At 56.7% G+C, this 115343-nt stretch carries 107 protein-coding genes, 5 tRNA genes and 1 pseudogene (2 of these 113 running past the window's edge); 51 read left to right on the top strand and 62 right to left on the bottom strand.

What is annotated here, in order from left to right:
• The 4 genes from tamB to QIT27_RS07050 form a co-directional block, all read right to left on the bottom strand.
• Positions 1–2418, bottom strand: the 5' portion of a protein-coding gene (tamB, locus tag QIT27_RS07065) for an autotransporter assembly complex protein TamB (protein ID WP_285263313.1). It extends 1695 nt beyond the left edge of the window; the window shows 2418 of its 4113 coding nt (coding positions 1–2418); it begins with the start codon at positions 2416–2418; the stop codon falls past the left edge of the window.
• A 9-nt stretch (positions 2419–2427) separates the two neighbouring features.
• Positions 2428–4281, bottom strand: a complete 1854-nt coding sequence (gene tamA / locus QIT27_RS07060) for an autotransporter assembly complex protein TamA (protein ID WP_285263312.1) — start codon at positions 4279–4281, stop codon at positions 2428–2430.
• Positions 4282–4346: 65 nt separating this feature from the next.
• Positions 4347–5180, bottom strand: coding sequence for a coiled-coil domain-containing protein (locus tag QIT27_RS07055; protein WP_285263311.1), 834 nt, complete (start codon positions 5178–5180; stop codon positions 4347–4349).
• Positions 5181–5189: 9 nt separating this feature from the next.
• Positions 5190–6482: a nucleotide sugar dehydrogenase gene (locus QIT27_RS07050; RefSeq protein ID WP_285263310.1), complete on the bottom strand. Its 1293-nt coding sequence runs from the start codon at positions 6480–6482 to the stop codon at positions 5190–5192.
• Between the two features lie 196 nt (positions 6483–6678).
• Between QIT27_RS07050 and ubiG the strand changes: the two genes are divergently transcribed.
• Together ubiG and QIT27_RS07040 are read left to right on the top strand one after the other, a co-directional pair.
• On the top strand, positions 6679–7422 hold the full coding sequence (ubiG, locus tag QIT27_RS07045) for a bifunctional 2-polyprenyl-6-hydroxyphenol methylase/3-demethylubiquinol 3-O-methyltransferase UbiG (RefSeq protein WP_285263309.1): 744 nt from the start codon (positions 6679–6681) through the stop codon (positions 7420–7422).
• Positions 7422–8093, top strand: coding sequence for an HAD-IA family hydrolase (locus tag QIT27_RS07040; RefSeq protein ID WP_159342208.1), 672 nt, complete (start codon positions 7422–7424; stop codon positions 8091–8093). The genes ubiG and QIT27_RS07040 overlap by 1 nt, the downstream gene beginning before the upstream one ends.
• A gap of 22 nt (positions 8094–8115) precedes the next feature.
• Here the strand turns inward: QIT27_RS07040 and QIT27_RS07035 are convergent, their stop codons facing one another.
• The 13 genes from QIT27_RS07035 to QIT27_RS06975 all read right to left on the bottom strand — a co-directional run bounded on the left by QIT27_RS07035 (position 8116) and on the right by QIT27_RS06975 (position 18902).
• Positions 8116–8877 (bottom strand): YciK family oxidoreductase, encoded by a 762-nt coding sequence (locus tag QIT27_RS07035; RefSeq protein WP_285263308.1) that lies wholly within the window; start codon positions 8875–8877, stop codon positions 8116–8118.
• 33 nt (positions 8878–8910) lie between these two features.
• The gene (gene ybgF, locus QIT27_RS07030) at positions 8911–9720 is read right to left on the bottom strand and encodes a tol-pal system protein YbgF (RefSeq protein ID WP_285263307.1); all 810 of its coding nucleotides are present in this window, start codon (positions 9718–9720) and stop codon (positions 8911–8913) included.
• A 47-nt stretch (positions 9721–9767) separates the two neighbouring features.
• Complete coding sequence (gene pal, locus QIT27_RS07025) at positions 9768–10307, bottom strand: peptidoglycan-associated lipoprotein Pal (protein ID WP_159342211.1); 540 nt, start codon at positions 10305–10307, stop codon at positions 9768–9770.
• A gap of 45 nt (positions 10308–10352) precedes the next feature.
• On the bottom strand, positions 10353–11639 hold the full coding sequence (gene tolB / locus QIT27_RS07020; protein WP_285263306.1) for a Tol-Pal system beta propeller repeat protein TolB: 1287 nt from the start codon (positions 11637–11639) through the stop codon (positions 10353–10355).
• Positions 11639–12799 carry a cell envelope integrity protein TolA gene (gene tolA, locus QIT27_RS07015; protein WP_285263305.1) on the bottom strand — a complete coding sequence of 387 codons (1161 nt, stop codon included), beginning with the start codon at positions 12797–12799 and terminating at the stop codon, positions 11639–11641. The genes tolB and tolA overlap by 1 nt, the downstream gene beginning before the upstream one ends.
• A gap of 13 nt (positions 12800–12812) precedes the next feature.
• Positions 12813–13250 (bottom strand): protein TolR, encoded by a 438-nt coding sequence (tolR, locus tag QIT27_RS07010; RefSeq protein ID WP_159342213.1) that lies wholly within the window; start codon positions 13248–13250, stop codon positions 12813–12815.
• A gap of 11 nt (positions 13251–13261) precedes the next feature.
• Positions 13262–13957: a protein TolQ gene (gene tolQ, locus QIT27_RS07005; RefSeq protein WP_159342214.1), complete on the bottom strand. Its 696-nt coding sequence runs from the start codon at positions 13955–13957 to the stop codon at positions 13262–13264.
• An 11-nt stretch (positions 13958–13968) separates the two neighbouring features.
• Complete coding sequence (ybgC, locus tag QIT27_RS07000; RefSeq protein ID WP_159342215.1) at positions 13969–14385, bottom strand: tol-pal system-associated acyl-CoA thioesterase; 417 nt, start codon at positions 14383–14385, stop codon at positions 13969–13971.
• Entirely contained in the window at positions 14382–15419 is a 1038-nt protein-coding gene (ruvB, locus tag QIT27_RS06995) for a Holliday junction branch migration DNA helicase RuvB (protein WP_159342216.1), read from the bottom strand. The genes ybgC and ruvB overlap by 4 nt, the downstream gene beginning before the upstream one ends.
• 51 nt (positions 15420–15470) lie before the next feature.
• The gene (ruvA, locus tag QIT27_RS06990; RefSeq protein ID WP_159342217.1) at positions 15471–16079 is read right to left on the bottom strand and encodes a Holliday junction branch migration protein RuvA; all 609 of its coding nucleotides are present in this window, start codon (positions 16077–16079) and stop codon (positions 15471–15473) included.
• A gap of 68 nt (positions 16080–16147) precedes the next feature.
• Positions 16148–16699, bottom strand: coding sequence for a crossover junction endodeoxyribonuclease RuvC (gene ruvC / locus QIT27_RS06985; RefSeq protein WP_285263304.1), 552 nt, complete (start codon positions 16697–16699; stop codon positions 16148–16150).
• Between the two features lie 82 nt (positions 16700–16781).
• The gene (gene aspS, locus QIT27_RS06980; RefSeq protein ID WP_285263303.1) at positions 16782–18563 is read right to left on the bottom strand and encodes an aspartate--tRNA ligase; all 1782 of its coding nucleotides are present in this window, start codon (positions 18561–18563) and stop codon (positions 16782–16784) included.
• A gap of 63 nt (positions 18564–18626) precedes the next feature.
• A complete protein-coding gene (locus QIT27_RS06975) occupies positions 18627–18902 on the bottom strand; it encodes an FmdB family zinc ribbon protein (RefSeq protein ID WP_159342220.1) in 276 nt (91 codons plus the stop codon).
• 200 nt (positions 18903–19102) lie between these two features.
• On the opposite strand from QIT27_RS06975, the gene QIT27_RS06970 reads away from it, so the two are divergent.
• Positions 19103–20053: a D-2-hydroxyacid dehydrogenase gene (locus QIT27_RS06970; RefSeq protein ID WP_285263302.1), complete on the top strand. Its 951-nt coding sequence runs from the start codon at positions 19103–19105 to the stop codon at positions 20051–20053.
• Positions 20054–20082: 29 nt separating this feature from the next.
• On the opposite strand, the gene QIT27_RS06965 is transcribed toward QIT27_RS06970, so the two are convergent.
• Together QIT27_RS06965 and QIT27_RS06960 are read right to left on the bottom strand one after the other, a co-directional pair.
• On the bottom strand, positions 20083–20358 hold the full coding sequence (locus QIT27_RS06965; RefSeq protein ID WP_159342221.1) for an acylphosphatase: 276 nt from the start codon (positions 20356–20358) through the stop codon (positions 20083–20085).
• Between the two features lie 17 nt (positions 20359–20375).
• Positions 20376–21275 carry a YihY/virulence factor BrkB family protein gene (locus QIT27_RS06960; RefSeq protein ID WP_159342222.1) on the bottom strand — a complete coding sequence of 300 codons (900 nt, stop codon included), beginning with the start codon at positions 21273–21275 and terminating at the stop codon, positions 20376–20378.
• 175 nt (positions 21276–21450) lie between these two features.
• On the opposite strand from QIT27_RS06960, the gene QIT27_RS06955 reads away from it, so the two are divergent.
• Positions 21451–22545 (top strand): bifunctional nicotinamide-nucleotide adenylyltransferase/Nudix hydroxylase, encoded by a 1095-nt coding sequence (locus tag QIT27_RS06955; protein WP_159342223.1) that lies wholly within the window; start codon positions 21451–21453, stop codon positions 22543–22545.
• An 8-nt stretch (positions 22546–22553) separates the two neighbouring features.
• On the opposite strand, the gene QIT27_RS06950 is transcribed toward QIT27_RS06955, so the two are convergent.
• From QIT27_RS06950 to QIT27_RS06920, 7 genes are all read right to left on the bottom strand, one after another.
• Complete coding sequence (locus tag QIT27_RS06950) at positions 22554–23471, bottom strand: LysR substrate-binding domain-containing protein (RefSeq protein ID WP_159342224.1); 918 nt, start codon at positions 23469–23471, stop codon at positions 22554–22556.
• Between the two features lie 56 nt (positions 23472–23527).
• On the bottom strand, positions 23528–24946 hold the full coding sequence (cls, locus tag QIT27_RS06945) for a cardiolipin synthase (RefSeq protein WP_253016344.1): 1419 nt from the start codon (positions 24944–24946) through the stop codon (positions 23528–23530).
• Between the two features lie 106 nt (positions 24947–25052).
• Positions 25053–26558 carry a fumarate hydratase gene (locus QIT27_RS06940; protein ID WP_285263301.1) on the bottom strand — a complete coding sequence of 502 codons (1506 nt, stop codon included), beginning with the start codon at positions 26556–26558 and terminating at the stop codon, positions 25053–25055.
• 176 nt (positions 26559–26734) lie between these two features.
• Positions 26735–27565: an endonuclease VIII gene (gene nei, locus QIT27_RS06935; protein ID WP_285263300.1), complete on the bottom strand. Its 831-nt coding sequence runs from the start codon at positions 27563–27565 to the stop codon at positions 26735–26737.
• Between the two features lie 3 nt (positions 27566–27568).
• Complete coding sequence (gene uvrB / locus QIT27_RS06930) at positions 27569–29593, bottom strand: excinuclease ABC subunit UvrB (RefSeq protein ID WP_159342228.1); 2025 nt, start codon at positions 29591–29593, stop codon at positions 27569–27571.
• A 24-nt stretch (positions 29594–29617) separates the two neighbouring features.
• Positions 29618–30025 carry an OsmC family protein gene (locus QIT27_RS06925; RefSeq protein WP_285263299.1) on the bottom strand — a complete coding sequence of 136 codons (408 nt, stop codon included), beginning with the start codon at positions 30023–30025 and terminating at the stop codon, positions 29618–29620.
• Positions 30026–30223: a hypothetical protein gene (locus QIT27_RS06920; RefSeq protein WP_159342230.1), complete on the bottom strand. Its 198-nt coding sequence runs from the start codon at positions 30221–30223 to the stop codon at positions 30026–30028.
• Between the two features lie 230 nt (positions 30224–30453).
• Here QIT27_RS06920 and ygfZ point away from each other — a divergent pair, with 230 nt between their 5' ends.
• Entirely contained in the window at positions 30454–31410 is a 957-nt protein-coding gene (gene ygfZ / locus QIT27_RS06915) for a CAF17-like 4Fe-4S cluster assembly/insertion protein YgfZ (RefSeq protein ID WP_285263298.1), read from the top strand.
• Here ygfZ and QIT27_RS06910 read toward each other — a convergent pair.
• From QIT27_RS06910 to QIT27_RS06895, 4 genes are all read right to left on the bottom strand, one after another.
• A complete protein-coding gene (locus tag QIT27_RS06910) occupies positions 31401–32189 on the bottom strand; it encodes a TatD family hydrolase (protein WP_285263297.1) in 789 nt (262 codons plus the stop codon). The two genes, ygfZ and QIT27_RS06910, sit on opposite strands and share 10 nt — an antisense overlap.
• Positions 32190–32208: 19 nt before the next feature.
• Positions 32209–33798: a peptide chain release factor 3 gene (locus QIT27_RS06905; protein WP_159342233.1), complete on the bottom strand. Its 1590-nt coding sequence runs from the start codon at positions 33796–33798 to the stop codon at positions 32209–32211.
• Positions 33799–34024: 226 nt separating this feature from the next.
• Positions 34025–34234, bottom strand: coding sequence for a putative motility protein (locus tag QIT27_RS06900; protein ID WP_159342234.1), 210 nt, complete (start codon positions 34232–34234; stop codon positions 34025–34027).
• Positions 34235–34336: 102 nt separating this feature from the next.
• On the bottom strand, positions 34337–35578 hold the full coding sequence (locus QIT27_RS06895) for an NAD(P)/FAD-dependent oxidoreductase (protein ID WP_285263296.1): 1242 nt from the start codon (positions 35576–35578) through the stop codon (positions 34337–34339).
• A gap of 335 nt (positions 35579–35913) precedes the next feature.
• On the opposite strand from QIT27_RS06895, the gene amt reads away from it, so the two are divergent.
• Positions 35914–39291, top strand: a complete 3378-nt coding sequence (gene amt / locus QIT27_RS06890) for an ammonium transporter (protein WP_285263295.1) — start codon at positions 35914–35916, stop codon at positions 39289–39291.
• A gap of 84 nt (positions 39292–39375) precedes the next feature.
• Here amt and QIT27_RS06885 read toward each other — a convergent pair.
• The 4 genes from QIT27_RS06885 to QIT27_RS06870 all read right to left on the bottom strand — a co-directional run bounded on the left by QIT27_RS06885 (position 39376) and on the right by QIT27_RS06870 (position 39856).
• Positions 39376–39450 (bottom strand) — tRNA-His (locus QIT27_RS06885).
• Positions 39451–39481: 31 nt separating this feature from the next.
• Positions 39482–39556, bottom strand: a tRNA-His gene (locus tag QIT27_RS06880).
• Between the two features lie 60 nt (positions 39557–39616).
• Positions 39617–39693: transfer RNA gene (locus QIT27_RS06875), tRNA-Arg, on the bottom strand.
• A gap of 86 nt (positions 39694–39779) precedes the next feature.
• Positions 39780–39856: transfer RNA gene (locus QIT27_RS06870), tRNA-Pro, on the bottom strand.
• A 209-nt stretch (positions 39857–40065) separates the two neighbouring features.
• On the opposite strand from QIT27_RS06870, the gene folD reads away from it, so the two are divergent.
• Both folD and mtnN read left to right on the top strand, forming a co-directional pair.
• A complete protein-coding gene (gene folD / locus QIT27_RS06865) occupies positions 40066–40926 on the top strand; it encodes a bifunctional methylenetetrahydrofolate dehydrogenase/methenyltetrahydrofolate cyclohydrolase FolD (protein WP_253016328.1) in 861 nt (286 codons plus the stop codon).
• A 47-nt stretch (positions 40927–40973) separates the two neighbouring features.
• Positions 40974–41681 carry a 5'-methylthioadenosine/S-adenosylhomocysteine nucleosidase gene (gene mtnN, locus QIT27_RS06860; protein WP_285263294.1) on the top strand — a complete coding sequence of 236 codons (708 nt, stop codon included), beginning with the start codon at positions 40974–40976 and terminating at the stop codon, positions 41679–41681.
• Positions 41682–41769: 88 nt separating this feature from the next.
• Here mtnN and pyrC read toward each other — a convergent pair whose 3' ends face one another.
• Positions 41770–42807, bottom strand: coding sequence for a dihydroorotase (gene pyrC / locus QIT27_RS06855; RefSeq protein ID WP_159342239.1), 1038 nt, complete (start codon positions 42805–42807; stop codon positions 41770–41772).
• A 150-nt stretch (positions 42808–42957) separates the two neighbouring features.
• Between pyrC and QIT27_RS06850 the strand changes: the two genes are divergently transcribed.
• Genes QIT27_RS06850 through QIT27_RS06840 form a run of 3 tightly spaced genes read left to right on the top strand, consistent with a single transcriptional unit; the run spans position 42958 to position 45230 of the window.
• Positions 42958–43374 carry a hypothetical protein gene (locus QIT27_RS06850; RefSeq protein ID WP_159342240.1) on the top strand — a complete coding sequence of 139 codons (417 nt, stop codon included), beginning with the start codon at positions 42958–42960 and terminating at the stop codon, positions 43372–43374.
• Positions 43375–43382: 8 nt separating this feature from the next.
• Positions 43383–44654 (top strand): ATP-binding protein, encoded by a 1272-nt coding sequence (locus tag QIT27_RS06845; protein ID WP_159342241.1) that lies wholly within the window; start codon positions 43383–43385, stop codon positions 44652–44654.
• Between the two features lie 36 nt (positions 44655–44690).
• Positions 44691–45230 carry a response regulator transcription factor gene (locus QIT27_RS06840; RefSeq protein ID WP_159342242.1) on the top strand — a complete coding sequence of 180 codons (540 nt, stop codon included), beginning with the start codon at positions 44691–44693 and terminating at the stop codon, positions 45228–45230.
• A 43-nt stretch (positions 45231–45273) separates the two neighbouring features.
• Here QIT27_RS06840 and QIT27_RS06835 read toward each other — a convergent pair whose 3' ends face one another.
• A complete protein-coding gene (locus QIT27_RS06835; protein ID WP_253016322.1) occupies positions 45274–46047 on the bottom strand; it encodes a 3-hydroxybutyrate dehydrogenase in 774 nt (257 codons plus the stop codon).
• Positions 46048–46124: 77 nt separating this feature from the next.
• Positions 46125–46571, bottom strand: a complete 447-nt coding sequence (gene hybE, locus QIT27_RS06830; RefSeq protein WP_285263293.1) for a [NiFe]-hydrogenase assembly chaperone HybE — start codon at positions 46569–46571, stop codon at positions 46125–46127.
• A 145-nt stretch (positions 46572–46716) separates the two neighbouring features.
• Here hybE and QIT27_RS06825 point away from each other — a divergent pair, with 145 nt between their 5' ends.
• Positions 46717–46980 (top strand): GrxA family glutaredoxin, encoded by a 264-nt coding sequence (locus tag QIT27_RS06825; protein ID WP_159342245.1) that lies wholly within the window; start codon positions 46717–46719, stop codon positions 46978–46980.
• Positions 46981–47094: 114 nt separating this feature from the next.
• The gene (locus QIT27_RS06820) at positions 47095–47862 is read left to right on the top strand and encodes a VOC family protein (protein WP_159342246.1); all 768 of its coding nucleotides are present in this window, start codon (positions 47095–47097) and stop codon (positions 47860–47862) included.
• Between the two features lie 35 nt (positions 47863–47897).
• On the opposite strand, the gene QIT27_RS06815 is transcribed toward QIT27_RS06820, so the two are convergent.
• Positions 47898–48560 carry a CoA transferase subunit B gene (locus QIT27_RS06815; RefSeq protein WP_285263292.1) on the bottom strand — a complete coding sequence of 221 codons (663 nt, stop codon included), beginning with the start codon at positions 48558–48560 and terminating at the stop codon, positions 47898–47900.
• 49 nt (positions 48561–48609) lie between these two features.
• Positions 48610–49308 (bottom strand): CoA transferase subunit A, encoded by a 699-nt coding sequence (locus tag QIT27_RS06810; protein ID WP_285263291.1) that lies wholly within the window; start codon positions 49306–49308, stop codon positions 48610–48612.
• Positions 49309–49477: 169 nt separating this feature from the next.
• Between QIT27_RS06810 and QIT27_RS06805 the strand changes: the two genes are divergently transcribed.
• Positions 49478–50377 carry a LysR family transcriptional regulator gene (locus tag QIT27_RS06805; RefSeq protein ID WP_285263290.1) on the top strand — a complete coding sequence of 300 codons (900 nt, stop codon included), beginning with the start codon at positions 49478–49480 and terminating at the stop codon, positions 50375–50377.
• A gap of 111 nt (positions 50378–50488) precedes the next feature.
• Complete coding sequence (yihG, locus tag QIT27_RS06800; RefSeq protein ID WP_285263289.1) at positions 50489–51370, top strand: 1-acylglycerol-3-phosphate O-acyltransferase, YihG family; 882 nt, start codon at positions 50489–50491, stop codon at positions 51368–51370.
• Here the strand turns inward: yihG and QIT27_RS06795 are convergent.
• Positions 51354–51485 carry a hypothetical protein gene (locus QIT27_RS06795; RefSeq protein WP_285263369.1) on the bottom strand — a complete coding sequence of 44 codons (132 nt, stop codon included), beginning with the start codon at positions 51483–51485 and terminating at the stop codon, positions 51354–51356. The genes yihG and QIT27_RS06795 overlap by 17 nt on opposite strands.
• A 55-nt stretch (positions 51486–51540) precedes the next feature.
• Between QIT27_RS06795 and QIT27_RS06790 the strand changes: the two genes are divergently transcribed.
• A complete protein-coding gene (locus QIT27_RS06790; RefSeq protein WP_254436362.1) occupies positions 51541–52284 on the top strand; it encodes a peptidoglycan DD-metalloendopeptidase family protein in 744 nt (247 codons plus the stop codon).
• Positions 52285–52372: 88 nt separating this feature from the next.
• Here QIT27_RS06790 and QIT27_RS06785 read toward each other — a convergent pair whose 3' ends face one another.
• A complete protein-coding gene (locus QIT27_RS06785) occupies positions 52373–52942 on the bottom strand; it encodes a POTRA domain-containing protein (RefSeq protein ID WP_285263288.1) in 570 nt (189 codons plus the stop codon).
• A 252-nt stretch (positions 52943–53194) separates the two neighbouring features.
• Here QIT27_RS06785 and QIT27_RS06780 point away from each other — a divergent pair, with 252 nt between their 5' ends.
• Positions 53195–54217 (top strand): helix-turn-helix domain-containing protein, encoded by a 1023-nt coding sequence (locus QIT27_RS06780; RefSeq protein WP_285263287.1) that lies wholly within the window; start codon positions 53195–53197, stop codon positions 54215–54217.
• Positions 54218–54280: 63 nt separating this feature from the next.
• Here the strand turns inward: QIT27_RS06780 and gcvT are convergent, their stop codons facing one another.
• Positions 54281–55393 (bottom strand): glycine cleavage system aminomethyltransferase GcvT, encoded by a 1113-nt coding sequence (gene gcvT / locus QIT27_RS06775; RefSeq protein WP_285263286.1) that lies wholly within the window; start codon positions 55391–55393, stop codon positions 54281–54283.
• Between the two features lie 90 nt (positions 55394–55483).
• The gene (locus QIT27_RS06770) at positions 55484–56887 is read right to left on the bottom strand and encodes an alanine/glycine:cation symporter family protein (protein ID WP_285263285.1); all 1404 of its coding nucleotides are present in this window, start codon (positions 56885–56887) and stop codon (positions 55484–55486) included.
• Positions 56888–57291: 404 nt separating this feature from the next.
• On the opposite strand from QIT27_RS06770, the gene gcvH reads away from it, so the two are divergent.
• Together gcvH and gcvP are read left to right on the top strand one after the other, a co-directional pair.
• A complete protein-coding gene (gene gcvH / locus QIT27_RS06765; RefSeq protein WP_159342256.1) occupies positions 57292–57681 on the top strand; it encodes a glycine cleavage system protein GcvH in 390 nt (129 codons plus the stop codon).
• Positions 57682–57766: 85 nt separating this feature from the next.
• The gene (gene gcvP, locus QIT27_RS06760) at positions 57767–60661 is read left to right on the top strand and encodes an aminomethyl-transferring glycine dehydrogenase (protein WP_285263284.1); all 2895 of its coding nucleotides are present in this window, start codon (positions 57767–57769) and stop codon (positions 60659–60661) included.
• 40 nt (positions 60662–60701) lie between these two features.
• On the opposite strand, the gene QIT27_RS06755 is transcribed toward gcvP, so the two are convergent.
• Positions 60702–61604, bottom strand: coding sequence for a LysR family transcriptional regulator (locus tag QIT27_RS06755; RefSeq protein ID WP_285263283.1), 903 nt, complete (start codon positions 61602–61604; stop codon positions 60702–60704).
• A 213-nt stretch (positions 61605–61817) separates the two neighbouring features.
• On the opposite strand from QIT27_RS06755, the gene ppnN reads away from it, so the two are divergent.
• From ppnN to QIT27_RS06740, 3 genes are all read left to right on the top strand, one after another.
• Positions 61818–63200, top strand: a complete 1383-nt coding sequence (gene ppnN / locus QIT27_RS06750) for a nucleotide 5'-monophosphate nucleosidase PpnN (RefSeq protein ID WP_159342259.1) — start codon at positions 61818–61820, stop codon at positions 63198–63200.
• A 48-nt stretch (positions 63201–63248) separates the two neighbouring features.
• Positions 63249–63977 (top strand): sulfite exporter TauE/SafE family protein, encoded by a 729-nt coding sequence (locus QIT27_RS06745; protein ID WP_285263282.1) that lies wholly within the window; start codon positions 63249–63251, stop codon positions 63975–63977.
• Positions 63978–64096: 119 nt separating this feature from the next.
• The gene (locus QIT27_RS06740; RefSeq protein WP_159342261.1) at positions 64097–64297 is read left to right on the top strand and encodes a hypothetical protein; all 201 of its coding nucleotides are present in this window, start codon (positions 64097–64099) and stop codon (positions 64295–64297) included.
• Between the two features lie 368 nt (positions 64298–64665).
• Here the strand turns inward: QIT27_RS06740 and QIT27_RS06735 are convergent.
• The 5 genes from QIT27_RS06735 to QIT27_RS06715 all read right to left on the bottom strand — a co-directional run bounded on the left by QIT27_RS06735 (position 64666) and on the right by QIT27_RS06715 (position 67221).
• Positions 64666–64742, bottom strand: a tRNA-Pro gene (locus tag QIT27_RS06735).
• Between the two features lie 114 nt (positions 64743–64856).
• Positions 64857–65669, bottom strand: coding sequence for an inositol monophosphatase family protein (locus QIT27_RS06730; protein WP_285263281.1), 813 nt, complete (start codon positions 65667–65669; stop codon positions 64857–64859).
• Between the two features lie 65 nt (positions 65670–65734).
• A complete protein-coding gene (locus tag QIT27_RS06725; RefSeq protein ID WP_285263280.1) occupies positions 65735–66187 on the bottom strand; it encodes an anti-virulence regulator CigR family protein in 453 nt (150 codons plus the stop codon).
• 128 nt (positions 66188–66315) lie between these two features.
• On the bottom strand, positions 66316–66705 hold the full coding sequence (locus QIT27_RS06720) for a pilin (RefSeq protein ID WP_285263279.1): 390 nt from the start codon (positions 66703–66705) through the stop codon (positions 66316–66318).
• A 78-nt stretch (positions 66706–66783) separates the two neighbouring features.
• Positions 66784–67221, bottom strand: coding sequence for a pilin (locus QIT27_RS06715; protein ID WP_285263278.1), 438 nt, complete (start codon positions 67219–67221; stop codon positions 66784–66786).
• A gap of 232 nt (positions 67222–67453) precedes the next feature.
• Between QIT27_RS06715 and pilB the strand changes: the two genes are divergently transcribed.
• The 6 genes from pilB to QIT27_RS06685 are packed head-to-tail and all read left to right on the top strand — an operon-like array spanning position 67454 to position 73087.
• A complete protein-coding gene (gene pilB / locus QIT27_RS06710; RefSeq protein WP_285263277.1) occupies positions 67454–69211 on the top strand; it encodes a type IV-A pilus assembly ATPase PilB in 1758 nt (585 codons plus the stop codon).
• Positions 69212–69219: 8 nt separating this feature from the next.
• Positions 69220–70449: a type II secretion system F family protein gene (locus QIT27_RS06705; protein ID WP_253016309.1), complete on the top strand. Its 1230-nt coding sequence runs from the start codon at positions 69220–69222 to the stop codon at positions 70447–70449.
• A 29-nt stretch (positions 70450–70478) separates the two neighbouring features.
• A complete protein-coding gene (locus tag QIT27_RS06700) occupies positions 70479–71324 on the top strand; it encodes a prepilin peptidase (protein WP_285263276.1) in 846 nt (281 codons plus the stop codon).
• A 33-nt stretch (positions 71325–71357) separates the two neighbouring features.
• Entirely contained in the window at positions 71358–71954 is a 597-nt protein-coding gene (coaE, locus tag QIT27_RS06695; protein ID WP_285263275.1) for a dephospho-CoA kinase, read from the top strand.
• A 14-nt stretch (positions 71955–71968) separates the two neighbouring features.
• A complete protein-coding gene (gene yacG / locus QIT27_RS06690) occupies positions 71969–72202 on the top strand; it encodes a DNA gyrase inhibitor YacG (RefSeq protein ID WP_159342269.1) in 234 nt (77 codons plus the stop codon).
• A gap of 15 nt (positions 72203–72217) precedes the next feature.
• Entirely contained in the window at positions 72218–73087 is an 870-nt protein-coding gene (locus QIT27_RS06685) for a DNA replication terminus site-binding protein (protein WP_285263274.1), read from the top strand.
• Here the strand turns inward: QIT27_RS06685 and QIT27_RS06680 are convergent.
• Positions 73064–73426 (bottom strand): hypothetical protein, encoded by a 363-nt coding sequence (locus tag QIT27_RS06680; RefSeq protein ID WP_159342271.1) that lies wholly within the window; start codon positions 73424–73426, stop codon positions 73064–73066. The two genes, QIT27_RS06685 and QIT27_RS06680, sit on opposite strands and share 24 nt — an antisense overlap.
• A gap of 357 nt (positions 73427–73783) precedes the next feature.
• Between QIT27_RS06680 and QIT27_RS06675 the strand changes: the two are divergent.
• Positions 73784–74080: pseudogene (locus QIT27_RS06675) on the top strand (helix-turn-helix transcriptional regulator); the annotation flags it as partial.
• Positions 74081–74104: 24 nt separating this feature from the next.
• Positions 74105–74617, top strand: a complete 513-nt coding sequence (locus QIT27_RS06670; protein WP_285263368.1) for a hypothetical protein — start codon at positions 74105–74107, stop codon at positions 74615–74617.
• An 82-nt stretch (positions 74618–74699) separates the two neighbouring features.
• Here QIT27_RS06670 and QIT27_RS06665 read toward each other — a convergent pair whose 3' ends face one another.
• The 8 genes from QIT27_RS06665 to QIT27_RS06630 all read right to left on the bottom strand — a co-directional run bounded on the left by QIT27_RS06665 (position 74700) and on the right by QIT27_RS06630 (position 85698).
• Positions 74700–75074, bottom strand: coding sequence for a histone-like nucleoid-structuring protein, MvaT/MvaU family (locus QIT27_RS06665; protein ID WP_253016301.1), 375 nt, complete (start codon positions 75072–75074; stop codon positions 74700–74702).
• Positions 75075–75386: 312 nt separating this feature from the next.
• Positions 75387–77066 carry a 30S ribosomal protein S1 gene (rpsA, locus tag QIT27_RS06660; RefSeq protein WP_285263273.1) on the bottom strand — a complete coding sequence of 560 codons (1680 nt, stop codon included), beginning with the start codon at positions 77064–77066 and terminating at the stop codon, positions 75387–75389.
• A gap of 184 nt (positions 77067–77250) precedes the next feature.
• Complete coding sequence (gene cmk, locus QIT27_RS06655) at positions 77251–77940, bottom strand: (d)CMP kinase (RefSeq protein WP_285263272.1); 690 nt, start codon at positions 77938–77940, stop codon at positions 77251–77253.
• A complete protein-coding gene (locus tag QIT27_RS06650; protein ID WP_285263271.1) occupies positions 77930–80164 on the bottom strand; it encodes a bifunctional prephenate dehydrogenase/3-phosphoshikimate 1-carboxyvinyltransferase in 2235 nt (744 codons plus the stop codon). Before QIT27_RS06650 ends, cmk begins: the two co-directional genes overlap by 11 nt.
• Before the next feature lie 50 nt (positions 80165–80214).
• Positions 80215–81306, bottom strand: a complete 1092-nt coding sequence (gene pheA, locus QIT27_RS06645; protein ID WP_159342276.1) for a prephenate dehydratase — start codon at positions 81304–81306, stop codon at positions 80215–80217.
• Positions 81307–81311: 5 nt separating this feature from the next.
• Positions 81312–82415 carry a 3-phosphoserine/phosphohydroxythreonine transaminase gene (serC, locus tag QIT27_RS06640; protein ID WP_285263270.1) on the bottom strand — a complete coding sequence of 368 codons (1104 nt, stop codon included), beginning with the start codon at positions 82413–82415 and terminating at the stop codon, positions 81312–81314.
• Positions 82399–85098, bottom strand: coding sequence for a DNA gyrase subunit A (gene gyrA / locus QIT27_RS06635; protein ID WP_285263269.1), 2700 nt, complete (start codon positions 85096–85098; stop codon positions 82399–82401). The genes serC and gyrA overlap by 17 nt, the downstream gene beginning before the upstream one ends.
• Positions 85099–85263: 165 nt before the next feature.
• Entirely contained in the window at positions 85264–85698 is a 435-nt protein-coding gene (locus QIT27_RS06630) for an acyl-CoA thioesterase (RefSeq protein ID WP_159342279.1), read from the bottom strand.
• A gap of 166 nt (positions 85699–85864) precedes the next feature.
• Between QIT27_RS06630 and QIT27_RS06625 the strand changes: the two genes are divergently transcribed.
• From QIT27_RS06625 to QIT27_RS06565, 13 genes are all read left to right on the top strand, one after another.
• Positions 85865–86803 carry a recombination-associated protein RdgC gene (locus tag QIT27_RS06625; protein ID WP_285263268.1) on the top strand — a complete coding sequence of 313 codons (939 nt, stop codon included), beginning with the start codon at positions 85865–85867 and terminating at the stop codon, positions 86801–86803.
• 57 nt (positions 86804–86860) lie between these two features.
• Positions 86861–88042, top strand: a complete 1182-nt coding sequence (locus tag QIT27_RS06620; protein ID WP_159342281.1) for a 1-acyl-sn-glycerol-3-phosphate acyltransferase — start codon at positions 86861–86863, stop codon at positions 88040–88042.
• 103 nt (positions 88043–88145) lie between these two features.
• On the top strand, positions 88146–88427 hold the full coding sequence (locus tag QIT27_RS06615) for a hypothetical protein (RefSeq protein ID WP_159342282.1): 282 nt from the start codon (positions 88146–88148) through the stop codon (positions 88425–88427).
• 110 nt (positions 88428–88537) lie between these two features.
• Entirely contained in the window at positions 88538–90574 is a 2037-nt protein-coding gene (metG, locus tag QIT27_RS06610; protein ID WP_285263267.1) for a methionine--tRNA ligase, read from the top strand.
• Between the two features lie 113 nt (positions 90575–90687).
• The gene (locus QIT27_RS06605; protein WP_285263266.1) at positions 90688–92277 is read left to right on the top strand and encodes a sensor domain-containing diguanylate cyclase; all 1590 of its coding nucleotides are present in this window, start codon (positions 90688–90690) and stop codon (positions 92275–92277) included.
• Positions 92274–92855, top strand: coding sequence for an electron transport complex subunit RsxA (gene rsxA / locus QIT27_RS06600; RefSeq protein ID WP_159342285.1), 582 nt, complete (start codon positions 92274–92276; stop codon positions 92853–92855). The genes QIT27_RS06605 and rsxA overlap by 4 nt, the downstream gene beginning before the upstream one ends.
• Before the next feature lie 5 nt (positions 92856–92860).
• A complete protein-coding gene (gene rsxB / locus QIT27_RS06595; RefSeq protein ID WP_285263265.1) occupies positions 92861–93442 on the top strand; it encodes an electron transport complex subunit RsxB in 582 nt (193 codons plus the stop codon).
• Complete coding sequence (rsxC, locus tag QIT27_RS06590; protein ID WP_285263264.1) at positions 93429–95099, top strand: electron transport complex subunit RsxC; 1671 nt, start codon at positions 93429–93431, stop codon at positions 95097–95099. The genes rsxB and rsxC overlap by 14 nt, the downstream gene beginning before the upstream one ends.
• Entirely contained in the window at positions 95096–96127 is a 1032-nt protein-coding gene (locus tag QIT27_RS06585) for an RnfABCDGE type electron transport complex subunit D (protein ID WP_285263263.1), read from the top strand. The genes rsxC and QIT27_RS06585 overlap by 4 nt, the downstream gene beginning before the upstream one ends.
• Positions 96124–96750 carry an electron transport complex subunit RsxG gene (gene rsxG / locus QIT27_RS06580; protein ID WP_285263262.1) on the top strand — a complete coding sequence of 209 codons (627 nt, stop codon included), beginning with the start codon at positions 96124–96126 and terminating at the stop codon, positions 96748–96750. The genes QIT27_RS06585 and rsxG overlap by 4 nt, the downstream gene beginning before the upstream one ends.
• Complete coding sequence (locus QIT27_RS06575) at positions 96747–97448, top strand: electron transport complex subunit E (RefSeq protein ID WP_285263261.1); 702 nt, start codon at positions 96747–96749, stop codon at positions 97446–97448. The genes rsxG and QIT27_RS06575 overlap by 4 nt, the downstream gene beginning before the upstream one ends.
• Positions 97449–97477: 29 nt before the next feature.
• Entirely contained in the window at positions 97478–98116 is a 639-nt protein-coding gene (nth, locus tag QIT27_RS06570) for an endonuclease III (RefSeq protein WP_285263260.1), read from the top strand.
• Positions 98117–98142: 26 nt separating this feature from the next.
• Positions 98143–99231, top strand: coding sequence for a carboxysome shell carbonic anhydrase (locus QIT27_RS06565; protein WP_285263259.1), 1089 nt, complete (start codon positions 98143–98145; stop codon positions 99229–99231).
• Here the strand turns inward: QIT27_RS06565 and QIT27_RS06560 are convergent.
• Positions 99177–100268 (bottom strand): tRNA-queuosine alpha-mannosyltransferase domain-containing protein, encoded by a 1092-nt coding sequence (locus QIT27_RS06560; RefSeq protein ID WP_285263258.1) that lies wholly within the window; start codon positions 100266–100268, stop codon positions 99177–99179. The genes QIT27_RS06565 and QIT27_RS06560 overlap by 55 nt on opposite strands.
• Positions 100269–100406: 138 nt before the next feature.
• On the opposite strand from QIT27_RS06560, the gene QIT27_RS06555 reads away from it, so the two are divergent.
• From QIT27_RS06555 to QIT27_RS06535, 4 genes are all read left to right on the top strand, one after another.
• Positions 100407–100781 carry a response regulator transcription factor gene (locus QIT27_RS06555; protein ID WP_285263257.1) on the top strand — a complete coding sequence of 125 codons (375 nt, stop codon included), beginning with the start codon at positions 100407–100409 and terminating at the stop codon, positions 100779–100781.
• Complete coding sequence (locus QIT27_RS06550; protein WP_285263256.1) at positions 100778–102835, top strand: 3'-5' exonuclease; 2058 nt, start codon at positions 100778–100780, stop codon at positions 102833–102835. The genes QIT27_RS06555 and QIT27_RS06550 overlap by 4 nt, the downstream gene beginning before the upstream one ends.
• 206 nt (positions 102836–103041) lie before the next feature.
• Positions 103042–105771, top strand: coding sequence for an ATP-binding protein (locus tag QIT27_RS06540; RefSeq protein WP_285263255.1), 2730 nt, complete (start codon positions 103042–103044; stop codon positions 105769–105771).
• A 118-nt stretch (positions 105772–105889) separates the two neighbouring features.
• Positions 105890–107098 (top strand): EAL and HDOD domain-containing protein, encoded by a 1209-nt coding sequence (locus QIT27_RS06535; protein WP_253016263.1) that lies wholly within the window; start codon positions 105890–105892, stop codon positions 107096–107098.
• On the opposite strand, the gene QIT27_RS06530 is transcribed toward QIT27_RS06535, so the two are convergent.
• Together QIT27_RS06530 and QIT27_RS06525 are read right to left on the bottom strand one after the other, a co-directional pair.
• Positions 107091–107423 (bottom strand): HlyU family transcriptional regulator, encoded by a 333-nt coding sequence (locus tag QIT27_RS06530; RefSeq protein WP_159342298.1) that lies wholly within the window; start codon positions 107421–107423, stop codon positions 107091–107093. The two genes, QIT27_RS06535 and QIT27_RS06530, sit on opposite strands and share 8 nt — an antisense overlap.
• A 54-nt stretch (positions 107424–107477) precedes the next feature.
• Entirely contained in the window at positions 107478–108698 is a 1221-nt protein-coding gene (locus QIT27_RS06525; protein WP_159342299.1) for an argininosuccinate synthase, read from the bottom strand.
• 207 nt (positions 108699–108905) lie between these two features.
• Here QIT27_RS06525 and rnt point away from each other — a divergent pair, with 207 nt between their 5' ends.
• Entirely contained in the window at positions 108906–109577 is a 672-nt protein-coding gene (gene rnt / locus QIT27_RS06520; protein WP_159342300.1) for a ribonuclease T, read from the top strand.
• A 193-nt stretch (positions 109578–109770) separates the two neighbouring features.
• A complete protein-coding gene (locus QIT27_RS06515) occupies positions 109771–111030 on the top strand; it encodes a 6-phosphofructokinase (RefSeq protein ID WP_285263254.1) in 1260 nt (419 codons plus the stop codon).
• Between the two features lie 98 nt (positions 111031–111128).
• On the opposite strand, the gene QIT27_RS06510 is transcribed toward QIT27_RS06515, so the two are convergent.
• Positions 111129–112844 carry a bifunctional protein-serine/threonine kinase/phosphatase gene (locus QIT27_RS06510; RefSeq protein ID WP_159342302.1) on the bottom strand — a complete coding sequence of 572 codons (1716 nt, stop codon included), beginning with the start codon at positions 112842–112844 and terminating at the stop codon, positions 111129–111131.
• A 373-nt stretch (positions 112845–113217) separates the two neighbouring features.
• Here QIT27_RS06510 and ppa point away from each other — a divergent pair, with 373 nt between their 5' ends.
• Entirely contained in the window at positions 113218–113748 is a 531-nt protein-coding gene (ppa, locus tag QIT27_RS06505) for an inorganic diphosphatase (protein ID WP_044627994.1), read from the top strand.
• A 179-nt stretch (positions 113749–113927) separates the two neighbouring features.
• Positions 113928–115343, top strand: the 5' portion of a protein-coding gene (gene dsbD / locus QIT27_RS06500) for a protein-disulfide reductase DsbD (protein ID WP_285263253.1). The gene runs 453 nt beyond the window's last position; only the first 1416 of its 1869 coding nucleotides appear in the window; the start codon lies at positions 113928–113930; its stop codon lies beyond the right edge, outside the window.

Below are 115343 nucleotides of genomic sequence, written 5' to 3'. Positions count from 1 at the left end.
GCGACCTTGATCGGCCGAGGCCGTTATAGACTCTTCCGAGCAGACCAGTCCGCCTTGCAGGCGGCGTAGACAGAACGGGGTCAGATTCGCCTGTCCGTTGGCAAGGTTGTAGGTAATATCCAGTGGCTCTTCTAAACGAATATCTCCCGCCTCGGAGTCGACTTCCAGCGGCGTCAATCGGGCCTGATACCGCTGAGCCTGCTGATTCAAGCGTCCGCTGAGGGCTAAGTTCGCACGGCTGAGCACATTGCCGGCGTCGCCAGTGACGCTGAGCTGCAAGGCATGGTCGGAAAGCCGTCCGGTCAGATCCAACGCCACCGAGGCCAGCGACTGCCCTCCCGCGTTCACTCCCTCGGCATCCAGATCGATGCGAAGGTCAGGATCCTCCAGGCCTTCCACGCTGCCCGATAGCGAAAGCGATGCCAGCCGATTCTCGGCAAAACGCAAGCTGCGCCCATTGAGATTCGTCACGATCTCAGGTTGCGAGAAGCTGCCTTGGGCCTCAAGGGTACCGGTCAGCTCTCCGGCTAGATCAGGATGGAGGCTTTGCAGTTGGGTGAGAGCGATATTGGCGTTCAACGACATCGCTTCTTGGCTCACCTGGCCTGCTGCGGTCAAGCGGTTGTTGCCTTGCGTAAAGAGCAGCTCTTGAATATCGATTTCTAGATCGCTGTTCGCATCGATCGCGGCTTGAAGCGTTAATGGATACTCCTGCAGCTGGCCCTGGATATCGAGTTCCGGCAAACGAATGTCCCACCGTTCGCCTCGCTGGCGCACGCTCGCGACGATATCTCCGCTGAGGTTGCCCTCCAGTTGAGGTACAAATAGGGACGGGTCCAGCGCATCTAAGCGCACTTGTGCGTCAACGGCGATGGCCTCAGACCAGTTCACTTCTCCTTCGCTGCTCACAACGCTCTCGTCGATAGTGAGTGAAAGAGGGGACCAGCGGAAAGAAGACAAATCACCGTCGCCCTCTAACCGAATGGCGGTTGCTGGCACCTGCGGGCCTTGGGCACGAGTGGCCAAGGTGACCTGATACGCCTCCAAACTGCCGTTAATGGTCAGCGCGAGATCGTCGAGCACGTAGGGCGCCGTGGACGTTTCTTCGGCTTCATTAACGTCTTGTACCTGGGGCTCGACGGCTGAAGGGTCTGAGGCATCGCTCTCAGCGGCAGTCGTGGTGCCGTTGGAGGCCGTTGGGCGCTCAGAGCCGTCACGCTGCTCCAACGGCCACTGCAGACGCTCGCTCTCAAGCCGAGCCTCGAATGGCAAGGTGGGCGCGAGCACATCGGCCTGGGCGGTGAGTGAAACCTCCACCGGCCCTGACGTGTTCAGGCTCGCCGTCAAATCCGCCAGACTGCCTGAGAGATCCAAAGCGATCCGTTCTCCACTCAGGGCAGGCAGTATCTCAGGCAGCCATAGCTCTGCGCGAAGCGCCGCGTTGAGGGGATAGTCGCCGTTTAGGCTGACGTTGGCGGTTAAACTGGCGTCTGCGTCTGGGGTGTCAAGCTCCAACGTGCTGAGCGTGACGTCGCTGCCCGATGCCGTCGCTTCCAGCAGCAGCCGTTCCACGCTGTACTCAAAGGCACCGCTCACGTTTACGTCCGTCACCAGTAATGATTCCAGGGCAACGTCGATGGGCATCTCGATCTCGGGTAGCGACAGTCGCTCCCGTTCGCTCAGTGCAAGCGTGGACGCTTCATCGTCCGGCTCGACGGGTTGAGTGGTCTGGATAGCAGCGTCAATGGCAGTAGCGCTCAACGGCGTACTCGTCTCTTGCGTCAGCCGTACGCCTGGGGATGGTGGCAAGTAGATCGACGGTGATTCGAGCGTCGTGGGCGCAATGGTGACTTGCTGCTGTTCAGCGGCTATCGAGGTGGCAAATGCGGCCCATTCAATACGAGTACCGTCACCCAGGGTGAGCCGCACGTCATTCAGTGCGATGTCGCGCAGTTCAATGGGAAACGGCAGTGTGAGGCTAAAAGGGCCCTGCTCTTCTTGAGGCGGTTCTTCTGTTTTCGACCCGCTGGAGAGACGAATGTCGGCCTCCTCTATGCGCAGCTCGGCCAGACAAAGCTTACCGGAGAGCACGCAATCGTCTGACCACGCAAGCGCTACATCATCAATATTGACGCGCGTGCCCGCGATGGCCATTTGAAACCCTTGAAGGCGAAAGCGGTCCAGCAGCGCGCCCTCCTGGTGCTCATAGGTAAAAAAACCGCGCTGCTCACCCTGAGAAAATAGCTGTTCCGTTCCCCATGGCGACAAGGCCACGCCTAATACGACAGCCACCACGCCGAACAGCCAGAGCGGCAACACGACGACGAGTCGTAGCAGACTCCATAGCGCTAACCAGAGACGGCGTTTGGCGGAGAGCTGCTGACGATGTTTGGATGCTTTTTTATCAACCTGAGCCAAAGCGCTCTCCTAGAATTCCGGACCGATAGAGAAGTGCACGCGGAAAGCGTCGTCAATATCGAAGGGATGGGCAATATCGAAACGAATGGGGCCCACCGGGGATATCCAACGCACCCCCACGCCGGCACCGGTTTTTAGCCCATTGGGGCCCCAGTTATCGAAGGCATCACCGGTATCGATGAACGTCGCTCCCCACCAATCGCCGGTTACGCGGCGTTGATACTCCAGCGTGGATGTCAGCATTTGCTGGCCGCCACGTAAAAGGCCTTCTTGATTGCGGGGGGACAAGCTTTCGTAGGAGTAGCCTCGCACGCTGCGATCGCCCCCCGCAAAAAAACGTAGCGAAGGTGGTAATTGATCGAAGTCATCGGTTTCGATCGCGCCAATGCTCAGTCGCGCTGAGAAGCGATTATCGTTACCAACCGTACGAATCCACTCGGTGTCTCCCGTGAGTCGCGTAAACCGAGCATCGGATCCCCACGCCCGGTCGGAGTACTCGATCGAGAGCTGCTGCCGATCTCCCCATAAAGGGAAGCGCTGAGGTCGCGTGCGGGTTCTCGACCACTGAATACCGGGGTAGAACAACCACACTTCGTCAGACTGCCCACCCTGGGTAAAGTCTTCGTAAGTCGTTCTGAAATAGAGTGTTTGCACCCAGCGATTGTCGAATTCCCAGCGCCGCGCGATTTCCACCGTGCCCTCTAGCGACTGTGTGTCACTATCGTCGATGTTGCGGACACCGTATTGCAGACGGTAGTTGTCCCGAAGCGGATCTTCGAGCGGAATGTTATATACGCCGGTAAAGCGCTGCTCGGGGGCCGAGAGATAAAGGTCATGATCTAGACTGTGACCAAAGCGATTAATCCACGGCTGCTGCCACCCAAAGCGAAGGCGCGGGCCGACATCGGTGGCAAAACCTACGCCCACTTCAAACTGGTGCCGATCGGCGGGCTCAACGTTGATATCGATGGGAAGCCGAGTGTCGTCTCGGCTATGAATGCTGAGCGCACTGGCCAACGCCGCACTGCTCAACCGCGGACGCTCCGGCTGTGAGGCCGTCGCTTCATTCCACCAAGGATCGCCACTACGGGGAGGCGCAATGGTCAGCTCTTGCGCCGTCTCCAAGCGTGGCCGCACCGAGACAGAACTGAACCAGCCGGTTTCTGCCAGCCGCTGGTTATAGCGAGCCAGCGACTCGGCTAGATAGGGGTCACCCGCTTCGAAGGTTTGCATTTCGCGCAGCCGCTCGGGTTCGATATGACTGCCGGTGATGAGGGTGTCACCGAATCGATAGCGCGGTCCGCTATCGAAGGTCATGTACAGGCGGGCGCTTTCAAGATACGGGCGCACTTCCATCCGGCGGTCGGAAAACCCCCAGTCAAAATAGCCGCGTTCAATAGCAAGACCGGCAAATTGCGAGTGCAGGCTGTCCCAAGGAGCGTGACGTAAAGGGTCGCCCTCTTTTAGCGGAAAGTCGTCTAACGCGTCTTGAAACGGGGGATCGTTACTGGCATCTCCATTGAGAGCGATGTCGAGGACTTCGATTGTCACTTGAGGGCCCGGCTCAATCTGCACGTTGATCGGCGATGTGTTCAACTCCACCGTCACATCAGGCTCATAGTAGCCATACACACGCATGGCTTCTTGAGTGCGCTGACGAATTTCGCCCTCTAAACGCGACTCGGTATATTGATCCGCGTCGATGTTTTCCAAGTACGCATCGATATTCGCTGCAACTTGCTCGCTGACGCCGCTAATGGCCGCTTCGAGCGCCCAGGCGGAGGTACTGGCTGCTGATACAAGTGGTAATGCCAATACACAGGCCACTTGTTTGGCCATCGGCCATCGCCGTTGTCTTCCCATACCGTGATATCCCTAACCCCATGACCGGCTTAGTGGCTACGACACTTGACCGCATAAATGGATGCTTAATTTCTCAGCATCTCCATCTGCGCGCTAAAGGCAAGCTGCGCTTGACGAACCTGTCTGATGTCGCTTTCCAGTGTGCTCAAACGTTGAGACCACTGCGTTTCCAGTGCAGAAAGTTCCGCCTGAGTGGCGGGCTCCTCGGCGGTCGCAACGGCCGACACGTCGGCAGATAGCTGTGTGAGCTGTTGCTCGACCTCTGCCTGCCAATTTTGAAACTGTGCTTCCAGCGATTCTCGGTCACTGGATACTTGGCGCTCCATGGTGGAAAGACGCTGCCCCAAAACGTTCTCCAGGTGCGTGACCTCTTCGACCAGATTTTGCCGCCCTGACGTACCTGCCTGCTCCAACGCATCCAAGGATGTGCGGATCGACGCTAGCTGGCGGTCGCGCAGCTCGGCTTGCTCTTGCACTTGCGCCAACTGTTGAGCGAGTGGCTCCAGCGCTTCATCGGAGATGAGCTCCTCCTTGTCGGTCAACAGCCCATAGAGCTCTTCACGGGTATTGGTGAGTGCAACGGAGAGCTGTTCCTGCTCTTGAAACAGCGTTGTCATCTGAGCTTGTACAAAGGTTATCGCATCCTGCGTGTCAGTGTCACCCGAGTCCAGCCTGGCATGTAGGTTGGAGACTTCGCCGCTGACACGATGCACTTCGCCAAGCAAACGCTCTCTTTCATACCATAAGCCAGCCGTCGCAGCCCCCAGGAGAAGGAGGATCAACACTAAAACGAACCAAATGGGCCAAAGCGTTGGACCACGGCGATGGCGTAGATGATGCGCCGTTAGGCTCTGATCCACGTCGGGAACGATGCGCTGGGATGAAGTCGCGTCAGACATGATGTTTCCTTAAAGCGTCGTTGGATCGGCGCGTCGCCCAATCCCTCGGTAATGCAAGCCACAGCTCGCCACGAAAGCAGGGTCGTAAATGTTTCGGCCATCCAAGACCAGTCGTGCGTTGATCAGGGAAGCCAGACGGTGCCAGTCGGGGTTCCAGTAGGCTTTCCATTCGGTTACCAACATCAACGCATCCGCATCTTGGCATGCCAAGTAAGGGTCTTCTTCGAAGGTCAGCAGGTCCTTTCGCTGCCCAACCGCCGCATGCAGCGCCGGAATGGCAGCAGGATCGTGGAGCTTGACCATCACGCCCTGGGCCCATAACGCTTCAAGCAGCGTCAAGACTGGCGCATGATCGATACGAGCAGTCCCCGGCTTGAACGCAGCCCCCCATACCGCCACGGTTTTACCGGCTAAATCGCCCTCGAAAAATGCCCAGAGTTTCCTGAATAGCGTCTCTTTTTTCTGCTCATTGATGTCCATGACTTGCTCGAGCAGCGCAGAGTAGCGCCCGCTAGCCGACTGCACGTCGGCTAACCGCATTAGATCCCTTGAAAAATTGGGACCGCCAAAACCACAGCCGGGATAGAGATATTCAAAACCGATTCGCGTATCGGCCCCCATTCCTTGGCGGACATGCTCGACATCCACGCCGAGCGTATCGGCCAACCCGGCAATCTCGTTCATGTAACTAATGCGAGTCGCCAACATACCATTGATCGCCAGCTTGGTCAGTTCGGCCGCTCGGCTAGGCATGCATTGAAATACTTCGCTTCGCCGATTGAAGGCGCGGAGCAGCTCTCGGGCCATCTGTTCGCCTTTGGCATCGTCGCAGCCCAACAACCAGCGGACAGGCCGTGTAAACGATAGCCACGCCCGCCCCTCTTCCAATGTGTCTGGCAGCGCCACGCGGCTGTGCTGATGCCCCATGAGAGAGTGCAAACGCTCCGTCTCTCCGACTGGGAATGTCGAGTTATTGACCAATACCGCACCACTGTAAGCATCGAACATAGGGTGCTGTAGCAGGGAACTGGCCGCTTGCCGCTGGCTTGGGGAGAGCCCTAGCCACACGATATCGGGTGTTTCGCACGCCTCGGGGCTATCGATCACCCGTAAGTTGCCAGTGGCCATGGCCTGCTCTATGTGCGCCATGAGTGAGGGTTCGCGTCGCAGCCAGTCCGCATTGGCCAGCGTGGGCCATGGAACGCTATCGTGGAGCAGCCAGTCCACTCGATGCCCCACCCATGCCAACGCCGCCGCTGCCGTCGCGGCGCTAAGTTCACTTCCATGCAGCAGCACACGCATCAGTGGCTCTCCCTATCCGATAAGCGCCGATAAAATAAAGTGTTAGGCGTCATGAAGCGTTCCTTTCCATGCGTTTGGCGTCAGGAGTGGTTAGAATAACCATAATACTCAACGTTAGAGTGGATGCCACCTTGCCACGCACACTGCTGTCGGGCGCACGGACCACTCATCACCCACTGCTAATGGGGGCTACACCATGCCAGAGACACTTCAGGATAGCACTTCTGAGCGCTACCAAGACAACGTCGATGCGGCAGAAGTTGCGAAATTTGAAGCACTTGCCAGCCGCTGGTGGGATCCGAACAGTGAGTTCAAGCCGCTGCACGACATCAACCCGCTGCGCCTTGACTTCATCGACGCACGTGCGGGGCTGGCCGGGAAAAAGGTCCTGGACGTTGGCTGCGGTGGCGGCATTCTGAGTGAATCGATGGCCCATCGCGGCGCCCATGTAACAGGCATCGACCTGGGGGAAGCACCGCTTGGGGTTGCTCGCTTGCACGCCGACGAGAGCGGTGTCGAGATCGATTACCGCCATATCAGCGTCGAAGGCTTAGCAGCCGAGCAGCCGGGCCATTACGATGTGGTGACCTGCATGGAGATGCTGGAACACGTACCCGACCCTGCCTCGGTTATTCGTGCCTGCAGCGCCTTGGTGCGCCCTGGCGGCTATGTGTTCTTTTCTACGCTGAACCGTACGCCGAAATCCTATGCATTTGCCATATTGGGCGCAGAGTACGTGCTCAAGCTTCTTCCTCGCGGCACCCACGACTACGCAAAATTCATTCGCCCTTCAGAAATGGCTCACTGGGCGCGCTCATCGGCGCTTGAGGTACGTGAGCAGACCGGCTTAACGTACAACCCCGTGACACGCCATTATCGTCTGGTGGCTCATGATGTATCCGTCAATTACATGATGTACTGCCGTAGAGAGAGCGAGTGATGCGGATGCCCTCTCCCCAAGCGATTCTATTTGATCTAGATGGCACGCTGGTCGACACCGCACCTGACTTGGCGGCAGCCACGAACGCGCTACGAGCGCACCACGGGTTGGCCCCGCTGCCCTTTCAAAAGATACGCGGGCAAGTCTCGAATGGCGGCAGCGCCCTCGTTACACTGGCATTAGGGTTGGAATCGGGTAGCGACGCGCACGATAAAGCCCGGCAGTTTTTGCTGGATGCTTATGAGCAGGCCGTGGCCGTCCATAGCCAACTGTTCGCACCGCTGGATGAGTGGCTGCTCGCATGGCAGGGGGAAGCGCGATTGTGGGGCATCGTCACCAATAAACCACGGCGCTATACGGAACCGCTGATCGAAGCGTTGGCGCTGACCCCGGGCGCCCTACTGTGTGCTGACGATTTGAGTGTCAAGAAGCCAGCCCCTGAACCGCTTTGGGAAGCGGCAAAACGCCTCGGCGTTTCGCCCGAAGCGTGTTGGTACATCGGCGATCATGTAAGAGACATGGAGGCAGCCAAAGCCGCAGGAATGACGGCCGTGGCGGTGGGCTATGGCTATATCAGCGAAGAAGACGACTATCAGCAGTGGCCAGCCGACCTATGGTTTGCGACCTGCGCTGAGCTGGTGGCCGCTTTGCACGACCACCGAACGGCTTAAAAGAGATAAAAGAGAGAAACGATCAAGCGCGAGGCGGCTGGGCATCAAACTTCTGGCCGCTGACGCCTTTGCTATCGGGCCCCATGAGCCATAGGTATGTCGGCATGATCTCTTCGGGTGTTCGCAGCGTGAAGGGGTCTTCCCCAGGGTAAGCGGTACGGCGCATTTGTGTCCGCGTTGCCCCTGGGTTCAGCGTATTGACCCGCACGTTGGGCTGATTGTCCAATTCGTCGGCCAGCACTTCCACAAAGCCTTCCGTTGCAAACTTCGACACCGAATAGGCTCCCCAGTAAGCGCGCCCTTTACGCCCTACGCTGGATGACGTGAACACCACCGAAGCATCGTCGGAGGCTTGCAGGAGCGGCAGCAGTGCCTGGGTCATCCAGATGGGGCCATTGATATTGACCTGCATCACCTGCTCCCACAGCTCCGGATTGTACTGATCGAAAGGCGTGATTCGGCCTAGTAATCCTGCGTTATGCAACAAGCCGTCCAAACGACCGAACTCTTTGTCCAGCTTTTCTGCCATGTCGTGAAAATCTTTGAGCGTCGCCCCTTCGAAATTGAGCGGAAAAATGGCGGGCTGTGGGCCGCCCGCTGCCTCAATCTCATCGTAAACGCGTTCAAGCTTGGCAATCGTGCGCCCTAATAGCACTACGGTAGCCCCATGGCGGGCATAGGTTAATGCCGCCGCGCGACCAATCCCATCTCCCGCACCGGTTACCAACACGACGCGGTTTTCCAACAGATTGGGCGTTGGTTGATAGTCGATTTTACAGCTCATGAGGTTTCCTTGAGGCGTTTCTAGTCAATCTATTTAACCTGCCGACTGGCGCAAAAAGTCATTCGCCAACCCTGCGGCACTGCTCTGCGGATAGTCGTCGCGTACCTGCTCTAGAAGCTCACGGCTGCGCTCCGCTTCTCCTTTGCGCGCTTTCACCAAGCCCAGCTTGTAGAGCGCATCGGGAACTTTCGAACTACCGCTGTACTCTTCGATGACGCGAGTAAAGGCTTGATCTGCGGCGTCCAGCTCACCTTCGGCGGCGTAAAGTTCGCCTAGCCAGTAGTGGCCGTTTGCCGTCAGGCTGCTATCAGGATGGTCGGCCACGAAAGCTTCGAACGCGGCAATCGCATCACCAAATTGCCGGGCCTGCACATGGGCAAAGGCCGCTTGGTAATCTGCCTGGGCATCCTCACTAACGTTACGCGTGGAGGGGGCTTTAACGACCTGCTCTGCCGCTTCAGGCTCTACCTCCGGAGTTGCCTGCTCGATTTGGCTAGGCGCGCTGCTCATCAAGCGATCTTCGATGTCTAGATACTGCTGCTGTGTTTGGTTGCGCAGCTGCTCCAACTGATGACGCAGCTCTTCGATTTGACCACGCAACTGCTGGATTTCCTGCTGATGCTCTTGCACTTGGTTGAACAGCACCAAGTTGCCACCTGACGACTCTTGCCGCTGAGTCTGCTGGTAAAAGCCGCTGGATGAACTGGAAGAGAGATCTTGTACCAGGGGTTGCTGCGCCAAGACGGCACTGGACAAAAGTGATAAGGGCAATACGGACAGCGGGAGCACTAAGGCTCCCGCACCGCACAGCCTCTCAAAATAGCATTTGAGACTGTGATTCATGATAGCTCCGAATGATGCGAATGGCGTGCTTTCGCACGCCAATGCTATCAGTAGTTAAAGACGACGCGACGGTTTTGCGAGTAGGCATTTTCGTTTTGGCCACTCGCTGCCGGACGCTCTTCACCGTAGCTAACCACGCTCATTTGTGACGGAGAAACGCCCTGAATGTTCAGAAAACGCTGTACGGCTCCGGCACGACGCTCACCCAGCGCCATGTTGTATTCGCGTGTGCCGCGCTCATCGGTATGGCCGTGCAGAACCACACGGGCATTCGGGTTGGCACGCAGGTAGCGCGCATGAGCCATGACGACCGACTCATAGTCGCTCTTGATGGTGTCACGATCATAATCGAAGTAGATCGTACGCACTTCGGGAATACGTGAGTCAGCCTGCTGGCCAGCGCCCGAACCGGACGTTGAACCATACTGGCCACTAGTGCCCACACCCGACGTGTTAGCACCCATACTGCTGCCATCCTGGCTTCCGTACGAGTCACCGTCTTGGGTTCCGCCGGTGCTGGAACAGCCAGCGATAACTACGATAGATAACGCGACTGCCAATGAGCGAGCCAACGGCTTAAGTTGCATAATCAGACTCCTTGCCTGAAAACAGAAATTAGTGCTGTTCATCTATTAATTTAAGAAAGGTGACCACGCGGGGTCACGTACATCACCTTGTGCTGCGGGCAACCTAAATGACGAGCGGCCATCGGCTGAAACGGCACTTAGTACTCCGCTATTACCCTGTTGGGTAGCGAAGATTACCATGGTCCCGTTCGGTGCAACACTAGGAGATTCATCTCTGGTGGATTCGCTCAACACGACTAAGCGTCCGCCATCAAGATTCTGCTTCGCCACTTGGAAACCGCGGCTCGAACGGTGAATCAAAAAGATCTCTTCACCGTCTGGCGAGAAACGTGCACGGGCGTTGTAGTTGCCTGTAAAGGTCAGTCGGTTGGCCTCTCCACCGCCTAACGAAGTTTGATAAATCTGCGGGCCGCCGCTGCGATCCGACGTAAAAATCAAGCTGCGACCATCCGGAGACCACGCGGGTTCGGTATCGATACTGTTGCTGTTAGTAATACGGTCCAGCGAACGGTTGGCTACGTCCAGCACGTAAATTTCCGGCTGACCGTCCTTGGAGAGTGACATGGCGATGCGGCGGCCATCGGGTGACCACGTCGGGGCACCATTGATGCCATCGAACGACGTAGCTTGAACGCGCTGTCCCGTATTGACGTCTTGGATGTAAATGGACGCTTTGCCCGTCTCGAAAGAGACGTAGGCCAATTTACGACCATCCGGCGACCAGGCGGGCGACATGATCGGCTGATCGGACGTCAGCACCTGCTGGCTGCGACGTCCATCGGCATCGGCTACGTACAGGCCAAACTGCATGTTGTCACCCAACCCCTGTGCCGTTACGTACGCGATGCGCGTCGAGAAGGCACCGCGAATATCGGTGATGGCTTCGAAGATTTGATCACTGATGTAGTGTGCCGCACCTCGCAGATCGTTGCTGCTGGCCGTTACCGTTTCACTGATCATGGGACGCTGACCGCTGATGTCGACCAAATCGAACTGCAGCTCATATCCGCTGCCCGTCTGCTGGGCACGCCCTACCACTAGATAGCGCACATCCAACGAACGCCAGGTGCCGAACTCGACATCCGCCGCTTGGCTTGGACGGTCGAACATGGCGCTGCGCTCTAACGGCGCGAAAAATCCGCTGCGTTCGAGGTCATCCTGCACGATTTGCGCAACGTCCTCAGGCAGGCCCTCGTTACCTGCGAACGGAACGACACCGATGGGCAGCGCCTGATCGCTGCCACGGGTAATTTCAATGGTTAGATTAGCGCTTGCTACGCTGCTGATCAGTAGCAGTACGCAAAAAAGCCACACTTTGCTTAACGTTTGCATCAGCGAACATCCCCCGGGGTAAATCGCAGATTAAATTGACGTAAAGTACGCTGCTGTTCCGCTGGCAAGTCGCGTAACTCGCTGAACGGAGCCGCATGTTCAACCGCTTGCATGGCTGAACGATCAAAAGCACTGTCGCCGCTTGAAGAGGCCACGGACGTCGCTAATAGCTCACCCGATGGACCAAGCCGTACCTGTATCGTAGCACTCATCGAGTCACTCGCTGCTGGCGGGATCAGCCAGGCCTGCTCAACGGCACGGCGCACGATATTGATGAAGCTATTGGCTGCTTGCTGTGCCTGTTGAGCATTGGCGGCCGCTTCTGCTTCTCCCGCGAGCTGGCGTTGCATGGCGGCTTCCGCCGCTTCTGCTGCGCGACGCTCTTCCGCTTCACGAGCGCGCTGCTCCTCTGCTTCTCGTTGGCGACGAGCCTCCTCTTCGCGCTGACGCTCCGCCTCGGCCTCCCGCGCACGTTGCGCTTCGGCTTCTTCACGTGCTCGCTGCTCTTCGGCTTCGCGCTGACGTCTAGCCTCCTCTTCGCGAGCACGCTGCTCTTCCGCTTCGCGCTGACGTTGAGCTTCTTCCTCGCGTTGGCGCTGCTCCTCAGCTTCACGCTGGCGCTGGGCTTCCGCTTCTGCTCGGGCACGCTCTGCTTCGGCTTCACGCTGGCGCTGAGCCTCAGCCTCTTCGCGAGCGCGCTGCTCCTCGGCTTCACGGGCTTGGGCTTCGGCTGCCTGCTGTTCGGCTAACCGCTCCGCTTCTTCAGCGCGGCGCTGAGCCTCAGCTTCCGCCTCTGCTTGCGCCTGCTCGAGTGCACGGGCTTGTTCAGCCGCTTCGGCCTCCGCTTCGCGTTGCGCCGCTGCGGCGGCTGCTTGCTCCTCTGCGGAAGGCTCGTCGCTGGGCGGTTCTGGGTCGGGCGTTTCTGGCTCAGGGGCATTGTTCATGGCCGCCTGCTGCTCGGTGACTTGCTGGGCCTGATCAGTGAACGTTTCCGTGCTCACAAACGTGGCCTGCACGATCGAGGAGGAGTCAGGCTCGGCCGTCATGCTGGGTAGCTTGACCAAGCTAAACACAATGACCAGCAGGTGCACGGCAACGGCCAACACCGTTGGCCACGTATAACCAACATCTTGAGGGTCACGCGGTGGTTTCACAGCCATGTGCGACTCGCCCTTAACCATCTTGCGGCGGCTCGGAGAGCAGCCCCACATTGGCGACACCCGAGCGCTGTAGCGTGCTCATCAGCAGGACGATCTGCCCATAGGGGACGTTGCGGTCTCCCCGCACCATGACCGGTGTTCCCGGTCGGCGTTGTAGGATGGCCATGACCCGTTCCGACATCTCTTCGAGCGTCACGGAGGTCGAGTCCTCACCCAAAGTAATGAAGTAGCCGCCTTCGCGGTCTACCGAAATAATGATGGGGTCATTGTCTTCCGGTGTTTCGATAGGCTCAGAGGTGACTTGAGGCAGGTCGACCTGTACCCCTTGCGTCAGCATGGGGGCGGTGATCATGAAGATGACCAGCAGAACCAGCATGACATCGATGAAGGGAACGACGTTGATCTCCCCCATCGGCTTGCTCTTGCCGCTACGATTGAACGGACCTTGCATGGCAGACTCCCTTAACCGGCGCTAGGTTTGCCGTCACGCCCTTGCAGATTACGATGCAAAATCGCGTGAAACTCTTCAGCAAAGTCTTCGTATTTGCCCAACAGGCGGGATGCGTTATTGGATAAGCGGTTATAAAAAATAACGGCGGGAATCGCAGCGAAGAGCCCCATGGCTGTGGCAATCAGTGCCTCGGCAATCCAGGGGGCTACCGTGGCCAGCGTCGCCTGCTGCGTCATAGAAAGTGACTGGAACGATCCCATGATGCCCCAAACCGTGCCAAATAAGCCGATGTAGGGGCTGGCTGAGGCGACCGTTGCCAAAAATACGAGATGCTGGGTCAAACGATCCTCTTCGCGCGACCATGCCACGCGCATGCTGCGTTGAACGCCTTCCAGCACCGTATCTGCGCTGCGGGTCTTGGGCATGAGCCGATTGAATTCACGAAAACCTGCCTGAAAAATATGCTCTGCGCCGTGCCGTGGATCGTCCGCCGGAATTTCGCGATATAGCTCGTTCAGATCGACGCCCGACCAAAACGACTCTTCGAACTGGTTGTACTCTTGCTTGGCTCGGCGAAGCGCAATGCTGCGCTGAAAGATCACCACCCATGAGAGGATCGACCCCACCACTAGCAGCAACATGACCAGCTGGACGACCGTGCTGGCACTCATTATTAAGTGGGGAATGGACATGGTGTTATCGTTCACAGTTGCCCTCTTCAATCAATTGATGTCGTTATCGACGAAGGTGTGGTGTTAAGCGATGATGGCCACGCTTTCGGACGCAGAGTGGCTGCGTTTAGGCAGGCTATCTCGACTGTTGCGGAACACAAGAGTTCCTCGTCACGGCGCACTTGCTGCTCGAACGTCATGCGACAGCGCCCTTGTTGCGTAATTTTTGCCGTCACCGTGAGCGCCTCATCCAGCCGAGCGGGTTTGGCGTAGTGACAGGCCATGCGGTATACCACTAGCTGTGTACCTTCGTCTAGCAGCGTTTGCTGATCAAGCCCTAAATCACGTAACCATTCGCTGCGCGCCCGTTCCATAAACTTCAGGTAGTTAACGTAGTAGACAATTCCTCCCGCGTCAGTATCTTCCATATAAACCCGGACGGGGAGGCGAAACTCGTCGTTCATGGCCGACGCTCTCCTTCGACATCGATCGATTGTTCGTGGGGCGTCCGGTCGAAGTGTAGCCAAGCTTGACGGGTGACCACGCGCCCCCTAGGGGTACGCATCATTAGGCCTTGCTGAATCAAGTAAGGTTCGATGACGTCTTCGATGGTATCGCGCTCTTCGCCAATGGCAGCGGAGAGAGAGTCGACCCCTACCGGCCCGCCATCGAATTTATCGATCATGGCCAGCAGTAAGCGGCGGTCCATGTGATCCAGTCCGTGATGATCGACATTCAGCATGTTGAGCGCGGCATCGGCCAACGAGACATCGACCACGCCGTTCCCTTTGATCTCGGCGTAGTCACGCACCCTGCGCAGCAGACGATTGGCAATACGAGGCGTTCCACGAGAGCGCCGGGCGACTTCGATGGCTCCTTCACGGCTGGTTTCCACGCCAAGCAAGCGGGCGGAACGCGCGACGATTTCCGTCAGCTCTTCGAGGTTGTAAAATTCGAGGCGCTGCACGATGCCAAAGCGATCACGCAGCGGCGACGTAAGCAACCCCGCCCTTGTCGTGGCCCCTACCAGAGTAAAACGAGGAAGATCCAGCTTGATGGAGCGTGCCGCTGGCCCCTCACCGATCATGATATCGAGCTGAAAATCCTCCATCGCTGGATACAGCACTTCTTCCACCACTGGAGAGAGGCGGTGGATTTCATCGATGAACAGCACATCGCCGGGTTCAAGGTTCGTGAGCATCGCAGCAAGGTCACCCGCGCGCTCCAGCACCGGGCCGGATGTCGATTTCAACCCGACGCCCATTTCGGTGGCGATGATATTCGCCAGCGTCGTTTTACCTAAACCTGGCGGGCCGAACACTAGCGTGTGGTCCAGGCTCTCTTCGCGGAGCCGCGCCGCGCCAATGAAAATCTCTAGCTGCTCGCGAACCCGCGGTTGCCCAATATAGTCTTTGAGGTGTTTGGGACGAATCGCATGGTCGATGCGTACTTCGCCCTGTTCTGGCTCAGCGGCAATTAATCGGTCGTGTTCTAACATAGTGGCTCTTTTAAAGTGCTTGCCAATGCAGACTCATGATGTCCCCACAGATCAACCGGACATTCGCTTGGTCAATGCGGCTTTGATGAGCGCTTCGGTGCTCTGATTCGGATCAACATCAGCGAGCATTTTGGCCGCTTCGGTCAGCTTATACCCCAGGCTGACGAGGGCGGCCTCTGCGTCTGCCAACTGGTCTCTGGGCGGGGCGTGCCCACTCGTGGCTTCCATCGCCAACGGCGCGTCGCCGCCCTGCTCCCATTCGGGGAAACGATCACGCATTTCGATAATCAAGCGTTCCGCCGTTTTTTTGCCCACCCCCGGAAGCTTGGTCAGCGCTTTGCTGTCATCGTCTCGCACACAGCGCATGAAGGCGTCTTCATCCATGCCGGACAGAATCGCCAAGGCGAGCTTCGGACCAACACCGTTGACTTTGATCAACGCGCGAAACAGTGCCCGCTCATGGTCTCGCCCAAAGCCATAGAGCAGGTGTGCATCGTCCCGGATGGTGAGATGGGTATAAAGCGTTACTTGCTCGCCAGGGGCAGGTAGCGCCACGAACGTGTTCATCGACGCTTCGAGTTCGTAGCCCACTCCGTGAACGTCCACCACCATCCACGGCGGCTGTTTTTCCAGCAATAGGCCCGTTAACCGTCCAATCATGTGATGCCTCCCAGCCAATCAAAACAGCCGCCACTATAAAGCCACTCTGTACAGATGACCAGTAAGGCCTAGAGCCGCCAGCGTCCCGTGGAACGCCGTTTGCTGCGTGATGGGGTTGCCGCGACAAGCGCGCTCCCTGCGAAGGCGTGTGTGAGCGCAATGGCCAATGCATCAGCGGCATCCGCCTGGGGCGTTGCCGACAGGCCAAGCAGCGTCGTGACCATGTGCTGTATCTGGCTTTTATCGGCACCTCCCTGCCCGGTCACCGCTTGTTTAATCTGTCGTGCCGCGTATTCGGCAATACTCAGCCCATGGTTCGCCAGACAGACCAACGCCGCCCCGCGCGCTTGACCGAGTTTTAGTGCAGAATCTGCGTTCTTCGCCATGAACACGCGCTCGACGGCAACGGCATCCGGCCGGTGCAGTCCGATCACCTCGCTAATGCCTGCGTAAATTTGTGCAAGACGCTGCTCCAACGCACCCTCCGCCGTGCGAATACAACCACTGGCCACGTAGCGTGGCTTTATTCCCACCAAGTCAATCACCCCATACCCTGTGATACGTGATCCCGGGTCGATCCCCAAAATCCTGATCGTAGTGGGCGGCTGTCTCTCATCCATGGACGCTTCTCTTATTAATGCCGCAAACAAAAACACCGACGCTAGGCGTCGGTGTTTGACTTGTCAAAGCGTCACAGCGGTCTTATTCGCCCGCCGTATCTGCCTTGGCTTTTTGACGTAAACGAATGTTCAGCTCTTTTAGCTGATCGGCACTGACCTCACCTGGTGCATCGGTCATCAAGCAAGCCGCACTTTGCGTTTTCGGGAATGCAATGACTTCACGAATGGTTTTTGCACCCGCCATGAGCATCACCAAGCGGTCCAAACCAAAGGCAAGGCCACCGTGGGGCGGCGCGCCGTACTGCAGCGCATCCAGCAAGAAGCCGAACTTCTCTTGCGCTTCTTCTTGGCCAATGCCCAAAATTTCGAACACGGTGCTTTGCATGGTTTGATCGTGAATACGAATAGAACCACCGCCAAGCTCCGTGCCGTTGAGCACCATGTCGTAAGCGCGGGAGAGCGCTTTGGCCGGGTCGGCCTTCAACTCTTCCGGCGAACAAGACGGTGCCGTGAACGGGTGGTGGAGCGGGCTTAGGCGCCCATTGTCATCGGCTTCGAACATGGGGAAGTCAACGACCCACAATGGCGCCCAGGCTTGGGTGTAGAGGTCGAGATCAGCCCCCAGCTTGACGCGTAATGCGCCAATGGCTTCGTTGACGATACGCGCTTTGTCGGCACCAAAGAAGATGATGTCGCCATCCTCGGCACCCACACGGTCCAACAGCTCTTCGACAACGTTCTCCATGAACTTGACGATCGGCGACTGTAGACCATCCAACCCTTTGGCACGCTCGTTGACTTTGATCCAGGCAAGGCCTTTCGCGCCGTAGATGCCTACGAACTTGGTGTATTCGTCGATCTCTTTACGGGAGAGCTTGGCGCCGCCCGGCACTTTGAGCGCCGCCACACGACCGTCGTCTGCGCTGGCAGGACCGGAGAAGACCTTGAAATCCACCTGCTGCATGAGGTCATCGACATCCGTCAGCTCCAGCGGAATACGCAGGTCGGGCTTGTCGGAACCGAAGCGATCCATGGCTTCTTGCCAAGTCATGCGGGGGAACTCAGGAAGTTCGACGCTCAACACTTCTTGGAACAACTGACGAATCATGGCTTCGGTAATGCCCATGATGTCGCTCTCTTCCACGAAAGAGGCTTCGATATCGATCTGTGTGAACTCAGGCTGACGGTCAGCGCGCAGGTCCTCGTCACGGAAGCACTTGGCGATTTGGTAGTAGCGGTCAAAACCCGCCACCATCAACAGCTGCTTGAACAGCTGGGGAGACTGCGGCAGTGCAAAGAAACTGCCTGCATGGGTGCGGCTAGGTACCAAGTAGTCCCGTGCGCCTTCGGGTGTGGCGCGAGTCAGTACCGGCGTTTCGATGTCCAGGAAACCCTGGTTTTCCAGGTAGGCACGAACGCTGTGCGAAATGCGTGAGCGCAGACGCAGTTTCTCAATCATGTCGGGGCGACGCAAATCGATATAGCGATGCTTCAAACGCACTTCTTCACCGACTTTGCCATGCTCATCCAGTTGGAAAGGCGGCGTTGCAGCGGTATTGAGCACCTCGACTTCTTTTGCCAGCACTTCGATCATACCGGTAGGCATGTTGGGGTTTTGCGTGCCTTCGGGGCGCAGCCGAACACGGCCAGTAATACGCAGAACATACTCGCTGCGTGCACGGTCGGCATTAGCAAACGCCTCGGCGGTATCGGGGTCTACGACGAATTGGGCGATACCATCACGGTCGCGCATGTCGAGAAAGATAACCCCACCGTGGTCACGGCGGCGGTGAACCCAGCCGCAAACGGTGACCGTTTGATCCACCAATGTTTCGTTAAGCTGGCCGCAATAATGGCTGCGCATGTCACATCCTGTTCTGTTTCGTGGCAATTAAGTTGTCTTGGGCCATGGCCCTGACAGCCGCGGCTACGCCGCGGCGCCTTTGTTCGTTGACGTACTGCTGGTATCGCTTTTCGCACTACCGGCAGCTTGTCCATCGGCAGCAAGGTTCTTTTTGCTGCCTGTTTTGAAATCAGTTTCGTACCAACCGCCACCCGCTAAGCGGAACCCGGCTGCAGAGACCAAGCGCTCCAGATCATCTTGCTGACATGCAGGGCAGCTTTTTAACGGATCTGCGCTAATTTTCTGAAGTTTTTCCATGCGATGGCCGCAGGCCTTGCACTCGTACTCATAGATGGGCATGTTGATGGCTCCTGAAAAAGCTCAACTCCAACAGGTTTCGTCTTGTCAGTATCGTGGTTAACCCAACGTTACCAAGCTGACAATATGTGGCCTGCCAGGATAAATTCCAAGACTGCGGTCGATAGAGCGCTCATTATACCCTTTTGTGCCCCCTGCCGAGCAAGGCCAAGCGGCTTTCGGCAGTTAATGGAGAGAATAATATGTCCCAAGCGGTCATACTGGATGCCCAAAGCCTTGGCCCCGATATCGATTTGACGGCGATTCGCAATGCCGTCACGCACTTAGAGATCCATCAACAAAGCACCACGGCGCAGGCCCGTGAACGTTTGGCCAAGGCCGATATCGCCATCGTCAATAAGGTAAAGCTCGACGCCGAAACGCTCGCCCAGCTACCCTCGTTGCGACTCATCTGTGTGCTGGCCACTGGGTTGAACAACATCGATTTGGAGGCCGCCAAAGCGCATGGCATCGTCGTCAAGAACGTCTCGGCTTACGGCACGGCCAGCGTCTCGCAACATACGCTCATGCTCATGCTGTCACTGGCCAACCGCCTACCCCGCTACCAAGCGGACATTGCCGATGGAAAATGGCAGAACAGCGACTTTTTCTGCTTGCAGGATCATCCCACGTTGCAGCTGTCCGGCAAGCAACTGGTGATGGTGGGCCAAGGGGAGCTGGGGTCTGAAGTGGCGCGTCTAGCCGAAGCCTTTGGCATGCAGGTCACGTTTGCCGCCCGCCCAGGCAACGAGCAGAACGATCAGCGCCCATCCTTGGACGAACTGCTACCTACCGCCGACGTCATCAGCCTTCACTGTCCGCTGAACGAAGCAACGAAACACCTTCTCGACAAAGCGCGTCTCGCAAAGGCCAAATCGTCGCTCTTGATCGTCAACTGTGCCCGTGGCGGGATCATCGACGAAGTGGCGGCGTTGGAAGCTCTGCGCAACGGAGACATTGGCGGGCTCGCAGTCGATGTACTGCCTGCCGAGCCACCAAGCGATGGACACCCGCTACTGGATGCCCTGGCGAACGCAGAACCCCTCAATCTCATCGTGACGCCGCACAACGCATGGATAACCCCCGAAGCACGTCAAAATATCGTCGCTTTAACCGCTGACAACATTCGTGCATGGCAAACGGAAAACCATTGATTCGATGTCTAGGCACACCCGGCGTGTGCCTAGTACGTCGAAAAATGGTCAGGGGCGTGATGGTCAGCCAGCGTTTCAAGCGTAACGTGCGTAGCCTGCGCCCCTTCAGGACCTTGCCATAGCCATTGAGCAAGCTCAGATACCATCGCTGACTGTCCGCACATGAGCACTTCGACTCTGCCATCGGGCAAGTTCTTAGCGTATCCGGTAATCCCCCTCAACAGCGCTTGCTCCTGCGTGGCGCGCCGATACCACACACCCTGCACTTTCCCAGTGACGAAAGCGCGTACGCAGCATTGTGACATGGCTGACTCCTCTATCTTCAAAGCAGCTCTCGCTTGACCAGCACAGCGCTATTGCGTGGCACCAACGGGCGACCTCGTCGTAGTAATAACGAGCGCGTGAACGCTGCACCAAACAGCAGGATGAGAGAACTGTAGTAAACCCAGAGCAGAATCATGACCACGGACCCCGCAGCCCCATACGTCGAAGCCGTTGCGGTATAGGCCAGATAGATCGCGATCACGCTCCGCCCAATCGTAAACAGCACCGCCGTGACTACGGCGCCAATCAAGACATCCTGCCAGCGTAGCACGACATCCGGCAGTACTTTGAAGATCGTGGCAAATAGCAGAGCCACCATGGCTAAAGAGATCAGCGACTCGGCCGTTGTCGTCAGCAGACTCGCAAAAGGGAGTAGATCGTTGGCGGCATGCAGCATCCCTCTCAACATGACACCAAGCACTAATGACACGAGCAGAATAAAGCCAATCGAAAGAACCACGGTCAAAGAGAGCAGGCGATTTTTAACGAAAATGAGTGCGCTATTGCTGTTAGGTTTAGCGGTTACTCCCCAAATCGTATTGAGTGAAAACTGCATTTGAGCAAACACGGTCGTGGCCCCGACAAGCAATGCGATAAAGCCAAGCAGCGTAGGTAACACCCCCGACTCTTCGATACGCGACTGTGCGACCGCCTCTTCGATGGCAAGCGCCGCATCCGCTCCCAAGGTACCCTGCAGCTGCGCAACGATCTGCCCCTGGGCGGCCTCTTCTCCCAACACGACACCAATGACGGTGACCGCAATGATGACGGTCGGCGCCAATGAAAACAGCGTGTAGAAGGCCAGCGAACCGGCGTAGCTGAACGCATTGCGTTCGAGCCATAGTGACGTTGCATCTTGAACCACGTTCCACCAAAACGTGAGCGTTTTTTTCATCATGATGTTTCCCTTTCACGCAGTGCACAGCGTCCTTTTGCAACGCTTATATGATGACTCATGAATAAGCATACCCAATCAAAGCGTTGAGCGCAGGCACGATAGCATTGCAGGGATGTATGACGCCCACCATAATGGCGACGCTTCGCCCACTTGCTTCAGCTTTCAAGGACACTCAATGAACTCAGATGCCGCTCGAGCTATGACGTCGTACGACTTCGATTGCTTGGTGTTCATTGGTCGTTTTCAGCCACCCCACCTGGGACATTTGGCCATTATTCGTGAGGCTCTCAAACAAGCGCGACAAGTCATCGTCATGGTCGGCTCCTCCTGGCAAGCACGCTCATTGCGCAACCCCTGGCATTTCGATGAGCGTCAGGCGATGATTCGATCAGGGTTTGACGATGCAGACAATCAGCGGCTTGAAATTACGCCCCTGTTGGATGCGCTGTATAACGACGATGTCTGGGTGAGAGACGTACAGCGAAAAGTACGCGACTTAGCCGCCCCGACCAATGCACGGCTACCGCGTATTGGGCTGATTGGCGCAAGCCGTGGACAATCTAGCTACTATTTATCGCTTTTCCCCCAGTGGGAATCGGTCAGCGTGCCCTTGGTCGAGGGGATTTCAGCCAGCCAAATCCGAGAGCGATTGTTTCGCTCCCCTGGCGCTACCGATGACTACTTGAGCACCGGTGCCTACCACGACCTGCCCCCCGGCGTCGTAAAGAGCGTTGGCGATTTTTGTAAAGGCACTGCCTACCATCGGCTTTTAGAAGAGCAGCAGCTCTTAGATCAGTATCGACAAGCCTGGGCACAAGCCCCCTACCCGCCCATCTTTGTCACGGTGAACGCCGTGGTCGTCCAGTCGGGTCATGTACTACTGGTCAAGCGCACAGCAGCGCCCGGCAAGGGGTTGTTTGCTCTCCCAGGTGGGTTCATCAATCCCCATGAGCGCCTGCTAGACGCTTGCCTAAGAGAGCTGCGGGAACGACTGCGTCTGAAAGTTCCAGAGCCGGTATTGAAAGGCTCCCTGAAGGGCCAGCGCTTGTTCGATGAACCGCACCGAAGCTGGCGAGGCCGTACACTGGCCGAAGCGTTCTATTTTGCCCTGCGGCCCGATCAACAGTTGCCTCGCCTGAAACCCGTCAAGGGCGGCGACCATGCGCGCTGGGTTGCGCTGGCCGACCTAGAACCAGAAAGTTTGTTCGAAGATCACTTCTTCATTATTCAAAACTTTCTCGGACTACCGGCCGATTTCGGCTCTCTTTAGGGCTGCGCTCAGGCTTGCAAAAAGTCTCGCGGCAGTTTCATCATCTGCCTCCACAGCCTCTCTACCCCTGGTTTATGAACCAGCGAACAGCGATAGAGGCGAATTTCCAGTGGAATGTCCCAACTCTCATCGCCTGCCCGCACGAGTCTGCCCGTCTTTAGCTCCTCGCGAATGCAGAAGTCCGGAATCCACGCAACGCCCACGCCCTGCAGCACCATGCCTTTCAAACCTTCGGCCATCGCCGTTTCATAGACGGTTCTCAGCTTCATACGGAGCGGATCGTTTTTTAGCAGCATCCTTACACTGCGGCCTAGGAAGGCGCCTTGGGTGTAGGCGAGATAAGGTATCGAGCTATCACGCTGTAGAGAGAACTGTGGTTGGCCATGCTCGTCGGGTAGCGAGACCGGCAACATTTTGACTTTGCCGATGGAAAACGAAGGAAACACTTCTGCATCCAACTGCATGGTGGCGAAGGGATCGTAGTACGCCAGCATCAGGTCGCAGTTACCCTCGCGGAGTACATGAATGGCCTCGCCGACGTTCATGGCGACCAAGCGCGTCGGCAACTCCCCCAGACCTTTTTGCAGTCTAGAGATCCACGGGGGATAGAAACTCAGCGCGAGCGAGTGCGCCGCGACGATATCCAGCGCTTCATTGGCAATCGACAAACCGCGCAAGTGGCTGAGTGACTCGTTCAGTTGCTCGACTAAGTTGCGGGCAGTCACTAAAAAAAGCTGCCCTTCTGAGGTCAACCCAATAGGGGTAGTGGATCGGTCGACCAGGGTGACGCCAACGGCCTGCTCCAAGGCCCGAATACGCCGACTGAAAGCGGGCTGGGTGACATGGCGCTGGCGAGCAGAGGCAGAAAAACTTCGTGTGTTAGCAAGCGCAACGAAGTCTTCAAGCCATTTTGTTTCTAGATTCACCCATGACTCCTATTGTTTGAACGCCTGGGGTTAGGTTATTTGGCTGGGAGAGACGTTTACTGTACGGGTGCCATTAAATAAGCAGCACGGGACACGACCTTTTTCCACATAGGGCGCTGGCTGACTTCATCGAGGGTCACTCGCCGACATTGCGCAAAATCGTTTTCCAGCATGGTGGCTACGTCGCGGGCAAAGTCTGCGCTGGGAATGAAGGCCGTGATTTCAAAGTTCAGTCGAAACGATCGGTTATCCAGGTTCACTGTGCCCACCGTGGCAGACGAGTTATCAATGAGCATGACTTTTTGGTGTAAAAAACCAGGTTGATAACGGTATATTTTAACGCCTGCTTTGAGCATGTCCGGCAAAAAAGAGAACGCCGAGAGAAACACCAGCAAATGATCAGGCCGCTCAGGAATCATGACGCGTACATCGACACCGCGCATGGCGGCTAACCGCAGAGAGTCCTGCACTCCCTGATCAGGTACGAAATAAGGGCTGGTGACCCAAAAGCGCTGGTTAGCACTATGGATCAATTGCTGGACGAGCAAACCTGCAGTGTCCTGCTTATCGGCAGGTCCGGAGGGAACAATGACCACCTGCTGATTTTGCTGTGGATGGCTTTCAGCATGCCAGTTCAGCGTGATTACGTCCCCCGTAGCCCAGTGCCAATCCTCCCAAAAGGCTTCTTGCAGCCCTAAGACGCAGGGGCCTTGAACGTATAGATGGGTATCTCGCCAAGGACCATGCTTGGCACTTTTGCCAAGGTACTCATTACCGACGTTAAGGCCGCCAACCCACCCCTGCTTACCGTCCACCACCGCAATTTTGCGATGATTCCGGAAATTGAGCTGGAAGCGGTGTTTGAGTCCGCGTGACGAGCGGAACGGGGTTACTTCGACACCACGCTCACTCAGCTCGTTCAAATAGCCGTCATTGAGTTTGCGACTACCAATTTCGTCATAAAGAAAGTAGACGCGCACGCCACGCTCGACGGCCGCGATCAAATATCGATGAAGCTGCCTACCTAGCTCGTCGTCACGTACGATGAAAAACTGAATGAGCAGATAATCCTGCGCTTGCTCGATACCGGCGAACAAACTGTCGAAAGTCGCCTGGCCATCGACCAGCAGCTCGGAGCTATTGCCTTTCGTCAGCGGCATCATGGCTAACTGCTCGACGGCTTGAATATCGGTGTTCTCCGAATAGGCCACGTGAGGTTTCACGTTATGGCGATAGCGGACGAGCACCCGACGCAGCACTGAGTCTCTAGCGCCTCTAGCGGTGACGTAGCCATAAAAACGCGGCCGACCGAAGAGCCAGTACGCAGGCACTGCCGCATAAGGAAAGGTCAGCAGGGAAATGATCCAGGCTACCGCTCCTTGCGACGTTCGACTCGACATCAATGCCATCACGGCCGAGATCAATCCCAGCACGTGAATCAACATAATCCCTGTCCCTAACAACCAAGAGGTCATTCGCTATTCCTCGCCCACCCTTCGGAGTGACTTCTTATGTCTCATACACAGGAGCCCCGCTAGAACGGGGCTCCTGTCGTCATACCACGCCTATTTCACCAGCGTATCACGCTTTTTCGGCAATGATTTCTTTCCACTTGGCCGGGCCGGTTTGGTGAACCGACGTGCCTTGGCTATCGACTGCAACGGTGACGGGCATGTCTTCCACTTCGAATTCGTAGATGGCTTCCATCCCGAGATCCTCGAACCCTACGACCCGCGACTTCTTGATGGCCTGAGCAACCAGGTAAGCCGAGCCACCTACCGCCATGAGATACACGGCTTGATTATCACGAATCGCTTCAATAGCGGCTTGGCCACGCTCAGCTTTACCGACCATACCCAATAGCCCCGTCTCTTCCAACATCGTACGGGTGAACTTGTCCATGCGGGTCGCTGTCGTGGGCCCCGCCGGACCTACCACTTCGTTGCCAACCGGATCGACCGGCCCCACGTAATAAATGAATCGCCCTTTCATGTCGACCGGCAACGGCTCCCCTTTGGCGATCATATCCACCATGCGTTTGTGGGCAGCATCGCGTCCGGTCAGCAGTTTGCCGTTTAGCAACAGGGTATCGCCTGGCTGCCAGGTTTTCACCTCTTCCGGCGTGACGGTATCCAAGTTGACGCGTTTGACGTTATCACCTGTTTCCCGGGTGATTTCTGGCCAATCTTCCAGCTTCGGCGCTGGCAGGGCCACAGGGCCCGACCCATCCAGCGTAAAATGCGCGTGGCGGGTAGCAGCACAGTTAGGAATGATCGCAACGGGTTTGTTCGCTGCATGCGTCGGATAATCTTTGACTTTGATATCCAGCACGGTGGTCAAGCCGCCCAGCCCCTGTGCGCCAATGCCGCTTTTGTTGACCTTGTCGAACAGCTCGAGACGCAGCTCTTCGGCACGGTTACTGGGACCACGGGCTTGCAGTTCCTGAATATCGATGGGATCGAGCAGTGCTTCTTTGGCAATCTCCATTGCCTTTTCAGCGGTACCGCCAATACCAATCCCCAGCATGCCCGGTGGGCACCAGCCCGCGCCCATTTTGGGGAGCTGTTCCATCACCCAATCGACCACGCTATCGGAGGGGTTGAGCATGGCGAACTTCGATTTTGCTTCGCTACCGCCTCCCTTCGCTGCCACATGGATATCGACTTTATCGCCCGGCACGATTTTATGGTGGATGATGGCGGGTGTGTTGTCTTTGGTGTTCTGACGTTTGCCGTCAGGATCGGCCAGAACCGAGGCCCGCAATACGTTATCCGGCAACTGATACGCACGACGCACGCCTTCGTTGACCATGTCGTCGAGGCTCATTTCGGCGTCCCACGTGACGTTCATACCCACATGCACGAAGACCGTCACGATGCCGGTGTCTTGGCAAATCGGGCGGTGCCCCATAGCGCACATGCGCGAATTGATCAAAATCTGCGCAATGGCGTCTTTGGCTGCCGGGTTCTCTTCCCGCTCGTAGGCCGCAGCCATGGCGTCAATGAAATCTTTGGGATGGTAGTAAGAGATGTACTGCAGAGCATCGGCAACGCTTTGAATCACGTCGTCCTGGCGAATCACGGTCATGGATTAACAGCTCCTCGGTTAACGTCTAGGCTGCAGCCTTAACGGCCGTCTAAGTGTGCGGGAAGTATACCGTATCGAGGCCCAAGGCGGCAGCCAATCCAGTGGCCTACCCGCTTGGTTCGTTTAACTCTTTGGTCGGAACACGGCGTAAAACAAGCAAGATAACGGTATAAAATTTATGACGAAGGAGACTGCTGACACCGAGGGCACCAATAGAGTCGGCGGGACCCTACCGTCATGCGCTCGATCACACTGCCACAGCGATGGCACGATAATCCAGCGCGCTCGAACACGCTGAACCGCCATTGGCGGCGAGGCTCACCAGAGGCAATGGCTTGTTTGATCCACGCGTCCTGATTGGTGACGCCTGCTGTCCGGTAAGCCGTACGGGTAATATCGATGATATGGGAGGACAACACCGATAGCTGCTCACTCGTGAGGTCACTCGGACGTTGCTTGGGATGCAACTGGGAAAAGAACAGAATTTCAGAACGCAAATAGTTACCTAGGCCGGCAACCAGCCCTTGGTCGAGCAGCAGTGCCCCCAGACTCCTGCGCCTAAACGCCGGTAATAAAAGACGTTGCTGTACGTCGGCAGCACTGACCTGCTGGCTCAGCAAGTCAGGTCCTAAACGGGATAAAAACGGATGATGCGCCAACCTCTCGTCTTCCCACAGCGACACATCAGACGCGCTGTACAGGCTGGCGGCACGCCCATCTGCTACCAAACGAACCCGTAAGGAGCGCGACGTGTTAGGAGGCTTGTCGGCGGCGTGCAGCTTCCACACGCCGTAAAGCTGGTTATGGGAATAAAGCACCCGATGATCCGCAAAACGAATCAGCATGGCCTTGCCCCACGTATCCACCGCCGAGACGTTGACACCGATCAGCGAGCTGGCTTGGCTAGCAAGCTCGGAAAAGGCAAACCAGACATCCTCGAGAATTTTTCCACCAATCTGCTTTTCAATGCGATCCGCCGCTCGGCGGATCTCAGGACCTTCAGGCATCGGTTATCCTAGCGCCAGCTGTTTTTCTTTCATTTGATGAAGCTGGTCACGTAACCGTGCGGCTTCTTCAAATTCCAGGTTTTGCGCCGCTTCGAACATGGCATCTTCGAGTTTGCTGATAGCAGCCAAAAGATCCTGCTGGCCCATGGACGCCACATCGTATCCGCCCTCTGGCTCGGCCACTTTTCGCTCACTTCCCTTACGGCGATTGCCTTTCTTACCCGGCGTTTGGGCCGCTTCGAGAATGTCCGCCACGGAGCGTGTGACCGTCGTGGGCGTAATACCATGCTTTTCATTATGCGCCATCTGCTTGGCACGACGGCGCTCGGTCTCGTCGATCGCTTTGCGCATGGAATCGGTGATTCGATCACCGTATAGAATCGCCTTACCGTTGGCATTACGCGCGGCACGACCAATGGTTTGGATCAGCGAGCGTTCGGCGCGCAGGAACCCTTCTTTGTCTGCATCCAAAATGGCAACCAGCGACACCTCGGGAATATCCAATCCTTCCCGCAACAGATTGATTCCCACCAGCACATCGAACTTACCCAGCCGCAGGTCTCGGATGATCTCGACGCGCTCGACCGTATCAATATCGGAGTGCAGGTAGCGCACTCGGATATCATGCTCATCGAGGTAGTCGGTCAGATCTTCTGCCATCCGCTTGGTCAGGGTCGTCACCAGCACCCGTTCACCCACCGCCGTGCGCAACCCAATCTCTGACAATAGATCGTCTACCTGCGAACTGGCCGGTCGTACTTCGATCTGCGGATCCAAGAGCCCCGTTGGCCGCACCACCTGCTCGACGATTTGGCCAGCGTGCTCGGCCTCGTAAGGTCCTGGCGTCGCAGACACGAAAATCGTTTGAGGTGAGATCGCTTCCCACTCCTCGAATTTCATCGGGCGGTTATCCAATGCGGACGGCAAACGAAACCCATACTCTACTAGCGTCTCTTTGCGCGAACGGTCGCCTTTGTACATCCCACCTACTTGGGGCACGCTCACGTGTGACTCGTCAATGAACAGCAGCGCATCATCCGGCAGGTAGTCGAAAAACGTGGGCGGCGGCTCGCCAGGAGCACGGCCAGAGAGATAGCGCGAGTAGTTTTCGATACCGTTGCAGTACCCCAACTCGAGCATCATTTCGATATCGTAAAGCGTCCGCTGCTCGAGCCGCTGAGCCTCTACCAACCGCTCGTGCTTACGCAACCACTCCAAGCGCTCTTTGAGCTCTGCTTTGATGGCGTCGATGGCTTCTAAAATGGTGTCACGGGGGGTCACGTAGTGAGACTTCGGATAAATCGTCATGCGCGGTACTTGCCCACGTACGTCGCCGGTCAGCGGGTCGAACAAGCGAATGGAGTCGATTTCGTCGTCGAACAGCTCGACGCGCACCGCCTCTTCATCCGAATCCGCAGGAAAAATATCAATGACGTCGCCCCGCACGCGATAAGTCCCGCGACGGAAGTCCATATCATTACGGGTATACTGAAGCTCGGCCAACCGGCGCAGAAACGCGCGCTGGTCGATCATTTCTCCACGTGTGAAGTGAAGACGCATCTTGAGGTATTGGTCAGGGTCACCCAAACCATAGATCGCCGACACAGAGACGACGATCAGCGCATCACGGCGTTCCAAGAGCGCTTTGGTGGCGGAAAGACGCATCTGCTCGATATGGTCATTGATCGAGGCATCTTTCTCGATGAACGTATCCGACGAGGGAACGTAGGCCTCAGGCTGGTAGTAGTCGTAATAGGAAACGAAGTACTCGACCGCGTTATCCGGAAAGAACGATTTGAATTCACCATACAGCTGCGCCGCCAAGGTTTTGTTGGGCGCCATGACGATGGTAGGCCGTTGCAGTTGCTGTACCACGTTGGCCATGGTGAAGGTTTTACCCGAACCAGTGACCCCAAGCAGCGTTTGATGGGCAAGACCTGATTCCAAACCGCTGATCAACCCGCGAATGGCTGCAGGCTGGTCGCCCGCAGGCTGAAATTTTGACTGCAGACGAAATTCCTTGCTCATCGTTGCTCCTATTGGCAGGTGGGCCTACACGGTATGGGTGGCTATCTCGATCGTAGTCTGAGTCATCAGGCGTTGGATCGGGCAGCGATGGCTGATCTCTTCCAGCTTAGCGCGCTGCTCTGGATCGCTGATGCCATGAAGCTCTAACGTCACGTCCAGCTTGTAGAGGCCTTGGCGTTCGCCGCTGTCATCGCGCTGCACTTTGACGGTGATTCCTTCCAACGGCCACTGCTTGCGCTTGGCGTACATTTGGACCGTGATCGCCTTGCAGGTTCCCAGCGCAATATCAAAATAGTCATGGGGGTCTGGAGCGCTTTCGTCTCCTCCTACCACCGTGGGTACATCCGCGAAGAGGTCATCCATGCCGTTGACCTCGACGCGCTGACGAAAGGCGCTATTTCGTTCACTGATCACCACGATAGGCGGATGCATTTACGATACCTTGATGCGCAGGTTAAGTTTTTCAATGGCCTTGATCAGGACGTCACGTTTCGCGCGCCCCTCCACTTCCGCGCCGTAGCGACCTACTTCAGCACTATCGACGCCATCCAGCATCATTAGGGCGGTAGTGATTTTGTTGACTTGTTCGGCGGTGGTAACACCCTGAAAACTCAATGATTGAACTGCCATGGACCATCCTTACGAAGAAAAGGGTTTGCCTACATAGCGTCGCGGCAACCGACAACGACCATTACCTATGCAAACCTGATACAAAATGAAGAGTCTAGCATGCTGTCAAGCCCTTGCAATCCAGCGAGTCTGCCCGCACTTTTACTGAACGAATGAATGAGCTGTTTTACTGACCACTCTCATCGACGACTCTTATCTACGATGCTTACCCACAATGCTCAGGAGCGACCATGACCATGGAGAAGACGCCGCCCTCCAGCGCCGTACGTTTGAATCAGTATGCTGCGCTGGATATTAAAGGGGCCGATGCGGAGACATTCTTGCAAGGTCAAACCAGTGCGCAAGTGGGATTGGCGAACGGTACGTTTGCGCCACTCACCTGTTTTTGTACTCCCAAAGGCCGCATGTTGGCCAATGGACAGCTATATCGGCTCGCGACGGATCATTTTCGACTGGTTCTTGATGCCTCGCTGGCCAACGATCTGGTTCAACATCTGAAAAAATTCGCCGCTTTCTACAAAGCAGAATTAACAGTCGCTGAACACGTCGTTTTCGCAGGCGCCAACGAGCCATCCGACGACCTGGCCCATCATCTGAACGTGACGCTGCCCGAGCAGCCATACACCCACGCCACTAGCGCGTCAGGCACGGCCTTACGCCTCCCTGGGTCTCCCCGTTGGCTATTCATGTTCGAAGACGAGCCTCAAGACGTGGTGATAGACAGCGAGGCATTGCTCAACGCCTGGAAGCTGGCAGATATTCGTAGCGGACTAGCTTGGCTCACGGCCGCCCAGCAGGATCAGTTCCTGCCCCAAATGCTGAATTGGGAAGCCCTGGGCGGAATTAGTTTCAAAAAAGGGTGCTACACCGGCCAAGAGGTCGTAGCTCGCGCCCATTTCCGCGGGCAAGTCAAGAAGCGCCTCGTCCATGCCCGCGCCAACACCGCCTCGTTGCCTGAGCTCGGTGCCTCACTGGTGGACGAGAGCGGTAAATCGTTAGGCGAAGTCGTCAGCAGCGCATCCAGCGACGATCAGCACATCGAGCTTCTGGCCGTGATGAACACCAAGGTGATGGAAGAAGCACTGACCGTATATTGGCAGGAAACACCTCTTACCCTGCAGACGCTTCCTTATCCTATCGAGCGCTTGGACCCAGAGCAGTTAGCCGCTCAGCTTGCTCAGGAGTGATCGTTTAGCCCAAATACCCGGGCGGCGTTGTCACGGCTCGATGCCGCCACGGTCGATAAGCACTGTCCTCTCAGCTCGGCCACTACCTTGGCCACTTGCGCCACGCGTGAAGGTTCGTTGCGCTGTCCTTGATAGCCACATAGCGGCATATCGGGGCTGTCGGTTTCCAGTACGAACCCATCATCAGGCAAGGCTGCTACTACACGACGCAACTTCTGAGCGCGCTCATAGGTCACCGCCCCGCCTAGTCCCAATATATACCCCGCATCCAAAAACTTGGCGGCCTGTGCGTAAGAGCCAGCAAAGGCATGAACGAGTCCCGCCCGAGGCAACGCTTGCTGGCGTAACCGCTGGCTGACTTTGTCGTTGGCTTTGACGCAGTGAACCACAACGGGCAAACGACAGCGCTTGGCGATGGAGAGCTGGGCATCGAAATAGTGCCACTGAGCGTCAAGACTGTCCGTGAAACGACCATCGATACCGCATTCACCAATCGCCACTGGACGGGTCTGAGGCGCGTCATAGAGCCGCTGATTGACCAGCGTTTCGAGAGCCGTCAAGTCATCCAAGTGATGCTGCTCAATGAAATAGGGGTGAAGCCCTAGACAGATACGAACATCGTCGCGCTCGCCAAGCGCCAGCACATGCGGCCAACGCTTACGTACCGTCGCTGGCACGATGAAACGGGAGACGCCCACCGCCTTGGCTGCATCGATGACGGCGTCACGATCCGTTTCGAATGCCACAGCGTCTAGATGGCAATGGGCGTCTATCAGCATCTAATCCCCCTTGCGGGTATTAATGCTCGCGCGTTGGCTGGAAGCGAATGTCTGGCCAACGTTCTTGGGTCATTTGTAGGTTGACCCGCGTCGGCGCGATGTAGGTCAAGTAGCCACCACCATCGATAGCCAGGTTGGCACTTGCCTTCCGCTTGAACTCTTCGAGCATTTTTGCATCGTCGCAGTACACCCAGCGGGCAGTCTGCACGTTGACGCCTTCATAGAGGCAGTCGACTTTATACTCTTCCTTCAAACGGTGAGCGACTACGTCAAACTGCAGTGTACCTACGGCCCCCAAAATCAGGTCGTTGTTATCCATCGGCATGAAGACCTGCGTGGCACCCTCCTCCGAAAGCTGCTGCAGGCCTTTTTGCAGCGCTTTCATTTTGAGCGGATCTTTCAAGCGCACTCGTTTGAAGAGTTCAGGGGCAAAGTGAGGAATGCCGGTAAAGCGCATATCTTCACCCACGGTAAACGTATCGCCAATCTGAATCGTGCCATGGTTATGCAGGCCGATGATATCACCCGGCCAAGCCTCTTCCACTTGAGAGCGGTCCGAGGCCATGAACGTCAGAGCATCAGCAATCTTAACGTCTTTGCCGATGCGTACGTGGCGCATTTTCATGTTCTTTTCGTACTTGCCCGAACAGACACGTAGAAAAGCAATTCGGTCCCGGTGATTCGGATCCATGTTCGCCTGGATCTTGAAAACGAAACCGGTAAAGCGCTCATCCTTCGCAGTGACTTCACGGGTATCGGTCTCACGAGGCTGCGGGGCGGGCGCATGCTCGACGAAGCCATCCAGCATTTCACGCACGCCGAAGTTACCCATCGCAGTCCCAAAATAGACTGGCGTCAGCTCGCCACGGCGATAGGCCTCTAGGTCGAATTCATGAGACGCGCCGCGCACCAGGTCGACCTCCATACGAAGCTCTTCCGCCTGCTCTTCACCCAGGATGGCATCCACTTCCGGGTTATCCAGCCCCTCGATGCGCTTGTCATCCGGTATCCGGCTGCCTTGACCTTGGGTATATAGATGGATCACGTCGTTGTAGAGGTGATACACCCCTTTGAAGTGGCGCCCCATCCCGATTGGCCACGTCATCGGTGCGCACTGGATATTGAGCACCGTCTCGACTTCATCCATGACTTCGATCGGATCGCGGATGTCGCGATCCATCTTGTTGATGAACGTCAGAATGGGCGTGGTACGTAAACGACACACTTCCATTAGCTTGATGGTGCGATCTTCGACGCCTTTTGCGCCATCGATGACCATCAGCGCAGAATCCACAGCCGTCAGGGTGCGATACGTATCCTCGGAGAAGTCCTCGTGACCTGGCGTATCCAGCAGGTTGACGATCCGACCGCCGTAGGGGAACTGCATGACGGAGGTTGTGACCGAGATGCCCCGCTCCTGCTCCATCTTCATCCAGTCAGACGTAGCATGGCGATCATTACGTTTGCTTTTCACCGACCCCGCCAACTGGATGGCATTTCCGAACAACAGCATCTTTTCCGTGATCGTGGTCTTACCGGCGTCAGGGTGCGAAATAATCGCAAAAGTACGGCGCAGCTCGGCTTCGCGCGCTATTTGGGCGTCAGACATGGAGTTCTCTAAGATGGTACAACGTGGTGACTTAAAACGTAGCGCCAAACCCTCGGCGTCGTATGCCTATGGTAACGCAACTCGGCTGCGACGGCATACCACCGCGTGCATGCCGCTGCGTTGTCAGGCCAGTGCTACGCAATCATCCATTGGCTTATACCGTGCATAAAAAAACGCCGACAGTGTCGGCGTTTGAGGGCGACTCAATACAAGCCAAGAACGAGCCTCAGGCGTAGGTGTTGACCTGCGTGCCGACGCTGCCCTCTTGTGCCAGGCTTGGCTGAGCGCCGGTGTCAGCAGATGCCAATACTTCGGTGATTTGCTCGGCTTGAACGTCCAACGCTTCGCGGAACATTTGCATCTGCGCTTGCTCAGCGGTTTGCGCCTGATTCATATACAGCGCCGTACTGACTGCATTGCTTGCAGCTACATCCATACTGCACCTCAGTCTATTGAATGACTCTCTTAGCGTAGCAAACCCACACCCCTGGGGCCACGTTTGTCGCTTGTCATTGTGTTACGAAATGAGACAAGCCGTTTAAAATCGATCTGCACGGAACGGCGTCATGTCGATGGCGGTTGGCTTCTGTTCCATCATGTCGGCAAGCAGCTGACCGGTCGCAGGGCCTAGTGTAAAGCCCTGGTGACCGTGGCCGAACGCGAGCCAGAGGCCGGGATGACGCGGCGCTGGGCCAATCACCGGCTTCATGTCTGGCAAACACGGGCGTGCGCCTTTCCAGGCGGCGCTGTCCTTGCGCTCACCTAATGGAAAAATCGTCCGCGCGACGTTTTCAGCGGCACCCAGCTGCTCTTCATCGGCCGGCGATTCTAAGCGATCCAATTCAGCCCCGGTGGTCAGCCGTACGCCTGCATTCATGGGTGCCAGCAAATAGCCAATCTCGGCATCCATCAGCCAATAATTCAATGTCGCCCCTGGCTGGGTCGCGTAGTGCATGTGATAGCCGCGCTTCACAAACGTCGGGAAGTGATAACCCAGCGGCTTCATCCATTGCCCCGCCCAAGGCCCGAGCGCCATGACCACTTCATCGGCTTCGAACGTCGATTCCTGGGTCGTCACGCGCCAGCGCTCATCGATTTGAGTGACGCCCGTAATATCCGCCTGCACTAAGTTTCCGCCCATGGCCTCAAAGGAGGCCGCATAGGCGGCCACCAATCCACCCGGATCGGCGACCGTCCATGGGTCAAGCCAATGAATAGCACCAATGATCTTATCGCCCAGTTGTGGCTCCTTTTCAATCAACGCAGCGCGATCGAGCACGCTGAATTCGACGCCATAAAGCTCGCGCGCTTCCTCGGCCTCCTTGATGCGTTTGGCAAGCTTCTCTGGGGTACGATAGATCTCCAGCCAACCCTCTTTGCGCACCAAATGCTCTGCCCCCGATGCTTCGATCATGGGTCCATGCGCCTCTAAACAGAGCTGAATCAACGAGGCGTACTCAGGCACAATTTTTTTATACAGCCGTGATGAGGAGTGGTGCCAATAGCTCAATAGGGGTGACGCCGCATTGACCATTCCAGCGGGACGATAACGGATATCGACACGGCGGTTTGGCAGTACGCTCAAGATAGTCTTCATATCACGAGGAAAGGGGTAAGGCCTCACCGCTTCACGCTGAATGATACCGGCGTTGCCAAACGAGGTTTCTCGTCCAGGCTGACGGCGGTCCACCAGCGTTACTTGATAGCCACGTTTTTGTAGCTGCCAAGCAACACTGACACCCACCATACCTGCCCCCAACACCACCGTTTGACGCGCCATTTTGATGCACTCCTATCGCTCTAAAAATCAATTCGCCTCATGCCGCCAGCAGCACGGATAACGTATTGAAAAATATCACCAATCAAAGCGCTTTTGCATAGTCACAAACACTGTTTTAACTCATTTTTTTAGTTTTTTATCTCGCATAAAGCGTAATAAAGGATGACTTTGCTAGCCACGGCATAACATTTGCTTAATGATCATTAGGCCCGTTTTGTTAGATCCAACGTTTCGCTGCGCAGCAGGCCGAACGCTGCATTTACAGGCAGCATCTCGCGATTCCCTGCACCAATTAAGTGCCTGCATTGCACCCAATCAACACAAGGAACACACCCATGATCGATAGCTTTGACACCACTCTGATCGACACGCTTTGGGTGCTTTGGGCGGCCGCGTTGGTATTCGTGATGCAAGCCGGGTTTCTCTGCCTGGAGGCAGGCACCACACGAACGAAAAACGCCATCAACGTCGCTATGAAAAACCTAGCGGATTTTGCCATTGCCGTCAGCGTTTTCTGGCTAGCCGGCTTTGGCATGATGTTTGGCGCCTCTCAAGCGGGATGGTTGGGCAGCTCGCTGTTTGGTTGGCAGCTCGAATCGACCGACACCTGGCTAATGACCGTTTTCATCTTCCAAGCGATGTTTTGTGCCACCGCCGCGACCATCGTGGCCGGCGCCGTCGCTGAACGAATGCCGTTCCTCGGCTATTTATGGACCGCGTTTTGGATTGCGCTCTTGATTTACCCCGTTTTTGGCCACTGGGCCTGGGGCGGCTTGTTAGGAGGCGCGCCGGGCTGGCTGGCGTCGCTTGGATTCATCGATTTTGCCGGTGCGACCGTGGTTCACAGCGTTGGCGGCTGGGTGGCACTCGCGGCGGTACTGGTCATCGGCCCCCGCCGGGGACGTTTTCAAGTCGATAAGCCACCCACTGCATTTCCAGCAGGTAATTTGCCACTGGCAATGCTTGGGGCGCTGTTCATGGTACTTGGCTGGTTTGGCTTCAATGGTGGAAGCACGCTCGCTCTGGATGGCTCGGTGCCTGGAATTATTGCCAATACCGTGCTGGGCGCCGTGGGGGGCATTTTATCGGCCATGCTAGTGGGCTGGCGGGTTCGGCGCTATGCCGATGTGATGTACGCCATCAATGGCGCCATTGCTGGCTTGGTGGCAGTCACGGCAGGTGCCCATGCGCTCTCATTGGCCACGGCATTTCTCATGGGCGGCGTGAGCGGTGTGCTCATGGTGCTGGCCAACGAATGGCTGTTGAAGAAGCAGATCGATGACGCGGTGGGCGCGATTCCTGCGCATTTGGTCAGCGGCATCTGGGGCACGCTTGCCCTACCATGGCTGGCTGACCTCTCTCTCCTCGATCACCCCCTCGGTCGCGCCGATCAGTTCGGTATTCAGCTATTGGGTGTGGCGGCCTGCGGTGTGTGGAGTTTTGGGATTGCATGGCTGCTGTTTAGCATCACTCGCCGCTTCCTGCCTTTGCGTGTCTCGAAAGACGCGGAAAAAATGGGGCTCAACCTTGCAGAGCATGGCGCCAAAAACGAGCTGCATCAGCTGCTCGAGCACATGCGTCAACATGAACGGCAGGGGGACATGCACCAGCGCATCGAGGCAGACCCGTTTACCGAGGTAGGTGAAATCGCCGCTAGTTATAATCGCGTCTCGGCAGCGCTGGAACGTGCAGTCGGACATACCCAGGTCATGCTGCGTAACCTTCGTGATGGCGTCGTTACCTGGCAAGCCGACGGCACGCTGACGGGACTGAACCCAGGCGCAGAAGCACTGTTCGGCGTGGAGGCGAAGCAGTGGGTCGGGCGTCCTGTCAACACGCTACTGCCCAATAAGCTGCTCACGCCTGGCGCAAAGCATGAAATCAAACTGCGTCTGCATGACCAGCAAGTCCGCTATTTAGAGATCCAAGTAAGTGAAGGCGCTGCGGGCTCTGTTTCTGAGTGCTCGGGCATGGTCCGGGACATCACCGAGCGTAAACAGCTTCAAGAACAGTTGAACCGGGAGCGAGATTTGGCACGCACCACGCTAGCGTCTATAGGCGATGGTGTCATCACGTGCGATGCCAGCGGCAGTGTGACGTTTCTTAATGCCGAGGCAGAGCGGCTCACGGGGTGGACGCTTGCTGACGCCACCAACAAACCGATTCAGACAATCTACTCACTTCGTGATGAGCTAAGCGACGAGCCCATCAGCAATCCGGCGCGGCAGGTACTCACCCAGCATCGGGCCGTGCACTTCAGTGAACACTGCCAGCTGCTGCACCGCAACGGCAAACGTTTTCCCATACAGCATAGCGCCGCGCCCATTCGTTCTCGAGGCGGCATCACGCTGGGCGCAGTAGTGGTGTTTCAAGACGTCAGTGTGACACGGCAACTCTCGGAGCAGCTCAATTATCAAGCAACCCACGACAACCTCACGGGGCTAATGAACCGGCGAGCCTTTGAGGCACTGCTGACCAAATTGCTCGCCCAGGAAGAGGAGTACCATCATGTGCTCTGCTACTTGGACCTGGACCAATTCAAGATCGTCAACGACACCTGCGGCCATTTGGCAGGCGATGAACTACTTCGTCAGGTCTCCATGAAGCTGAAAGCCCACGTGCGCCACAGTGATACCGTGGCTCGATTGGGCGGGGATGAATTTGCCCTGGTGTTGCCCCACTGCCCACTGGACAAAGCCAAGATCATTGGTGAGGCGGTTCGCCGAGATATCGAGCACTTTCGCTTTGCATGGCAAGGACATACCTTCGGTATTGGCGTGAGCATCGGCTTGGTCACGATCACCTCGGAAAATCCCATGCGCTTGTCGGACACGCTGCACGCAGCAGACGCCGCCTGCTATACCGCCAAAGAGGCGGGCCGAAACCGCCTTCACTGCTATCAACCCGACGACCATGCACTATTAGAGCGCCATGGCGAACTGCAGTGGGTTCAACGTCTGCAAAATGCCCTGGATAACGACACGTTTCGGCTATTCGCACAACCCATCAGCGCGGTATGCGGCCAAGGCCCAGGTTATCGAGAGATTCTGCTACGCCTGGAGGAAAGCGGTACTCTCATTGCTCCCGGCAGTTTCCTGCCGGCGGCAGAGCGCTACCATTTCATGCCGCGTATCGATCGCTGGGTGGTTCGCAATACGCTTGCCTGGCTCGGCGATCGTCATCGCTGCGCAGATGGCCAAAGCGTGGGCCACTGGGGAATCAACGTATCGGGAGACTCTCTATCGGACAGCGATTTTTGCCAAGAGCTGATTCAGCAAGTGCGCCGGGCCAATCTTCCTGAAGGCACGCTGTGTTTTGAGATCACCGAAAGCGCTGCGATTGCGCAGCTCTCGAAAGTAAGCGAATTAATTCAGTCACTGAAATCGTTGGGCTGCCGTTTTGCCCTCGATGACTTCGGCACCGGGCTATCATCGTTTAGCTACTTGAAGCAGCTTTCCGTCGACTATCTCAAAATCGATGGCAACTTCATTCGTAACATTCACCATGATCCCATCGACCGCGCGATGGTAGAAGCGATTCATGCCGTCGGCAAAGCCCTGCATATCGATACGGTCGCCGAATACGTCGAGAATCCATCGACGTTAGACATGTTGCATTCGCTGGGGATCGATTATGCGCAGGGATACTTATTGGGAAAACCAGAGCCCATCACCGATGCCGCCAATGGACGTATTAAAGTCATGCCACGATAAGAAAACGGGGTAAGAGATAATAAGAAAATAAAACTACTTAGGGAGGGATTAAACAAAAAAAGAATAAAAGAGAAGTCAGGTTAATGGGGTGGATGATGGGGATCGAACCCACGACCACCGGAGCCACAATCCGGGGCTCTACCACTGAGCTACATCCACCACAACCTGTAAACCGTGTGCTAATTGCCAATGGGGTGGATGATGGGGATCGAACCCACGACCACCGGAGCCACAATCCGGGGCTCTACCACTGAGCTACATCCACCACTGACAAAAGCAAGCTTGAAAATATCCAACTGGAAACAAACACAGAGATGTATTTGATTGGCACGCCCAGCAGGACTCGAACCCGCAACCTACGGCTTAGAAGGCCGTTGCTCTATCCGGTTGAGCTATGGGCGCACATGATGTATCCAGAGAATACGGATGAGCACTTGACCACAACCAAAGTTTGGAGAAGCAGATTAACACCTTCCGTGCCAGGTACATGGTCGGGATGGAGGGATTCGAACCCCCGACATCCTGCTCCCAAAGCAGGCGCGCTACCAGACTGCGCTACATCCCGATTACTTACCTTAGACGTTGCTGCGTGTCCCGTCTCAAGCGAGGCATATATTACTATTTCTAATTTTAAAGTCAACACTTAAAGTGATTGATTCGATAGGCGCTTTGCCTTGTCGCCCTACCATGCGAAAATTACTCCCACTTTAAAGCGCGTCCTGTGACTGCGCGTGTCGTTTGCTTCGCTTTCCAACCTCATAGGGATTTCACTACATGACCGCCCAACTCATCGATGGTAAAGCCATCGCCGCTAATGTCCGTCAACGCGTGGCCGAGAAAATTGCGGCACGCCAGCAAGCCGGCGCTCGCGCCCCCGGACTAGCCGTTGTTGTGGTCGGTGAAGACCCCGCCTCACATGTGTATGTCAACAACAAGCATCGTGCTTGCGAACAGGCGGGTATCCTCTCTTTTCAACACGCTCTTCCTGCCGATACGACGCAAGAGGCATTAGAAGCGCTGGTTGATCAGCTCAATGCAGACGCCACGGTAGATGGCATTCTGGTACAGCTCCCCTTGCCAGACCATTTGGATGCTCGCCCCATTCTCGAGCGTATCCGTCCGGATAAAGACGTCGATGGTTTTCATCCCTATAACTTGGGCAGGCTGGCGCAGCGCCTTCCTTCTCTGCGCCCCTGCACGCCCAAGGGCATCATGACCATGCTGGCGCAAAGTGGCATCGCCGTGCGCGGCATGGATGCCACCATCGTAGGCGCTTCAAACATCGTCGGGCGGCCAATGGCGTTGGAACTGATGCTAGCGGGCTGCACTACGACAGTATGCCACCGCTTTACCCAAGACTTGGCCAGCCATGTCAGTCGCGCCGACTTGGTCGTGGTGGCGGTGGGCAAACCGGGGATCGTCAAGGGTGAATGGATCAAACCCGGCGCCGTAGTCATCGATGTAGGTATCAATCGTCAGGAAGATGGCACACTGGTGGGTGATGTCGATTTTACGGCGGCGGCCGAGCGCGCCAGCCACATTACGCCGGTGCCGGGAGGCGTTGGCCCGATGACGGTCGCCACCCTGCTTGAGAATACGCTGGAAGCCGCCGAGCGTCACGATCAGGCGTCTTGAAGAACGCCCCTCACCGAATACTCATTCGCACCACGATGGAGAAGCCCGTGCAACGCATTGGAATTATTGGCGCTATGGCGCAAGAAGTGAAGCTTCTAGCGGGACAGCTCGAGAACGCAGAACGCTACGAACATGCCGGGTTCGTCTTTCATACCGGCACGCGACATGGCCTCGACATCGTCATTCTGCAGTCGGGTATCGGCAAAGTGAACGCCGCCGTCGGCACGGCGATTCTGTTGGAGCGTCATCAACCGGACGCCATCATCAACACCGGCTCGGCAGGCGGTTTTGCCACCGACCTAGCCATTGGCGATGTCATCATTTCCGATGAAGTCCGCCATCACGATGTGGATGCAGTGGTCTTTGGCTACGAAATTGGCCAGGTGCCGGGCATGCCACCGGCGTACCATGCCGACAAGCGCCTGCGTGACATCGCTCGTGGTGCCATTGCCGCCCTGGGAGAAGTCAACGTGCGCGAGGGCATGATTGCGACGGGCGATGCGTTTATGTCCGACCCTGAGCGGGTAGCCGCCACGCGCGCGCAGTTCCCTACCATGCTCGCCGTCGAAATGGAGGGCGCCGCCATTGCCCAGACGTGCTATCTCTACGACTGCCCGTTCGTGGTCATTCGCGCCCTTTCCGACATTCCCGGAAGCGGCGATAACCACCTCTCTTTCGAGCAGTTCCTCGATATGGCCGCCGACCACTCTTCCCGCATGGTAGATCACATGTTGCTGGCATTAGGCGGTCAGTAAATCCTACGCGCTCGTGGAGTCATCGCCACGATCAAAAAAACGGAGCCTCATTGGCTCCGTTTTTTATGACGCACTCACACGCTTATGGTTACTTTTTCATCGCCCAGGCAAGTGTTTCACCTGCCAGTAACGGCACGATGGTTTGACCAGACGCATAGGGATAGCTCGCCGGCAGCGTCCACTCGCGCCGCTCAAGCGTAATGGCGTCTGCGTTCGGCGAAAGGCCATAAAAACGCGGGCCGTTAAGACTCGCAAAGGCCTCCAGCTTATCCAGCGCCTGCATCTCCTCGAAGGCCGTCGCATATAGCTCGATGGCGGCAGGCGCCGTATAAGCACCGGCACAGCCGCAGCTCGACTCTTTGTCACCCTTTGCATGGGGAGCACTATCGGTGCCCAGGAAGAATTTGGGGCTACCGCTGGTGGCGGCTTTCAACAAAGCCTGTCGATGCTGTTCGCGCTTGAGGATGGGAAGGCAGTAATAGTGAGGGCGAATACCGCCTGCCAGCATTTTATTGCGATTGAAGAGCAGGTGGTGGGCAGTAATCGTGGCGGCTACGTTGTCAGACGCGCTGGCGACGAACTCCGCAGCCTGCTGCGTGGTGATGTGCTCGAACACCACTTTCAGTTCGGGGTGTCGCGCCAGCAACGGCTTCATGACACGCTCGATGAACACCGCTTCCCGATCGAAGATATCGATCTCGTGGTCGGTGACCTCGCCATGTACCAGTAGCGGCATGCCCAGCTTTGCCATCATGGCAATGGTGGCATCGCAGTGGGCAATGTCCGTCACTCCCGAGGCAGAGTTGGTCGTGGCCCCTGCCGGATAAAGCTTCACGGCTTTGACGATGCCACTCTCGACGGCACGCTCTATCTCCTCGGGCGGTGTCGTATCCGTGAGGTAGAGCACCATCAGCGGCTCAAAAGTACTGCCTTCGGGTAGCGCGGCCAAGATGCGTTCGCGGTAAGCTACTGCCTGCTCTGTCGTGGTCACCGGTGGCTTTAGGTTCGGCATGATGATCGCACGACCCATTTGCGCAGCGGTATGTCCCACCACGGCATTGAGCGCCTCGTCATCACGTAAATGCAGGTGCCAGTCATCAGGGCGGGTCAGGGTAATAGCGTCCACGGCAAATCCTATTGGTCTTGGGTGAAGGGGGCTGCGAGCTGCCACAGTATACCCAATACGCCGATCGGATAAATCCGTGCGTGACCCCCACAGGTCCGCGCAAGTGTCGTATCATGGCGGCACGCTGTAAGATCAAGGATTCGGTTGTTTATGCAGAACGTACGTCGCTATGCGGATTTCATCGCCAGCTTGGAAGGTTTGGCGTGGCTGGGACTCGCATGGTCCATCTCCTTTTCGATGCATCGACAAAGCACCGAGCCAACGCTTGCGGTGCTGTTCATCGTGGCTACGCTGGTACTCTTTAGCTGGGCACATCGCCCGATGCGCTACTTGCTGCGACGCTATCACATTCGCAAGCGCCGAACCGATATGTGGATCCACACGCTCGCTCTGCCGCTTTTGCTGGCCATGTTTTTTCATATCATGCTGGAGGCGCTACTAGGTTCGGCTTGGCTGCCTCCCAAAATGCTGCTGTTCAATCTGTTAGCGTCTGCCGGCTGGATGACCTTTGTCATGACCCTCTTCATCAAATTCGTCATTCATAGCGTCAAAACATCGAGCAAATAAGCCAACCCATGCCCACTGCCCTACCCTTACCGCTCTCTACACCCAATCGAAACCTGGTTCGGCTCACCATCGTTCGGGGGATTACCTGGACGGGTTTTTTGATGGCGATCATTGTCGGCATCGAGCTACTCGCTTTCGACCTTCCCGTCACCGCCGTCGTGAGCGTCGTGATCGCAATGGGGCTGCTGAACATTGCCACTTGGTGGCGTTTGGGGCGCCCCAAAGCCGTTGGCCACGGTGAGTACTTGTCTCACTTGCTGGCCGATATTGCCGGGCTCACCCTGCTGTTTTACTTTTCGGGCGGTTCTACGAATCCGTTCATTACGTACTACTTGGTGCCCGTGACCATTGCAGCCGCAACGCTGCCTTGGCGCCACGCCTGGATCATTGCGGCCTGCGCCATGGGTGGTTACAGCTTCTTGATGTTTGACTACCACCCCATTCCACAGCTGGGTCATATCAGTAGCGAAGGTCCGCTCAGCCTGCACATCCTGGGCATGTGGCTCAACTTCGGGCTGTCGGCTGGGCTTGTCACGTTCTTTATCTATAAAATGGCTCACGCGCTGCGCAGCCGCGATAAAGCCCTCTCCCGCACGCGGGAAGCCGCTCTGCGTAACGAACAAGTGCTGGCCGTTGCCACACAAGCGGCGGGCACGGCCCACGAACTTGGCACCCCGCTGTCGACGATGGCGGTGCTGCTCAAAGAGATGCAGGCCGACGCAGCAAAAGGCAGCGCGCTGGAGGAGGATATCGCGCTCTTGCGACAGCAGGTCGATATCTGCAAATCGCGTTTGCAGCACCTTGTCACCAATGCCGATCGTCGCCGCATGGCCGAACCAGAAGTGCTGGATGCCGAAGTGTGGCTTGCTGGGGTGGTGCAGCGTTGGCTGGTGATTCGACCCGACGTGAGCCATCGCTTCGATGTGGCCGAACGGCGCGGCCGCCCCTGGCTCGCCGTGGATGCGACGCTCGACCAAGCGCTGACCAATTTATTGAACAATGCTGCAGACGCCAATCCAGAACACATCGCCATACGCTTGGATTGGCAAGATGAGAGCGTCATTATCGATATCCGTGACCACGGCCCAGGGGTGGCCATGTCGATTGCGGACCAGCTAGGCGACACGTTCGTCTCGACCAAAAGTAAAGGAATGGGCATCGGCCTGTTCCTCACGCACGCCACGATCAACCGCTTCGGCGGAGGCGTAAGCCTCTATAACCATCCCGAGGGTGGAACGTTGACCGAGGTCACCCTGCCGCGCTGCTCAGCACCCAGTTAAGCTGAGACAGCAGCGATTCAGACTAACGAGGGTAGTATGCAGAACCAAGAGCAGCGTCTGCTAATCGTCGATGACGATGAAATGTTTTGTCACGTATTGAGCCGTGCCCTGGCCCGGCGAGGCTTTGACGTCAAGGTGGCACACGATGCCGATCAAGCGCTGAGCATCGCGTCGCACTTCATGCCCACCATGGCCACACTGGATTTGAAGCTGGAACATAGCTCTGGACTCAAGCTGTTACCCGACCTCCTCTCCACTGTGCCTGGCTGTCGTATCGTGGTGCTGACCGGCTACTCGAGCATTGCCACGGCGGTCGAAGCCATCAAGCTGGGCGCCATCAATTATCTGTGCAAACCAGCGGATGCGGATGATGTGATGGCGGCCTTCGAACACCCCGACGCCGACCCCAACGTCGAGCTTGCAGATAATCCACCCTCCATCAACCGAATCACCTGGGAGCATATTCAAAAAGTGCTGCAGGAACACGATGGCAATATCTCGGCCACCGCCCGCGCGCTGGGCATGCACCGACGCACCCTTCAGAGAAAGCTACAAAAACGACCGGTACGTCGCTAAGCAACATCGCCTGCCACCTTAGGTGGCAGGCGAGTCGGCTGGCTCAGTGAGCGGTCCAACCAAGATCGATGTTCCAGCTCGCACCGGTGACCGCGCCCGCCGCATCGGACGTGAGGTAAGCCACTAGTTGAGCCACTTCGGAAGGTTCGATTAGCCGCTTGACCGCCGCATTCTTGAGCATGATCTTCTCGATGACTTCTTGCTCGTCCATTCCATGCAGCTTGGCCTGATCGGCAATTTGGTTGTCGACCAAGGGTGTTTTCACATAAGCGGGACAAATGGCATTGGCCGTAATACCCTGCTCGCCCCCCTCCAGTGCGGCTGTCTTGGTCAAGCCGATCATGCCGTGCTTCGCGCTGATGTACGCCGCCTTGCCCGGTGACGCCACTTGGGCATGGATCGAGGCAATGTTGACCACGCGACCCCAGCCTTTCTCGCGCATGTAGGGCCACGCCGCTTGGGTGAGCAGGAAAGGGGCCGTCAGCATCAAATCGATGATTTGACGCCACTTCTCTTCAGGGAAGGTCTCGATGGACGCGACATGCTGAATACCGGCGTTGTTGACGAGAATGTCCACGCCGCCAAACCGCTTGACCGCATCGGCAATCGCGCCTCGACACGCGTCAGGATCGGTGAGATCCGCTTGATAAAATGCGGCGCCAGCTGCTTCTGCAATCTCTTTACCAGCGGGGTTGAAGTCGACGGCCAGTACTTGATGCCCCTGCTCACAAAAATGTCGAACGACGGCCTCACCAATACCGCTGCTCGTCCCTGTCACCACGGCAACCCGCGGTGTTGAAGCTGTTGAAGATGACATTCAGGCTTCCTTTTTTGACGTACATGGGAATGAAGAAATAAACGTTCATGAGTATAGGAGCCGCCAACCGCTTCTGCCTACTCGGCCGATGAGGTCGCGTCCGGCTCCGCCAACAACTGCTGCATCATACGCTGCGCAAGTCGCGCCGATTCTTGCAAGGAGTCTAGGTCGCTCAAGTCATCCAATATCTTTCGCTTGTAAAGCTCGATCCCGGACGTCAAGCGCTCTAGTTCCAAGGCATAGCGGCCGGATGGAAGCACCAACACGCCTTCTGAGGGCAGCGGCGCCTGCAGCGTGGCCTGTTCAGGCAATGCGACCAACCACAGCTCGCAGGGGGTGATCAGAGCTCCCGCCATGACACTGGCGCCGCTGATGCGCGTCTCCAAATGCTGGAAACAGAGCGCATCCACCCCCAACCTCGGGTTGAAATGGGACTGCTGTCTTAGTGCTGTCCAGTGTTCGTCACGATAGCACTGGGCCAGCTCGGCTAAATAACCGTACTCATGCGGCGCCAACGTCTGCATGGATTCTCCTTGATGGATGGCTCATTGTGACGCTTTATAGCACGCGTAGCGTGGTGCTATTGGCGAAAGCCTGCGCCCTACGCCACAATGGGCGCTGATTGCTCACTCAACTACCAATTCGCCCCTATCGTAAAGGAGCCACCTCATGTTCGTGGTTATTTTTGGGCGCATGTCGTGCCCTTTTTGCGTTCGCGCCAAGCATCTCGCCGAACACTTGGAAAACAGTGGGAAGATCGAGGGTTACCGCTATGTCGATATGCCCTCCGAGGGCGTTACCAAAGAGGATATCGCTAAAACAGCGGGTAAACCGATCCACACCGTGCCACAAATCTTCGTCGACCAGCAGCACGTGGGCGGCTTTACCGAATTCGATCAATTTGTTCGCGACAAACAGTTGCTGGCCTCTTAGCGGGCGTTAAATTCGCCGTTAAAGCCCGTTGAACCTACTAACTCCTTGCTTGCCTATACTGACCACTCAGTTAACCGTTGACTCACGGACGTCTTTAGGCGGCGAGGAACCCCCATGCAACGCGAGGAGTTTGTACAACAGCTATGGCTGGACTATGTCCATACCCACCCCGACATCGGCGGCCTGCGGCTATGGCCACTCCACACCGCGGCGGAATATCTGACGCTGGTCACCCTGAATTACGGCCCGTTCGCAATGCATGCCCTGAGCCTGCCGCTATCACGCATGGGGTATCGTTCGGTCGGGCACTATGCCATGGCAGACAAAGGCTTGCTGATCCACTTGATGGCACCAAGTGACGACAGCAGCTGGCTGGTGCTCGCCGAGCTACAAATCGGTACGCTGTCAAAAGTGCCTCGCGAAGCGTTAACCTCGCTCGTGCATCAAAGCCACCCCGCCGACTGCAAAGGTCACAACCTGCTTTGCCGTGGCCGCCCTTGGCCGATGCCTTCTTGGGAGCTCTATCAGCAGTTACAAAACGCGCACCCACTGGCCGCCTGGCTTGCCGTCATGGGCCCTCGCTTGCATCATGCGGGTTTCGATTGTTACCGGATGCACGCGTCGATCGACACACTGAGCGAGCAGTTGGAAAACGCCGGTATGCCGCCGCTCAGCGGTCAGCAAAATGGCGTTTTCTCTGTGTCCAATTTACTCGAGCACCGTTTTTACCCGGCAACGCCACAGAAAATGGTCTTCCGCGATGGAGACGAACACCGCTTGTGCCTGGGTGGATTAGCCCTGACCCAAAAACAGGTCAACGATGCCCATGAGCGGGTGGCGGAGATCTTGCTGCCTTTTCACACTCGCTGCGAAATGGCGTGAGCCACCAGCCCACGCCCTCCGCCTAACGGTCGTGCTTATTCCTCGAAAGTCATTTCGGGGACGTGGTCCGGCACGATGAGTTTGCCTGCGGTTTTCTCGACAATCTCTTCGACGCTCACCCCTGGCGCACGCTCTTTAAGGATGAACGCGCCATCCTTGATCTCCAGGTAAGCCAGATCGGTCAAGACCCGATTGATACAACCCGCTCCTGTCAGCGGCAGGTTGCACTTTTCGAGCAGCTTGGATTCGCCATGTTTGGAAGCGTGGGTCATGGTGCAAATGATGTTGTCGGCCCCGGCGACGAGATCCATCGCGCCCCCCATGCCTTTGATCAATTTGCCAGGGATCATCCAAGAGGCAATGTTACCTTCTTGGTCGACTTCGAACGCACCCAGCACGGTCAAATCCACATGACCACCGCGAATCATGGCAAACGACTCAGCGGAGGAGAAAATCGCCGCGCCAGGGCGAGCGGTAACGGTCTGTTTACCGGCATTGATCATATCCGGGTCGACTTCCTCCTCGGTAGGAAACCGCCCCATACCTAGCAGCCCATTTTCGGACTGCAACATCACATCCATGCCATCAGGAATGTAGTTGGCAACCAGAGTGGGAATACCGATACCCAAGTTGACGTAGAAGCCGTCCTGCAGTTCACGCGCGACGCGTTGGGCCATTTGTTCACGAGTTAAAGCCATGGTGCCACCTCTTGTCTTAGTAAGGAGTTGGTTGTGGACGTTGATACGCTCAGCTACGAACGGTGCGCTTCTCGATACGCTTTTCAAACGTGCCTTGAATGATGCGATCGACATAGATACCCGGCGTATGAATCTGGCTTGGCTCCAGCTCTCCGGGTTCCACAATCTCCTCTACTTCGACAACGGTAATTTTGCCTGCCGTCGCCGCCATGGGATTAAAGTTCTGCGCAGTATGACGATACATGACGTTGCCATAGCGGTCGGCCTTCCAACCTTTGACGATCGCGAAATCGCCTTTGATGGCCTCTTCCAAAATGTAGTGACGACCATCGAATACGCGCACTTCCTTGCCTTCACCAATGGGCGTGCCGTAACCGGTCGCGGTATAAAACGCGGGAATACCTGCACCGCCTGCGCGCATTTTCTCTGCGAGCGTTCCTTGAGGCGTCAATACCACTTCGATTTCGTTGTTCAACATCTGCTGTTCAAACATCGCGTTTTCGCCCACGTAAGAGGCGATGATCTTGCTGATTTGGCGATCTTCCAGCAGTACACCCAAACCAAACCCATCTACACCACAGTTATTGGAAACCACCGTAAGGTCCTTGACTCCGCGACGCTTGATCTCCGCGATCAGGTTTTCAGGAATCCCACACAGACCAAAGCCACCGGCAATCACGGTCATACCGCTTTCGATGCCTTCCATTGCTTCCTCGTAAGAAGCCACACACTTATCGAATCCTGCCATTGTTATGCCTCACGTTGTTGTTGAGAACGTATCGGTGTTGGACGCTCGTTAAAGTAGTGTAAGCAGCGTTTGCTGGCGTGTCGCGCTATCGCCAGTGTTGTCCTAGATGATATATTTGTTAAGTTTGTTTTTCTTATCAATTCATTTTAATAACTTATAAAGAGATACCATGACCGTCAAACAGCTTCGCGCTTTTTTGGCCGTGGCACAAACGCTGAGTTTTACCCAGGCCTGCGAGCGCCTGCATCTTTCACAACCCGCGCTGAGCCTTGCCATCAAAGGCTTGGAGGACTCCCTAGGCGGCAAGTTGCTCATCCGCAGCACACGGAGCGTACGATTGACCCCGGAGGGTGAGTCGCTTCTACCACTGGCCAAGCACTTGCTGGCGCAATGGGACAATACCGAAGAGCGCCTGCGCCAACGCTTTACGCTCCAGCTTGGGCGGCTCAGTGTAGCGGCCATGCCCTCCTTCGCCAGTAATTTGCTTCCTAGCGCGCTCGTCAAATTTCGTCAGCAGTACCCCAAGATCAATGTCACCGTCCATGATGTCATCAATGAAGACGTCATGGAGATGGTGCGCTCTCGCCAGGTGGAAATTGGTATCGCTTTCTCGCCGGAGGGGGTCGGCAGTTTGAACTTCACCCCTCTTTTTGAAGATCGATTCGTGGCCGTGATACCGCGTCACTCGCCGTTGGCCGAGTGCGACACGCTCTCTTGGGAGCAGCTGCTAGCGTACGATTTCATGACGCTGCAACGACCCTCCATGGTCAGACGGCTTTTAGAACAAGCACTCGGCAAACGCCAGATGGCGCTTCCAGTCGCCTTCGAGAGCCACCAGCTCTCCACCGTCGGCCGCATGGTCGCCGAGGGATTAGGCGTCAGCGCGGTACCATCGATGTGTATTCGACAAATGCAGGAGCTGGGCGCTCGCTGTGTGCCGCTGGTGGCGCCCAGTATCGCGTGTCGCGTGGGAATCCTCACTCAGGAAGAACTCTCCGTCGCCGCCCATGCGTTGCGCAGCGTTTTGATGGATAACGTCAAAGCACCCTCGCTCTTTGCGCCCTTCTAACGTATTGATGCGGTTATGCTGGGCAGCGTGACGCGGATCTATTAGCATTTGTCGTCAAGCGCGTGCGTAGCGACGCTAAACACGCTGTCAGATAGCTGTGAGGATCGTGGTATGCCAATCATCAAAGGGGGCGTTAGCATCGTGCTGCTAACGTTGAACACGCTGTTTTGGGGTGTTCCCCTGATTCTGTTGACGCTGCTGAAGGTCATCGTCCCTGGGCGGCGGCAAAAGGAGTGGCTCCTGAAAGGCCTCTGCGCCGTGGCGCTCAATTGGATCGGCGTTAACTTGTGGTGGATGCAACGCTGGCTGACACCTAACGTGTCGATCAAGGTACCGGACACCTTGAGCCCAGAGCAGTGGTGGTTAGTGATCTCTAACCACCGGAGCTGGACGGACATTTTCATTCTGTTCATGGCATTGCACCGTCGGATCCCCATGCCCCGCTTCTTCCTCAAGCATCAGCTCATTTGGATTCCTATCGTGGGGCTCGCCTTTTGGGCGCTCGAGTTTCCTTTCATGCGTCGGTTTAGCCGAGAACAGATCGCGCGAAACCCCAAGCTCGCCACCGTCGACCGCGCCTCCACCGAACGGATGTGTCGTCAGGCGCGACATGCGCCCATTGCGATCTTCAATTTTGTCGAGGGCACCCGCTTCACCGTTGCCAAACGCGAAGCCCAACAGAGCCCTTTTCAGCACTTGCTGCGCCCTAAAGCCGGTGGCATTGCCCAAGTGCTGAGCCTGTTGGGGGATCAATTGGATGGTATTTTGGATGTCACCATCAGCTATACCCACCCTTCGCCTACTTTCATGGGCTTTTTATGCGGTAAAGAAGCCCCCATTACGCTTGAAGCTCGGCAGCTCGCCATTCCTGAGTGGATGCAGACTGCTAACTACCATGACGAACCGCAGCACAAGGAACGCTTCCACGCATGGATCAATTCACTCTGGCAGGAAAAAGATACCTTGCTAGACCGACTCAGCGACCACGACTAAGCCACTGGCTGACGATGTGCGTACTGGCAAGCATGTTGGCTGGCTGCGCCAGCTCCACACCCACGTCTAGCCAACGCGTGCCCGCGGCCAGCACGGCGAGTGCCATAGGCGGCAACTGGGTCGCCGTTAGGCGAGGCGATACGTTAGGTCAGCTAGCGGCACGAGCCAACGTGCCACTCGAAAGGCTCGAGCGCTTCAACCCTGGCGTCGACCCACGGCGTTTGGCCGTGGGCCAGCGTCTGCTGATTCCTACCCAACAAGAGCGCGCGCCCTCCGGTGGCCCTTACCGCTATCAAATTCGCCCTGGCGACACTTTTTCAGGCGTCGCTCGCCATTTTGGCACCACCTCCGGGCGCATCCAAAGTGCCAATCAGGGCACCTCGCCGACGGCGCTGCGAGTGGGTCAAATCATCAGCGTCCCGCTCAGCAGCACGGCTAGGCCCCCGTCTAGCAGCTCTAGTAGCCCCACACGGAACACTCGTTCTTCGAGCGCTTCCACGTCGACTTCTGCGCCAACCCCCAGCGCTAGTCTGCCGGCCTCTGCGCGCCGCTGGCCTTGGCCGCTAGAGGATTATCGCGTCGTGCGTCGCTTTGGCGCTGATAGCCGAGGCACTCTACAACCGATGCTACTCGCCACACAGGCAGGCGCACGTGCGAAAGCCGTGGCTCCAGGCGAAGTGCGTTTCGCAGACAGCATGCGCCAGTTGGGCGATGTCGTCATCGTGCATCACGCGGATAATTTGCAGACCGTCTACGCGCTTTGCGAGCAAATTCTGGTGCGTGTTGGCGACCAAGTGAGTACGGGTGACGAGCTCTGCGAGGTGGGGCAAAGTAACGCGACACAGCGTTATGACCTGCTGTTCGATTTGCGCCAGGGAGGCAAACCCATCGATCCACGCCAAGTATTGCGCTAACTCAGTATTGCGCTGCCAGGCGCGTCAGCGATACCTGTTTATGACTTTCCTAGCGGCTACTTCTAAGCGAGCCGCTGGGAAAGTCTCGCTACTTGAGGGGCGTATTCGGATACGCAGAATCGTCACTATCGAGGACGGCCAGTTGCTGTCGGCCACGGCCCCCTTCGATGATACGTAGCCGTAGTGTGCCGCTATACAAGTCCTGTTTGACCAAACGGGTCCGTGCGCGCCAGCCACGGCTACGATATACCCCATCCAGTGTTTTAGCGGCGGCATGTATCTGTTCGAGCCCCAACGGCTGGTTTAACCAAGACGCCAGATGATGGGTCAGCTCTCCGGGTGAAATGAGACTCGCTCCTTCGATTTCGATGCGCTGAAAGACGGTTTGGAGGTCTCCGCCTTGAAGGAAGGCCTGAGGAGAGGCATCCAGCGACAAAACCGTCAACGAGACCTCCTCCTGCACAATGCGGTACAGGTCACCGCTATCTGTGGCACTTTGCGCTTGCGCCGAAAGTGTATACACGATGCCGCTCAGCACGAGCGCCGCCATCCACCCCAAACCGTACTGACTGACGTTTCTGAATAGTGGGGAAAGTCGACTTGGGTGTTCATCTGCAGCAAACACCGTATCGATATAAGAAGTGTCTTCGTGAGCCATGAGACCGTTAACCATTCGTTAGTGGAGATGAACGAGAAACTTCACGTGACGCTAGGGCAGGCAACTGATGGTGAATAGTCGGTAAGTGTCTAGCGCGTAAGCGAATTGTTGGTTCATCTCTCCACTGCTCGCAACCGCTTTTGTTACCATTGAGACACACTGCTTACAAATTGAGACGTTTTGCACAAAACGCTGGGATTCGCTGATAATCAATCCACGACATCGCCATCTGAGAGCGATAGGGGAATCTTAGTGACCATCTCTGAACGTATCGTGCGCACCACCTCCCAACAATTATTGCCGGGCATGACTTGTTTGGATGAGTGGCAACTTCGCATGCAAGCCACCCTCAACTTCGCGACCTGCTTCTCCAAAGAGCAGGTCGCGCGCTTAGCTTGGGACGTGACGACGCACCATTTTGCTGGTTTGATCGGGGTCGTCATGCACTTGTCGCCCCAGCGTATTCTTCGTCAGGCAGCGAGCTTGAGTCAGGGGGATATGGACTATCTGATGGTCGATCTAGTGCTGAACGGAGAGCTACTCTGCGTCACGCCGTTCGGCGAAGTCACCGCCTGCTCTGGCGACATTCTGTTACTCGACCTACTGCAAGAGAGCGCTGTGTGCATCGAGCGGCCCGCCTCGATTCTCTCCTGGATTTTGCCCCGGGCAGCCTGGCTCGAAGAACCTTCGGCCCTGCACGGCCAAGTCATCGATCATCGCCAGCCCGCTGCTCGATTACTCGGCGTGCATCTCAAGGAACTCATCGCGTGCAGTGACACGTTACATGCCAACGATGTGGCGTTCTACGGCGAGGAGAGTACGCATCTCTTAGTACGCGCCCTCTCCCAAACCCTTGGCAGCGGGACACAGCATGAAAAGGAACACCCGCTACTGGGCCGGCTGTGTCTCTATATCGAGCGTCATCTGCACGATCGCTCCCTCTCACCACTTGCCTTGTCACAACGCTTTGGGCTGGCGCGCGCCTCTCTATATCGGTTATTCGAGCCAATGGGTGGGGTGGCTGGCTACATTCGCAAGCGACGCCTCATCAGAGCACGTCGCTATCTATTGGAACCGCGCTATCGCCATTTACGGATCTCCCAGGTCGCCGATCAGTGTGGCCTGGAGGCCGCGAGCTTTAGTCGGCTGTTCGTGCAAGCGTTCGGCTTGCCCCCTCGCCAAGTGCGTGAACTATGCCTGTCAGCGAAGACGCTGCCTTTCGAAGAGGAAGCCGATATACAGAGAGCCCATTTAGGCTGGTTTCGGCAGCTGTAAGACCTGTGATGGTATGAACATAAAAAAAGCCCTTGCGTGGCAAGGGCTTCTTTCCAATATGACTTAACCTCGATAGTAGCCAGGCGTCACAAACGGCATGGGCGCGACACTCATGGGGAGTTGCTTGCCACGCACCAGTGCATAGACGGTCGTGCCCGGAGCTTCCCACTCCCGAGACACGTACCCCATGGCCACGGGCTTGCCGACGCTAGGCCCGAAACCACCGGACGTTACCACGCCGATCTCTGTCCCAGCTTCGTCGACCAGCAAGCTCCCTTCACGTACCGGCGCTCGCCCTTCCCCTAGCAAGCCAACCCGCTTGCGTGAGTGATCTTTAGCTTCCACTTGGTGCAAAATCACATCGGCGCCAGGGAAGCCCGCTGACCGCTCACCGCCTCGCCGACGGGGTTTACCAATAGCCCAGATCAAACTGGCTTCGACGGGCGTGGTATGCGGGCCCATATCGTGACCATACAAACATAGGCCTGCCTCCAGGCGCAGTGAATCTCGAGCGCCCAAACCAATGGCCTCCACTTCTGGCTCAGCCAATAGTGCCTCTGCTAACGCCTGACTTTCCTCCGCCGCGACCGACACCTCGAAGCCATCTTCGCCGGTGTATCCACTGCGACTGATCCACACCTCACAACCCGCCAGCGTGTAACGGCCATGTTGCATGAACGTCAATTCGCAGGCTTGCGGGCAGAGGCGCTGCATCACGTCACGCGCTTGGGGTCCTTGAAGCGCCAGCAACCCCCGGTCCAGTACGTCGATCTGATGGGTGCTACCCAAATTGGCGCGTAAATGGGCGATATCCTGCTCTTTACACGCCGCGTTCACTACCAAGTAGAAGTGATCCCCCGCGTTGACGGCCATCAGGTCGTCGAGAATACCGCCGTCAGTACTGGTAAAGAGACCATATCGCTGCTGCCCTTTTTCCAATCCCACCAAATCTGCGGGAATCAGGCTTTCCAGCGCTTCGGCGACCTGCTCACCGGACACCAAAATCTGCCCCATGTGCGACACATCAAAGAGTCCGCAGCGCTGACGGGTGTGCTCGTGCTCTTTTTTCACACCTAACGGATACTGCACCGGCATCTCGTATCCAGCGAACGGCACCATCTTGGCACCGAGCTGAATGTGCAGCGCATGAAGTGGCGTTCGGTTCAGATCAGTCATGGCATGTCCTCTATCAAGAAAGAGAAACGGGAAGCCTGACAAGGCTTCCCGGCTCTAGTACATCGTGCATCGCCTGCTAATGAGCAGGCCTTATTTATCATGATCCAGGGCTTCGCCCGGCAGCACGTCCTTACCTGCAAAATAATCCCGAGTCAGCTTAAAGACAACCGGGGACAGCAGTGCCAAGGCAATGAGGTTGGGAATCGCCATCATGGCATTGAAGGTGTCCGCCATCAGCCAGATAAAGCCCAGCTGTGCAATGGCACCCAGCGGAATGGCCAGCACGAACAACACGCGGTAAAGCATGATGGAGCGAGTGCCAAACAGGAACTGGCAACACTTCTCACCGTAGAACGACCAGCCAAGAATCGTGGTGAATGCAAAGATCGCCAGCGCAATGGCCACGATTTGATTACCAAAACCAGGCAGTGCCGCATCAAAGGAGAGCGCAGTGAGCGAAGCGCCCGCTTCGCCTTCCATCCAGACCGTCGAGGTCAAAATGACCAGCGCGGTGATGGTGCAGACGATGATAGTGTCGATGAACGTCCCCAGCATGGCAATCAAGCCCTGGCGGACCGGATTCTTCGTCTGAGCCGCCGCGTGAGCAATAGGCGCACTCCCCAGACCAGCTTCGTTGGAGAAGATACCGCGCGCTACACCGAAGCGAATGGCGGCCATCACAGCGGCACCTGCAAAACCACCGGCTGCGGCCATGGGATTGAAGGCGTAGTAGAAGATCAGTCCAAAGGCATCGCCAATTTGGCCCGCATTGACGATCAGCACCAGCAGGCCAGCAATGACGTACGCGATGCCCATTACCGGCACCAGTTTACCGGCCACCTTGGCAATACGTTTGATACCGCCCAGAATTACCGCCCCAGCGAGCACCATGATGATGACACCGGTCAACCAGTGCGGAACACCGAAGGTGGCATCCATGGCGTCCGCCACGGAGTTGGACTGTACGGTATTACCAATCCCGAAGGCCGCCACTGCGCCAAAGAACGAGAACAGCCCGCCTAGCCACAGCCACTTACGGCCCAAGCCATTCTTGATGTAGAACATCGGCCCGCCCACGTGATAGCCGGTACTGTCGGTTTCCCGATAGCGTACCGCCAGCACGGCTTCAGCGAACTTGGTCGCCATACCCACCAGCGCGGTGATCCACATCCAGAACACGGCTCCAGGGCCACCGAGCGCGATGGCGGTCGCCACACCGGCGATATTACCGGTACCAATCGTCGCAGACAGCGCCGTCATCAGCGCGTTAAAGGGAGAGATTTCCCCCTCATCGCTTGGCTGAGACGGGGTTTTATCGGACGGCTTGGCATCTCGGCCTTGCCACATTAGCTTGAAACCCATGCCGAGTTTGCGGATCGGCATCAGTTTCAAGCCAATTTGCAGGTAAATACCGACCCCCAATAGCAGGATCAGCATTAACGGGCCCCACACGATCCCGTTAATGGCCCCTAATAGGCTGGTTAATGTTTCCACGCGACTCTCCTTACCCAATTGATTCATGCATTTGTTATGAAGGTTAGGTTGTTCATCCACTCACCGGCAGATGAAATCACCAAGCGTCTCTACCATAGCGCTTAATTCACGCTGGAAAAACGCATGATGGGTATGTTTTACACCATTTTATAAGAGCGCTTCCACGCCAATGTCGCTTGATGGCAGAGAAAGCTCCCCTTTATGAAACTCACCAGACGCCTGAAACCCAGGAAAAAGAAGCGCCCTTCCTCGCCTTTGGGCGACAATGAAGAAACTTGTTTCCAATAAGAAACACGGTACCATAGGCGCATTCACGCGCGCTGTTGCGCGGGCCGCAGTCGCCAAGGCGAACGACAAACGCTAGTATGCCGTTGTTCTGTCCACTGACTTGAAAAGGAATCACCATGAGCAATCTTCCTGCCAATCTTCGTTACGCCGCCAGCCACGAGTGGGTGCTGGACAACCAAGACGGCACCGTGACCGTTGGAATCACCGACCACGCGCAAGAAGCGCTGGGCGACGTGGTGTTCGTCGAGCTGCCCGAAGTGGGTCAAGCTCTGACGAAAGGTAAAGAGTTCGGTGTCATCGAGTCCGTGAAAGCCGCTTCTGACCTTTATGCCCCCGTCGATGGTGAAGTGGTGGAAGTCAACGAAGCTCTCGAAGACGCTCCTGAAACGGTCAACGAAGCCCCTTATGAAGGCGGCTGGATCATGAAGGTTCGCGTTAACGACCAAGCCTTCGAAGGTTTATTAGACGCCGATGCGTATCAAGCGACGCTGAGCGCCGACGACTAAACGACGTCGTTGAAGCGCCTGCCCTGTTGGCAGGCGCTTCTTGATCGCCTCTGCACGGTTTTTTCATCACGTCCGGAATCTCCCCATGCCTTTTGAATCACGCCGTTTGGCCGAACTGGCCGACCACGATGCTTTTATCAAACGTCATAACGGGCCTAGCCCCGACGATGTCGCCACCATGTTAAAAGCGCTCAACATGCAGCGCATGGAAGACCTGATTGAGCAAACCGTGCCAAGCGACATTCGCCTTGGCCGTGAACTTGACCTCGACGACCCACGCAGTGAAGCGGAAGCGTTGGAGTACCTGAGCCAACTCGCCCGTCAAAATCGTGTCACTAAAAGCTATATTGGTCAGGGTTATTACAATACCCATATGCCTGCGGTGATTCAGCGCAACGTGCTAGAAAATCCCGGCTGGTATACCGCTTATACACCTTATCAACCCGAAATCTCTCAGGGTCGCTTGGAAGGCCTTTTGAATTTTCAACAGGTCATCATGGACCTGACCGGCATGGAGCTTGCCAATGCTTCTCTGCTGGATGAAGCCACCGCCGCCGCAGAAGCCATGGCGCTATGTAAGCGTGGCAATAAAAAGAGCAAGTCAAACGCTTTCTTCGTAGCAGACGACCTTTTTCCGCAAACGCTGGACGTCGTCAAGACCCGCGCCGAGTTCTTTGGTTTCGAGCTGATTACCGGCCCCGCCGAGCGTCTTGCCGAGCACGATGTGTTTGGTGCCTTAGTGCAGTACCCGTCTGCCAGCGGCCGCATTACCGACCTCGCGCCGATGCTCAAGGCGGCCCAAGAGCGCGGCATCATGACGTGTGTAGCGACCGATCTGCTCAGCCTGGTGTTGCTGAAAGAGCCTGGCGCGATGGGAGCCGATATCGTCGTAGGTAACTCCCAGCGCTTTGGCGTGCCCATGGGCTTTGGTGGGCCCCATGCCGCTTTCTTTGCCACCTCCGACAAACTCAAGCGGTCGATTCCCGGGCGAATCATCGGCGTCTCCAAAGACAGCCGAGGCAAAACGGCACTGCGCATGGCTATGCAGACCCGCGAGCAGCACATTCGCCGTGAGAAAGCGACCTCGAACATTTGTACTGCGCAAGCGCTGCTGGCTAATATCGCCGGCTTCTACGCCACGTATCATGGCGCTGAAGGGCTACGCAAGATCGCGGGTCGCGTTCACCGCCTGACCACCGTGCTGGCTACCGGCCTGCAGCAGGCCGGCGTTCAACTCGCTAACGAGACTTGGTTCGATACGCTACGCCTCACCCAGGTAGACGCCGGCAAAATTCATGGCCGCGCCATGACCCACGACATCAACCTGCACTACTTCGCCAATGGTGATGTGGGTATTAGCCTGGATGAAACAACCACTGCCCACGATGTCGCCGCGCTATTCGATGTGCTGCTGGGCGATGAGCATGGCTTGGCAGTGGCCGCGCTGGACGAGCAGGTCATTGCCGACCGACTAAGCGGCATTCCAGCGGCTTACCAGCGGAACAGTGACTTCCTCACTCATCCCACGTTCAAGCGCTACCGCAGTGAAACGGAGATGCTGCGCTACTTGAAGCGCCTGGAAAACAAAGATCTGTCGCTGGCCCATGCCATGATCCCGCTAGGTTCGTGCACCATGAAGCTCAACGCGACTAGCGAGATGATTCCTGTCTCCTGGCCTGCGTTTGCCAACCTGCACCCGTTTGCGCCTCGCGACCAAGTAGCGGGCTACCATCAGATGATTGATGAGCTGGCAGCTTTCCTGGTCGAAGTGACCGGTTATGACCATATCTCTATGCAGCCCAACTCGGGTGCCCAAGGGGAATACGCGGGTCTGCTGGCGATTCGCCGCTATCAGGCTGCGCAAGGTGAAGCTCATCGCGACGTGTGCTTGATTCCTAGCTCCGCTCACGGCACGAACCCAGCCTCCGCCGCCATGCTGAGCATGGACGTGGTCGTCGTCGAGTGCGACGCGAACGGTAACATCGACTTGGACGACTTGACCCGCAAAGCCGAGCAGCACAGCGAGCGGCTGTCAGCGGTAATGATTACCTACCCGTCGACCCATGGCGTATTCGAGTCGCACGTTCGGAAAGTGTGTGAAGTGGTTCACCAACACGGTGGTCAAGTGTACGTCGATGGCGCGAACATGAATGCTCAGGTTGGCCTCACTCGCCCTGGCGACTTCGGCGGCGACGTGTCTCACCTAAACCTGCATAAAACGTTCTGTATTCCCCACGGCGGCGGCGGCCCCGGCATGGGCCCGATCGGCGTAAAGGCACACTTGGCGCCGTTCGTTTCCAATCATGTGGTGACCCCCATCAACGGCGTCAACCCTGAGAGCGGTGCCGTGTCGGCAGCAGCCTTTGGCAGCGCCTCCATCCTGCCGATCTCGTGGGCGTACATCAAAATGATGGGAGCCCGTGGCCTGCGCGAAGCCACCGAGCTGGCCATTCTGAACGCCAACTATATTGCTAAGCGTTTAGAAGCGTCCTATCCGATTCTCTATCGCGGTCAGAACGGTACGGTTGCCCATGAGTGCATCATCGATATCCGCCCGCTAAAGAGCGCATCTGGCATCAGCGAAGAGGATATCGCTAAACGCTTGATGGATTACGGCTTCCACGCGCCGACCATGTCGTTCCCGGTGCCGGGTACGCTGATGATCGAGCCGACGGAGTCTGAATCGCTCTACGAAATCGATCGTTTCTGCGATGCCATGATTGCCATTCGGGAAGAGATTGCACGGGTAGAGAGCGGTGAATGGCCGCTGGATAATAACCCGCTGGTCAATGCGCCCCACACCCAAGCCGATCTGATGGATAGCGCCTGGGAGCGTCCTTATGATCGTCAGCTAGGCGCTTTCCCCACTGAAGCGGTGATGGCCTCTAAATACTGGCCTTCGGTCAACCGGGTCGATAACGTCTTTGGTGATCGCCAGTTGATCTGCTCCTGCCCCAGTATCGATGAGTATCGCCATTAATCGATGACGTTAGCGATGTAAATAACGCCTCTGGTCTCTCTCATTCGGTGACCAGGGGCGTTTTTTCTTGCAAGCGCTGATCATGAAAACCGTTGAGCAGCTTCTCATAGCGCTTGGGCAAGACGGAGTCTTGGCGGCGAAGAAGATAGAGCACTTCGTTGATCGCTTGCGGAAGCGCCAACGCCTTTACCTGCCGCTGCCAGGGTGACGTTTCGAGCACTAAGCGCGAGACCACCGTAAAGCCCAGCCCCCTCGCCACGGCATCCAACACCATGCTGACTTCGTTGGTGAACCCCTGGTGGCGAAAGTGCGTCATGGAGCGAAACTCATCGGGATAGTTGGCTCGCAACAGCGCATTGGCGTGATTGATGCCATCGTAGTAATTGATGAAGCCAATGCCCATCAGCTCCGACAGCGTGCTGCCTGCAAAATCGGCAGGCACGACCAAGCAGAGTGGCTCTTTATGCCACACCGTACAGGTGAGTTCCGGGTGATTGACCTGCTCGGTCACGATACCGATATCGTAGCGGCCTTCAAGCAGGTCGTTGACGATCTCATGGTTGAACGCAAAGCTATAGTTGACCGTGAGATTAGGGTGCATTTGCTGCTGCCCCAAAATATAGGGGTAGAACATCAGCCCGACGCTACCGGGAGAGGCGATTCGGCACTCGCCGCTGTCCAGGGAATCGTCATCTAAGCCATGGCGAAACTGCTCATGTTCGGCGAATAGCTTCAACGCGTAATCGTAAGCACGGCGCCCCGATTCGGTTAGCGTAAAACTTCTGCCACGGCGCTCTAACAGCGTTTTGCCAAGATAGCTTTCCAACTTACGAATATGCTGGCTAACCCCAGGCTGCGTCATCTCTAGACGACGCGCCGTTCGTGTGAAACTGCCGGTTTCCACTAACGTTATAAACGTCCGAAAATATTGGGCATTAAACATAGGGTTTGAGTAACATCCTCATTATCCATCATCGTAAGACGCTGATATGGGTCGCTAACGCCACCATCCCGACCCGCCTACCGTGCGCACTTGCAGGCCCCTAGAGTAGCACAAACGCTACCAAGACGGTCGCTTAGCCCCATTGCTGAACCGCACCCAGCAGCGTGCTAGTATGCAGTTTCGTTACGAACACTCTTAGGGATAGCCAGACTAATGACGCAGACCCCAGCGCCTCGTGCCACGATTTCCAGCATTATTTCTCCTGAAGGCAGCCTCGAAGTTCTTTCACAGCATGAGGTCAACCGGCTCAAGAGCACGTCCAAAAGTGGTTTGCACGATTTATTGCGCCGATGCGCGCTTGCCGTCCTCAATTGCGGCAGCCCTACCGATGACAGCTTGGCCATCCTGGAAGCCTACAAAGATTTTGACATCGAGGTACTGCAACAAGATCGCGGCATTCGGCTGAAACTCACCAATGCGCCCGCAGAGGCCTTCGTAGACGGACGCATGATTCGCGGCATTCGTGAACATCTCTCGTCGATCATTCGCGATATCGTGTATGTCTATAACGAAATTCAACACCACAACCGTTTCGACCTGACTACGGGCGAAGGCACGACCAACGCGGTGTTTCACATTTTACGCAAGGCAGGCACCCTCAAACCGGGCCGCGACCCAAGCCTCGTAGTGTGCTGGGGCGGTCACTCCATTTCCCGCGAAGAGTACGAATATACCAAGGATGTGGGTTACCACCTGGGCCTGCGCGATCTGGACATTTGCACTGGCTGCGGCCCTGGAGCCATGAAAGGACCCATGAAGGGCGCCAACGTGGCGCATGCCAAACAGCGGCGTAAAGATGGCCGCTACTTGGGCATTTCAGAGCCTGGCATCATCGCCGCCGAAGCGCCCAACCCTATCGTCAACGAACTCGTAGTCATGCCAGATATCGAGAAGCGTCTGGAAGCGTTCGTCCGCCTGGGCCACGGCATCATCGTCTTCCCTGGCGGCGTGGGTACCGCCGAAGAGATCCTCTACCTACTAGGTATTCTGTTGCACCCCAGCAACCAAGAGATCCCCTTCCCTCTCATCTTCACCGGTCCAGCGAGCGCATCCGCCTACTTCCAGAAAATCGATGAATTTCTGGTGTACACCCTGGGCGAAGAGATTCGCCGCTACTACACCATCATTACCGGCGACCCAGTGGCCGTGGCCCGCAAAATGCGCGACGGTATCGACCAGATCGCCGACTTCCGCCGCCAGCATCAGGATGCCTTTTACTACAACTGGCGCTTGACCATTGCCCGCGAATTTCAGGCCCCCTTCGAGCCTACCCACGAAGCAATGCGCGGTCTAGCGCTGCACCGTCAGCAACCCACGCATGAACTAGCGGCCAATTTGCGCCGCGCCTTCTCGGGCATCGTGGCGGGTAACGTCAAGGAACCCGGCATCCGCGCCATCGAAGCGCATGGCCCCTTCGAGCTCACTGCCGAACCAGAGCTCATGCAGCGGCTGGATGCTCTGCTGAGTTCGTTTGTTGCCCAAGGCCGCATGAAGCTGGATGGCCAGCCCTATACGCCCTGCTACGTTCTGAAATAGCCTTAACCACCTGGCAGGCACTTCAGTGCCTGCCTGAGAGTCCATGCCGTGATCATTGCACTGCTTACGCTTGTCATTGCGGGCATCATCAAAGGCGCGATTGGTTCCGGCGTGCCGGTGGTGGTCGTGCCAGTGTTGACCATGCTTTACGACGTCAAACTGGCCATTGCAGTCTTGGTCGCCCCTAATCTGTTCAGCAATGCCCTTCAGGTATGGCAATACCGCACCCATCTGTTGCCTTGGCGTTTCTTGATGGCATTTGCCATGGCCGGTGGCGCTGGCATCGTTTTGGGCACCTGGGGCCTTGTCGTCCTGGCTCCGGAGTACCTGTCGCTGGGGGTCGCAGGCGCCATTGTGCTGTACCTAGCCGTCAAGCTCTCGCGACGAGCGACCGCATTGCCTTTATCCATGGCCGAGCGCATCGTCCTACCCGTCGGGGTGTTAGCCGGTGTTTTACAAGGCGCTGCCGGCATGTCGGCCCCGGCATCGGTCACGTTCTTGAACGCCATGCAGCTGGAGCGCCGCGTCTTCATCGGCTCCATTTCGGTGTTTTTCGTCGCGATAACGCTGGTACAAATTCCCGCTCTTCTCAGCGCAGGCATCCTCACAGCTGAGCGCTTCGTCTACAGCTTGGGGGCGCTACTGGTGATTCTTGTCGGTATGCCTTTAGGCGCTCGCTTAGGACAGCGCCTGCCGCACCGCTGGTTCGACAATATGATCATGTGCTTGTTAGCCAGCATTGCCGTGAAAATCATCGTCGACGCATGGCTGGCATGATCAACGACCGGGCCTCTGCACGATGGCTCATTAACCGCTACACTGAACCGACACATCGCGCCGCAGACATTGGCGTGCAGACGATGCGTATCACGTATTGACAAGGAAAGGAGCACGACATGGAAATGATCGACCAACTGCAAGATGGCAAAACCAAAGCTTTCGCCAAGCACTGTTTCGAGCGCTACTCTCCCGAGGAGCTCAACAGCGCGGCAGAAGGCGCGCCAGATCAAGCGGAAATGGAGCACTGGGGCATCACTGCCGGACAGTGGGAAGAAGCCGTTGCAGCAGCGCTCGCCGATCATAAAGCGCAAGGGTAACATCGCATGCGGTTACGCTTGGCTGATGAAGGAACATCAAGCAGGCGGGTCAGTCAAAGATACAGATTCGGCGCAATGGAACCAGGAGGTTCACATGAGAAAATGGATAGTGATGGCCCTCTTCAACTGGCTTCGCAAGCCAGCTAATCGTCAAAAGGCCAAAGCTGCCTGGAACGACTTACGCGGTCAACAAAAGCGCCCTTCAGGTGCGTCGTCGCCATCTTCAAGCCGCAATGCTTCACGACATCCCCATTCTTCCCGCGACCACCGCCGGTAACTAATATAAGTCTGGCTTTGAGAAAGGCCAGTTTTTATCCGTGACACGACACAAAAAAGCCGCTTCGATGAACGAAGCGGCTTTTCAGTATTGGTCGGAGTGACAGGATTCGAACCTGCGACCTTTGCAACCCCATTGCAACGCGCTACCAAGCTGCGCCACACTCCGATGTCTTCTTGGCATTTGCCTCAAGACGGTGCGTATACTAGCGCTTTATTAGCCAAATGAAAAGCCCTTTTTGCGCTTTCTTTTCAAATGCTTGCCGTTAGGCACGCTAAAGCGTTAGCGATCCGCCTGTTTTAGCATTGCGGCCATGGCGTCGTATACCTTTGGGGTGGTGGCCAGTAGCTGCTCTGGGAAGAGATCCGCTGGAACATCCGCGGGTACATCAATGAGATGCCCTACTTTCGCCCCTGCTTCCCGAGCAATCACCCAACCCGCTACAAAATCCCACGGGGAGACGGTTTCGTAATAGGCGTCCAACCGGCCGCAGGCCACATCGCAAATATCCAGCGCCGCTGAGCCGTTACGGCGTACGTCCTGACAATGGGTTAACGCCGCTTCAAGTCGGGGTAGCAACTGTTTACGGGCCGCTTTGTCGTAGGGGAAGCCGGTGCCTACTAGAGTGCTCTCCAGCGCATCGGCATTACTTGGCGTGATTGGCTGTTGATTACAAAATGCGCCTAACCCTTGCGCAGCGCTAAAGGTGTCGTTCAGGAAGGGAGCATGCACCACACCGACCTTACCGACTCCTTGCTCAATCCAACCGATGGAGACCGCCACGTGGCGAAGGCCTTGCGCAAAGTTCACAGTGCCATCGATGGGGTCCACGACCCACAGCTGCTCAGCGGGGTTACGCAACGCCTCTTCAGGGCTTAGCTCTTCGCTCAGGCGCGCCTCCCCTGGGAAGTGCTCTTCTAAACGCTGGCCAATCAGTTGATCGACGGCTACATCCACATCGGTGACTAGCTCGATGCCTGCCTTTAATCGCTGGCTGAAAGTTTGCTGCTCGCGGGCATCACGAATCATCTGCCCCGCCTCTTCTGCAATACGCACTGCTAGCGCTAAGCGCTGTTCCAGAGTGACATTCGCCATAGGTGCTCCGTTTTATTGGGTCAACGTCATCGTTCACCCAGCATAAACGCTGCCCTGATAAGGCGCTAGCGCAGAGCATCTACCAGCACATCGACCACCACTCGGGTCGCAGCTTCGATCAAGACCACGTCTGCGCCCACGCGCTCCCATTCGTAACCGGGATAACGCGGCAATTGGTTAGCAATCGGGCCATCAAAGCGCTTGGCAATCCCAGGTGGCAACGGCTTACCGCGTTCTAATTGGCGCTGGATGCCTGGCGGCAGCGGCTCTGCTCGAGGGGCTTCGTACTGACTCAACAAGCGCAGCAACTCGCGCTCATTGATTCTGGGCAGATCGACCGAGCGATAATCACGCTCATCATGCTGACGCGGTGTCTCATGGTGAGGTGAGCGCTGATGCGATGAAGAGTCGTTGTGGTGATGACGAGCCCCATGGGCAGGCGCGTGGGAAGGCTGAGCCATCGCAGAGGGTTGCCAAACCAGTAAGGCGATTACAACGGCTAGAGTGATAGGTTTCATATCGAGCTCCTTGAGGTTTTAAATCCAGCTAGGAGCTTTGAGTGTATATAGCAATTGCGCAGGGAGTGTGGAAGAAGAGTGAGTTATAAAATACAACCCAAGAACGAATATCTAGCCAAGCAACTTGCCTAAGGCACAACAAACCGCTCAATTTGGCCATTAGCGGTAATCTGGGCCTGAACACCCGTGCGCTGAGTGTCGAGCAGCAGCGAAGTTGCTTCGCCACCATCTTCGTTTGCAAATACGCCACGAAAAGCTGACGCCACCGCAGCTTGGTCTGGCTGACCTTCACCACCTACACCACACGCAGCAAAGCTGAACGGCCTCAGCACTTCACTCAGGTTATCAGTAGCTAATACTTGTGTTTTAAAGGTTCTTAGCTCCTGCTGGCAGGCACCAAAAGCAGAGCGATCAAGGTAGGCTATATAGGTCGGTAGAGTTAAGCTTGTCAGCACTGCAATGATCGCTATGACAACCACTAACTCAACTAAAGTAAAACCGAAACTCCGTATATTCAAGCCAGTAGCCTCTCCTAATACTATAAAATGCTGCCTTCTATAAATAGAAGGCAGCAAGTACTAAAGCAGACCAATCAATTAGCTTGGTTCATCGCCACCATCATTTTCATCTTCATTTTCTGTTTGAACAACGATATTTCCTGATACAACATTCAGAGTTCCAGCATCCGACCTTGCGGTAGGAATAGCTACCGCTGTATCACTAGGTGTAATAAAAGCTTCGGCAAGAGCTTCTGGGTCACTAACAGTACATGCAGTAAAGCTTATATCTACATTACTTACAATTTCAGCTGTTGTAGCCGATGAGTTGAAAGAGCTATCCGCCAAAACCGCACTACGGAACGAAGAAAGCTCGCCCTGGCATGCACTCACGGCTGCACGATCCAGATAGCTACCATACTGCGGCACGCCCACAGCCGCTAGCACGCCAATAATTGCCACCACAATCAGCAGCTCAATGAGGGTAAAGCCCTGCTGCTTGAAGCGGCGGGGTTGGTTAGGTTGGGTAGTTTGCATTGCGAGGTTCCCTTGCGGTGATGAGGTTATGAGTAGGCTAGGATTCACTAAACCGTCGCCTAACATACAGCTTACAGTAGCTTACGAACCCGGCTATGGCAACTAGCTTTCTCATCCGTTTAGAGCCTCAATTTCAGCCTATGTCATCGCTTAGGCTCAGCTTGGCAGGTACCTCACGCGAAGTAGATGTGGTACAACGCACATATATCGATGATGAGCCAATGAGTGACCCATGAACCAGTCTAGCCCGGAGTCTACCCTCAGCCACGCGGCCCTAAACGGGGGGCTGCGAGGCATCGCCAAGCGACTCGTCAAGCACGGGCTTCTCACCGATGCTCAAGCGTCTGTTGCAGAAAGCACCTCCTCGAAGTTAGAAATTTCGCTTTTGCAGCATGTCGTCGATAGCGGCTTAGTAGATGCTCACGATGCCGCGGTCGCAGCAGCTTGGGAATATGGCTTACCCGTTATCGATTTAGAAGCGATCAGGATCAATGCTCTTCCTCCAGCTAGCGACTACCCTATCAAAATTTTACAGAGGCTGAACATTTTGCCTCTGGCCCGCCATGGTCATCGGCTAACCGTAGCTGTTCCCTATCCAGCCACTTTGACACAGCTAGACGAGCTGCAGTTTGCAACAGGCCTGAGTGTGGATGGTGTTCTGGCACCTGCTGACCAGCTAAGCAACGCCTTGGCACTCTATTTAGCACAGAACGAGCGTAGCATTCTCGAAGAACTGGAGAATGTTGATGACGCCGTTAGCGGGCTTAATATCATTCAAAATGCTGATGGCGATGAAGTTGCCCTTGATCAATCGGATCAGAGCAACGAAGACGCACCTGTCGTTAAATTCGTCAATAAAATTCTGCTGGATGCTATTAGCCGAGGCGCTTCCGACATTCATTTTGAGCCGTATGAAAATCAGTTAAGGGTACGGTTCCGCGTTGATGGGATGTTAGTCGAGGTTGCCCGGCCACCGTTTACGCTGCGTGAACGCTTGGCTGCTCGTTTAAAAATCATGTCCCGCCTTGATATTTCAGAGCGACGCTTGCCGCAGGATGGTGCGCTGAAACTGCTTCTATCCCGTACGCGTTCCATAGATTTTCGCGTCAACTCGCTACCAACGGTTTGGGGCGAAAAAATCGTTTTGCGGATACTCGACCCTACTTCAGCTCAGCTCGGTATCGACCAGCTAGGGTTTAGCCCTGAACAGCAGGCCATGTATGAAAGTGCTTTGAAAAAGCCGCAAGGTATGATTTTGGTTACGGGACCCACCGGGAGCGGCAAAACAGTCACGCTGTATACGGGTATCAACATTCTCAATCAAACGCAACGAAATATATGTACCGCTGAAGATCCGGTGGAAATTAAAGTATCAGGCATTAACCAGGTCAACGTGCTTCCCAAAATTGGATTAGATTTTGCCAGCGCTTTGCGCGCTTTTTTACGCCAAGACCCTGACGTGGTGATGGTGGGCGAAATTCGTGATCTAGAAACGGCGGAAATTGCGGTTAAAGCGGCTCAAACCGGTCATTTGGTACTCTCCACCGTTCACACTAATTCAGCGGCTGAAACGCTGACCCGACTTGCAAATATGGGAGTGGCGACCTACAACATTGCCAGCTCGGTGAGCCTAATCATTGCTCAACGTCTTGCACGAAAGCTATGCCGTAAATGTAAAACGCCTGCAGACATTCCTGTCGAAGCACTTCGCAAAGCGGGGTTTAGCCAGCAAGATATACGTAAGGCGACTATTTACAAAGCGGTTGGTTGCAAACAGTGCACGCAAGGGTACAAGGGGCGGATCGGTATCTATGAAGTCATGCCGATTACCGATGACATGCGTCAACTGATCATGCGCGACGGCAACGCCATCGAGATCGACCAGCAAGCGCGTCGCGAGGGCTACCCTAGCCTTTACCAAAGCTGCCTCAGCCGAGTCTTGGATGGCAGCACCAGCCTGGAAGAAGTCAACCGAATCAGTAAGGAGTAACGCCGCCCATGGCCAAAGCCAAGGCTCGCCGCGCCAAGCCCGCCCCGCTGCACCGCTGGAAATGGGCGGGCAAAGGTCCTCAGGATCGCCCCATGCGAGGCGAGCTGATTGGCCGCACCAAAGCCGATATCGTCGAGCAGCTTGCGAAGCAGCGCATCGTTGCCAGTAAGATTCAAAAACGCAGCAGTTTCAGCGGCCGCGGTAAAGTGACCAATGTCGATATCATGGTGTTCGCACGCCAGATGGCGACCATGGTGCGTGCAGGCATCCCTATTTTGCAGGCACTTCAAGCCGTGTCGGAAAGCTTGAAGAAACCCGCCATGGTCGCGCTGACCCAGCAAATCATGGAAGACGTGTCGTCCGGCGATAGCCTTTCCAGTGCCATGGCAAAACATCCTCGTCAGTTCGATCGTTTATTCGTCAACTTGGTGGATGCAGGAGAACAAGCCGGCGCGCTCGATCAAATGCTCGAACGTATTGCCAGTTACAAAGAAAAAGTCGAGTCACTCAAAAACCGCGTCAAAAAAGCGCTTTGGTATCCGACTTCGGTCATGGCGATTGGTGTGGGGGTAACCATGCTTTTGCTCATCAAAGTGGTACCTGAGTTCGAGAGCATGTTTCAAGGCTTTGGCGCCGAGCTGCCCGCATTGACACAGTTCACCGTCAATCTCTCTGACATGGCCCAGCAATATTGGCTGCATGCACTGGGCTTCTTAGTCGGTAGTGTGATGCTGCTGAAAACGGCCGCGCGCCGTTCACCCAAGGTCGCCTATCGGCTCGATGGCTTATTGCTCAGGTTACCGGTAATTGGCGACATCATGCATAAATCGGCAGTGTCCCGCTTCACTCGAACCCTCGCGACGACCTTTGCCTCCGGGGTACCATTGATAGAAGGCCTAGAAACCGCTGCCGGCGCCGCCGACAATCGCGTCTACATCAAAGCAATCAATGAAGTGCGCCAGGATGTCACCACTGGGCAGCAGCTTCATTTTGCGATGCGGATGACGAATCGCTTTCCTGCGCTGGCCGTTCAGATGGTAAGCATCGGCGAAGAGGCTGGATCCCTCGATGCCATGCTCAATCGGGTGGCGGATTATTACGAAGAGGAAGTCGACAATAAAGTCGATGCGCTGACATCACTCATGGAGCCCATCATTATCGTCGTGCTCGGTGCCCTGGTGGGAGGCGTGGTAGTGTCGATGTATCTCCCGATCTTCGAAATTGGCACGGCGCTATAGAGCAGGCCACTCAATCCATTAGGAGTATCATGGGCTTACCGCCACTATTATTGTCAGTCTTCGCAGGGGTCATGGGGCTGTGTTTGGGCAGCTTTCTCAATGTCGTGATCACGCGGCTACCGGTCATGCTGATGCGCCAGTGGCGTAACGAAGCTCTCGCTTCGTTGGAGCAGCCCACAGAGCCTACCCCTCGCTTCAATCTTGCCTATCCACCGTCCATGTGCCCTCGCTGCGAGCACGCCATTGCCTGGCACGACAACCTCCCTGTCCTCGGGTGGTTGAAGCGTCGCGGGCGCTGCGCCCATTGTCAAACTCGTATCAGCCCTCAGTACCCGGTGGTGGAAATCATGGGGGGCGTACTGGCGATTGCCGTCATGGCGCTGCATGGCTGGCAACTTTCGAGTTTGTGGATATATGCCGCCTGCATGACGCTACTCGTGTTAGCCGTCATCGACCTGCGCACATACCTTCTACCGGACATACTGACCCTACCGCTGCTGTGGGCGGGTTTGGCCTACCAGCTTCTGTTTCAGCCCGTCATGCTATCTGGCGCCGTGTTAGGGGCCATGGCGGGGTATCTCGTCTTGTGGGGCTTTTACTGGCTCTTCAAGCTCGTCACGGGAAAGGAGGGCATGGGCTATGGCGATTTCAAACTACTGGCAGCGCTAGGTGCTTGGTTAGGCTGGAGCATGCTTCCGCTACTGCTGATCGTGTCTGCCGGGTTGGGCGCACTCATTGGCCTGATGGTACAAGCGACACAACCTCGTCTGCGAGGCCAAGCCATGCCGTTTGGCCCCTTTTTGGCATTATCAGGCTGGGTGGGGTTACTCATGGGCGATGACCTCATGGCACTCTACCTGTCACTGGTATACTGAATCATTTATCGGTTCTGTCATTTAAGGGTTAACATGATCATTGGTGTTACCGGCGGTATTGGCTCAGGAAAATCCACCGTTGCTCGTCTATTTGGGGAGTTGGGTATCGGCTGGGTGGATGCCGATGACGTGGCAAGAGAGATTGTCGCCCCTGGCGAACCAGTACTCGATGCCATCACTGAGCGGTTTGGCATGCAGGTGCTGAATAATAACGGCAGCCTAAACCGAGCCACCCTGCGCGAGATTGTATTTACCGACCCCAGTCAGCGTGCTTGGCTGGAGTCCGTTACCCACCCGCGTATCCGCGAGCGGCTACTCGAACATCTGCGACAGCTTTGCACCCAATCACCCTATGTACTGCTGGTTTCCCCACTGCTTTTCGAATCGGGACAGGATGCGCTGGTAAAACGTACGTTGGTGGTGGACGTTCCCGAAGCAGAGCAGCTCGCGCGAACGTTGGCCCGTGATCACGTGAGCGAGCAGCAGGTGCGTGCTATCCTCGCGGCCCAATTACCACGCGATGTGCGACTCTCACGTGCCGACGATGTCATCGACAATAGCCGAGGGCGAAATCATACCCAACGGCAAGTGGCCGCACTCGACCAACAGTACCGTAATAGCATAACGTGAAGGAGCTTTCACCGATGACGATTCCCGCTAACGATGCCCCGCTCGAAGTGGATTGCCCACAGTGTGGAACACGCGTGACTTGGGGGCCTAGCAGCCCTTTTCGCCCCTTTTGTAGCAAACGTTGCCAGTTACTGGATCTCGGCGCTTGGGCAGAAGAGTCTCACCGTATCTCGGGAGAGTCCGCCATGGATGAGGCCGATATCGAGACGCTTCTAGCTCAAGCGGATAAAGACGCTCCACTCTCTTGAGACGATGCCTCACTGATGTCTGACGCCTTACGACCCCACTATCGGTTATTGCATGAGCTGGATGAACGCTTCGACCAACTGACTGCAGCCATCCACCGTGCAGCAACGCTTTATGAATCAGCGCCTCCCGCCACGTGGCGTTTGTCAGGGTCAGGCGATGCCACTTGGCTGAGGGATGCGCTTCTAGACATGTGGCATCAGCAGCATCAAGACGGCCGAGAAACGCGTAATTACATTGCCGTCATCGCCGCCGACGAGCCGCTGATTGAGGCCTTTCAAGAGGTCAACGCTGCCAAAAGTGCCATCAGCACACTTTTGCAACGCATCAAGCAGAGCGAGCCGGGCGGACTCAGTAACGCCAAGCAGCGCCTCCCCCAGCGTCATCCTGATGTCGAGAAAGTGCTCCGCACCGGGGGAATGGCGCGACTGCATTTGAAACAGTGCTGGCGTCAATTGCCTATCGTCGAAGCACCGGTCGCACGAGTGCGGCTCGCGTGGTACAGCAGCGGCCGCTCCATCAAACGCATCACCGTCCAAGAGGCAGAGCAAAAGCTATTACAGCTGGATAGCGATGCTCCCCATGTCCGCATACAGCTGCGAAAACTCGCTGGCATACCCAGCAGCGAACCGTTGGCGCAGGTACAAAACCAAGCACCGCTCATGCGCGCCAACCTTTTCTTCACGGAACCGCTGATGGATGGCCAGACACGGCGAGCGTTAAATATTGCCATGCCGCTGGTGGTACCCGCGCATGAAGGCCGCTTGCCGCATATCAAAGTGCCCCCTATGGAGCCACCCGCACAACGAACACGCGCCAAGCGGCGGGATGAAAAGCTAGAAAGTGACGCTTTTTTGCCCAGCTTACGCGTTTATCGCTACCGCTAGCGGATCGTTGGCAACCACCGGTAACCGGTCCTTTGTCCATAAGCCGTAAGCCAGCAGCGTTTCAATGAGCGCTCTCACTTCCTGCTCGGACTGATCGTATTCATTCATGAGAGCCCTCAGACGCTCTGCAAAATGCGCCTCCTGTGCTTTTTCATGCGCCTCTTGGTCGTCAGCTTCTAAGGATGCTAAAGAGCGTACAGGCGGCCCGGTGGGAATATCAAAATCACTCTCAGGATCGTCCAACTGACGCAATGCTTGCGCAAAGGCGTCATCCAGCTCACGAAATTTACGTAGCTTTTCACGCTCATCCAGTTGTTTTTGAACCTTTTGATATTTCATTGATGTTTCATTTACACCTTACAAAAAATGGTCGATACGCCTGCCAAACAGGCCTTTTTAACGAAAAACTGTGCACAAACGCGTAAACATACAGAGCAAACTTGCCTTTGCTTGAGCTTAGCAGCATAAAGACAACATCGTGATGGCAACACGAATCGGTAACAATGGTTTACCGCTATCGTATGGACAGTGACACTACGCCATCACACGCCAAGGATGTTAGCTCACTCGACGATACTCCCTATTGATAGGCAGTGAGCAGAGCTATGGGCTGCCAGCACTTGTACCATACGCACCGGGAGGGTGCTCTACAGGCAAGATATCGACCTGTATGACTCACGCATAGGAGGCCAGATAATGTTCAATGCAATGTCGCGAGCTGAGATCTGGCTACAGGACACGCTTGATCAGTCATTGAGTATCGAAGACCTAGCGAACCACTTGGGGTATTCTGCCTCGCAGGTGCGCAGACAGTTTCGCCAATGCTTTCATACATCCCCAAGCGCTTACCGAGAGCAGCGTCGCCTAGAGCGTGCTGCCGTTCTCTTATCACTGACATCACAAAATATAGCGCATATCGCCTTACGCTGTGGGTACGTCAATCACTCCTCTTTCTCACGAGCCTTTCAAAGGCGCTACCAGCTAACTCCGCGGCATTATCGCCAAGCGCTAAGTGGTATGCGCCATTTAGCCGCACCTCAAAGACAGTTTACGACGACCATCGAGAAGAGCCGCCCGCGACAGGCTGTTTTTATGCGTATTTATGAAGCACCTGACGCTATTGATGGGCTGGGCAGCAAAAAACATCATGCTAACCATCTTAGCTGCTTTGAAGCACAATTAGGGCGAGCCACACCGACCGTTGCCTTGCCTGACTTATTAGCCAATACCGTTGCCGCTTTAGACACTTCTCAACCGCAAAACAAGTTGAGAACCGATATTGGACTTTACTTAGAGCCTACGGCTACCACGGAGAATTTAGCACTGCCAGTGGCTTATCGCAGGGTAGACTCTCCCGCTCAGCACTTTGCCACGACACGTTTCGATCAGTTCGATGAGCTAGCGGATGCGCTAGCCTCCACGCTCTTGCGCATCATTCACCAAGAAGATACGTTTCAGATTAGTGGAGATTCTCCGCGAGTACTGTGGCATCCAAATCACTTGGAATTACGCGTCCCGCTTCAATATTGAGCAATGTTGACTGGAAACTCTTCTCTATCGCTGTTTAAAAAGAATTCCGGCACTTCTTTGCAGAAGTGCCGGAATGATTTGTTTAGTCTTCCATCCGCACGAGCCAAGACTCGACAGTGTCATCGCCGTGCTCGTCTTTCCAGCTACGCAGGCCTTTGTGATTGCCGCCACGGGTTTCGATAACCTCACCAGTGTGCGGGTTCTTGTAGATCTTCAGACGACGCTTGCGGCGCGTAGAGGCAGCAGGCGCTTTAGTGCTGACACGCTGATCGGCAGCAGGGTCAAGCAATGCGACCACGTCTGCCGGGCGCTTACCAAACTCGTTCATCAACGCTTCCAGTTTGGCTTTAAACTCTAGCTCGCTTTTAAGGCGCTGATCGCCTTCTAAACGCTGCAGTTCTTCTTGTAGCTGCTTAAGCTGCTGTTCTTTCTGGATGTAATCGTTTAACAAAGACATAGGGAGTCCCTTTTTTGCTTTAGATGTAACGGCAATGGTATTCAGCTGGACCACTCAATACCGATCAGTTCAGGATGCGGTGACATTATTGCCTTAATTATGCTAATTGACAACAGTCTAGTTGATTTTGATCCATTTACTAAACATTTTTTTAAACGCCAACTTGCCAAAGCCCACAACGATTAAAGCCACTCTTCAAACAACACGAGCACTGCTAATACAGATTAAGAAAGTAAATCGAAGTGATGTAAATTTTTGCAAAAAAAACGCCGCCCTAGAGGGCGGCGTTTTTATAGGCGTCAGACTAATAACTTAGTCTTGACCCATCTGCTGCTTGATCAGATCACCGATAGTGGTCGGGCCACCGGCGGCTTCTGGCTCTTGCTCACGCAGTTTCTTCAGGTTTTGACGAGTATCGTCTTGCTCTTTCGCTTTTACCGACAGATTGATCTGACGGCTCTTGCGATCGACGCTCACGATACGCGCTTCAACGCTGTCGCCTTCGTTCAGAACGTTGCGTGCATCTTCAACACGGTCAGCGCTGATTTCAGAGGCTTTGAGGATAGCGATAACGTCTGTCGCCAGCTCAACGTGTGCTTCTTTGGCGTCAACTTCTACAACGCGGCCAGTCACGATGCTGCCCTTGTCGTTCACAGACAGGTATTCAGCAACCGGATCGGAATCCATTTGCTTGATACCCAGGGAGATACGCTCGCGCTCCGGGTCGATAGACAGAATAACTGCTTCTGCTTCGTCACCCTTCTTGAAGTTACGAACGGCTTCTTCGCCTGTTTCAGTCCAAGAGATGTCGGACAGGTGAACCAGACCGTCGATACCGCCTTCAAGGCCGATGAAGATACCGAAGTCCGTAATGGACTTGATGGTACCGGAAACACGGTCGCCCTTGTTGTAATCGGCGTTGAAGGTTTCCCACGGGTTAGCAGTGCACTGCTTGATACCCAGAGAAATACGACGACGCTCTTCGTCGATATCAAGAACCATCACGTCAACGTCATCGCCCACTTGAACGACTTTAGACGGATGAATGTTCTTGTTGGTCCAGTCCATTTCAGACACGTGAACCAGACCTTCGACACCCTCTTCCAGCTCAGCAAAGCAACCGTAGTCCGTCAGGTTCGTGACGACAGCGTGTACTTTGGTGCCTTCCGGATAACGGTCTTTGATGTTGACCCACGGATCTTCGCCCAGCTGCTTCAGACCCAGTGAAACGCGGTTGCGCTCACGATCGAACTTCAGCACTTTGACGTTGATTTCGTCGCCAACGGCAACGATTTCAGACGGATGCTTGATGCGCTTCCACGCCATGTCGGTGATGTGCAGCAGGCCATCGACGCCGCCCAAATCAACGAAAGCACCGTAATCGGTCAGGTTCTTGACGATACCTTTGATCTGCTGGCCTTCTTGCAGAGTGGCCAGGAGCGCTTCACGCTCGGCGCTGTTCTCTGCTTCCAGCACGGCACGACGTGATACGACGACGTTGTTGCGCTTCGGGTCGAGCTTGATGACTTTGAAATCCAGCTCTTTGTTTTCCAGGTGCGCAGTGTCGCGAACCGGACGAACGTCCACCAGAGAGCCCGGCAAGAAAGCACGGATAGAGTCGACGTCGACAGTGAAGCCGCCTTTGACTTTACCGTTGATCACGCCCTTGACGATTTCGTCTTTCTCGAAGGCTGCTTCCAGAATCTTCCAAGCTTCTGCGCGCTTGGCTTTTTCACGGGACAGACGTGTTTCACCGAAACCATCTTCGACGGCTTCCAGTGCAACGTGAACGTCATCACCGATGGCGATGGTCAGTTCACCGTTTTCATCGCGGAATTGTGCCGCAGGGATTTGACCTTCGGACTTCAGACCAGCGTTAACGGTAACCCAGTCACCGTCAATGTCGACAACCTGAGCCGCGACGATGGCGCCTGGCTCCATGTTGATGTCGTTAAGAGACTGTTCAAACAGTTCAGCAAAGCTTTCGCTCATGGTTTTCCTACGTGATCAACGTTGTTGAGGCATAACTGCCTTCTCCGTACCACCAGCGAGTACGGGCCTAATGTCACTCAGCTTTTGGAGGCGTTAGCGCTGGTTAGACCTGACCGGGCTCACTGAGATGATGCTGTCGCCCTGCCACGTCGTGACACCTTTCCAAAAACGCCGCAAGGGAGAATCAAATGCCGTTAGACATGCCGCGTTGGGCAAGCAGTTCGGTCAGCCGATCAACCACTTCCGGTATGCTCAGGCGCGTGGTATCAAGCGTGATGGCATCGTCTGCCGGCTTGAGGGGAGCCACACTGCGTTGCGTGTCGCGTGCATCGCGTGCCTGAATCTCCTTTAAAAGACTCGACAGACTAGCATCCACCCCAGCTTCCTGCAACTGTAGATGCCGTCTGCGCGCCCGCTCTTCGGCACTGGCCGTCAAAAAGATCTTCAAGGGAGCATCGGGGAACACGACCGTGCCCATGTCGCGACCGTCTGCCACGAGCCCCGGCGCTTGACAAAAATCGCGCTGCCTCTGGAGAAGCGCCGAACGCACTTGTGGTAAAGCGGCCACCTTGGAAGCGCGTTCACCGGCTTGTTCGGTACGGATGGCGCGACCAACGTCCTCACCCTCTAAGAGCGTGCAGGGTAAGCCATCCGCCACCGGAAACGCGACATCGAGCGATGCCGCAATGCTGGCGAGTGCCGCCTCATCATCCAGCGAAACGCCATGCTTGACGGCGGCTTGCGCCGTCAAACGGTAAAGCGCCCCACTATCCAGCAGGTGCCAACCCAACCGTTCGGCCACGAGGCTGCTAATCGTGCCTTTGCCGGCACCGCCGGGGCCATCGATCGTCAGCACAGGTACCTTAGCGGTCATTGGCACCCTCCACCTCGACGCTCATCCCAATTCGTTGAGCCAGTGCGACGAAATCGGGGAAGGAGGTCGCCACGTTGGCACAGTCATCAATGATGATTTCGGCACCGGCACGCAGCGACGCAATGGCAAACGCCATGGCAATGCGGTGATCGCCCAGGCTATCGATACGACCACCGCCATAGCTCGGTTCGCTATCGTTGCCGTTACCCACAATGTCGATGCCGTCCTCTACCACCGTATGCTCGACACCCAGCACCGCAAGGCCATCGGCCATCGCCTGAATGCGGTCAGACTCTTTCACGCGGAGTTCTTCTGCACCGCGCAGGCGGGTCGTGCCGTGCGCATTGGATGCCGCAATGAAGAGCGCCGGGAATTCATCGATAGCCAGCGGCACTTGATCGACGGGGATATCGATACCTTTCAAGGGCGCGTAACGAATACGGATATCGGCAACCGGCTCGCCCCCCACTTCGCGCTCGTTCTCCAGGGTTAAATCAGCGCCCATCAGGTTCAAAATATTGATCACCCCAATCCGCGTCGGGTTGATGCCCACATGTTCCAGTGTGATATCGGAACCCGGCGTAATCGCAGCCGCAACGAGAAAGAACGTCGCCGAGGAGATATCGGACGGAACATCGATGGGTCCAGCGGTTAACCGACCGCCGCCTTGTAGCCAGCAGGTATCCCCTTCACGGGATACTTCGTAACCAAAACCATTGAGCATACGTTCGGTATGGTCACGGGTAGGCGCAGGCTCGCGCACACGGGTTTCGCCTTCGGCATACAGCCCGGCGAGTAGCAGACAGGATTTCACCTGAGCACTGGCCATGGGCATGTCGTAGTGAATACCCTTTAGCGCTGCGCCACCCTGGATTTTCAGCGGCGGACGACCGCCTTCGGCCGTATCGATCGTCGCCCCCATAAGTCGCAAAGGATCCGCGACGCGACCCATCGGGCGCTTAGTCAGCGACTCATCGCCGGTCAATTCGCTGTCGAAGGATTGACCGGCCAGCAGGCCAGCAAAGAGACGCATTGCCGTCCCGGAGTTACCCACATAAAGAGGCCCTGCTGGCGCTTTCAAACCGTGCATGCCGACGCCATGGATCGTCACGCGGCCTTGATGCGGCCCCTCAATCGCCACTCCCATCTCGCGGAACGCCTGCAGCGTTGCCAGGCTATCTTCACCTTCGAGGAAGCCTTTGACCTCCGTCACCCCTTCTGCCAACGCTCCTAGCATGATCGAGCGGTGGGACATGGATTTATCGCCCGGCACACGCAGACGCCCCTGCGCCTGGCCGCCCGGCTGCACCCGATAAGTCACTTTACCGTGTGGTTGCATATGATATTCCGCCTGATAACTGGTTTTGTTCAATAACGTATCGAAATAGTGACGCGCATGACTGGCCCGATCAAAAGTGGCGATGAGTGCATCGCTATCCCCCTCCTCCACGGCTTGACGCAGACGCGTTAGACCGGCCTCAAAATCATCCAGCGACGATAGCACTGCCTCTCGGTTGGCAATGAAGATATCCCGCCACATGACCGGATCGCTGCCCGCAATGCGCGTGAAGTCTCGGAACCCGCCTGCCGCATAACGAAAAATATCCAGCCGCTCATCTTGACGCGCTAGGGTGTCCACCAGGGAAAAGGCCAACAGGTGCGGCAAATGACTGGTTCTCGCGAGTACTTGATCGTGGCGTTCGACACTCATGTGGAGCACCTGTGCACCACAAGCCTGCCACAATGCCTCTACGCGTTTCAGCGCTAGTGCATTGACGTTGGCCTCAGGCGTCAAAATCACCTTGTGGTTCTCATAGAGCAAGGGGTTGGCCGCAGCTACACCACTCTTTTCGGAACCCGCAATGGGATGACCCAGCACCATGTTCGGCGGCACGCAGCCAAAGACACGCTCGGCACACTCTCGAATCGTTGCCTTGGTACTACCCACGTCGGTGATGACCACATCGCTGGCTGCGTCGGAAAGCGACTCGGCCAACTGGGTCATGACGCGCTCCATGGCCAGCACAGGCACCGCCAGCACGACCATGGAGACATCCTTCAACAGCTCGCCGAGCCTAGTACCGCCCGAATCGACGAGACCAAGCTCAATGCCCAGAGCCACTTCGTCATGATTAGGGTCGCAAGCGACGATGTGGCCGTCATAGCCAGCGGCGCGCAACCCAGCAGCCAGCGAGCCGCCAATCAACCCCAACCCAACGATCAAGATCCGCGATTCATGACACGACGCACGTTTGTTCGTATGCCCTGACACCGTCACAGCACGCCCTGGGGGTAAGAGCCCAACACGCGCAGCTCGGAGGCCCGCAAACGCACCTCTTCCAAGACCGCCGCCACCTGAGGCTCGTCGCGATGACCTTTGAAATCGATGAAAAATACATAATTCCAAACGCCGGTGCGTGACGGCCGCGTTTCAATACGAGTCAAATCGATTTTGTGGCGATGGAACGGCTCAAGCAGATCGTGCAGCGCCCCCGGCTGGTTACGCATCGCCACGACGATGGACGTCTTATCCTCGCCTGACATGGGCACGTCTTGGTTGCCAATGATCAAAAAGCGCGTGGAGTTATCCGGGCGATCCTCGATCTTGTCGGCAATCCGCTCCAGACCATACAGCTTCGCCGCCATGTCACCCGCTATGGCGGCGCTATGCCATTCGGTCTTTACCAGCTTCGCAGCTTCTGCGTTAGACGACACCGGTACACGCTCAGCGTGAGGATAGTGTGCGTCCAACCACTTACGGCACTGGCCAAACGACTGCGGATGCGAATAAATGCGCGATACTTTGTCTTTACGCGTGGTTTCGCTGATCAACAGATGATGATGGATGCGTAGCACCACTTCGCCGCAAATCTTGATGGAGGAGTCCATGAAGGTATCGAGCGTGTGATTGACAACGCCTTCAGTGGAATTCTCCACCGGCACGACGCCGTAATTCACCGCGCCCGCTTCTACTTCGCGGAACACCTCGTCGATGGCGGCCATGGGCAAGCTGACCGCGCTTTCCCCAAAGTGCTTCAGCGCGGCTTGCTGGGTAAACGTGCCCTCTGGGCCTAAATACGCCACTTTGACCGGCTGCTCCAGCGCGAGACAAGCAGACATGATTTCGCGGAACAGACGGGCCATCTCTTCGGAGTCCAGTGGCCCGTTGTTCAGCGCCATGATGCGCCGCAACACCTGCGCTTCCCGTTCAGGGCGGTAGAACACGGCATCTTTATCTTGGGCGAGCTTAACGTGAGCCACTTGCTGAGCGCAGGTGGCTCGCTCACTGATCAAGCGCAGAATATCGCCATCCAACTGGTCGATACGTTGACGCAAGTCGTCTAAATGGATCGGCGTATCGGACATGATGGTTAGCCTCTTCGTTGTTCGAAATCCGCCATAAAGGCAATCAAGGCATCGACCGCCTCTTCGGGAACGGCGTTGTACAAGCTAGCGCGCATGCCACCGACGCTGCGATGACCTTTCAAATTGAGTAGCCCCGCCTCATCGGCTTCTTGTAAGAACGCGTTATCCAAACGCTCGTCGGCCAGTACGAACGGTACGTTCATCCTCGAACGGTTCGGTATGGCGATGGGGTTGCGGTAGAAATGACTGGCATCGATAGCCGCATACAGCTTTAGCGCTTTGCGCTGATTCATCGCCTCCATCGCTTCCAGGCCACCCACGTCGTTTTTCAGCCATTGAAAAACGAGACCCGATAAGTACCACGCGTACGTAGGTGGCGTGTTCACCATGGAACCCGCTTCCGCCAGCAGCTGATAATCGAATAGTGACGGAATGGAGCTTGGCGCGCGTCCCAGCAGGTCATCGCGCACCACAACGATGGTCAAACCTGCCGGACCAATGTTCTTCTGAGCGCCAGCATAAATGACGCCATACTCACTGACATCAATGGGGCCAGAAAGAATGTTCGACGACATGTCGCACACCAGCGGCACGGCTTTGCCATCTGCCCGAATCGCCTGCGGGATATAGTCGAACTCCAAACCGCCAATGGTTTCGTTGGAGGTGTAGTGCAAATAGGCAGCGTCATCGCTGATAGCCAGCGAGGCTTGATCAGGGACGGCCGTTTGCCCATTTGCCTCACTGCTGGCCGCTAGATGGCACTCAAAGCCAAGGCGTTTGGCTTCGCTCAGCGCCTTCTTCCCCCAAATACCGGTTTGGATGAAGTTTGCGCTTCCCCCTTGCCCCAGCAAGTTCATCGGCAGCATCGAAAACTGCATGCTTGCGCCGCCCTGTAAGAAGAGCACCCGATAATCGCTCGGGATCGCCAACAGCTCGCGCAAATCTGCTTCGGCGCGCTCTGCAATCGCCACGAATTCATCGCTGCGGTGGCTCATCTCCATGACCGACAAGCCGCGCCCTTGATAGTCAAGCAGCTCGTCACGGGCGCGCTCGAGTACGGCGCTGGGCAGGGCCGCAGGCCCTGCGCAAAAATTATAATGACGTGTCATCGGTTCCCGGTTCCTGTGCGCCATTGTCTGCGTCTGCTGGCTCGCCCGTGTCTACGTCATCCGTCTCTTCAGGCTCATCCACGCGAACGGTTTTCACCAATTTTTCTTCTTTACCCAAGCGAATCAACATGACCCCTTGCGTATTGCGCGAAGTGGTCGAGACCTCCTCCACGCGGGTGCGCACCAACGTGCCGCGATCGGTGATCAGCATCATTTCGTCGCTGTCGTACACCTGCATCGCAGCCACCAGCGAACCGTTCCGCTCACTGGTCTGCATAGCGATAACACCCTGGCCACCCCGGCCACGCAGCGGGAACTCTTCGAGTCGGGTGCGCTTGCCGTAGCCATTCTCACTGGCTGTCAGGATATAAATTTGTCCTTCGCCCTGAGCGGGGGTCGCAGCGTCTGCTTGAGCATCTATCTCGGCATCGGTGTCGGCCTCAGCATCGATCTGCTGGCTCTTGGGAATGATCAAGCTGATCACTTCCGCATCGCCTGCCAAGCGCATACCGCGCACACCGCGAGCAGTACGGCCCATGGCGCGCACATTGCCCTCTTCGAAACGGATCGCTTTACCATTGGAAGAGAGCAGCATCGCGTGATCGGAACCCGAGGTAATCGCAGCACCCACCAAGCGATCACCCTCTTCCAGGTCAATCGCAATCAGGCCAACGCTACGCGGGCGCGAGAACTGCTCGAGGCTGGTACGTTTCACCGTGCCCTTCGCGGTGGCGAAGAAGATGTAATGTTCGGGATCATAATCCCGAACCGGGAGAATGGCGTTGACCGACTCGCCCTCTTCCAGCGGCAACATGTTCACCAACGGCTTGCCACGAGAGCCGCGGCTGGCGTTCGGCATCTCGTACACTTTCAGCCAGTAGACCTTGCCACGGTTGGAGAAGAGCAGCACGGTGTCGTGGGTCGAGGCCACTAGCAGGTGCTCAATGACGTCCTCGTCTTTCATGGACGTCGCCGACTTGCCACGGCCACCGCGACGCTGCGCTTGATAATCCGATAGCGGCTGTGTCTTCGCATAGCCAGAGCGGGACACGGTCACCACCATGTCCTCTTCTGCAATGAGATCTTCAATGGAGAGGTCCAGATGGCTGGCCTGAATCTCCGTACGGCGATCATCACCGAACTGTTCACGCACCGCGTGCAGCTCTTCGCGGATCACGTCCATCAGGCGATCGGCAGACGCCAGAATCTCCGTGAATTCGGCGATCTTTTCCAGAATCGACAGATACTCATCGAGCAGCTTTTCGGTTTCGAGCCCGGTCAAACGGTGCAACCGCAGCTCTAGAATGGCCTGCGCCTGCGCGGGAGAGAGTCGGTACTCAGTAGCAGAGGGATTGAGGCCAAAGCCCTCTTCCAGATCTTCCGGCTTGCAAGAGGTTGCACCGGCGCGCTCGAGCATGGCGGTGACTTGGCCCGGCTTCCACACCTTCGCCAGCAGTTTTTCACGGGCTTCCGCTGCGTTGGGGGATGCCTTGATCAGCTCGATGACTTCATCGATGTTGGAAATGGCCACTGCCAAACCTTCCAACAGATGGCCACGCTCACGGGCTTTCTTGAGTTCGAACAGCGTACGGCGAGTAACGACTTCACGACGGTGACGAATGAACGCTTCGAGCATCTCTTTGAGATTGAGCGTCCGCGGCTGGCCGTTCTCCAGCGCCACCATGTTGATACCGAACACATTCTGCAGCTGGGTTTGGGCAAACAGGTTATTGACGACTACATCGCCCGACTCCCCCCGTTTGATCTCGATCACCACGCGCAGGCCGTCTTTATCCGACTCGTCGCGAAGCTCGGCGATACCCTCGATCTTTTTCTCTTTGACTAGCTCGGCAATCTTCTCGATCAACCGCGCCTTGTTCACCTGATACGGCAGCTCGGTGATGATGATGTGATCGCGGCCGGTTTTATCGTCGTGCTCGATGGTGTGGCAGGCGCGTACGTAGATACGCCCACGCCCGGTACGGTACGCATCGAGAATGCCCGCGCGGCCATTGATGATGCCACCGGTAGGGAAATCCGGCCCGGGGATGTACTGCATCAGATCATCCACTGACAGCGTGTAGTCGTCGATAAGGGCCAAGCAGCCGTCGATCACTTCCCGCATGTTATGGGGCGGAATGTTCGTCGCCATACCGACCGCGATTCCCGACGATCCGTTGATCAGCAGGTTGGGCACTTTGGTCGGCAGCACTTCTGGAATGCGCTCGGTGCCGTCGTAGTTATCGACCCAGTCGACCGTGTCTTTTTCAAGATCCGCCAGCAGCTCGTGCGCCAGTCGCGCCATGCGCACTTCGGTGTAACGCATGGCGGCCGCGTTATCACCATCGATGGAACCAAAGTTGCCTTGACCATCCACCAGCACGTGACGCATGGAGAAGTGCTGAGCCATCCGTACGATGGTGTCATACACCGCACTGTCACCGTGCGGATGGTATTTACCGATGACATCGCCGACGACACGCGCCGACTTCTTGTACGGTTTGTTCCAGTCATTGCCCAGTTCGTGCATGGCAAACAGCACACGCCGGTGAACGGGCTTCAAGCCGTCGCGCACGTCAGGAAGCGCGCGGCCAATAATGACACTCATCGCATAGTCGAGGTACGACTGCTTTAGCTCGTCTTCAATATTGACGGGCAAGATTTCTCTGGCGATGTCACCCATGAAAGTCAGATCCTTTGCACTGCATTGGCACTGCGAGAGTTGAAAGCGCTTGAAAATGCCGCCTTTCGTCGTACGAGACCGAGTACACGAAGGCTGCGCGCAGATACCGTGTCATCATACCACTGCATGCGCATCAAGGGCAGTCGGTGACACTGCCATTGCTATTTAGGCCGTAAACGCCTCCTTGGCCACGACCATCCCCTGCAGCACCTCGCGTACTTCCCCCTCAATGGCGGCAGCTTTGTTGGCCTTGACATCCAACAGGACGAAGGTGAGGTCGGCCTGAGCGATCAGGGTACCGTCGGCCCGCACGATGCGGTGGTGGCACAGCGCACTGCGCTCACCCACGTCGACGATGCCCGTCAATACCTGCAAATCGTCCCCCTGGACGGCCGCGGCGCGATAGTCGATGTTCAAATTGACCACGACGAAGGCTCGCCCCGCACTATGAAGCTGCTGGATGAGCCGTGGGTGCTCGTCGAAAAATGCCCAGCGCCCCTCCTCCATGAACTCCAGATAGCGCGCATTGTTGACATGACCATAGCCATCCAAATGGTAACCACGAACCCGCATACCAACCTGTGAAATTGACTCAGACATAGCATCCTCTTGTTCACTGCTTATAAAAATGGGCAAGGAATCATTAACACCTTGCAAATCAAACACAAGTTTAAAACCAGTGCAACAACAAGTCGCCACGCCAAGGTGCTGGTAGGAAAGGCTTGGTTTCGACATAATGTGCCACCTTTTTCATAGGATCGGTGACATGTGGTTTAAGCACCTGCATTTATATCGCCTGCACGGCGCTCCCGAGCTAGATAGCCAAACGTTGGCCAACGCACTGGATGAGCATGCGGCCAAGCCGCTGGGTAATGCGGATGCACGCCGTTTAGGCTGGACGGCTCCTGCCGGGCGGCTAGGCGGCGACCGGCGTGTCCATGAAATTCAGGGGCACCGCCTACTCTCGGCCCTGCGCCAGGAACGCCTGCTTCCCGCCTCGGTCGTCAAAGAGGAAGTCGATGAAAAAGTCGCTGAGATCGAGGCCAGCGAAGGGCGCAAAGTAACCCGTAAGGAAAAAACGGCGCTTAAAGAGCAGGTCACCGAAGCACTCCTGCCCCGCGCCTTTGTCCGCAGCCAAAAAATCGACCTCTGGTGGGACACCAAACGCCAGCTCATCGGTGTGAATGCCAGCTCGCGCACCCGCGCCGAGGATGTCTTGGACCTGCTGCGCGAAACCTTAGGCAGCTTGAAAGCCACGCCGCTTAGTAGCCAGACGCTGCCCATTCGCGCCATGACCACCTGGCTTGGCGACCCGGCCAGCCGTCCTGCCGACCTCCAGCTTGGCGACCAAGTGGAGTTAAAGGCTAAAGGCGACGACGGCGTACTGCGTGCACGCCAGGTCGATCTCGATAGCGATGAAATCCAGCAGCTGCTCGAAAGCGGGCGCCAAGCCAGCAAACTCGCCATGAGTCTCGAAGGCCGCCTAAGCTTCGTGCTGCACGACGATCTAGCGCTCAAATCGCTACGTTTTGGCGACGCGCTCATCGAAGAAGCGGACCATGCCGACGACGGCGACGATGCGCTCGCCCGCTTGGAAACCGACTTCATCCTAATGGCCCAAGCGCTGTCTGACGATATTACCCGCCTGCTCGAATGGTTAGGTGGCGAAACTCAGCGGGAACCGACGGCCCAGCCAGACGCCTAAGCCACGAGACAGATAGCCGCCGTAACCCGATTATTTTGCTGATATCCAACGGATCGCATGACTCATCACAATAACGCACCCAACGCTGACTCACCGAATGACCCTTGGGCGGATATTCGCCCTTATATGGATCACGAGGTGGCCGATGTTCTTGAACGGCTTTCCCGCGATAGCGAGCTGCTCGATGCGCTGACCCGCTTCCGGCTGCCACGCATGGCCAAGTGGGCGCCGCCAGTGGCGCGCGCATTGGCAAGCCATGCCGTTCGGCGCGAGGTAAAGGGGGTCACCAGCGTTCGCGAATTCCAAATGCGTATCGCCAGCTATATGGTGCGCATGATCCGCACGACGACCGATGCATTCGACGTCTCGGGGCTCGACAAGCTCGACGACCATAGTGCCTACCTCTTCATTGGCAACCATCGCGATATCTCACTGGACCCTGCCTTCGTGAATTACGCGCTCTACGAAGCGGGTCGGGATACCGTGCGCATCGCGATCGGTGACAATTTGTTAAAGAAACCTTATGTCACCGACCTCATGCGGCTCAACAAAAGCTTCATCGTACCCCGCAGCGCTCGCGGCAAACGAGCCATGCTGGCAGCTTACCAGCAGCTCTCGTCGTACATCCGTCACTCGATTACCGACGACAATCACTCCATTTGGATGGCTCAGCGCGAAGGCCGTGCCAAGAACGGCATTGACCGCACCGACCCCGCCATTATCAAAATGCTCACCATGGCCAAGCGTCACGCCGAGCGCGACATGGTGTTTGGCGATGCCATTGCCGAATTAAAACTCGTGCCGGTATCCATCAGCTACGAATACGACCCTTGCGATGTGCAAAAAGCCCAAGAGCTTCACGACATTGCGAAACAAGGCAGCTACGCCAAGGGGGAGTTCGAAGACATTCGCTCGATCGTCGCGGGCATCACAGGCTCCAAAGGTCGCGTACAGCTCAAATTTGGTACGCCCGTCGGTGCCGATATGGCCACGCCCGATGAAGTCGCCGCTGAGATCGACCGCCAAGTCATTGGTGGCTATCGCCTCTTCCCCAGTCACTATCTTGCACTGGAAACATTGGGCGAGTCGCCGGAGCTGGTCGCCCGTAAAGCGATTACTCGCCAGGACCGGGAGCGCTTCAAAGCGCGCCTAGCCAGCGTGCCTGAAGCGCTGCGGCCTTACTGGCTCGCACAGTACGCCAACCCGGTGAAGCACAAGGCTGGGCGTCTGAGCCTGTAGCGACCAATCTGCGCATGCTCACGGTTAGAAAAAGTGCTATGGTCAAGGCATTCATTGGTCTCGCTTGGTAGCTTCACCAAGCGCGGTCTTAAGGAGACTCCCTATGTCCGCATCAGAAATTCAAAAAACACGTATCATCAACGAGCTACGCGGCTTCATTCGCAAGTTACTGCAGGACCCGAAAATTCTCGAGCAGTCACTGGCCATTGCCCGCACCCAGCTCACCGAAGGCAGCAGCCCCGCCATCATGGCGCGTATTGCCAATGAAATTTCAGACACCACCAGCGTGCATATTCCTGAAGACCCGGCCGAACACTCCGAGGCAGACAAACTGTTTCTAGAGCTGTTACGCGAAGTGGTGCAAGAAGAGCAGGCGCTGTACTAAGCCTCGGCCACACTCCTGGGTACGAGCACGCACTCAACATGACGTTACCGGCGAAGCACCTCCCCTTCGCCGTCTTTATTTGTATTGTCTAACCGGAATTTTCATTCACCATGTCCAATACTGCCCCGCGCAACATTCTGGTGACGAGCGCCCTTCCCTATGCCAACGGCGCCATTCACCTCGGCCACCTGCTGGAATACATTCAAACGGACATCTGGGTACGCTTTCAAAAAAGCCGTGGCCAGCAGTGTTACTACGTCTGTGCCGACGATGCTCACGGCACCGCGATCATGCTACGCGCCGAGCAGGAAGGGATTTCCCCAGAAGCCTTGATTGAACGGGTTTCTCAAGACCACCAGGAAGATTTCGCCCGCTTTGGTGTGGGGTTCGATAACTACCACTCCACTCACTCGGATGAAAACCGCTACTTCAGCGAGCTGATCTACACTCGCCTGCGGGACAAAGGTCATATCGCGACCCGCGATATCGAGCAGATGTTCGATCCGCAGAAAGGGCTGTTTCTTGCCGACCGGTTCATCAAAGGCACCTGCCCAAAGTGCCACGCAGACGACCAGTACGGCGATAACTGCGAAAAATGCGGCGCGACCTACACACCGGCGGATCTGATCAACCCGGTGTCCGCCATCTCGGGTGCGACGCCCGAGGTGCGCAGTTCGACGCACTACTTCTTCAAACTGCCGGACTTCGCTGACTTTTTACAGCAGTGGATCAATGATGGTCACGTACAGCCACAAATCCGCAACAAGCTGATGGAGTGGTTCGAGTCGGGCTTCAACGAGTGGGACATTTCCCGCGACGCGCCCTACTTCGGTTTTGAAATTCCCGATGCGCCGGGCAAGTACTTCTACGTATGGCTAGACGCGCCCATCGGCTACCTCGCCAGCTTCAAGCATCTGTGCGAACGCGATGGGATCGATTTCGATAGTTTCTGGAAAAAAGAGTCGGACGCCGAGGTCTATCACTTCATTGGCAAGGACATCGTCTATTTCCACGCGCTGTTCTGGCCCGCCATGCTTCACGGTGCCGAGCTGCGCACGCCGACGGCAGTCAACTGTCACGGTTTCTTGACCGTCGATGGTGCAAAGATGTCGAAATCGCGCGGCACCTTCATCAAAGCCGCCACTTACGCCGAACACCTCAACCCTGAGTATCTGCGTTACTACTTTGCTGCCAAGCTCACGTCGAAAGTAGACGATCTTGACCTCAATCTTGACGACTTCGCGGCCCGCGTCAATTCAGATCTCGTCGGCAAGGTCGTGAACATCGCCAGCCGCTGTGCCGGCTTTGTCAAAAAACTCGGGAACGGCACGCTCTCAGGGCACTGTGCCGAGCCGCAGATGGTTGCCCGCTTTATCGCTGCTGGCGACGACATTGCCGCCGACTTTGAAGCACGCGAATTCAGCCGCGCGATGCGTAAAATCATGGAATTGGCCGATGAAGCCAATACCTATATTGCCGAGAAAGAGCCCTGGGCACTCGCTAAGCAAGAGGGCCGCGATCAAGAAGTGCTGGAGATCTGCTCGGTGGGCATCAACCTGTTCCGTCAGCTGATGGTCTACTTGGCACCGGTTGTCCCAGCCATGGCCGAGCAAGCCCGCGAATTCATAAATGTTGACACTCTGAATTGGGAAAGCCGTGGTAACGTACTGGTCAACCACCCGATCAACAAGTTCAAACCGCTGATGACACGGGTAGAGCGGGACAAGATCGACGCCATGATCGAGTCCTCGAAGGAAGATTTGGTAGAAGAGCAGAAGCTAAAGAACGCCCCGAAAGGCCCACTGGCCGACGAGCCCATCGCGGCAGGCATTAGCTTTGACGAGTTTGCCAAAGTCGACCTGCGGATTGCCCGAATTGCCAAAGCGCAATACGTCGAGGGGGCCGACAAACTGCTTCAGCTCACTCTAGATTTGGGCGGCGAAACCCGCAACGTTTTCTCGGGGATCCGCTCGGCTTATTCGCCAGAGGCGCTGGAAGGTCGATTGACGGTGATGGTGGCTAACTTGGCACCCCGCAAAATGCGCTTTGGCGTTTCCGAAGGCATGGTGCTGGCCTCTGCCAACAACGATGGCATTTATTTGCTTTCGCCCGATGCTGGCGCTGAACCGGGTCAGCGTGTAACGTAACGCCGCCGTTCACGGACGAAAGGGGCAAGGCGCGCAGCCTGCCCCTTTTGTGTTTAAGCGACGTCCATTCTTATCGTTAGTGGTCGTCATTCACTTCAACATGAGTGTGTTTTATGGGCCAGCGCCTCTCCGTGTCATTGCGTTTTCGTTTCTTTGCCGTGCTTGGCGGGTTATTAATCGTCGCAATGATAGCGCTCGCGGTCATCAGCAAATGGCTGATATTTCCGGCGCTACAGGCCGAAGAGCGCACCGCCGTTCAGCGCGAACTGGACCGAGCGACACGCAGCCTGATGCTCAACCAAGAGAACCTGCTGGCACAAGCACGGGACTGGTCACACTGGGACGATACCTACCGGTTCATCGAAGGCACTAACCCTCGCTACCGCGACGTCAACTTTAGCCAACAGATGTTCGAGGACATGAACTACCACCTGATGGCGTTTTTTACGCTGCAAGGCGACGTTCATTTCTTGGCAGGGTTGGAGCCAACCACTGGGCGTTATCAAACTTGCACCGCCGCCGTTGACCGCTGTGCGTGGATGGCTCCCTGGGTCGAGACCATGCAATCGGCAATGGCCGAGCACGTCGACCCAACGGCGCTGTATATCGAACAGTGGCCTGCCATCGTGGCTGCCAGCCAGATCTTACACACCGACGAAAGCGGTCCGCCCAACGGCTGGCTGTTCAAAGTGCGTGCGATGGATGACGCTTGGCTCGAACGGATGGTCGATTACACCGGACTTCCTCTTTCACTCGATGTCACGCACTATGACGCCGACCAACCGACCGAACTTACCTTCTCTGGCGACCAGGTACGTGCCTCTCAGCAATTTCCTGCCTTCGGCACGAACGAGGCCGTCTCGCTAGGGATCGAATTAAATCGTGTGCAGTACTTAGCAAGTCTCACTACTTTTCGCTACATCCTGGCCTGGACAGCCGGTTTGATGCTGCTCGTCATTGGCATGGTACTATTACTGTTAGAGCGTATGGTGCTCAAGCCTCTGCGCCAGCTCACGGCGTTGACACAACCTTCATGCCCCTTCCCTGACAGTGATCACTTGACCCTGCGTCGGGATGAAATCGGCCTGCTTGCCAGGGCATACCTGGAGCAGCTCACCTGTCAGCAACAGCTCAATGCGGAACTGCTGCGCATGTCGACCCACGACTCTTTGACGGAGCTTCCCAACCGGCGGCTGTTCGATCAGCGCTTGATCGATGGCGTAAGCCACGCCAACGAACACAACGTACCGCTGGCCGTCATGATGCTGGATATCGACCACTTCAAGCTCTACAACGACGACTACGGTCACCAGCAAGGCGACGAGTGCTTGAAGAAAGTCGCCACGGCATTGCAAAACGAGGCCATTCGCCACGACGTACTCATTGCCCGCACCGGCGGCGAGGAGTTTAGCGCCCTGCTCCCGGGAGCCACGCCCCAACAGGCGAAAGCATTTGCCCACGCGCTGATAGATGCCGTCGACCAGCTCCGCTTACCCCATGGGACCTCGCCGGTGAGCCACTACGTGACGATTAGCGTCGGTATTGGCATGCTCAGCGATAGCGAGACACTGCTGCCCAGCGCGGTCATGGCCACCGCTGACCAAGCGCTCTACCTAGCCAAAGCGCAAGGACGACACCGTGTCGTGCTCTTCGAGCCCCCTCTAGCCAGCTGCCCTGTTTCTAAGCAAAATACGCCGTCATGAATGAACTCTTCGTTATTTTGGTCAGCACCGCGCTGGTTAACAACTTTGTATTGGTCCAATTTCTTGGGCTATGCCCGTTCATGGGTGTCTCTAACAAACTCGAATCGGCGATGGGCATGTCGTTGGCCACCACGTTCGTATTGACGCTAGCCTCCGCCGCTAGCTACGTGGTCTATCACGGCCTGCTGGTACCGCTGGATATTACCTACCTGCGTACCATTAGTTTTATCGTCGTGATTGCCGCCGTGGTGCAGTTCACCGAAATCATGGTGCGCCAGCTCAGCCCGTTACTGCATCAGGTGCTGGGTATTTTTCTCCCGCTGATCACCACCAACTGTGCCGTCCTCGGCGTGGCCCTGCTGTCGCTGAACCGAGAGCTAAGTTTTTTCCATACCACGCTGTATGGCCTGGGCGCTGCGTTAGGCTTTTCGATGGTGCTTGTACTGTTTGCCGCCATGCGTGAGCGCTTGGCCAGCGCAGATGTGCCCAAGCCCTTTCGCGGCGCCGCGATTGCCATGATTACCGCCAGTCTCATGTCACTGGCGTTCCTTGGATTTTCCGGACTCGTACAGGGGTAACGACCATGAGCGATTCATTTTCATGGTGGGGCGTGCTCAGCGCCGTCGGCGCGCTCACCGGTCTGGGCATCGTGTTTGGCGCGCTACTCGGCATGGCGAGCGCGCGCTTTAAAGGTGAAGAGAACCCGCTGGTTGAGAAAATCGATGCACTGCTGCCACAAACCCAATGTGGCCAGTGCGGCTATCCCGGCTGTCGCCCCTACGCTGAAGCGATCAATCAGGGCGATGCCATCAATAAATGCCCTCCCGGCGGTGAGGCTACCATTCTCGCCCTAGCGGATATGCTCGGCCGCGACCCTGCCCCGCTCGATGGGGAAGCAGCCAGTGAAGATACCGTGGCGTATATCCGTGAAGCCGAGTGTATCGGCTGCACCAAGTGCATTCAGGCGTGCCCGGTAGATGCCATTATTGGCGCAGCCAAACAGATGCATACCGTAATCGAAGACGAGTGCACCGGCTGCGACCTCTGCGTAGCCCCCTGCCCGGTGGACTGCATCGACATGCTGCCCAGACGCAAACCGCTGACACAGTGGGAGCCCATCGTGAGCGACCGCCAGCCATTGAGGAGCGCGCATGCCAGCCTATGAGTTTCCCGGCGGCATCTACCCGCCTGAACGTAAAGAGCGCTCCAATCAAGCGCCGCTGCGCACCGCGCCGTTGCCCAGTGAGGTAACGCTACCGCTGTCGCAACATACCGGTAAAGCGGCGCTTCCCTGCGTCAACGTGGGCGATGCGGTCAAAACAGGCACACTAGTCGCCCGCCGAGATGGCATGGTCTCAGCTAATGTGCACGCCAGTATCAGCGGCACCGTGATCGAGATCACCGACCGCGCGATCATCATTCAAGGCGATGGCGAAGATCGCTGGACCACGCTGCCACCGCTGGATTGGCGAACCGCAGAGCGCGACGCGCTGCTGGAACGGCTTGATGACAGCGGGCTTATTGGGCTGGGTGGTGCGGGCTTTCCGACCTATATCAAAGCTCAAGTCAACGAGCACCACGCCATTGATACGCTGGTGGTCAATGCCGCCGAGTGCGAGCCTTATATTACCGCCGATGACCTCACGCTTCGCCACTATGCGGCGGATGTGCTTGAGGGGGCTCAATTGCTGGCTCGCCTATGCGGAGCCGCGCACATCATCGTCGGCATTGAAGATAACAAGCCTGAGGCTGTTCAGGCCCTACAAGCCCTTCTTACGATCAGTGCTGACAGCGAACCACTGGCGGACGTGACGCTGAAGATAATCGAAACCCGCTACCCCAGCGGCGGAGAGCGCCAGCTGATTAAAAAGCTGCTGAACCGCGAGGTGCCTAGCGGTGGGCTACCGGCGGATATCGGCGTGCTATGCCACAACCCCGGCACGCTGCTCGCGGCGCTGCAAGCGGTACGCGACGGACTACCGCTGGTCGCAAGGGTCGTTACATTAACCGGTGACGCCATTACCCAGCCCGGCAACTACTGGGTTCGTGTAGGGACTTCGATAGATACGCTGCTGGCGCAGGTTGGCGTAGACGACGAGCGGCTTCATCAAGTGGTGGTCGGGGGGCCGATGATGGGCACGCCGCTTACGTCATTAGAGGCCCCCGTCACCAAAACGACCAACTGCCTGATTGCCGCGACAAAAGAGGAGCTGCCGCCAGCACCCGTAGAAGCCCCCTGCATTCGCTGCGGCGCTTGTGAAAGTGTGTGCCCTGCTCAACTGCTTCCCCAGCAGCTGCACTGGTACGCCCGCGCCGAAAACGATGCCGCCCTTGAGGCTCACCATCTGTTCGACTGCATTGAGTGCGGTGCCTGCAGCTACGTTTGCCCCAGCGCGATCCATTTGGTGCAGGACTACCGCTCCTCCAAACAGCGTATTCGGCATAAACGCATCGAAACCGCCAAAGCGGAACACGCCAAGCACCGCTTTGAGTTCCGCCAAGCGCGGCTGGTCAGGGAAGAAGCGGAGAAGAAGGCGCGCCGTCAGGCACGGCTCGCCCAGCAGCAGTCCGCTTCCAGCGACGCTACGGGCACTCAAGCTGATCCCGCGGCAGACCTTCGCAGCCTGCGCATCGCTCAAACGGCCGCCAAAGCCGCCGTGCGAAAAGCGGAGAAAGTACTGGCACGGGCCGCCGCTCAAGACCCGCAGCAGCACCACGACGATTTGGAGACTCAGCTCGCCACTGCCCAAGAGAATTTCAAAGCGGCAGAGGCACGATTGGCCGAAGCCCGTGCCGCCAGTGAACAGAAGGAAGCGCCATGAGCATGATGCACGCCCCCCAGCTGGGTAAAGCACCATCAACAGCCCATGTGATGCGCTGGGTCATCGCCGCCACGCTTCCGGGCCTTGCGGTGATGACGCTCTATTTTGGGCTAGGGATACTCAGCAACGTACTGATCGCGGCGCTTTGGGCCGTCGCCGCTGAGGCGCTCGTTCTACGCCTGCGCCACCGCCCCATTTGGCCGACGCTCAACGACTCCAGCGCCCTGCTCACTGGCGTGTTGCTAGGCGCCTCGTTGCCACCTGCGAGCCCCTGGTGGCTAATGGGCGTTGGGGTGATCGCCGCCGTCGTCGTCGCGAAGCAGCTCTATGGCGGCTTGGGCCACAATCCGTTCAACCCTGCGATGGTGGGCTATGCACTGCTGCTGGTGTCGTTTCCCACCCATATGACGCTCTGGGCACCGCCCCAACCACTTTGGCCCGACTCCCTCTGGCCACAAATAATGGGAACACTACCCACGTCAGCGCTCGATGGCCTGAGCGGAGCCACTCCTTTAGATGCTTTCAAACACAAAGGTGACGCCGTGCTCGCTAGCGAGTTCTGGGCATCGTCACCGCTCCCTGACGGCACGCTGAATGCTTGGCGCAATATCGCGCTGGCATGGCTGGCAGGGGGCGTTGTGTTGATCGTCAAGCGGCTAATAAGTTGGCATATTCCAGTCGCTATGCTGGGCAGCATGATAATGCTCTCCGCGCTGTTTTACGCCAGCGACACTAGCCACTTTGCCTCACCGCTGTTTCATCTGCTCACCGGGGCGACGCTGTTTGGTGCCTTCTTTATTGCCACCGACCCGGTCTCAGCGGCCACCAGCCGCCGGGGGAAGCTGCTGTACGGTGCGGGCATTGGCGTGCTGGTCATCCTGATTCGCAATTTAGGCGGCTACCCGGATGCCGTCGCCTTTGCCGTACTGCTGATGAATCTCTGCGTGCCGCTGCTGGACATGGTCAGCGTGCCACGCCCGGTCGGTCAAGCTACCGCTCGGCCGGATGAGAGGAAGAGCGCGCCATGACCACTCAACACGCCATGCTGCGCGGTGCGCTGGCCCTTGGCCTGTTTGCTCTGGTTACTGCCGGCAGCGTCGCCCTCACCCGCGCCGTGACCGCCGAGCGCATTGCCGCGCACCAGCTTGCTTATCAGCATCGTCAGCTGCAGGAAGTGTTGCCCGCCTCACTGGCCTCGGTGCCGGTTCAGGCCGTATTAGAAAGCGCGTTTTCGCTACCCGACCCAACGCCGCTGGGCCATCGCACGCCGCAAGAGGGTTGGCGGGTACAGCAAGGTAGCGAAGCCGCCACCATTCTGCCGGTCGTGACACGCCAAGGGTATAACGGTGAAATTCGCCTGCTAGTCGCTATCGACCAAAGTGGGCAACTCACCGGGGTGCGGGTGACTCACCACCAAGAGACGCCTGGGCTTGGCGATGATATCGAGCGGTCACGCAGCGACTGGATTACATCATTCAACGGCCTTAGCCTCGAGAGCCTGCCCCCAAGCGGCTGGGCCGTGAGCAAAGAGGGCGGCGCATTCGACAGTTTCACCGGCGCAACGATTACCCCACGGGCCGTCATTAACGCCGTTCATGAGGCGCTGCGCTACTATCAGCGCGAACTCGTTCAGCAGGAGCCCACGCCATGAGCCAGTGGAGACAGCTTACCCGAGAGGGGCTTTGGTCGAATAACCCGGCGCTGGTGCAGCTACTGGGACTTTGCCCGCTGCTGGCCGTCAGCGCCACGGTGGTGAATGCGCTGGGCTTAGCGCTGGCCACGCTGCTGGTCTTGGTAGGGGCCAGCACAACAATCTCACTCATTCGCCATCAGGTGCCTAGCGCCGTGCGGCTCCCCGCGTTTGTGATGGTAATTGCCGCCTTTGTGACCTGCGCCGAGCTGTTAATGGCCGCGTTTGCTTACTCGCTTTACCAAATTTTGGGGATTTTCATCCCGCTCATCGTAACGAACTGCGCCATTTTGGGCCGTGCGGATGCGTTTGCCTCTCGCCAACCCGTGCTGCCTGCCGCCGTCGATGGGCTGATGATGGGGCTGGGCTTTGGTGCGGTATTAGTGCTGATGGGTGCGATCCGCGAGCTGGTGGGCCAAGGAACGCTGTTTAGCGACATGGCGATGCTGTTTGGGCCGGTTGCCGCTCACTGGCAGATCACCCTGGTGGCGGATTACCAGTTTCTCTTTTTCATCCTGCCCCCCGGCGCGTTCTTCGTGGCAGGGCATCTGATCGCGCTAAAAAACGTGCTGGATCAGCGTCGTGCTGCCCGCGCTCGGGCCGTCGACGTCGCACCGCGAGCCGAGCGCCGTGTGCGGGTCACCGGCACTATTAAATAAGCACCATTCAATAACCAAGAGAACACGCCATGAATGCTCAAAAGCGTCATGAGATATTTGCGCGCCTTCAGGCGGAAAACCCGCACCCGACTACCGAGCTCAACTGGAGCACGCCATTCGAGCTGTTGGCCGCGGTCTTGCTCTCCGCTCAAGCCACGGATGTAGGCGTCAATAAAGCAACGGCCACCCTCTTTCCGGTCGCCAATGCGCCCGAGGCCATCATTGCGCTGGGCATCGATGGACTGAAGCAGCACATCAAAACCATTGGGCTCTTCAACACCAAGGCAGAGAATCTGATGAAAACCTGCCACCTGCTGGTCAACCAACATGGTGGCGAAGTGCCCAACACTCGCAAAGCGCTGGAAGCGCTGCCCGGCGTCGGGCGTAAAACGGCTAACGTGATTCTGAATACCGCCTTTGGCCAACCCACCATTGCGGTAGATACGCATATTTTTCGCGTGTCGAACCGCACCGGTATCGCCAAGGGTAAAGACGTCGTCGAGGTCGAGCAGAAGCTGTTGCGCCACGTGCCCAGCGTGTTCAAACAAGATGCCCACCACTGGCTGATTTTACACGGGCGATACACCTGCATTGCGCGAAAACCTCGTTGCGGCAGCTGCATCATCGAAGATCTGTGCGATTATAAAGAAAAGACCGAGCTTGCCTAACGGCATGCCAATGCCAGGACCGCCCCATGCCTAGCCCCGCCGCCCTGCTTCACCGCCAGCCGATTGCCCAACGCATCGACGCGCTACTCGACCTTGCCAAACAGCACGCCGAGCGCTTCTGTAGCCCCGACGCTTGGCTTGCTCGTCAGCGCTACCTGGCACAGCACCCTACGTCGATCGTGGTGATGAAGTGTATGGATGGGCGGATTCACATTCCCCATGCTACCCGCACGCCGCTTGGGATCATTACGCCGTTTCGTAATTTGGGGGGTATTTTTGATCTGGGCTGGCCGTATCTAGGCGAGCTCATCACCGAGTCGGTACTGCAAGCGGCTGACCGTGGCCGCGCCACACTGCTGCTGATTACCTACCACTTCTCTAGCGGTCATCACGCACGCGGCTGCGCCGGGTTCAACTGCGATACCGAGGCTGCCAAAGCCCACGCGTACGCCATAGCTCAGCAAGCGGGAGAGCTGTTTGGTCACGACCATCAGCAGGTGTACCCACTGGTGTGCGGCTTTGAAACCGATAGCGACGCCATGATCCTTCACGGCCAAGGTGGCGAGATGCTCGACATACGCGACTGGATCGACCGCCAAGCGAGTGATTTACCCGCCACGTTAGCCAGCGTTTGCCCCGACATGCCCGATGATATTCAACGGGATCTACTGCCGCTGCTGGTGGGCAACATGGCCCATGTGAGCGAGCTAAGCGGTGTCACCCGGGCGCTTGAGATTGAACACCGCGAATGGGTCATTTGCATTGGCCGTGGGTTCGATTTCTTGCACCTTCCCAACACCGCGCTGATTATCGGCCCCTACGGCCCGGACTTGGCCGCGCCCATTGCAACCGCCGCAAGCATCATCGACGCCAACATGCGCGCCGGGCGGATTCCCGATGATGGCTTTATGCTGCTGGCCTCCACGCCCTACCAATACAGCGGCGTGGATCGGGCGCGGGCCGCGCTGAAATCACGCTTTTTATCGGATTTTGCCGAGCAGGTAATTCGTCACCATCACCCACGGCTTGCTGAGAAAATGCGTCGCCATACGGCGGTGGTTCACTGGCCCACCCGGCGAATGGATTCATTAGACCCACCTTCCACCAGCAACTGACGGTACGTTTCACGCCAGCTCGGCCACTGCCAGGGCTGCGTATCCAACGGCGCTGGTTGACGATTGGGTTCCAACAGCCACGCGCTCAAGCGCAGGTAGAGCCCCTCTGGTGTGCCATCGTAGCGGTATTGGACGGGGTAAAGTTCAGGAAAGCAGAGCCTATCTGGCACTAGCGGCGTGGCTCCGCGTTGGGCGGCCTCCATGATCGCCAGCCCCTGAAACTCGTGCCAAGTAGTGGACACCGCGATGCCGCCACCGTTGAGCAGCGCGCGGTACTCGGCCTCCGGCTGCGGCCCCCAGCAGATGATATGTTCAGCCAAACGTGCCTCCGCCTCGGCAAAGATCGGCGGCACGTCGCGAAACTGCTGGCCAAGCACCGCCAACTCGAACGGCACCTGCTGCTCGCTGAGTTTGAACAATACCGCGAAGAAGTCCTCCGGGTTTTTGTCATACTCCCAGCGGTGGTTCCAAATCAGCCGCCGTGGGTTTGCGTTGCCAGCAGCGCTACAGGTAGCAGGCGCAATGGGCACGGGCACCACGCGAGCGCTTTGACGTAACCGTTCTAGCGGTTTAGCCGCCGGCAGATTTTCCGGCATTTTCTTTAAAAAACGCCGCGCACCGTCAAAAAAAGAGTCCCGGTTATAGGCGGTGTTGAACACCAGCACATCCGCCGCCAGTGCCGCATACAGGTTGACCATTTTGGCTTCTACCTGGGGCATCTGATCGCTGGATTCTGGGTAGGCGAACTGATTTTCGTGAAAATAGACGATCTTTCTAGCCCGCCCCAGGTGGGGAAACAGGCCCAGCAAGGTGGCAATATCTACCATGGATGTTGCCAGCACTACATCGTAAGGCTGACTTAATCGCTCATACTCTTTTAACCACCAGCTCAACGGGTTACTGCGAATGCGCCAAGAGAAGTGGCGTGGCGGCAGACTGAGCAGCGTCCAGTCCACGTCGGTGACTTCGGCCATCAGGCTGTTTGCCCAGTAACGGTGGCTAACCGCTTCATAAGCCGATAACAATAAAACGCGCATTATTCTGTCTACCGTGAGAGGTTCTCTGCATACCCCGCATTCGGCCAAGGTCGTCTTGGCCGAATGCCTCATGCTACATACACTTAACTCAACATTTGCCGTCTGATTGATCATCTAACGTCGCTGGGAGAGACCATAATGGCCAACGTATTAGTGGTCGATGATGAGCCCAATATTCTACTGTCGCTTGAGTTCCTCATGTCCCAGGCGGGGCTGACGGTGACCACGGCCGCCGACGGCGAAACGGCACTGCGAAAAATCGCCGAGGCCGCCCCTGACCTTCTGCTCCTGGATATCAGCCTGCCTGGCATCAGCGGCTTTGAAGTGCTCGAACAGCTTCGTCGCGATGAATCCGAGCGGCATTTACCGGTCATCATGTTAACGGCTCATGGCCGTGAAGTAGAGCGAGAAAAGGGCTTTGCGCTGGGTGCCGATGACTACGTCACCAAACCTTTCTCGACCCAACAGTTGGTCGAGAAAGTCAAAGCATTACTCGTCGAGCGTGCCACATGACCCTCAAAGGACTCCCTAAACGCCAGCGCTTGGTCGGTGTATGGCTACTGCTCAGCGGCGTTAGCCTTTTAGGGGGCGCCCTTTTTGCCGCTTGGTTAGATAGCCAGTTGGCGCTTTCGGGCATGGCGCGTTGGGTTCTATGGCTAGGCAGTTTATCAGGCGGTATTACGCTCTTTTCAATAGGCCTGCTGCTAGAGCGCATGCTCTTCACGCCCCTACGTCACCTTCAAGCGCAGTTGGCGCGCTGGGTCGCCAATCCCGATGCCCCAGATGACCACACCGCCGAGGGCTGGTTAACAGGGCTCGGCCCAGACCTTCGCCGGGTCAGCCACCGCTGGCGAGCCGACCGCGCACGGCTTACCACCGCGCATGCAGAAGGCGCGCGCAGTGCCTCGCGTATCCGTCAAGAGCTGGAGACGCTGCTCCAGGTACTGGAAACACCGCTACTTCTCTGTGACCGGCATCGGCGTGTGATGCTGTTCAATCAGGCGGCCGAAACATTTTTTGCGGGCAATACCGGGCTAGGGTTGGGTAAACGCCTGGACGCCCTGTTGCCGACCGCGACGCTAGCCCATGCCATAACACAACTGCCCGACGATGGCTCGCCCCGTGAAATGCTCGCCCCCTGCGGCCAGCGCTGGCTAAAGGTGGTCGTTCGCCGGGTACCCGGTAGTGAGCATGAAACACTGGTGACCTGTACCGATACGACCACCACCTGGAACAATGAAATGGGCGTGCGCGCCGCCCTAAACCGCATGCTTCCTCCATTACGCCAACACGCGGCCAATCTGAGCAGTGCCGCCGACGCATTGCGCCAACTCCCCTGTTCTCAAACGTCACCCGCGCTGCGAACACGTTTCGAGCACGTCATGCACGACGAAAGCCAAGCGTTGAACCAGCGCGTTGCCGAGATCGGAACCCTGTTGGACGACCTTCAGTATCACGGCGAACGCTTGCGGCCCATCTGGTCCAACGATTTTTGGCAATCGCTGGATGAACGTCTCGACCCCGCCCAGCGCTTGATTACACCTATCGGTGTCCCCGCCTGGTTCAAGGGCGACGCCCCCGCCCTCATCGAGCTGTTCGCGTCATTGGTGGAACATTTGCGCTGCCACCTGCCCGCCAGCGGCTTCGAAGGTGAAATGACGCTTCACCCGAAACGCGCCTACGTAGATCTCATTTGGCGAGGGGTGGCCGTGCCTGAAAGCGAGCTCAGCGTCTGGCGCGAATCACCATTGACCACGCTGCCACTCAGCCCCACCGTGGCCGATATACTGCGCCAGCACGCAACCGATATTTGGAGTGTCACCGACACGGACAAACGCCATGCCAAGCTGCGGCTGCCGCTCCCTGTTATCGCTCAGACGCAAGCGCCAAGAGAGATGGCACCGCCACGCCCGGAGTTCCATGATTTTGGCATCGCGCAGTTACCAGCGCCGGATGACACCTTAGCCAATCGCGCGCTGCGCAGCTTGGAGATCGTAGCATTCGATACGGAAACCACTGGCCTTGAGCTCCGCCGAGGCGATACGGTGATTAGCTTGGGCGCCTGCCGGATCGTCAATGGCCGTTTGCTGGCCAACGATGCGTTCGATCATTTCGTCGACCCCAAACGCACCATTCCTGCTGCCAGCACCGTGATTCACGGGATTACCGATGCGGACGTTGCCGGTGCGCAGCCGCTAAATATCGTGTTGGGCCTCTTTCGAGATTACGTGGGCGATGCCGTCATGCTCGCCCATAACGCCGCTTTCGATATGCTAGCCATTAGCGGGCACGGCGTTCATTTCGATATGCCGGTGCTAGACACGCTCCTGCTGTCAAAAGCCCTCGATGAGGCGCTGGATGGTCACGATTTGGATACGCTGGCCAAACGTTACGATTTACGCTTTCCTCCCAATACCCGGCACACAGCATTAGGAGATGCCCGTGTAACGGCGGAGCTTTGGCTGGCACTCTTACCCCGCCTGGAAGCCCGTGGCATCGATACGCTAGACGCGCTATTGGCACTTCAGGCCAATGCCTTCGATAAAGAGGACGCTAGCGCGCCATGACGCCTCCCCACTCTGATCCTCGGCAGCGGGAGAGACGCCTTGCGCTAGTGCTACTTGCCCTCTTCCTGTTCTGCCCCCCCGTCCTGCTTTTGATTGATCGATTGCCCAGCGCGGTAGGCTGGCTGCCGATCTACCTCTTATTGACCTGGGGGGCCCTCATCGGTCTAGCGGCTTGGCTGGCCGAACGCCCCAAGAGGTCGTGAACCATGCGCAGCGATGGGGTCGTCATTGCTATCGCCTTTGGCTATTTGGCGCTGCTATTTCTGGTGGCCGCATGGGGAGACCGTCGCGCCGAACAGGGTCGTTCGCTCATCAATTCGCCGACCGTTTACGCCTTGTCGATTGCCGTCTACTGTACGGCCTGGACGTTTTACGGCAGTGTTGGCCGCGCCGCACAGTATGGCCCTAGCTTTCTGCTGATTTATCTGGGGCCTACGCTGGCCATGCTGCTGGCCCCGTTTACGCTGCGTAAAATGGTACGCATTGCCGCCCATCAGCGCATTACCTCCATTGCCGATTTCATTAGCGCCCGCTACGGCAAAAGCGCTCAACTCGGGGCGTTGGTCGCCCTTCTGGCCTTGATCACCATTACCCCTTACATCGCGCTTCAGCTCAAAGCCATCACGGTGAGTCATGCGGTGCTCATGAACTACCCACTGAGTGCCGACAGCACACTGGACAACGAACGGTTCTGGATGGATCGCTCTTTTTGGATTGCGATGGTATTGGCGCTGTTCATCATTCTGTTTGGCACCCGCCACCTGGATGCCAGCGAACGCCATGAGGGCATGGTGGCAGCCATCGCCGTCGAGTCCGTCGTCAAGCTAGTGGCCTTCCTATCGGTGGGTATGTTCGTCACCTTCCTGCTGTTCGATGGGCCTGCCGCCCTTCTGGCAGACGTCGCCGCAACGCCTGACCTTATCGATAGTATGCGCCTGGAGACGGTGCCGGGAGGCGCCACCGGTTGGGTAGGCATGCTGCTGCTCGCTTTTCTGGCGTTCTTTACGCTACCCCGGCAATTTCAAGTGCTGGTCGTCGAGAACGTGGACGAACAGCATTTGGAACGCGCGAGTTGGCTGTTTCCACTCTATTTGCTATTGATCAACCTGTTCGTGATTCCCATTGCCTTCGCGGGTCTGTTGTTGGGCAAAGGCGACCCGGATAGTTTCGTGCTCACCCTTCCGCTATCCGCAGGTCTGGAGGGACTGCCGCTCTTGGTGTTCATCGGCGGTCTCTCCGCCGCCACCGGCATGGTCATCGTCGAGACCATCGCGCTCTCGACGATGGTCAGTAATCAGCTCGTGATGCCGCTGCTGCTAAGGTTCAAAGGGTGGTACACGGGGCGTGAGGGTCGTTTAGCCGACTGGCTGCTCAACGTGCGCCGCCTGGCGATCGTGGTCATTCTGCTCATGGGCTATCTCTACCATGCATGGATTGGCGACAGCTATAGCCTCGTGACCATCGGATTGGTCTCGTTTGCAGGTGTGGCGCAGTTCGCCCCGGCCCTTTTGATTGGGCTGTATTGGCGTGGGGCCACTCGCCGAGGGGCCACGATGGGGATGGTGGCAGGCTTTATGGTGTGGTGTTATACGCTGCTGCTGCCGGGCTTTGCACAGTCCGGCTGGCTAGAAGCCTCTTTCGTCACACAGGGGCCCTGGGGCATTGGCTGGTTATCCCCGTACGCCCTGCTGGGGCTAAGCGGATGGGATATCTATACACACTCGCTGTTTTGGAGCATGGTGTTGAACGTTGGCTTGCTCATCACTATTTCTCTCTTCACTCGCCCCACTCCCATGGAGCAGACTCAAGCAGCGCTGTTCACCGAAGCCATGCATGCGCCTCTGCCGACGGCATCACGCTGGCAGGGTCAAACCACCGAAGGCGCTCTGTACGCACTCTTGGTGCGCTTTTTGGGCCATGGAGCAACGCACCGCGTATTTACCGCCCCGTATGCCTCCTTGGAACGGTCAGATGCCCACCAGCGCCCCGCGTCAGGAGCCCTGATCACCCGTGCGGAACAGGCGTTGGCCGGGTCACTCGGCAGTGCGTCTGCCAGCGTATTGATCCATTCCGTGTTGCGCGGTGAAGCGTTGGACATGGCGTCGGTGCTAACGATTCTCGACACGACCTCCCAGGCATTGGAGTACAACCGTCGACTGGAGCAGAAGTCTCAAGAGCTAGCTCGGGTCGGTGAGGAACTACGCAGCGCCAACGAGCGATTGCAAGAAGTAGATCGCATGAAGGATGAGTTCGTTGCAATGGTGAGTCACGAGTTGCGTACCCCACTGACGTCCATCCGCTCGTTTGCCGAAATATTACGCGATACTCCCGACATCGAAGCAGACAAACGGCAGCAGTTTCTGCGCATCATGGTGCTGGAGAGTGAGCGCCTATCTCGCCTGATCGATGAAATTCTCGATTTGGCACGACTTGAGAGTGGACGCCTTTCCCTCAAACCCATCCCCGTCGATCTAATGCATATCGCCAAGCAGAGCAGCCAAGCACTGGCACGGCTTCACGCCGATCAGGGTATCGATGTCGAGTGGGTGACTGACGTATCCATCGCCATGGTCATGGCCGACCCAGACAGGCTCGAACAAGTCATCATCAATCTGTTGGAAAACGCACGCAAGTTTGCCGACCCCGACCATCCGATCGTACGGTTACACATTTATGCGACAGATCACGCTGTTTGCTTGAGCGTTGAAGATAATGGGCCCGGCATTCCTGTCGACGAACGTGACAACGTCTTTGAAAAGTTTTATCAGTTGAAATTGGCCAAGCGTAAACAGACAGACCAACGACCTAAAGGGAGCGGTTTAGGCTTACCCATTAGCCGCGCCATTATTCATCACTTGGGTGGTAAACTTTGGGTTGACACTTCAGCGTTAGGTGGCGCTGCCATTAAGCTATCGCTTCCTCGCCATACCGTTTAAGTGAATAATTGTGCCATTCAACGCATTGTGACTCAATGTAACTAGCGCCTATCAGCGCTTTTACGCTATTCTTCGCGGCCTCGCACGTTTTCCCCCTGACAGTCGGAGCAGCGGCACTATGCAAGGGTCAGCGCAAGAAGAGACCAGTACCGGCCATTACACCATCGCTATCCAGCCTATCGTTAACGCCCAGCTACACCATGTGGCTGATGAGCTGCTCTATCGTGGCGATTTTTCGGCTGGCACTGCCGCCGTCTTTGATGATGTGCAAGCCACCGCACGCGCCTGCGCTGTTGCCATCTATGAAATTGGATTGGATAAACTGTGCGGTCAGCGAAAACTCTTTATTAATGCCTCCGGGGAGTGGTTACTAAACCCGGATCTTGACGGTTTGCCAAAAGAGCAAATCGTGATCGAAGTGCTTGAAGACACGGCCGTGAGTGATGCACTTTTAACGGCGTTACGTCAGTTAAAAACCCAAGGCTATACATTGGCCCTGGATGATTTTGAACTTACCGACGCCAATCGATCATTATTGGCCTTGGCAGATATTATTAAGTTCGATATTTCGACTGGGCTTCCGAAGGCACTCATTCAACGTCTTTATCAAGATGGTTATACACTGTTGGCCGAACGCGTAGAAACCTACGAAGAGTTTGAACAGTGTAAAGCACTGGGATTTAGCTTATTTCAAGGTTATTTTTATCAGCGCCCACAGGTACAAACGACAAAAACCCAGCGACACAGCACGTCACGTGCCAATCAAATGCAGCTACTTGCTCAGCTCTACAGTGATAAAGTGCGCCTGCCGGCGCTGAGCACGCTCATTGCTCGCGACCCATATTTATTGAACGCCGTCTTCAAGCGCGCCAACTCGGCAGAAAAGGCCTCTCAGCGTCCTGCCTACAAGCTGATGGACTGCATTCACATCATTGGCTTGAAAGAGCTACGTACATTGGTATCGATCGTGATGCTCGCGGGGAATAATCCTGCTAGTAAAATCAATCTTACCAGCGGATTAACACGTGCATTTGCGTGCGAAGCGCTCGCAGAACAGCGTGGATTAGACGAGGAAGAAGGCTTCATTGCCGGACTCTTTTCGCATATGCCGGTCATTTTGGGTATCGACCTCGATGCAATGCTGCAAGAACTGCCGCTGAGCCAAACGATCCATCAAGCCCTCACTTTGCGTCAGGGCCGACTCGGCCGACTGCTCACCGATATTGAAGCAAGCGAACAAGGCAGCACGAGCTCCGATGTGCCTGCAGAGTTGATGCTGCAGGCGGCAGCTGAAGCACGGGCCTTGATGGACACGCACATTAGCTAGAGGATTGGCTCTCGCGGCGAGGGTCGGGGTCGAACATCGCATCGCCTACTTCATCGATATAGCGTTGCGCCTTCGACACCATCAAGGCGTCGCACGCGTCACGCCCAGGCAGCATATCGGAACGCTCGAAGCGGTGCTCCTGAGCGCCCCCTTGGCTATCGGGTTTGCGTATCCAGCCGCTAACACGGTACTGGCCACTTTGGTGATCAGGCTGTGAGACGATGAGGTACTCTTTATACTCCACCGGCTCAGCGGCCTTGGTGCCTGTGCTCGCCTCACCACTGCCTTGCGCGCCAAACAGCCCTGACAGCAATTTTTTAAACATACCGACTCCTGTCCGTCACGCGGTGGCCAGCTTAGCGCTGGCCACCGTCGAACGTTAGCTCTGCTGACGGCCTTTACCTGCGGCGATACGCAGCCGCAGTGCATTCAGTTTGATGAAGCCTTCGGCGTCTTTTTGGTTGTAAGCGCCCGCGTCGTCTTCGAATGTTGCGATAGATTCATCGAACAGGGACTGCTCGGACTTGCGCCCCACCACGGTCGCGTTACCTTTGTACAGCTTCATGCGCACCACACCGGAGACACTCTTCTGCGTCTCGTCAATGGCCGCTTGCAGCATACGGCGCTCCGGGCTCCACCAGTAACCGTTATAGATCACTTCAGCGTATTTGGGCATGAGCTGGTCTTTGAGGTGGGCCTCTTCGCGATCCAGCGTCAGTGATTCGATAGCGCGGTGGGCACGCAGCATGATCGTTCCCCCCGGCGTTTCATAACAGCCGCGCGACTTCATACCTACATAGCGGTTTTCGACGATATCCAGACGACCGATACCGTTGTCACCACCCAACTTGTTGAGCTTTTCAAGCACTTCGTGCGGCTTGAGCGCTTCGCCGTCGATGGCCACGATGTCGCCTTTCTCGAACGTCAGCTCAACGTAGGTGGGCTGCTCTGGCGCGGCTTCCGGTGAAACGCTCCAGCGCCACATGTCCTCTTCGGCTTCGGCCCACGGATCTTCCAAAATGCCGCCTTCGTAGGAGATGTGCAGCAGGTTGGCATCCATGGAGTAGGGAGATTTCTTCTTCTTGTTGGAGAAATCCACCGGGATGTTGTGCTCTTCGCAGTAAGCCATCAGCTTCTCGCGGGACGTTAGGTCCCACTCGCGCCAGGGTGCGATGACCTTGACGCCAGGCTTGAGCGCGTAGCCACCCAGCTCGAAACGCACCTGATCGTTACCTTTACCCGTTGCGCCGTGGGAGATGGCATCGGCGCCGGTTTCGTTAGCGATTTCGATCAGGCGCTTGGCGATCAGCGGGCGAGCAATGGAGGTACCCAGCAGGTACTCACCTTCATAGATGGTGTTGGCACGGAACATCGGGAAAACGTAGTCACGCACGAACTCTTCGCGCAGGTCTTCGATGTAAATCTCTTTCACGCCGAGAGCCTGGGCTTTAGCACGGGCGGGCTCGACTTCTTCACCTTGACCGATGTCGGCAGTAAAGGTCACTACCTCGCAGTTGTAGGTCTCTTGCAACCACTTAACGATAACGGACGTGTCCAGGCCGCCTGAGTACGCCAGCACAACCTTTTTGACATCGGACATTCTTTGCTCCTTGTAAAAAGCAGTTCACCAAAAGGGGCAGCGCCCGTCAGCGCTACCGGTTATTCAAACTGAGAGTATAGCGTTCTCAATGCTCAGCGAATACCGTCAACGACGCCTTAGGGGTAAAGCTGCTAGAATCACCCCAACCGTAGCGGCAACTGACACCGCTAACCCTGACCGACTACTCGCTTTACTAAGGAGAGCTGCATGAGCGAGGCAATTGCCCGCGAATTGATGGCCCAGCGTTTTCGCAGTTATTTACCGGTTGTCATCGATTTGGAGACGGGTGGGTTCAATGCCCAGACGGATGCCGTATTAGAGATTGCAGCGGTCACACTCACCATGGACCCCGATGGCAATTTACTGCCTGATGCCACCTATGCGTATCATATCCACCCCTTCGAGGGCGCTAACGTCGAACAGTCGGCGCTAGACTTTACAGGCATCAATTTGGATGACCCGCTTCGGCGCCAGGTGGCGTTGAGCGAAGCTGAAGCACTGGGTGAAATTTTTCGGCCCATTCGTAAGTCGTTGAAGGCACACGGCTGTTCGCGGGCGATTCTCGTAGGCCACAATGCCGCTTTCGACCACGGTTTTTTAAACGCGGCGGCCAACCGCTGCAACGTCAAGCGCAACCCGTTCCACCCTTTCTCCAGTTTCGATACGGCAACGCTGGCCGGTTTCGTGTATGGGCAAACCGTGCTCGCTAGAGCTTGCCGCGCCGCGGGGATCGAGTTCGACAATAAAGCGGCCCACTCGGCGCGCTACGACACCGAACGCACGGCCGAGCTGTTTTGCGCCATGGTCAACCGTTACAAAGATCTCGGCGGCTGGCGACTGGCGCAGCGTGAGCAGGCATTGGATGGGGGCGATGAGTAATCCTTACCATCGCCCCCTTGAAACAGCATGTAATGCAGCAGAAATGGCTTTACGCTAAACTTTGCGTCGCTTACGAGCGCTTGGCTCGCAGCGCGATGTAAAGGTGCGCTTGCGACGTACCGGCAAGCAAAGGAGTGACCGCTTGCCGTCAACAACGATGAAACCAACCGTTTTCAGGAGATGAGACGTTTCCATGGCCCAGCATAATGCCTTTTACGCCCAGTCCGGTGGCGTTACCGCCGTCATCAATGCCAGCGCCTGCGGCGTTATCGAAGCTTGCCGGCAAGCCCCCGACCAAATCGGCAAGGTGTATGCCGGCCATAACGGCATTATTGGTGCGCTGACGGAAGATCTGATCGACGTCACCCAAGAGAGTGATGAGGCCATCGCTGCGCTTCGTCATACGCCGGGTGGCGCCTTTGGTTCCTGCCGCTACAAGCTGAAGGACATCGACACTCACCGCGCCCAGTACGAGCGCCTGATCGAGGTCTTCAAAGCACACGATATCCGCTATTTCTTCTATAACGGCGGCGGCGACAGTGCCGATACCTGCCTAAAAGTTTCTCAGCTCTCCGAAAAACTGGGGTATCCGCTGACGGCCATTCACGTTCCCAAAACCGTCGATAATGATCTACCTATTACCGACAACAGCCCTGGTTTCGGCAGCGTCGCGAAATACATTGCCACGTCGACACGTGAAGCATCGCTGGATATCGCCTCCATGTGCGCCACCTCCACTAAGGTGTTTGTGCTGGAAGTCATGGGTCGCCATGCGGGCTGGATCGCTGCCGCCGGCGGTTTGGCAGGTGACGGGGAAGGCGAGCCTCCGCACTTGATCATTTTCCCGGAAGTCTCTTTCAACCGTAAAGCGGTCATGGCGCGCGTGGATGAAAGCGTCAAGAAATACGGTTACTGCGTAATCGTTGTGTCCGAAGGCGCGCGTTATGAAGATGGCACCTTCCTGGCAGATGCAGGTAATACCGACGCCTTCGGCCACCGCCAGCTGGGCGGCGTTGCGCCTACCTTGGCCGGCATGATCAAGCAAGATTTAGGTTATAAATACCACTGGGCAGTGGCCGATTATCTGCAGCGTGCAGCGCGCCACTTGGCCTCCAAAACCGACGTTGAGCAAGCCTATGCGGTAGGCCGTGAGGCGGTAACACTGGCACTGGCAGGCAAAAACTCCATGATGCCTGCGATCCGCCGCATTTCACAAAGCCCTTACCAGTGGGACGTGATCTCTGCGCCGCTGTCGCAAATCGCGAACCAAGAGAAGTTCATGCCCCGCGACTTCATCAGCGAGAGCGGCTTCGATATTACCCAAGCGTGCCGTGACTACCTGTCGCCGCTCATTCAGGGTGAAGACTTCCCGCCCTTCGAGAATGGCCTACCCAAAGTCGCTAAGCTCAAACTGGCGAAAGTAGAGCAAAAACTGCCTAAATTCACGCTGTAACGACTGCTGGCGGCCGACGCTCAAGGGGCGATGATGCCGTCATCGCCCCTTTTTAATGGCAAGCCTGATGGCTGGTGGATATGCGCTCGGCAGATGCCCTAACGCAGTAGCCAAGACAGCACCAGTAGTAATAGCAAAATACCCGCCACGCCTTGCCAAAAGCGTCGAGACTCCGTGCGCGGCTCCTCGCGCTGGGGAAGCCGTCCTAGCGGAATCCGTAGCGCATGGAGAAATTCTGACATACGCCTGAAACGCAGCGGCCGCTGGGGATCCAGCGCTCGCCGCAACGCGTCATCCAGTGCAGGCGTTATTTCCGGATTGGTCGTACGGGCGCTACGGTAGCTGAGCTCTTCTAAATCGGTATGACAACGCAGTTTGTTTGGCGTCAGCGTGTAGGGTAACGCGCCGGTCAGCAGCCAATAGACCGTGGATGCCAGCGAGTACTGATCACTGCGTCGGCCCACGCTGTCGCCTAAGGCGTATTCGGGGGCCGTATGCTCGTTAAAACCGATTTGACGAAGCAGCTCACCCGAATGACGGTGACCATCGACCTCGCGCATGTGACAGGCGCTGAAGTCGGCCAGCACCACTTTGCCATGCTGATCGATCAGCACGTTGTCTGGGGCGATTTGCTGATGGATGATATCGCGATGATGCAGGGCTTGGACGGCCTTACCTAGCTGATTGGCGATATCCAAACGCTGAATGAGGCTCGCCTGGGGATGTCGCTCGGCCCAATGGCGCAGCGTCTCGCCTTCCACGTTCTGCATGAGGTAGTAGAGGTAGCGACGCGGACGAGAAGGCTCCATGACTTTGACCACGAAGGGAGAGTTCACCCGTTCGACCACCCACTGCTGCAGAAGAAAGTGCTCCAGGTAGGCATTGCGCAGCGATAGCTCCGGACTCGGCGCTTTCATCACCATCACCCGATCGCTGTGCACGTCGCGTACGCGGTACACCCTCGACTGCGCATTGCGGGATAGCACCGCCTGCACTTCCAAACCATCCAAACGCTCGCCGGGTGTCAGTTCCGGAGGAATCGGCAAATCACCGTACAGCAAGTTGGGATGGTCGGAGGCCTCCTCCGGCAACTCGTCGATACGAAGCAGCTGAAAGCAAAATTGATCGCCCCCGTAGCCCCGCTCTTGAGCACGCTGCTTCGCCTCGCTCGCCAAACGCTCGCAGGCGGCATCCAGATCGCTGGCATCTTGACGAATGAGACGCACGTAGTCCGAAGGCATTAGCGTCCCGCGCACCGCTTGGGTGGTGAACACGAAAAGATCGCCCTGCTTCAGCGCCAGATGGGTGTAGTCGATGTCGACACTGCCATCCATCCCCAGCGCGCGTGAGGGGTAGCGATACCCGCCCACATCGGTCACGTGGTCACGGGTCAACTGTTCGAACTCAGCCCCTCGCAAGCGAAACACCAGCGTATCGCCCATGTGGAAGAGATGACCCTCGCGGCCTAAAAACACCATGGCAGAGAGCGACGAGACAAAACTCCCCTCTTTGACATGCTGGCTTTGGCTGTAGCACCAGCTATTCAAGGCACGCAGCACGCGAGTGGCCGATGTTTTGGTGTCCCAATGATCTGGCGTCGAGTAGTAATCCGCAAGAAACCCACGCACGCTCAAGTCTCCCGCCTGTTTTGCCATGGTATTGCGAGAGATCGAGTCACTAATCACCGCACAGCCGCCCTTTACTTTCAACAGTGGCGCTTCCGGCAGACGCACCGACATCGAGCTGCGGTGCTGCCGCCGCTCCGGGGCAACGAACGCTTGACCATAACTAATTAGTAACTGGGCGTGCGCCAACTCATCCTCCTAGGCTTACGGCTCACCATCGCAACGACATCTTAGGAACCTCTGACGGCCCTGGCTACCACGGGGGGTATCATACACGCTGGCAACGCGAAGCGATGCCCACCAAACGTCGCGAACGGTGCAAAATCCCTTGTCAGCCTCTCATGGCGCCAGCGCATGAAGGGCGATTCTCCTTGCCCCTTTAACCGGCCAAGCGCGTAATGATGATTTTCTACCGCGTCCACCCCTTAAGTGCCAAACACCTATGTCGCATTGGTAATCTATCGACCATGTTCGTATAATTCTCCACCATTAATGCAATGCATCAACTGCTTAGTGACTGTGCTCTACAGTCGGTAAGAAAAGCCAAGCCAAGGAACCAACGATGAACTTTGATAACATCCCCGCTGGAAAGGATCTGCCCAACGATATCTACGTGGCGATTGAAATTCCTGCAAACCACGCGCCGATTAAGTATGAAATCGACAAGGACATGGGTGCCCTCCTCGTTGACCGTTTCATGGCCACGCCCATGTTCTATCCGGCCAACTACGGCTTTATTCCTCACACGCTGGCAGACGACGGTGACCCCCTAGACGCGCTGGTCGTCACCCCCCACCCGGTCGCGCCCGGCAGTATCATCCGCGCTCGTCCCGTTGGCATTCTGAACATGACCGACGAAGCCGGTGAAGATGCCAAGCTGGTCTGCGTACCGCACCCCAAACTCTCGACGCTGTATGACGACGTTCAGGAAGTCACTGACCTTCCTGAACTGCTTCGCCAGCAGATTGCTCACTTTTTCGAGAACTACAAAGACCTCGAAAAAGGCAAGTGGGTGAAAGTCGAGTCGTGGGAAGGCGTCGAAGCCGCCCGTAAGGCCATCGAAAAGTCGGCGGCTGCTTACAAAAAAGCGTAAACCTTGCCGTAACGCCGATGTTAAAGGCCGCCTCATGAGGCGGCCTTTTGCGTTTTGATTAACGGTGCAGGAAGCACCGCGTCACGTCACCGCAGACAGTACGCTCCCTGTGGCAACTGCGCTATCCTGCCCAGTAGCACCCTTTTGATACGACTGCGTAAGGATACTCCGTGTTACTCATGCGACGTTATGCTCTGTTTTTTTTACTGTGCTGGCTGCCCGTTATTGCCCATGGGCAGTGGTTTTCCTCCAGCAACGACAGTGATTTCTTGCCGGTCATGGAGGCCTTTCAGCCGAGCGCATGGCACGACGGGGAAACCTTGAGCATCGGCGTCGACATCGCCGATGCGTACTATCTCTATCGTCACCAGCTGTCGGTGACCAGCCAGCAACCCGAGATTGAGCTGGGTACCCCAGAGATTCCGCAGGGCACCTTCACCACGGATGAGTTCATGGGGGACGTGTACGTTTTCCGCGATCGCGTGGTTTTCGACGTTCCGCTCAGTGAGCCATCTAGTGGACCCATCGAGATCGAACTGACCTTTCAAGGGTGCGCCGATGCAGGATTGTGCTATCCACCTGAGCGCATCACACTTGAAGCCGCAGAAGCATCACCGCCCAGCGCCTTTGCCAATTGGCAAAATGAAAGTGCTCAGAGCGCACCAAATCAAACAAGCATGGGTGGACCTGCCTCAAGCAGCGCAGCCCCTCAATCGGGCGAGAGCACTGGCTTCTCCGCACCGCAAAGTGAAGATAGCAAATTCAGCGCGCTGATTAGTGATACCAGTCTACCGCTCGCCCTAGGACTCTTTTTCCTCGCGGGTATTGGGCTCACCTTTACGCCCTGCGTGTTACCGATGATTCCTATTCTGTCGTCCATAGTGGTTGGCCAAAACCCCACCAAACCCCGTGCTTTTGTCCTGTCAGCCAGCTATGTACTCGGCATGGCCATTACCTATGCCTTGGTGGGGGTGCTAATGGGGCTATTTGGTGCGGGGCTCAACCTCCAGGCACATTTACAGTCCGCTCCTGTTTTAATTGCGTTCGCCCTACTGTTTACCCTGTTCGCTTTGGCGATGTTTGGCGCTTTTGACCTACGCATGTCCCCGCGAATCGCTAGCAAAGTCGATGCGTGGCAAGCCCGTGCTCAGCGCAGCGGCCCGCTGGGCTTGGCAGTGGCGGGTGCGCTGTCAGTGCTAGTGGTATCTCCTTGTGTAACAGCTCCGCTAGCAGGCGCCTTGGTATTTATCTCCTCTACTGGGGATGCCGTCATGGGGGGCGCGGTATTGTTTGCGCTGGGGCTCGGCATGGGGCTTCCTTTATTGCTCGTGGGCACCTTTGGGGCCACTCTGCTCCCCCGCTCGGGCGGCTGGATGAATGGCGTTAAAATTGCTTTCGGTTTGCTGTTACTGGGCGTAGCGATTTGGATGATTGAGCGCTTGATTGCGCCATCAATCTCTCTTCTGCTATGGGCGGCCCTAGCAATCGGTAGTGCCCTCACCCTTGGCGCACTGAATACATCGCCCTCTCACGGCTGGGCAAAAGCCCGGCAAACGGCGGGGTTAATGCTGTTGGCCTGGGGGGTAGCACTAGTG

The sequence above is a fragment of the Halomonas sp. LC1 genome (assembly GCF_030247125.1).
Classification (GTDB): domain Bacteria; phylum Pseudomonadota; class Gammaproteobacteria; order Pseudomonadales; family Halomonadaceae; genus Vreelandella.
This window is presented reverse-complemented; position numbering and strand designations above follow the sequence as displayed.

Bases quoted from the DNA above. Each gene is read 5' to 3' on its own strand.
- QIT27_RS06815 (WP_285263292.1), bottom strand. From the start codon at position 48,560: ATGGCTTTAACTCGTGAACAAATGGCCCAACGCGTCGCGCGTGAACTG.
- QIT27_RS06920 (WP_159342230.1), bottom strand. From the start codon at position 30,223: ATGGCAGTTCAATCATTGAGTTTTCAGGGTGTTACCACCGCCGAACAA.
- gcvT (WP_285263286.1), bottom strand. From the start codon at position 55,393: ATGACTGATCTGAACCGAACGCCACTTCATGCGCTGCACATTCAGCTC.
- tamA (WP_285263312.1), bottom strand. From the start codon at position 4,281: ATGGGAAGACAACGGCGATGGCCGATGGCCAAACAAGTGGCCTGTGTA.
- folD (WP_253016328.1), top strand. From the start codon at position 40,066: ATGACCGCCCAACTCATCGATGGTAAAGCCATCGCCGCTAATGTCCGT.
- QIT27_RS06740 (WP_159342261.1), top strand. From the start codon at position 64,097: ATGGAAATGATCGACCAACTGCAAGATGGCAAAACCAAAGCTTTCGCC.
- QIT27_RS06970 (WP_285263302.1), top strand. From the start codon at position 19,103: ATGTCCCAAGCGGTCATACTGGATGCCCAAAGCCTTGGCCCCGATATC.
- ppnN (WP_159342259.1), top strand. From the start codon at position 61,818: ATGACGCAGACCCCAGCGCCTCGTGCCACGATTTCCAGCATTATTTCT.
- QIT27_RS06530 (WP_159342298.1), bottom strand. From the start codon at position 107,423: ATGTTTAAAAAATTGCTGTCAGGGCTGTTTGGCGCGCAAGGCAGTGGT.
- metG (WP_285263267.1), top strand. From the start codon at position 88,538: ATGTCCAATACTGCCCCGCGCAACATTCTGGTGACGAGCGCCCTTCCC.
- QIT27_RS07040 (WP_159342208.1), top strand. From the start codon at position 7,422: ATGCGGATGCCCTCTCCCCAAGCGATTCTATTTGATCTAGATGGCACG.
- QIT27_RS06910 (WP_285263297.1), bottom strand. From the start codon at position 32,189: ATGCTGATAGACGCCCATTGCCATCTAGACGCTGTGGCATTCGAAACG.
- QIT27_RS06960 (WP_159342222.1), bottom strand. From the start codon at position 21,275: ATGATGAAAAAAACGCTCACGTTTTGGTGGAACGTGGTTCAAGATGCA.
- QIT27_RS06700 (WP_285263276.1), top strand. From the start codon at position 70,479: ATGGGCTTACCGCCACTATTATTGTCAGTCTTCGCAGGGGTCATGGGG.
- QIT27_RS06515 (WP_285263254.1), top strand. From the start codon at position 109,771: ATGGCCCAGCATAATGCCTTTTACGCCCAGTCCGGTGGCGTTACCGCC.
- tolR (WP_159342213.1), bottom strand. From the start codon at position 13,250: ATGCAAGGTCCGTTCAATCGTAGCGGCAAGAGCAAGCCGATGGGGGAG.
- QIT27_RS06620 (WP_159342281.1), top strand. From the start codon at position 86,861: ATGACTCATCACAATAACGCACCCAACGCTGACTCACCGAATGACCCT.
- QIT27_RS06825 (WP_159342245.1), top strand. From the start codon at position 46,717: ATGTTCGTGGTTATTTTTGGGCGCATGTCGTGCCCTTTTTGCGTTCGC.
- gcvP (WP_285263284.1), top strand. From the start codon at position 57,767: ATGCCTTTTGAATCACGCCGTTTGGCCGAACTGGCCGACCACGATGCT.
- QIT27_RS06585 (WP_285263263.1), top strand. From the start codon at position 95,096: ATGAGCATGATGCACGCCCCCCAGCTGGGTAAAGCACCATCAACAGCC.
- pilB (WP_285263277.1), top strand. From the start codon at position 67,454: ATGAACCAGTCTAGCCCGGAGTCTACCCTCAGCCACGCGGCCCTAAAC.
- ppa (WP_044627994.1), top strand. From the start codon at position 113,218: ATGAACTTTGATAACATCCCCGCTGGAAAGGATCTGCCCAACGATATC.
- QIT27_RS06715 (WP_285263278.1), bottom strand. From the start codon at position 67,221: ATGCAAACTACCCAACCTAACCAACCCCGCCGCTTCAAGCAGCAGGGC.
- QIT27_RS06670 (WP_285263368.1), top strand. From the start codon at position 74,105: ATGCGCCATTTAGCCGCACCTCAAAGACAGTTTACGACGACCATCGAG.
- nth (WP_285263260.1), top strand. From the start codon at position 97,478: ATGAATGCTCAAAAGCGTCATGAGATATTTGCGCGCCTTCAGGCGGAA.
- QIT27_RS06955 (WP_159342223.1), top strand. From the start codon at position 21,451: ATGAACTCAGATGCCGCTCGAGCTATGACGTCGTACGACTTCGATTGC.
- QIT27_RS06755 (WP_285263283.1), bottom strand. From the start codon at position 61,604: ATGTTTAATGCCCAATATTTTCGGACGTTTATAACGTTAGTGGAAACC.
- tolB (WP_285263306.1), bottom strand. From the start codon at position 11,639: ATGCAAACGTTAAGCAAAGTGTGGCTTTTTTGCGTACTGCTACTGATC.
- uvrB (WP_159342228.1), bottom strand. From the start codon at position 29,593: ATGAGCAAGGAATTTCGTCTGCAGTCAAAATTTCAGCCTGCGGGCGAC.
- tolA (WP_285263305.1), bottom strand. From the start codon at position 12,799: ATGGCTGTGAAACCACCGCGTGACCCTCAAGATGTTGGTTATACGTGG.
- QIT27_RS06820 (WP_159342246.1), top strand. From the start codon at position 47,095: ATGCAACGCGAGGAGTTTGTACAACAGCTATGGCTGGACTATGTCCAT.
- gyrA (WP_285263269.1), bottom strand. From the start codon at position 85,098: ATGGGTGACATCGCCAGAGAAATCTTGCCCGTCAATATTGAAGACGAG.
- QIT27_RS06705 (WP_253016309.1), top strand. From the start codon at position 69,220: ATGGCCAAAGCCAAGGCTCGCCGCGCCAAGCCCGCCCCGCTGCACCGC.
- QIT27_RS06565 (WP_285263259.1), top strand. From the start codon at position 98,143: ATGCCTAGCCCCGCCGCCCTGCTTCACCGCCAGCCGATTGCCCAACGC.
- QIT27_RS06615 (WP_159342282.1), top strand. From the start codon at position 88,146: ATGTCCGCATCAGAAATTCAAAAAACACGTATCATCAACGAGCTACGC.
- QIT27_RS06535 (WP_253016263.1), top strand. From the start codon at position 105,890: ATGCAAGGGTCAGCGCAAGAAGAGACCAGTACCGGCCATTACACCATC.
- cls (WP_253016344.1), bottom strand. From the start codon at position 24,946: ATGACCTCTTGGTTGTTAGGGACAGGGATTATGTTGATTCACGTGCTG.
- QIT27_RS06730 (WP_285263281.1), bottom strand. From the start codon at position 65,669: ATGGCGAATGTCACTCTGGAACAGCGCTTAGCGCTAGCAGTGCGTATT.
- QIT27_RS06575 (WP_285263261.1), top strand. From the start codon at position 96,747: ATGAGCCAGTGGAGACAGCTTACCCGAGAGGGGCTTTGGTCGAATAAC.
- yacG (WP_159342269.1), top strand. From the start codon at position 71,969: ATGACGATTCCCGCTAACGATGCCCCGCTCGAAGTGGATTGCCCACAG.
- amt (WP_285263295.1), top strand. From the start codon at position 35,914: ATGATCGATAGCTTTGACACCACTCTGATCGACACGCTTTGGGTGCTT.
- QIT27_RS06835 (WP_253016322.1), bottom strand. From the start codon at position 46,047: ATGTCATCTTCAACAGCTTCAACACCGCGGGTTGCCGTGGTGACAGGG.
- QIT27_RS06630 (WP_159342279.1), bottom strand. From the start codon at position 85,698: ATGTCTGAGTCAATTTCACAGGTTGGTATGCGGGTTCGTGGTTACCAT.
- QIT27_RS06785 (WP_285263288.1), bottom strand. From the start codon at position 52,942: ATGGCTCACGAAGACACTTCTTATATCGATACGGTGTTTGCTGCAGAT.
- gcvH (WP_159342256.1), top strand. From the start codon at position 57,292: ATGAGCAATCTTCCTGCCAATCTTCGTTACGCCGCCAGCCACGAGTGG.
- QIT27_RS07035 (WP_285263308.1), bottom strand. From the start codon at position 8,877: ATGAGCTGTAAAATCGACTATCAACCAACGCCCAATCTGTTGGAAAAC.
- QIT27_RS06900 (WP_159342234.1), bottom strand. From the start codon at position 34,234: ATGGATGTAGCTGCAAGCAATGCAGTCAGTACGGCGCTGTATATGAAT.
- QIT27_RS06925 (WP_285263299.1), bottom strand. From the start codon at position 30,025: ATGCATCCGCCTATCGTGGTGATCAGTGAACGAAATAGCGCCTTTCGT.
- rsxG (WP_285263262.1), top strand. From the start codon at position 96,124: ATGACCACTCAACACGCCATGCTGCGCGGTGCGCTGGCCCTTGGCCTG.
- yihG (WP_285263289.1), top strand. From the start codon at position 50,489: ATGCCAATCATCAAAGGGGGCGTTAGCATCGTGCTGCTAACGTTGAAC.
- QIT27_RS06845 (WP_159342241.1), top strand. From the start codon at position 43,383: ATGCCCACTGCCCTACCCTTACCGCTCTCTACACCCAATCGAAACCTG.
- QIT27_RS06525 (WP_159342299.1), bottom strand. From the start codon at position 108,698: ATGTCCGATGTCAAAAAGGTTGTGCTGGCGTACTCAGGCGGCCTGGAC.
- rpsA (WP_285263273.1), bottom strand. From the start codon at position 77,066: ATGAGCGAAAGCTTTGCTGAACTGTTTGAACAGTCTCTTAACGACATC.
- rsxA (WP_159342285.1), top strand. From the start codon at position 92,274: ATGAATGAACTCTTCGTTATTTTGGTCAGCACCGCGCTGGTTAACAAC.
- ybgC (WP_159342215.1), bottom strand. From the start codon at position 14,385: ATGAACGACGAGTTTCGCCTCCCCGTCCGGGTTTATATGGAAGATACT.
- QIT27_RS07050 (WP_285263310.1), bottom strand. From the start codon at position 6,482: ATGCGTGTGCTGCTGCATGGAAGTGAACTTAGCGCCGCGACGGCAGCG.
- QIT27_RS06940 (WP_285263301.1), bottom strand. From the start codon at position 26,558: ATGACCGTGATTCGCCAGGACGACGTGATTCAAAGCGTTGCCGATGCT.
- QIT27_RS06680 (WP_159342271.1), bottom strand. From the start codon at position 73,426: ATGAAATATCAAAAGGTTCAAAAACAACTGGATGAGCGTGAAAAGCTA.
- ygfZ (WP_285263298.1), top strand. From the start codon at position 30,454: ATGACCATGGAGAAGACGCCGCCCTCCAGCGCCGTACGTTTGAATCAG.
- cmk (WP_285263272.1), bottom strand. From the start codon at position 77,940: ATGACCGCTAAGGTACCTGTGCTGACGATCGATGGCCCCGGCGGTGCC.
- QIT27_RS06685 (WP_285263274.1), top strand. From the start codon at position 72,218: ATGTCTGACGCCTTACGACCCCACTATCGGTTATTGCATGAGCTGGAT.
- QIT27_RS06905 (WP_159342233.1), bottom strand. From the start codon at position 33,798: ATGTCTGACGCCCAAATAGCGCGCGAAGCCGAGCTGCGCCGTACTTTT.
- QIT27_RS06965 (WP_159342221.1), bottom strand. From the start codon at position 20,358: ATGTCACAATGCTGCGTACGCGCTTTCGTCACTGGGAAAGTGCAGGGT.
- pheA (WP_159342276.1), bottom strand. From the start codon at position 81,306: ATGTCCGATACGCCGATCCATTTAGACGACTTGCGTCAACGTATCGAC.
- hybE (WP_285263293.1), bottom strand. From the start codon at position 46,571: ATGCAGACGTTGGCGCCGCATGAGTACGGTTATTTAGCCGAGCTGGCC.
- rsxC (WP_285263264.1), top strand. From the start codon at position 93,429: ATGCCAGCCTATGAGTTTCCCGGCGGCATCTACCCGCCTGAACGTAAA.
- QIT27_RS06810 (WP_285263291.1), bottom strand. From the start codon at position 49,308: ATGGCAGGATTCGATAAGTGTGTGGCTTCTTACGAGGAAGCAATGGAA.
- ybgF (WP_285263307.1), bottom strand. From the start codon at position 9,720: ATGAATCACAGTCTCAAATGCTATTTTGAGAGGCTGTGCGGTGCGGGA.
- QIT27_RS06850 (WP_159342240.1), top strand. From the start codon at position 42,958: ATGCAGAACGTACGTCGCTATGCGGATTTCATCGCCAGCTTGGAAGGT.
- QIT27_RS06665 (WP_253016301.1), bottom strand. From the start codon at position 75,074: ATGTCTTTGTTAAACGATTACATCCAGAAAGAACAGCAGCTTAAGCAG.
- QIT27_RS06605 (WP_285263266.1), top strand. From the start codon at position 90,688: ATGGGCCAGCGCCTCTCCGTGTCATTGCGTTTTCGTTTCTTTGCCGTG.
- QIT27_RS06975 (WP_159342220.1), bottom strand. From the start codon at position 18,902: ATGCCCATCTATGAGTACGAGTGCAAGGCCTGCGGCCATCGCATGGAA.
- QIT27_RS06895 (WP_285263296.1), bottom strand. From the start codon at position 35,578: ATGGCGCGTCAAACGGTGGTGTTGGGGGCAGGTATGGTGGGTGTCAGT.
- aspS (WP_285263303.1), bottom strand. From the start codon at position 18,563: ATGCGCAGCCATTATTGCGGCCAGCTTAACGAAACATTGGTGGATCAA.
- QIT27_RS06805 (WP_285263290.1), top strand. From the start codon at position 49,478: ATGACCGTCAAACAGCTTCGCGCTTTTTTGGCCGTGGCACAAACGCTG.
- QIT27_RS06840 (WP_159342242.1), top strand. From the start codon at position 44,691: ATGCAGAACCAAGAGCAGCGTCTGCTAATCGTCGATGACGATGAAATG.
- rnt (WP_159342300.1), top strand. From the start codon at position 108,906: ATGAGCGAGGCAATTGCCCGCGAATTGATGGCCCAGCGTTTTCGCAGT.
- QIT27_RS07055 (WP_285263311.1), bottom strand. From the start codon at position 5,180: ATGTCTGACGCGACTTCATCCCAGCGCATCGTTCCCGACGTGGATCAG.
- pal (WP_159342211.1), bottom strand. From the start codon at position 10,307: ATGCAACTTAAGCCGTTGGCTCGCTCATTGGCAGTCGCGTTATCTATC.
- ruvC (WP_285263304.1), bottom strand. From the start codon at position 16,699: ATGGATGAGAGACAGCCGCCCACTACGATCAGGATTTTGGGGATCGAC.
- coaE (WP_285263275.1), top strand. From the start codon at position 71,358: ATGATCATTGGTGTTACCGGCGGTATTGGCTCAGGAAAATCCACCGTT.
- ruvA (WP_159342217.1), bottom strand. From the start codon at position 16,079: ATGATTGGACGGTTAACGGGCCTATTGCTGGAAAAACAGCCGCCGTGG.
- QIT27_RS06555 (WP_285263257.1), top strand. From the start codon at position 100,407: ATGGCCAACGTATTAGTGGTCGATGATGAGCCCAATATTCTACTGTCG.
- QIT27_RS06725 (WP_285263280.1), bottom strand. From the start codon at position 66,187: ATGAAACCTATCACTCTAGCCGTTGTAATCGCCTTACTGGTTTGGCAA.
- QIT27_RS06550 (WP_285263256.1), top strand. From the start codon at position 100,778: ATGACCCTCAAAGGACTCCCTAAACGCCAGCGCTTGGTCGGTGTATGG.
- QIT27_RS06560 (WP_285263258.1), bottom strand. From the start codon at position 100,268: ATGCGCGTTTTATTGTTATCGGCTTATGAAGCGGTTAGCCACCGTTAC.
- ruvB (WP_159342216.1), bottom strand. From the start codon at position 15,419: ATGTTAGAACACGACCGATTAATTGCCGCTGAGCCAGAACAGGGCGAA.
- rsxB (WP_285263265.1), top strand. From the start codon at position 92,861: ATGAGCGATTCATTTTCATGGTGGGGCGTGCTCAGCGCCGTCGGCGCG.
- serC (WP_285263270.1), bottom strand. From the start codon at position 82,415: ATGACACGTCATTATAATTTTTGCGCAGGGCCTGCGGCCCTGCCCAGC.
- QIT27_RS06625 (WP_285263268.1), top strand. From the start codon at position 85,865: ATGTGGTTTAAGCACCTGCATTTATATCGCCTGCACGGCGCTCCCGAG.
- nei (WP_285263300.1), bottom strand. From the start codon at position 27,565: ATGCCTGAAGGTCCTGAGATCCGCCGAGCGGCGGATCGCATTGAAAAG.
- QIT27_RS06540 (WP_285263255.1), top strand. From the start codon at position 103,042: ATGCGCAGCGATGGGGTCGTCATTGCTATCGCCTTTGGCTATTTGGCG.
- ubiG (WP_285263309.1), top strand. From the start codon at position 6,679: ATGCCAGAGACACTTCAGGATAGCACTTCTGAGCGCTACCAAGACAAC.